Origin of the sequence: Cellulomonas persica (genome assembly GCF_007989825.1) — a bacterium.
In the GTDB taxonomy this organism is placed as follows: domain Bacteria; phylum Actinomycetota; class Actinomycetes; order Actinomycetales; family Cellulomonadaceae; genus Cellulomonas; species Cellulomonas persica.
Map to the genome: position 1 here is coordinate 1 of NZ_BJUA01000001.1, position 115343 is coordinate 115343.

The following is a 115343-nucleotide window of genomic DNA, read 5'->3' on the forward strand; positions in this document are numbered from 1 at the left end:
GGGCGGCCGCCCCTGCCGGGGCGGCCGCCTGGTAGGCCGTGTGCGCACACCGCACCCGACCACACCGACGATCAGGAACGCGGCTTCTCGCGCATCTCGAACGTCTCGATGATGTCCTCGACCTGCAGGTCGTTGTACGACCCGAGACCGATACCGCACTCGTAGCCCTCGCGGACCTCGGTCGCGTCGTCCTTGAACCGCTTGAGCGACTCGATCGTGAGGTTGTCCGCCACGACCTTGCCACCGCGCAGCACGCGCGCCTTGGCGTTGCGTCGGATCTCGCCCGAGCGCACGAGCGAACCGGCGATGTTGCCGAACTTCGAGGAGCGGAAGATCTCGCGGACCTCGGCGGTGCCGAGCTGCGCCTCCTCGTACTCCGGCTTGAGCATGCCCTTGAGCGCGGCCTCGACGTCGTCGATCGCCTGGTAGATGACCGAGTAGAAGCGCACGTCGACGCCCTCACGGTCGGCCAGCTCCTCGACGCGCTCGGCGAACTTCACGTTGAAGCCGATGATGATCGCCGAGTCGACGGTCGCGAGGTTGACGTCGTTCTGCGTGATCGCACCGACACCGCGGTGGATGACGCGCAGGTCGACCTCGTCGCCCACGTCGATCTTGAGCAGCGCGTCCTCGAGGGCCTCGACGGCGCCCGAGACGTCACCCTTGATGACGAGGTTGAGCGTCTCGACCTTGCCCTGCGCGAGCGCCTGGGTGAAGTCCTCGAGGCTGATGCGCTTGCGGCGCTTGGCCAGGAGGGCGGCGCGCTCGGCGGCCTCACGCTTCTCGGCGATCTGGCGGGCCGTGCGCTCCTCGGGAGCCACGATCAGCGTGTCACCGGCCGACGGGACGGACGCGAGACCGAGCACCTGGACCGGACGGGACGGGCCCGCCTCGGCGACGGGTGCACCGTGCTCGTCGAACATCGCACGCACGCGGCCGTAGGCCGTGCCCGCGACGATCGCGTCACCGACGTGCAGCGTGCCGGACTGGACCAGCACGGTCGCGACCGCACCGCGGCCCTTGTCGAGGTTCGCCTCGATCGCGACGCCACGCGCGTCCTTGTCGGGGTTGGCCCGCAGGTCGAGCGCTGCGTCCGCGGTGAGGAGGACCGCCTCGAGGAGCTGGTCGATGCCCATCCCCTGCTTGGCGGAGACGTCGACGAACATCGTGTCGCCGCCGTACTCCTCGGCCACCAGGTTGTACTCGGTGAGCTGCTGGCGGATCTTGGCGGGGTTGGCCCCCTCCTTGTCCACCTTGTTGACCGCGACCACGATCGGCACGTTGGCCGCCTGGGCGTGGTTGAGCGCCTCGATCGTCTGGGGCATCACGCCGTCGTCCGCCGCGACCACGAGGATCGCGATGTCCGTGACCTGCGCACCGCGGGCACGCATGGCGGTGAACGCCTCGTGACCGGGGGTGTCGATGAACGTGATGGGACGGTCGACGCCCTCGTGCTGCTTGACGACCTGGTAGGCACCGATGTGCTGGGTGATGCCGCCGGCCTCGCCCGCGACGACGTCGGTGGAACGGATGGCGTCGAGGAGCTTGGTCTTTCCGTGGTCGACGTGACCCATGACGGTGACGACCGGCGGACGCGGGGCGAGGTCCTCGTCGGACTCGCCCGCCTCCTCGGCCTCGAGGTCGATGTCGAAGGACCCGAGCAGCTCGCGGTCCTCCTCCTCGGCCGAGACCATCTCGATGACGTAGCCGAGCTCGGCCGCGAGGGCGCCGAACGTGTCCTCGTCGAGCGACTGCGTCGCGGTGGCCATCTCACCGAGGTGGAACAGCACCGTGACGAGCGAGGCCGGGTTGGCGTCGATCTTGTCGGCGAAGTCGTTCAGCGACGAGCCGTGGCGCAGACGCACGACGGTGGTGCCGTTGCCGCGAGGGACCTGCACACCGCCGAGCGACGGGGCCTGCATCGCCTCGAACTCCTGGCGCTTGGCCCGCTTCGACTTCCGTCCGCGGACGGGGCGACCACCGGCGCGGCCGAAGGCACCCTGCGTCGAGCCGCGACCGGCACCGCCGGGACGACCGCCGCCACCGGGACGACCGGCGAAGCCGCCGCCACCACCGGGCGCGGCGCCCCCGCCACCGGGACGACCGCCGAAGCCACCACGGCCACCGCCGCCGCCACCACCGGTGCGCGCGGGACGCTCACCGGGACGACCGACGCCGCTCGAGGTGCGACCCGGCATCATGCCCGGGTTCGGGCGGGGGCCGCCGGGACGCGGCGCGGGACGGGGACCACCGGGACGGTCGCCGGCACCCGCGGCCGGGGCCGCCTCGGTACGACGCTCGCCCGGGCGGGGCATGCCCTGCGACGAGGCGAACGGGTTGTTGCCCGGACGGGGACCGCCGGGACGCGGGCCGCCCGAGCGCTCGCCGCCGCCACCGGCGCGCGGCATGCCCTGCGACGGGGCGAACGGGTTGTTGCCGGGACGTGCGGCCGGGCGCGGCGCGCCAGGGCGTGCGCCACCGGCCGGTGCACCGCCGCGTGCGGGTGCGCCGGGACGCGGGGCCGACGAGCCGGGAGCCGGCGCCTTCGCCGCGGGTGCGGCGGGCGCGGGGGCCGGTCGGGCCGGAGCCGGGGCGGGGGCCGCGGGCTGCGCCGGGGCCGTGGCCGCGGGCGCGGTCTGGGCGGGCGCCGGGGCCGGTGCTGCCGCGGCGGGGGCCGGGGCGGGCGCCGGGCGCGCAGGCGCGGGGCGTGCGGCGGGCTGCGGCGCTGCTGCGCCACCACCCGCGGCGGGGTACTCGTCGCGCAGCTTGCGCACGACGGGCGGCTCGATCGTCGAGGACGCCGAGCGGACGAACTCACCCATGGCGGTGAGCTTCGTCATGATGGTCTTGCTGTCGACCCCGAGCTCCTTGGCGAGCTCGTAGACGCGAAGCTTGGCCACTTCTCTCCCTGTCTCGGCCCGCCCGGACAGGGTCGGACCGTCGTTAGTTCTTGGTGCTCATCGCTGTGCTCATCGCTGGGCACTCATCGGAGCGTGCTCATCGGGTCGCCATCGGCTTCCAACCCGCTTCCTTCATCGACGGTCGACATCGGGGGTCCCGGTGTCGTGACATGGTGCTCGAGGTGGTCGTGCACCGCGGAGACGTCCGGCGGGACCTGCAGTCGCAGGGCCCGGCCGAACGCGCGTCGGCGCGTCGCGAGCTCGAGGCATCCAGGATCGGGGTGCAGCCAGGCACCCCGGCCCGGCATCGCGCGGTCCACGTCCACGACGAGCACGGGAGCTCCCGTGCCGCCGTCGGCGGCGACCACCCTCAGCAGGGCAGACCTCAGACCGGTGGCTCGGCACCCCACGCACGTGCGGACCGGCGCACCCGCCGACCGCCTCGTGAGGCGCTCAGGGACGTCCGGGAGCCGCTTGTCAGCATGCGGGGACTGCCGGGCATCCGGCCCAGCCGCGGTCAGTCTACCCCTGCGGCTCACCCGGCGTCGTCCGCCGAGGCGCCCGAGCCGGACGCAGGACCGCCGTCGGCGGCGCTCGCACCGCCCTCGGCGACGTCGGCGTCGGACCGGATGTCGATGCGCCAGCCGGTCAGCTTCGCGGCCAGACGCGCGTTCTGGCCCTCCTTGCCGATCGCGAGCGAGAGCTGGTAGTCGGGCACGACGACGCGCGCGGCACGGGCCGCCTCGTCGACGACCGTGACCGAGATCACCCGTGCCGGCGACAACGCGTGGGCCACCATCTCCGCCGGGTCGTCGGAGTGGTCGACGATGTCGATCTTCTCGCCCCGCAGCTCGGCCATGACGGCACGCACGCGGCCACCCATGGGCCCGATGCACGCACCCTTGGCGTTCACGCCGGGCACTGTCGCCCGCACGGCCATCTTCGAGCGGTGGCCCGCCTCGCGCGCGAGCGCGGTGATCTCGACCGTGCCGTCGGCGACCTCGGGGACCTCGAGCTCGAACAGCTTGCGCACCAGGCCGGGGTGCGTGCGCGAGAGCGTCACCTGCGGACCGCGCGCTCCGCGCGCGACCTCGAGCACGTAGCCGCGGATCCGCTCGCCGTGGACGTACGTCTCGGACGGCACCTGCTCGTGCGGCGGCAGCACGGCCTCGGTGCCGCCGACGTCGACGAGCACGACGCGGGGGTCGGAGCCCTGCTGGATCACGCCGCCGAGGACCTCACCCTCCTTGCCGCGGAACGTGCCGAGCACCTGGTCGTCCTCGGCGTCACGCAGCCGCTGGACGATCACCTGACGCGCGGTCGCCGTCGCGATCCGGCCGAAGCCGGCGGGCGTGTCGTCGAACTCGGGCGCGGGCGACAGCTCGTGGCCGTCCTCGTCGACGGGCGTCGCCTCGCGTGCCCACACCGTGACGTGACCGGTGCGCCGGTCCACCTCGACGCGTGCACGCTGGTGCGCGCCGGGCGTGCGGTGGTAGGCGGACAGCAGCGCCTGCTCGATCGCGGAGACCAGAACGTCGAGGCTGATCTCGCGCTCGCGCTCGAGCAGCCGCAGCGCCTGCATGTCGATGTCCATCAGCTCTCCTGTCCGGCGTCGTCGCCGCCGTCGTCGTCGGGACCCAGCCCCGACATGTCCACCTCGACGCGCGCGTCCGCGACCTCGTCGAGCACGATCGTGACCGGGGTACCGACGCGCGGCGGCCGCCCCTTGACCCCCGGGGTGACCGGTACGACGACGATCGCGTCGTCCTCGACGCCCGTCAGCCGACCCGCCAGGACCGTCCCGTCGGTGCGACGCACGCGCACGGCACGCCCGACGGCGCGCACGAAGTGCCGGCGCTCGACGAGAGGGCTGTCGGCGCCGCGCGTCCCGACCTCGAGCGTGTACTCCCCCGCGACCGGGTCGGACGCGTCGAGGGCGTCGGACACGGCGCGGGTCACGTCGGCGATGCGGTCGAGGTCGAGCTCGCGTTCGTCGTCCTCGGTCTGCCCCACGAGGACCTCGACGAGCACGCGTCCGCCGGACCGGCGCACGCGCACCTCCTCGAGCACGAGACCCTCGGCGCTGACGACCGGGGTGAGCACGTCGTTGACCCGCTGCGCGGATGCGGCTGCTGCGACCATGACCGCCTCCTTCGTGTGCGGGGCCGGACGTGCGACCCACTGGTTGTCGCACCAGGGTAACGACTCCGACGGCCCGTGCCGGGCGGTGCCGGGCCGACGCGCCCTCGCGTGGGAGGATCGCCCGCGATGAGCACCACGATCTGCGCTGCCCCCACCCCCTCGCGCGTGGCGAGGATCACGCGACCGCGCCGCACGGTCCTGGCCGCCGCGCTCGCCGCGGCGGCGCTCGCGCTGTCGGGCTGCGGGCTGCGCCTCGAGACGCCGCCGCCCGTCGAGCCCTCCCCCGACGCGCTCGAGCAGGTGCGGGCCCGCACGGTCGGCGACGCGCTAGCGCTGCAGGCCGCAGCGCAGGACGCGCTCGCGACCACGACGGACGAGGTGGCCGAGCCGCTGCTGAACGACGTCGTGACGTTCTCGGCGCAGCACGTCGCGGCGCTCGGCGGCCGGTACGACTCCGGCATCGAGCCGGGCACCGACGCCGAGCCCGGTCCCGACGGCGAGCCCACGGCCACGCCGAGCGTCGCGCCCACGGCGGCGGCCGTCACCGCGCAGGACGTCCTCGCGCTGCTCGGGGACACCACGACGACCGCAGGCACCGACGCCGACAGCACGGCCGACGGCCCGCTCGCGCGGCTCGTCGGAGCGATCGCGGTCTCGCGCGCCGACCTCACCGACCGGCTCGCGGCCGCGCTCGGCGAGGACTCGTCCGGCCCAGCGCTCCCGGAGGCGGTCGTCGTGCCGCCCGAGGTGGACGTGGCGGTCGCGGGGCCGCTCGCGCTCGCGCACGACGAGGCGGGTTACGCGCTCGAGGTCGTCGCGGCGCGGGGCCCGGCCGAGACGCGCAAGGCGACCCTCGCCGCGGCGCGCACGCACCGCGCCGCGGGCGAGTCGTGGGCGAGCGCCGCGGGCGTCGCCGGCACCGAGCAGGACCCACGGCTGGCCCAGTACGGACTGCCCACCGACCTCGACCAGGACGGCGCGCTGAACCGGCTCGCCGTCGCCGTGCAGGACGGCATCGCCCGGGCGAGCACCGCCGCGCTCGCCGCCGTCCCCGCGGGTGCGCGTGACACCTACCTCGACGGCCTGCGGCTCGCGGTGCACGAGGCGCGCACGCTCGGCGCCCCGCCCGCGGCGTTCCCCGGTCTGCCCGAGCAGACCGAGCCCGCACAGCCGCAGGGCTGAGGCGCTCGCCGCAGCCGAGCCGCTCGCTCCCGCCGACGAGGCGCCGACAGGACGGCGAAGGGCTGACCGGGCCGGCGCTCGGCCGGACCCCGGTCAGCCCTTCGACACGGTCCGTGCGGGCGTCAGCCCTCCAGCAGCGCGGTCACCTGAGCGGCGACGAAGTCGACCGCATCGGAGACCGGCACCTGCGTGCTCTCGCCACCGGCGCGGGGCCGTACCTCGACCACACCGTCCGCCAGGCCACGGCCGACGACCACCACGAGCGGGACGCCGAACAGCTCGGCGTCGGCGAACTTCACGCCGGGCGAGACCTTCGGACGGTCGTCGTACAGCACCTCGACGCCGCGCGCCGACAGACCCTGCGCGAGCGCCTCGGCCGCGTCGAAGACCGCCTGGTCCTTGCCCGTGGCGACCACGTGCACGTGCGCCGGGGCGACGTGCGCGGGCCACGCCAGGCCACGCTCGTCGTGGTGGGCCTCCGCGAGCGCGGCGAGCACTCGGGTCACGCCGATGCCGTACGAGCCCATCGTGACGACCTGCGCCTTGCCGTTCTGGTCGAGCACCGTCAGGCCGAGCGCGCTCGCGTACTTGCGTCCGAGCGCGAAGATGTGGCCGATCTCGATGCCGCGCGCGAGCTCGAGCGGACCCGAGCCGTCGGGGGCGGGGTCGCCCGCGCGGACCTCGGCGGCCTCGACGGTGCCGTCGGCCGTGAAGTCGCGCCCCGCGACGAGGTCGAACACGTGCTTGCCCTGCGCGTTCGCGCCCGTGATCCAGCGCGTGCCGGGCACGACGCGCGGGTCCAGCAGGTAGCGCACGGCCGTACGCTCCTCGCCGTCGGCGACGGGCACGTTCGGGCCGAGCACCTGCGGGCCGATGTAGCCGCGCACGAGCTCGGGGTGCGCCGCGAAGTCCGCGTCGCCCGCGGCCTCGACCTCGGCGGGCGTCACCGACGCCTCGAGCCGCTTGAGGTCGACCTCGCGGTCGCCCGGCAGGCCCACGACGACGAGCTCACGCTCACCCGAGGGGTGCACGAGGGCGAGCACGACGTTCTTGAGCGTGTCGGCGGCGGTCCACGTACGGTCGGGGCGCGCGAACCGCTCGTTCGCGAGCGCGACGAGCGAGTCGATCGTCGGCGTGTCCGGCGTGTCCTCGACGTGCGCGGCGGGGGCGTCGTCGTACCCGATCGCCTCGGGGACCACCGTGGTGACGGCCTCGACGTTGGCCGCGTAGCCGCCGGGCGAGCGCACGAACGTGTCCTCGCCGATCGCGGTGGGCGTGAGGAACTCCTCGGAGCGCGAACCGCCCATCGCACCGGACGTCGCCGCGACGATCACGTACTCGAGCCCGAGCCGGTCGAAGATCCGCTGGTACGCCGTGCGCTGCACCTCGTACGAGGCGTCGAGGCCGGCGTCGTCGACGTCGAACGAGTACGCGTCCTTCATGACGAACTCGCGGCCGCGGATCAGGCCGGCGCGCGGACGCGCCTCGTCGCGGTACTTGGTCTGGATCTGGAACAGGGTCAGGGGCAGGTCCTTGTACGACGAGTACAGGTCCTTGACCAGGAGCGTGAACATCTCCTCGTGCGTGGGCGCGAGGAGGTAGTCGTTGCTCTTGCGGTCCTTGAGCCGGAAGATGTTCGGCCCGTACTCGGTCCAGCGACCCGTCGCCTCGTACGGCTCACGCGGCAGCAGGGCCGGGAAGTGCACCTCCTGCGCACCGGCTGCGGCCATCTCCTCACGCACCACGGCCTCGACCTTCGCCAGGACGCGCAGGCCGAGCGGGAGCCAGGTGTAGATGCCGGGAGCGGCGCGGCGGATGTACCCCGCGCGCACGAGGAGGCGGTGGCTCGCGACCTCGGCGTCGGCGGGGTCCTCACGCAGGGTGCGGACGAACAGCGTGGACAGACGCAGGAGCATGGTCGAAGCCTAGTTGTCCGACGAGGGTGCGGCGGACGGCTTGCTCGCGCCCGACGCGCCGTCGACGCCCCCCGGATCCGCGGCCGACCGGGCCGACCCCGGGACGCGGGCGCCCCGTGTGCGCCACGATGGTGGCGTGCCCGAGCTTCCCGAGGTCGAGGCGCTCGCCGCGTTCCTGCGCGAGCGCGCGGTCGGCCGTACCGTCGCCGCGGTCGGGGTGGGCGACATCGCCGCGCTCAAGACGTTCCGGCCCGCGCCCGACGCCCTCGTCGGCGGGGTGGTCGCGGACGCGACCCGCCACGGCAAGTGGCTCGACCTCATGGTCGCCACCACCACCGGCGAGCCCGTGCACCTCGTGTGGCACCTCTCGCGCGCCGGCTGGGTGCGCTGGTCCGACCGGCTCGCCACGACGCCCGTGCGGCCGGGCCGCTCGCCGCTCGCGCTGCGTGTGCGGCTCGACGACGGCTCGGGGTTCGACCTCACCGAGCAGGGCACCCGCAAGCGGCTCGCCGTGCACGTCGTGACCGACCCGCTCGACGTGCCCCAGATCGCTTCCCTGGGCGTCGAGCCGTTGTCCCCGGCGTTCACGCGCGACCGGTTCGCCGAGCTCGTGCGCTCGCGCAACCAGCAGATCAAGGGCCTGCTGCGCGGTCAGGACACGATCGCGGGGATCGGCAACGCGTACTCCGACGAGATCCTGCACGCCGCGCGCACGTCGCCGTTCGCGCTCACCGGCAAGCTGACCGACGAGCAGGTCGACGTGATCTACGAGGCGATCCGCGACGTGCTCGCGCAGGCCGTCGCCGAGGCGTCGGGCAAGCCGGCCGCCGAGCTCAAGGACGCCAAGCGCCGCGGCATGCGCGTGCACGGACGCACCGGGCAGCCGTGCCCGGGCTGGGACGGCACGCCGTGCGGCGACACCGTGCACGAGGTGTCGTTCGCGGACTCGTCGTTGCAGTACTGCCCGACGTGCCAGACGGGCGGCAAGCCGCTCGCCGACCGGCGCCTGTCCAAGCTCCTGCGCTAGACCCGCCAGGACGCTAGAACAGCACTGTCGCGTACGAGCCGACCTGCCGGAAGCCGACCGCGCGGTATGCCGCGATGGCGCGCGCGTTGTAGTCGTTCACGTACAGCGACACCACGGGCGCGACCTGCGTGCGCGCGAGGTCGACGACCGCGGCCATGCCGTGCTCGGACAGGCGCAGACCACGACGGTGCGGCGCGACCCACACGCCCTGGACCTGCGCGACTCCCCCGGCCACCGCACCGAGCTCGGCCTTGAACGTCACACGCGGGACGCCGTGCTCGTCGGGGTCCATGCGCACGAACGAGCGCCCCTGCTCGATGAGCGAGCGCACCCGCGTCTCGTACGGGCCGCGCGGACCGCTGGCCGGCGAGTAGCCGACCTCCTCGGTGAACATCGCGATGCACGCGGGCAGGACGGCGTCGAACTCCTCGACGCGCGACCGGCGCACCGCGGGGTCGGCCACACGTGCGGGTGCGTGGTCGATGACCATCGACGGCTGGTCGTGCCGCACCTCGCGCACGCCCGGCCAGACCGCGCGCAGGCGGTCCCACAGGCCGAGCACGGCCGGGGCGGGCCCGACGATCGACGAGCACCGGCGCCCCTGGCGCGCCGCGGTGGTCGCGAACGCGTCGAGCGCCGCGCTCACGACCGCGGGGTCGTGCACCGGCACGACGGGGACCATGTTCGCCCCGGCCCAGCACACCGCGACGAGCGCGCCCCCGTGCTGGAAGCCCCACAGGGCGCCGCCCGTCGCGCTCAGGCGCGTCGCGCGGGCGTGCTCGATCCGCGCGGTCGCGAGGACCGACCCGACCGGGTCGAGCGCGCACACTTCGAGCGCGGCCCCGAGGTCGACGTCGTCGAGGACGCGCGCCCCGGGTTGCCGGTCGAGCACCGTTGCGCGCCGCGGACCCATGGGGGGATTGTGCCCCACGGACCTGGGCGACGCGTCCCGGACTCGCGTCCGATTTCGGGTGCGGGCCGGGTCAGCCGACCGTGACGACCGGGCTGGTCTGGCCGTCCGGGGCGGGCTCCATCGTCTCGGCGATGCGCATCGCCTCCTCGATCAGCGTCTCGACGATCAGCGCCTCGGGAACGGTCTTGACGACCTCACCCTTGACGAAGATCTGCCCCTTGCCGTTGCCCGACGCGACGCCGAGGTCCGCCTCGCGCGCCTCACCGGGGCCGTTGACGACGCAGCCCATGACCGCGACCCGCAGCGGCACCTCGAGCCCCTCGAGCCCGGCGGTGACGCGCTCGGCGAGCGTGTAGACGTCGACCTGGGCGCGTCCGCACGACGGGCACGAGACGATCTCGAGCTTGCGCGGCCGCAGGTTGAGCGACTGCAGGATCTGGATGCCGACCTTGACCTCCTCGACGGGCGGCGCGGACAGCGAGACCCGGATCGTGTCGCCGATCCCCTGGCTCAGCAGCGCACCGAACGCGGTCGCGGACTTGATCGTGCCCTGGAACGCCGGGCCGGCCTCGGTGACCCCGAGGTGCAGCGGCCAGTCGCCGCGCTGCGACAGCAACTCGTAGGCCCGCACCATGACGACGGGGTCGTTGTGCTTGACCGAGATCTTGAAGTCGTGGAAGTCGTGCTCCTCGAACAGCGACGCCTCCCACACGGCCGACTCGACGAGCGCCTCGGGCGTCGCCTTGCCGTACTTCGCGAGCAGGCGCGGGTCGAGCGAGCCCGCGTTGACGCCGATGCGCAGGCTCACGCCGGCATCCGCCGCGGCGCGTGCGATCGCGCCGACCTGGTCGTCGAACTTGCGGATGTTGCCCGGGTTGACGCGGACGGCGGCGCACCCCGCGTCGATCGCCGCGAACACGTACTTGGGCTGGAAGTGGATGTCGGCGATCACCGGGATCTGCGACTTGCGGGCGATCGCCGGCAGCGCGTCGGCGTCGTCCTGGCTGGGCACCGCGACCCGCACGATGTCGCAGCCCGCGGCCGTCAGCTCGGCGATCTGCTGCAGCGTCGCGTTCACGTCGGTCGTCGGCGTCGTCGTCATCGACTGCACGCTCACCGGCGCGTCGCCGCCGACGTCCACCTTCCCGACGCGGATCTTGCGGGTGGGACGACGCGGCGCCAGCACGGGCGCGGGCGCCTCGGGCATGCCCAGGGAGATCGGTACGCTCACCCGGCCATCATCCCACCTGTGCGGCCACGTACCCGCGCAGCGAGCCGCGTCGGGCGCGGATCCGCACGCGATCCCCACACGTCGGAGCACGCGAGGCGGCGGCGTACGTGCCCCGCCGAGCCCGCCGCAGGTATCAGCGACCCTCGATCTCGTCCCGGCGCGCGAGCACCAGCCGGTCCAGCACGTCGTCGGGGACCGGGTGGTCCGACGAGAAGCGCAGCGTGCCCTTCGACAGCGAGAAGTCCGCGAGCTCGTCACGCACCGTGTCGAGGGCGGCCGGGCTGAACGGGTACAGGCCGATGTGCGTCTTGGCGACCATCACCGACAGGAGCGGCTTGCCGCCCAGCACGAGCGCGGGCATGCCGTAGCCGACCCCGTCGCTCGCGTCCGGCACGAGCGCGCGGGCACGCGCGTAGACACGCTCGACGCTCGCGCGGTACGGCTCGGGAAGTGACTCGAGGTACTCCGACAGCTCCGACACGTGCCCCACGCTAGCGGCCTCGTCGTGCCCGGTCCCGCCGCCAACGGGGTCAGGTGATCGTCACCGGGTTGACGATGTCGGCGTAGATGAGCAGCAGCCCCATGGCCCCGAGCACGACGAACACGCTGTACGCGAGCGGGACGAGCTTGGCCGAGTCGAACGGGCCGGGCCGGGGCAGGTTGCGCACGCGCGCCACCTGACGCCGCGCGCCCTCCCACAGGGCCGCGGCCACGTGCCCGCCGTCGAGCGGCGGCAGCGGGATGAGGTTGAACACGAACAGCGCGATGTTCAGGCTCGCGAGCATCTCGAGCAGGCCCGCGAGCCGGATGCCCCAGTCGATCCCCGTGCCCTCGACCGAGGCGATCTCCCCCGCGAACCGCCCTACGCCGACGATGCCGATGATGGAGTCCGTCCCGCGCTCCTCGTCACCGAACGTGGTCTGCACCAGGTCGACGATGCGCGCGGGTAGCGTCGCGACGACCGACACCGTCTGCCAGGTCCGCTCGGCGAGCGCCTGCGGCACCTCGGCGACGCTCGTCGCCTCGCGCACCGTCGTCGGCGTCACGCCCAGGAAGCCGACCGGGACGGTCACCAGCTCGCCGTCCGCGCCGTAGCGGGGGTTGCCGTCGTCGTCGTACGCGGGACGCTGCGCGACGACCGGGGTCACCGTCAGCGTCACGTCCGCACCGTCGCGCTCGACGACGACGGGCGTCGCCTCGCCGCCCGACGCGCGGATGAGCGCGGTCAGCTCGTCCCAGGTGTCCACCGGCGTGCCGTCCCAGCTCACGACCGTGTCGCCCGGACGCAGGCCGGCAGCCGCACCCGGTGCGGGCTCGTCGGCCTCCGTGCAGGCGCGGTCCGTCGACTCGCCTGCCGGGATCACGCACTGCGAGACGGTGTCGAGCGTCGTCGTCGACGCGGGGACGCCGAACCCGAGCAGCACGATCGCCAGCAGGACGAACGCGATGAGCAGGTTCATCACCGGCCCGCCGAGCATCACGACGAGCTTCTTGGGCGTCGACAACCGGTAGAACGCGCGATGGTCCTCACCCGGGTGGATCTCCGCCGCGCTCGCGTCCCGCGCGTCCTGCGCGAGACGCCCCGCCCACGTCCGCGCCACCGGGTGCCCGACGGCCTCCGCCGGCGCGTACATGCCGACGAGCCGCACGAACCCACCGAGCGGGATCGCCTTGATGCCGTACTCGGTCTCCCCCCGCGTGCGCGACCAGAGCGTGGGGCCGAACCCGACGAAGTAGTGGCTCACGCGGACGCCGAACCGCTTGGCGGGCACCATGTGCCCGACCTCGTGCAACGCGATCGACCCGAGCAGCACGACCACGGCGATCAGCACGCCGACCAGGTACGCCACGCCATCCTCCTTCGACGCGCACCGGACCGGGGCGCGGGAGGACCATCTTGCCCCGAGAACCTGAGGTTCCGCTGTGACCCGGTGTCGCTGCGTGGCGAGTTGTCGGCGCACGTCGCGGCGGGGAGCATCGGCGGTGTGAGCCCACTGCCCCGCCGGCGTTCGATCGACGCCCCCGACGACCCCGCGCCGTGGGCCGACGAGGACGCCACCCCGCTCGCGCCCCTCGACGGCGACACCACCGCGGACGTCGCGGTCGTCGGCGCCGGCCTGACCGGGCTGTGGACGGCGTACTACCTGCTCGAGGCCGACCCCGCGCTCGACGTCGTGCTCGTCGAGCGGGGCCGGACCGGTCAGGACGAGCGTGGTCTCGGTGCGTGCTCGGCACGGCTCGGGCTCGGTGGCGACGCGCTCGCCGCCCGGTGGGGTGCCGCCGCGGCACGCGAGGCGCGCTCGGTCCTGCGCGACGCGGTCGTCGAGGTCGGCGGCGTCGCGGCGGTCGAGCAGGTGGACTGCGGGTTCGCCTTCGGGGGCGAGGTGCTCGTGGCCGCCGACGCCGACGCGCTCGTCCGGCTCGAGCAGCAGGCCGTCGCGGCCGAGCGCTGGGGCGACGAGACGCACGTCCTGGACCGGTCGGGGCTGCGCGCGCACGTCCTGGTCGACGACGCCCTCGGCGGCACCTGGTCGCCCGAGGCGGCGCGGCTCGACCCGGGCCGCCTCGCGCGGGGGCTGCTCGACGTCGTCGTGTCGCGCGGTGCGCGCGCGTTCGACAGCACGCCCGTCGCGCGCGTGAGCGCCGCCGCGGCCGTCACCACGCACGGCACCGTCCGGGCCACGACCGTGGTCGACACGCGGCCGACGACCGGCCCGCGACCCACCGCCGCGACGCTCGCGACACCTCCCCTGCCCACCCAGGTCTGGGCGACCATCGGCCTGCCGCGCGGCGAGCTGCTGGGCCACAGCGACGGCCTGCGCGTCGTGCGCACCGCGGACGACCGCCTCGTCGCCGGCCGTGCCCCCGCCAGCGGCGCACGCGCAGCGCGCACGCTCGGCTCGCTGCTCACGCCCGTGCGATCGTCCCGCGCGCTGCACGAGGCGCTCGTCGACCTGCTGCCCGTCCTGGCCGACGTGCCGGTCACGCACGCCTGGCAGCGTCCGCTCGCCGCCCCCGGCGCGCTGCCGTCGGTCGGGGTGGGCGCCGACCACGCCTGGGCCCGCGGCGGCGGAACCGGCCCGGCCGCGGCCAACGTCGCGGGACGGACCGCCGCGGAGCTCGTCACCGGGACCCAGTCGCCCCTGACCTCCGCGCCCTGGGTGCAGCGCGTCTGACGCCCGTGTGCGACGGGCGTCTGACGACGCCCGTCCGACGGGCACCGTCCGACGGGCGTCGTCAGGCGCGGGCGAGCAGCTCGTCCGCGCGGGCGCGGGCCCAGCGCTCGGCGGCCAGGACACCGTCGAGCGTGAGCGAGCCCGCGGGCGTGCCCTCGTGCTCGTCGACGACCCGCTCGACGGTCGTCACGATGTCGAGGAACGAGATGCGCTCGGCGAGGAACGCCGCGACGCACTGCTCGTTCGCGGCGTTGTAGACCGCGGGGTGCGTCGCCGACGCCGCGACCGCGTGGCGCGCGAGGCGCACCGCACCGAACAGCTCCTCGTCGAGGGGTTCGAACGTCCAGGCCGTCGCCGCGCTCCAGTCGCACGGCGAGGCGACGTCCTCGAGCCGGTCGGGCCACGACAGGCCCAGCGCGATCGGCAGGCGCATGTCCGGTGGCGACGCCTGCGCGATGGTCGAGCCGTCGACGAACTGCACCATCGAGTGGACGACCGACTGCGGGTGCACGACCACGTCGATCCGGTCGGCGGGCACCCCGAACAGCAGGTGCGCCTCGATGAGCTCGAGGCCCTTGTTCATCAGCGTCGCGGAGTTGACCGTCACGACCGGCCCCATGGCCCACGTCGGGTGCGCAAGCGCCTGGCTCGGCGTCACCGTCTTCACGTCGTCGGCCGACCAGCCGCGGAACGGGCCGCCGGACGCCGTCAGGACGAGCCGCGCGACCTCGCGCGGCGCGCCCGAGCGCAGCGCCTGCGCGATCGCCGAGTGCTCCGAGTCGACCGGCACGATCTGGTCCGGGCGGACGGCGGCGTCGTGCACGAGCGCACCGCCGACGACCAGCGACTCCTTGTTCGCGAGCGCGAGCGTGCTGCCCGCGTGCAACGCGGCGAGCGTCGGCCGCAGCCCGACCGAGCCCGTGATGCCGTTGAGCACGACGTCGGCGCCCGCCCCCGCGAGGTCGGTGGCCGCGTCCGGTCCGGCGAGCACCTCGACGTCGCCCGCGCCGGCCGCATGCAGCGCCTCGCGCACGGCGGGCACCGCGCCCTCGTCGGCCACCGCGACCGTCGCGACGCCGAACGTCGCCGCCTGACGCGCCAGCAGCGCGGGGTCGCCCCCGCCCGCGGCGAGCCCGACGACCTCGAACGCGTCGCGGTGCCGAGCGAGCACGTCGAGCGCCTGCGTCCCGATCGACCCCGTGGACCCGAGCAGGGTCACGCGGCGGGCGGGGCCCTGCGTCGTCGTCATCTCGTCGTCACTCGACGCCGAGCAGCACCTCGACGGCGCGCGCCATGAACGCGTCCACCGCCGGCTCGCCGTACGCGTTGCGGCCCTTGCGGCGCCGGAACGTCGCCGAGCGCACCTCACCCGAGGTCAGCGGCGCACCCTTGTCGAAGTACGCGATGAGCCGGTGGCACAGCGCGTCGACGTCGGCGGGCTCGTAGCCCTGCTCGCGGCCCTCCGGCGGCGCGAAGCGGTCCCCGTCGGGACGGCCCAGGCGGCCGTACAGCGTGCGCGCCTGCTCGCCGAGCTGCGCCATCCACGCCTGCTGCCCGTGCTGGGCGACGTACTCGGCGCGCGCCCGGGCCACGAAGGCGGACTCGAGGCGGTCGAGCGCCGCGTCGACCGCAGCAGTCGCGTACCCGCCGCGCACGACCTCGAACCCGACCCGCCGCACGTCCTTGGCGGACAGCGCGGCTGCGGGGCCCTTCTCGTACAGCGAGCGCGCGTGCTCGAAGAACTCGTCGACCTCGTCCGGGTCGTACCCGGACCGCAGACCCGAGACCGTCCGGAACATCCCGTCGCTCACTCGTCCTCCTCCGCGGCGAGCTGGCCGCACGCACCGTCGATGTCGCTGCCACGCGTGTCCCGGATGGTCGTCGGGATCCCGTGCGCACGCAAGCGTGCCACGAACTCCTGCTCGACCCGGGGATCGCTCGCCGTCCAGCGGGAGTTCGGCACCGGGTTCAGCGGGATCGGGTTGCAGTGCACCCAGCCCCTGCCGCGCGCGTTGAGCTTCTCGCCCAGCAGGTCGGCGCGCCACGCGTGGTCGTTCACGTCCCTGATCAGGGCGTACTCGATCGACACGCGCCGCCCGGTGACCTCGAAGTAGTGGTACGCGGCGTCGAGCGCCTCGTCCACGTCCCAGCGCGTGTTCACGGGCACCAGCTCGCTGCGCAGCTCGTCGTCCGGGGCGTGCAGCGACAGCGCGAGCGTCACCGGGATGCCCTCGTCGGCGAGCTTGCGCATCGCCGGCACCATGCCGACCGTCGAGACCGTGACGTTGCGCGCGGACATCCCCAGGCCGTCGGGTGCGGGCGCGACGAGCGTGCGCACCGTGGCCATGATCGCCTTGTAGTTCGCGAGCGGCTCACCCATGCCCATGAACACGACGTTCGACAGGCGCGTCGGCCCGCCGGGCACCTCACCCGCCTGCAGCGAGCGCGCCGCCTCACGCACCTGCTCCACGATCTCCGCCGTGGACAGGTTGCGCGTCAGGCCCATCTGGCCGGTCGCGCAGAACGCGCACGCGAGGCCGCACCCCGCCTGGCTCGAGATGCACAGGGTCGTGCGGTTGGCGTACCGCATGAGCACCGACTCGACCTTCGCGTGGTCGAACAGGTGCCACAGCGTCTTGACCGTCGTGCCGCCGTCCGCGGTCTGCGTGCGCACGTTCGTCAGCAGGCGCGGGAACAGGTCCTCGACGAGCTTGTCGCGGCTCGCCGCGGGCAGGTCCGTCATCGCCGCGGGGTCGGACGTGAGGTGCGTGAAGTAGTGCGTCGCGAGCTGCTTGGCCCGGAAGGGCTTCTCCCCCAGCGCCGTCACCGCCGCGATGCGCTCGTCGGGCGTGAGGTCGACGAAGTGGCGCGGCGGCTTGCCGCGCGGACCGCGCACGGGTGAGGACAGATCCAGACGGACGGGTGTGGCAGGCACGAGAGCTCCGAAGCCTTGGGGGCGGGCTCAGAACGCGAGAGGCGCGGGCTGAAGCATCGCGAGGATGAGGTAGACGGCAGGTGCCGTGAGCAGCAGCGAGTCGAGCCGGTCGAGGACACCGCCGTGGCCCGGCACGAGCCGGCCCATGTCCTTGAGCTCGAGGTCACGCTTGAGCATGGACTCCGCGAGGTCGCCCAGCGTGGCGCTGACGACGGTCGCCAGCCCGAGGAACACCCCGACGAGCGGCTTGCCGTCGAACGCGACCTGGATGCTCACGACGCCGACGACGCACGCGAGCACGACCGAGCCGGCCAGGCCCTCCCACGACTTCTTGGGGCTGACCGACGGGGCGAGCGGGTGCCGCCCGAGCAGCACGCCGACCGCGAACCCGCCCGTGTCGCTCGCGACGACGAGCAGGACGAACACCAGGACGCGCCGGGGGCCGTCGGGCTCGGCGAGCATGAGCATGACGAAGCCCGCGAGGAACGGCAGGTAGGCGGCCGCGAAGGCGCCGCCGACGATGTCACGCAGGGCGCGTGCGCCGCTGCCGTCGAGCACGCGCCAGACCATGACGCCGCCGACGGTCAGCATGAACGAGACGAACAGCGCCTCGGCGCCCGCGGTGAACGCCGAGACCAGGATGCCGACCGCGCCGACGAGCAGCGGCAGCAGCGGGAGGTGGATCGAGCGCCGCGTGAACGCCTGCGCGAGCTCCCACAGGCCAGCGCACACGGCGAGCACCGCGAGAACGACGAAGGCCTCCTTGCGGATGAACAGCGCCGCGACGACGGCCGCGAGCAGGCCGAGGCCGACCGTGATCGCGACCGGCAGGTCGCGGCCCGGTCGCGTCTTGCTGGGAGCGGCGAGCTGCGTCATCAGACCTCGAGGAGCTCGGCTTCCTTGGCCACGAGGAGGTGGTCGATCAGGTCGACGTGCTTCTTCGTGAGGGCCTCGAGCTCCTTCTCCGCGCGCGTCACCTCGTCCTCGCCGGCCTCACCGTCCTTGACGATGCGGTCCAGCTCCTCCTTGGCACGCCGGCGGATCGAGCGCACCGCGATGCGGGCGTCCTCCGCCTTGTGCTTGGCGAGCTTGACGAAGTCGCGGCGGCGCTCCTCGGTGAGGGCGGGCAGCACGACGCGGATGACGTTGCCGTCGTTCGTCGGGTTCACGCCGAGGTCGGAGTCGCGCAGCGCCTTCTCGATCGCCGTGGTCGACGACTTGTCGAACGGCGAGACCAGGATCGTGCGCGCCTCGGTCACGTTGAACGACGCGAGCTGCTGCAGCGGCGTCGGGGCGCCGTAGTAGTCGACGAAGATCTTGGAGAACATCGCGGCGTTGGCGCGGCCGGTACGGATCGTGCCGAAGTCGTCCTTGGCGACCTCGACCGCCTTGTCCATCTTCTCCTCGGCCTCGAAGAGCGTCTCGTCGATCACCGGTGCTCCTTGCTCTGCGTGTGATGGCTCTGCGTGTGGTGGCTCTGCGTGTCGTGATGACGGCCCGTCGGGCAGCCGGTCGTGCGTGGTCAGGCGCGTCGCTCGTCGTGCGGTTGCGCGCGCCGGGCGCTCGCGCCCGTCCGGCTCAGCTCGCGGTGACGATCGTGCCGATCTTCTCACCCTGCAGGACGCGCGTGACGTTGCCCGCGCCCTCGAGCCCGAAGACCTGCATCGGCACGTCGTTGTCGCGCGCGAGCGACAGGGCCGTCTGGTCCATGACCCCGAGGTCGCCGACGATCGCGTCGGTGTACGTGAGCCGGTCGAGCCGACGCGCGTCGGGGTCCCGGCGCGGATCCGCGGTGTACACGCCGTCCACGCCGTTCTTGCCCATGAGCACCTCCTGGCAGTGCGTCTCCAGGGCGCGCTGCACGCAGACGGTGTCGGTCGAGAAGTAGGGCATCCCGGCGCCCGCGCCGAAGATCACGACGCGACCCTTCTCCAGGTGCCGGATCGCCCGCAGCGGGATGTACGGCTCGGCGACCTGACCCATCGTGATGGCGGTCTGCACGCGCGTGCTCACCCCGGCCTGCTCGAGCAGGTCCTGCAGCGCCAGGCAGTTCATCACCGTGCCGAGCATGCCCATGTAGTCGGCGCGGGCACGGTCCATGCCGCTGTCCGCGAGCTCGGCGCCGCGGAAGAAGTTGCCACCGCCGACGACGATCGCGACCTCGACGCCGCTGCGCACCGCGACCGCGATCTCGGCGGCGACCCGACGGATCACATCGACCGCGAGCCCGACGGCACCGCCGCCGAACGCCTCACCGGAGAGCTTGAGCAGCACCCGCCGGGCGGGCACCACGCGGGTCGGGTCGGTCGTCGGGTCCGGGCTCACTGCGCCTCCTGGGCGGTCGGCAACGTCGTGCTACGCCGGTGGCCCCGGCCTGCGGGCCGGGGCCACCGTGCGGGTGGTGGGATCAGGCTCCCACGCGGAAGCGGACGAACGCCGACAGCGAGCCGCCGACCTCCGCGAGCACCTGACCGACCGACTTCTTCGGGTCCTTGGCGAACGGCTGGTCGAGCAGCACGGCCTCCTTGAAGAACCCGTTGAGGCGGCCCTCGACGATCTTCGCGAGCGCGCCCTCGGGCTTGCCCTCGTTGCGGGCCGTCTCCTCGGCGATCTTGCGCTCGTTCTCGACGGTCTCCGCGGGGACCTCGTCGCGCGTGACGTACTGCGGCGAGTACGCCGCGATGTGCGTCGCGATGTCGCGCGCCACCGCAGCGCCCGCGGCGTCGGTCGCCACGAGGACGCCGACCTGCGGGGGCAGGTCCTTGTTGACCTTGTGCAGGTAGACCTCGACGTGCTCGCCGGCCACGCGGGCCACGCGGCGCACGACGATGCGCTCGCCGAGCGTCGCGGCCGTCTCGTCGACGAAGCCCTGCACGGTCGTGCCCTCGTACTCGGCCGACGTCAGCGCGTCGGCGTCACGGGCGCCCGTGGCCACGGCAGCGGCCAGCACGCGCTCGGCGAGCGAGATGAACGACTGGTTCTTCGCCACGAAGTCGGTCTCGGAGTTGACCTCGACCAGCACGCCGGTCTGGCCCTCGCCGTCGGCCGTGGGGCCGACGTGGGCGGCCACGAGGCCGTCCGAGGCCGAGCGACCCTCACGCTTGCCGACGCCCTTGAGGCCCTTGACGCGGATGATCTCGAGCGCCTTGTCGGCGTCGCCCTCCGCCTCCTCGAGCGCCTTCTTGACGTCGAGCATGCCGGCGCCGGTCTTCTCGCGCAGGTCCTTGATGTCCTGGAGCGAGTAGTTCGCCATCAGTGGTGTCCGTTCTTGTCGATGGAGCGGTCTGCGGACGTGCGGTGGGCTCAGGCCTCGTCGGCCGGCGCGTCGGCCGCGGGGGCCGGCGCAGCCTCGGCTGCGGGGGCCTCAGCGGCCTCCGCAGCAGGCGCCTCGGCGGCGGGCGCGGCCTCGGCCAGACCGGCCTCGGCACCGGCCAGGAGCTCGCGCTCCCACTCGGCCAGCGGCTCGGCCTCGGCGTCGGCGCCGCCCTCGGCGGACGTCTTGCCCGAGTGGCGCTTGAGCGTGCCGTCGGCGACCGCGTCCGCGATCACGCGGGTCAGCAGCTGCACGGCGCGGATCGCGTCGTCGTTGCCCGGGATCGGGTAGTCCACGACGTCGGGGTCGCAGTTGGTGTCGAGGATCGCGACGACCGGGATGCCCAGCTTGCGCGCCTCGTCGACAGCGAGGTGCTCCTTGTTCGTGTCGACGATCCACACGGCCGAGGGGACCTTGGCCATGTCACGGATGCCACCGAGCGTCTTCGCGAGCTTGTCCTTCTCGCGGCGCAGGACGAGCAGCTCCTTCTTCGTCAGGCCCGAGGCCGCGACGTCGTCGAAGTCGATCTGCTCGAGCTCCTTGAGGCGCTGCAGACGCTTGTGGATGGTCGAGAAGTTGGTGAGCATGCCACCGAGCCAACGCTGGTTGACGTACGGCATGCCGACGCGCGCGGCCTGCTCGGCGACGGGCTCCTGCGCCTGCTTCTTGGTACCGACGAACAGGATCGTCCCGCCGTGCGCGACCGTCTGGGAGACGAAGTCGTAGGCGCGGTCGATGTAGGTCAGCGACTGCTGCAGGTCGACGATGTAGATGCCGTTGCGCTCGGTGAAGATGAAGCGCTTCATCTTGGGGTTCCAGCGGCGCGTCTGGTGCCCGAAGTGGACACCGCTCTCGAGCAGCTGGCGCATGGTCACGACGGCCATGGCACTTCCTTCCGTGGCGCTCCGCAGCGGGCGGCGCGCACGTCGAGCGGGAGCGGCACGAGGTGCGCTCCCGCGATGCGGTTGTCGGCTCCGGCGGGTGCCGGTGCCCCTGGCGCCACGACGGCCCGCGCCGCGAGGCCGGTCACCCGGCGCTCACGGACCTGTACGGGCACGCCCCCCGAGGTTCGACGATGGTCAGACCGGGGTCTGGCACCGGGCCGGATCTCAGGGAAGATGGCGCGCGAAGTCGACCGGCTCTCACCGGTCGCGCGAGAAGTCTAGCCCACGCCCGAGGTGGCGGCGGACGAGCCCCGCTCGACCCGACCCCAGCCCTCGTCGTGCGCACCCCGATCCACAGCACCGCAGGGGTGCTGCCCTCCGCCGGGCAGGAGCGAGCAGGCTCACCGCGTGACGTCCGCACCCGCCCCCTCGGCACCCGCTCGACGTACGCCGGCCGTCCGCGCAGCGAGCGGACGTCGGCTGCTGCTCGCGCTGCTGCTCGTCGCAGCGCCCGCGTGCGCGCCGGCCGTCGCCCAGCCGGACGCCCCGACGACCGCCCGCCCGTCCGCCGTCCGCGCCGGGGACGCGCCGGCAGGTGCAGACCCGGCAGGTGCCGACACCGTCGGTGCTGCCGCCGGGTACGCGCTGCCGGCGGACCCGACGCACGTGCTGCGTGCGTTCGAGCCACCACCGCAGCCGTGGGCAGCCGGGCACCGCGGGGTCGACCTCGCGGTGGTCCCCGGGCAGCAGGTCGCCGCCCCGCAGTCAGGCGTCGTGGCGTTCGCGGGGGCGGTCGCCGGACGGGGTGTCGTCACGCTCCGGCACGACGACGGCCTGACGTCGAGCCTCGAGCCGGTCGCGGCCTCGGTCGCTGTCGGCACACCGGTCGGGCGCGGCGCACCCGTCGGCGTGGTGGACGGCGACGGCCACTGCGGGGGGCCGACCTGCCTGCACTGGGGCGTGCGCACGGCACCCGACCGGTACGTCGACCCGCTCGGACTCGTGAGGGGCACCGGGCCCGTCGTGCTGCTGCCCGGCTGAGCACGACGCTCTGCGCCGACGCCGACGTCAGCCGGGACGTGCCAGCGCCCGCCGCCCGAGCGGACCGCCCCGCCGGCGACGTCTCCTGCGCACGGATCGGCGGGGGCGAGCCTGCGCTCTCAGCAGCGCTCGGCCTCCAGGAGGCGGGTGCGCAGGCGTGTCATCGCCGCCGTGTGCATCTGCGAGATGCGCGACTCGGTGACGCCGAGCACGCGGCCGATCTCCGCGAGGGTCATGCCCTCGTAGTAGTAGAGGACCACGACGATGCGCTCACGCTCGCCGAGCTGCTCGATCGCGCGCGACAGCAGGTGCGCCGTCTCCGCGTCCGCGAGCGTGCCGGCGGGGTCGAGGATCCGGTCGTCGCACAGCGTGTCGCCGAGCGAGACGCCACCGGCCCGGTCCTCGCCACCCAGCAGCTCGTCGAGCGCGGCGAGGTTCGAGGTCGACAGCTGCGAGCACACGGCACGCAGCTCCGTCACCGGCACGCCGAGGCGCGCGGCCAGCTCGGCCTCGGTCGGCGCGCGGTGCAGCGTCGCCTCGAGCTCGGCGTAGGCGCGGTCGAGCGAGCGCGCCTTGGTGCGCACCGAGCGCGGGACCCAGTCCATCGCGCGCAGCTCGTCGATGATCGCTCCGCGGATGCGCGAGGACGCGTAGGACTCGAACTTGACCGAACGGTCGAGCTGGTACTTCTCGATCGCGTCGATGAGACCGAACATCCCGTACGACACGAGGTCCGCCTGCTCGACGGTCGCGGGCAGGCGCATCCCGACGCGACCGGCCACGGCCGTCACGAGGGACGCGTAGTGCAGGATCAGCGCGTCGCGGTGCCGGCGCTCGCCGGTCGCCTTGTAGGCGGTCCAGAGCTCGGCCACGTCGGGTGACTGCGCACCGCGCTGGCTCGGGACCTCGGGCAGGACGACGACGTCGGCGAGCTCGACCTCCTCGTCGTCGAGGACGGCGTCGAGCGGCGACGAGGCGACGGCGTCGTCCACCTCGGCGACGAGCAGACCACGCTGCTGCGGGATCGTGCCGGCCGGGGCCGCACCCGCGCGGTCGACCGCACGCAGCGCCGGCGTGGTGTCCAGGTGGAGGGTCATCATCGTCCGTCCTCAGGCCCTCGGGTGAGCCTGCGCGTAGGCCGAGCGCAGGCGCTCGGCGGATACGTGGGTGTAGCGCTGGGTGGTCGTGAGGCTGGCGTGGCCGAGGATCTCCTGCACGCTGCGCAGGTCCGATCCGCCTTCCAGCAGGTGGGTCGCAGCCGAGTGGCGCATCCCGTGGGGCGCGAGGTCGACCCCGGCGGCCGCGGTCGCGCGGTGCACGACGGTGCGCACCTGACGCTGGTCGATGCGTCCGCCGCGAGCTCCGACGAACAGCGCCCCGCCGTCGGCGGCGACCGCGGGCCGCACGCGCAGCCACGCCTCCAGCGCGCGCGCCGCGGGAACGCCGAACGGGACGACGCGCTGCTTGTCGCCCTTGCCCGTGACGCGCAGGGTGCGCTGGGCCAGGTCGACGTCGGCGACGTCGGCGCCGCACAGCTCACCGACGCGCACGCCCGTGCCGTACAGGACCTCGAGCATCGCCCAGTCGCGCACCGTCAGGGGCGACTGCGCGTCCGCACGGTCCGCGAGCTCGTCGAGCGCGCGGCGGGCGACGTCCTGGGACAGGACGGCGGGCAGCGTGGCACCGGTGCGCGCGGTGGCGAGGCGCAGCGACGGGTCCACGGGGACGAGCCCGGTGCGGGACGCCCAGGAGAAGAACGCGCGGGCGCTGGCACCGCGCCGCGCGAGCGTCGCGCGGCTGCTGTGGTGGGCCGCCATGGCCGCGAGCCACGACCGCAGCATCGCCAGGTCGACGTCGGCGAGGTCCACGGCACCGTGCCGCGCGGCGTGGCGCAGCAGCGCGTCGATGTCACCGAGGTAGGCACGCACGGTGTGCGGGGACAGCCCGCGCACGTGCGTCAGGTGGGCCGAGTAGTCCGCGAGCAGGCGCGCGCGACCCGGCGCCTGTGCGGTGATCTCGGCCACGTCCATGCGGATACCGTGACGGTTTTCGACGCGCCGAACAAGCCCGTGATTCACCTGTCCGGCCTAATCGCGGGCGTTTACGGGGTTATTGTCCAAATTGATTCGGACAATCGGCGCACATCGTCGCGCTTTTCACCCGCACGAGTTGCTCACGTCACATCCGCAGCGCGCCATCCGGATCCGTCATGTCGTGCGAGTCCGACAAGCTCCAGCGTCCCGAGCGCCTCGAGCGCCTCCCCCGAGGTCACTCCGGCCGCACGGGCAACCATCGCAACAGATCGCGCCGCGCGCATCCCGAGCGCGTCGTGGACGCGGCGAGCGAGCTCGTCGATGCCGTCGTGCACGCCGGCCGTCGCGGTGGGCTCGGGCGCCAGGTCCGCACCGAGGTCTCCAGCGAGCTCCACGACCTCCGCGGCTTCCGTGACGCACGTCGCGGTGCCGTCGCGCAGCAGCCGGTGGCAGCCAGTCGACGCCATCGACGTGACCGGCCCGGGCACGGCGCCGACCGGCCGGCCGAGCCGCGCGGCGTGGTTCGCCGTGCTGAGCGCACCCGAGCGCCAGGCGGCCTCGACGACGACGGTGGCCGCCCCGAGCGCCGCGATCAGCCGGTTGCGCTGCAGGAAGCGGCTGCGCGTGGGCAGGCTGCCCGGCGGCACCTCGCCGATCACCGCTCCCCCGCTCGCGACGGCCTCCTCGACGAGGCGGGCGTTGCCCGCGGGGTACGCACGGTCCACGCCGCCCGCCACGACGACGAGCGTCCGACCGCCGCCGGCGAGCGCGCCTCGGTGCGCCGCCGCGTCGATGCCGTACGCCCCGCCCGAGACGACGACGAAACCGGCGTCGACGAGACCCGCCGCGAGGTCGATCGCGACACGCTCGCCGTAGGCGGTCGCGGCGCGCGCCCCCACGAGTGCGACCGTCCGCGCGCGGGCGCCGACGACCGCGCCTCGTGCCGCTGCCGCGTCGCCGCGCACCCACAGGCACGGCGGCGCCGCGGCCCCGAGGTCGTCGAGCCCCGCGGGCCAGTCGTCGTCGCCCGGGACGAGGACCCGGCTCCGGGCCGCGGCTCCGGGCGGGGGCGCGTCGACCGACCAGCCCTCGACCGTCAGTCGTTCGAGACGCGGACGCCACCGCTCGACGGCCCGCGCGAGCCGAGCCGCGGCGCCGCGCCGCACACCGGCCGGCACGGCCTCCTGCGCCACGGCCTCCTGCACCACGGCCCGCCCACCCAGCGCCACCGATCCTCCCTGCTGCTCCAGCAGCCACTGCCACGCGTCGGCCGCGCCCAGCTGCCCGACGAGCGCACCCGCCACGACGTCGCCGGGCTCGGCGAGCGCGCTCCACGCGGCGCGCGCCCAGCGCTCGCGCTCGTCGACCGTGCGACGCGCGCCCGTGCTCGGCGCGGTCATGCTCCGCGCCCCCTGGTCCGCAGCGCGAGCGCTCGGCCGACCTGCGCGCGGCCCGGTGCCGCCCGCCCCTCCAGGTCGGCCAGCGTCCATGCGACGCGCAGCACCCGGTCCGCGCCACGGCGGCTCAGCGTCCCGCGGTCCACCGCCCGGTCGAGGTCGGCGACCAGCACCCGGTCGGGTCCGAGCCGCTCGCGCAGCCACGCGCCGGGCGCCTGGGCACACGTACGCCACGGGAGCCCGGCGAACCGCTCTGCCTGCGCGGCACGCGCCACCGCGACCCGGTGCGCGACGTCGGCGGTCGCCTCGCCCACCTCGTCGGTCGCGCGCGACGGCTGGAGCTCGACCTGCAGGTCCACGCGGTCGAGCAACGGGCCCGAGAGCTTGCCGAGGTAGCGCCGACGCTGCTCGGGGCGGCACGTGCAGTCCAGACCCTTGCCGACCGCCATCCCGCACGGGCACGGGTTGGCCGCGAGCACGAGCTGGAACTGCGCCGGGTACCGCGCGGCCCCCGCGGCCCGGTGCAGCACGAGCTCGCCGTGCTCGAGCGGCTGGCGCAGCGTCTGCAGCACCGCGGTCGTGAACTCGGGAGCCTCGTCGAGGAACAGGACCCCGCGGTGCGCACGCGAGGCCGCGCCCGGTCGCGGCACGCCCGAGCCGCCACCGATCACGCTCGCGGGCGTGGCCGTGTGGTGCGGGTCCTCGTACGGCGGGCGTCGCAGCAGCCCGCCGCCGGGGTCGAACGTGCCCGCGATCGAGTGGATCGCCGTCACCTCGACCGCCTCGTCCTCGGTGAGGTCCGGCAGGATCCCGGGCAGCCGCGACGCCAGCATCGTCTTGCCCGTGCCGGGCGGCCCGACCATGAGCAGGTGGTGCCCGCCCGCTGCGGCCACCTCGAGGCACAGGCGCGCCTCGTCCTGCCCGACGACGTCCCTGAGGTCCGGGGCGAAGGCCACGGCTCGGGGTGCGGCGACCTCGGCGGGCGCGGCGGGCACGTCGGGCACCTCGACGTCGGCCCCGTGCGCAGCCAGGACGGCCGCGAGCGTGCCCGCGCCGCGCACGTCCGCGCCGGGGACGAGGCTCGCCTCGGGCACGCACGCCTCGGGCACGACGACCCGCGGCCGTCCGGCGGCGACCGCGGCGGCCACGGCCGGCAGGATCCCCCGCACCGGCCGCAGGCGGCCGTCGAGCCCGAGCTCGCCGAGGTGCACGACCCCGCGCACGCGTGCGAGGTCGACGACCCCCGCACCGGCGAGCGCCGCCACGGCGATCGCGAGGTCGAACCCGGAGCCGGACTTCGGCAGCGTGGCGGGTGAGAGGTTGACCGTCACGCGACGGTTAGGCCACGCGAGCCCGCACGAGGAGACCGCGGCGCGCACGCGGTCGCGCGACTCGGCGAGCGCGGCGTCGGGCAGGCCGACCAGCGTGAACGCCGGCAGCGCCGCGGCGAGGTGCGCCTCGACTTCGACGAGGTGACCGACCATCCCGACCAGGCCGACGGACAAGGTCGCTCCGAGCGCCACGTCAGCACACCCCCTGCAGATGCTCGACCTGCGCGGCGCCCGCGCGCGGCAGCAGGATCGCGATGACGTCCACCCGGACCGACGCCGCGCGCACGTCGTGCTCCGCGAGCCACTGCGCGGCGAGCCGGCGGATCCGGGCGAGCTTGCGCCAGGTCACCGCCTCGGCGGGCGTCCCGTACGCGGTCGACCGCCGCGTCTTGACCTCGACGACGACGAGCACGTCGCCGTCCATCCCGACGAGGTCGAGCTCGCCGTACCGGCACCGCCAGTTGCGGTCCAGCACCCGCCACCCGCGGGCCTCGACGTGGGCAGCCGCCACGTCCTCCCCGTACCGCCCGACGGCGTCCTTCGCCCGCACCCGCACCACCTCCGCGCACAGCGTGGCGGTGACGACGGGTGGGGCGGAGGCGGCCCGTCGGTTCTGTGGACGTACCCGCCCGTCCCCAGGGCTGGGGTCGGGTCGCCGTCGCGCACGACGAGCGACGCGACGCCCGCGTCCGCGGTCCGGGCGCGGCAGCGGCGGTGCCGGTGGGCGGGCCGAGCGGTCACACGGGCGGTCGCGCCCTGTCCGCGGAGCCGCGAGAAGCGTCTCCGCACCGCTCGGCTCTCCGCATCGCTCGGCCGGACGGTTGCGCACCGGGGCCGAGCGGGCACGGCCCGCGGGGGGTCAGCGCGGGAACCCGGCCCCGCCGCCGAGGTCGAGCTCGGGCTTGGCGAGCTCCTCGACGTTGACGTCCTTGAACGTCACGACGCGCACCGACTTCACGAAGCGCGCGGAGCGGTACACGTCCCACACCCACGCGTCGGCGAGGGTCAGCTCGAAGTAGACCTCACCCGCCGCGGACCGTACCTGCAGGTCCACGTGGTTCGCCAGGTAGAAGCGGCGCTCGGTCTCGACGACGTACGAGAACAGGTTCACGACGTCCCGGTACTCGCGGTAGAGCGCGAGCTCCATGTCGGTCTCGTAGTTCTCCAGGTCCTCGGCACTCACGCGTCCATCATCCCCCACGCCCGAGGTGAACCGGTCACGAGCCGCGCCGAGCCGTCGTCGAGCAGCGCAGGTGCAGGGTCGCCGTCGAGCAGCGCAGCTGCGGGGTCGCCGTCGAGCAGCCCCGTGGCGCCGTCGCCGTGGAGCACGCCGGCGCTCGCGTCGGTCGTCGCGCCCGTGAGCGGGTCCGTGCCGGGCAGGCGCCACGAGCGCCGGTGCAGCACGCACGGGCCGATCTCGCGCAGCGCGGCGATGTGCTCCGGGCTCGAGTACCCCTTGTTCTCGTCCCAGCGGTAGTGCGGGTGGTCCGCGGCGAGCTCGACCATGAGGGCGTCGCGCTCGCACTTGGCGAGCACGCTCGCGGCGGCGACGCTCGCGCAGGACCGGTCGGCCTTGACCTTGAGCAGCACGCGCGGGGAGGTGGCCCCGGGCAGGAGGTCGGCGGCGGCCTCGTCGGCGAAGAGCTCGCCCTGCGCGGGCGGCGTCAGCCAGTCGTGCGAGCCGTCGAGCACGACCGCGTCGACCGCGCCGACCCCGTCGCACGCCGCGGCGAGCGCGCGCATCCCGGCGCGCCGCAGCGCGGCGATGATGCCGATCTCGTCGATCTCCGCCGCGCTCGCGTGGCCCACCGCGCGCGCCACCCCCCACCGGCGCAGCCGCGGCAGGAGCGCGACGCGGGCCGCGGGCGTCAGGAGCTTGGAGTCGGCGACACCCTGCGGGGCGGAGCGGGTCTGCAGGTCGACGACGACGACTCCGACGGACACCGGCCCGGCCAGCGAGCCGCGCCCGACCTCGTCCATGCCGGCGACGAGACGCGCGCCGTCGCGCAGCAGCCCGCGCTCGATGCGCAGGTGCGGCCCGGGGCGCGCGGCCCGACGTGCGGCAGGCGGCACGCGCCCCGACGCGGCAGCGTCGGTGACGGTGGGTTCGTCGACGAGCGTCATGACGGGTCGGGGACGTCCTTGAACGTGTCGCCCGGGTTGTGCAGGACGGTGGCCCGGTCGATCGGCCAGACGAGCACGAACGCCTTGCCGACGACGTTGTCCATCGGGATCGCGCCACCGCCGGGGTCGCCCTGGTGCAGCCGCGAGTCGGAGGACCGCTGCCGGTTGTCCCCCATGACCCACAGGCTGTCGGGCGGCACGGTCACGTCGAACGCCATCTGGCTGGGGATCGCACCGGCGGCCAGGTACGGCTCGTCGAGCTCGACGCCGTTGACGGTCACCGGCTCGCCGGGGCCTGCGCACGCGACGCGGTCGCCCGGGAGCCCGATCACGCGCTTGACGAGGTGCTCGCCGGCGTCCTGCGGGTACAGCCCGACGAACGTGAACAGGTCGTTCATCGCGCCGCGCCACCCGGTGGCCTCGACGGGCTTCTGGCCCTCGAGCCAGCCGCCCGGGTCCTTGAAGACGATGATGTCGCCGCGCTCGAGGTCGAACGGGCCCGGCGTCAGCTTGCTCACCATGATCCGGTCGTCCTCGACCAGCGTGTCGTGCATCGACGAGCTGGGGATGAAGAACGCCTGCACCAGCAGCGTCTTGATGAGCCACGAGAGCACGAGCGCGCTCACGAGGATGATCGCGGTCTCGCGCAGGATCGACCCGCCGGCGCTGCGTCGGCGGCGACGTCCGCCGCGCTCCGCGTCGCGTCGCTGCGAGCGGGTCGCCGGGGCCTCGGGCGTGGCTGGCTCGGCCTCGCCCGCCGGGTCGGGCGTGAGCGTCGGCTCCGCCGGCCAGGTGCCCGCGCTGGTCTCGTGCATGCTGTCCCGCTCCGTCTCGCTGTACGGGGCTGCTCCCCCGACCTCGGCGCGCCCCTGCTCGCCGGTGCTCCCGCTGGGCGGTCCCCCCTGCGTGCGCGCAGGGTCGTCGTCGGCTCGCGAGGTCACCGGGTAACTCTCGCACGCCAGGCTGTGCACGTGGCGCACCCAACCGCACCCTGGGCACCCGGGTCGGCGTTCGCCGGGAACGCCGCAGGGCGGCCACCCGGAGGTGACCGCCCTGCGGTCGAGGACGAGGAGGCTCAGCCCTGAGCGACCGTGCGCTCGCGCTTCTCCTTGATCTTGGCCTTCTTGCCCCGCAGGCCGCGCAGGTAGTACAGCTTCGCGCGACGGACGTCACCACGGGTGACGACCTCGACCGACTCCAGCGACGGGGCGTGCACGGGGAACGTGCGCTCGACGCCGACCTGGAAGCTGATCTTGCGGACCGTGAAGGTCTCACGCACGCCGGCGCCCTGGCGGGCGATCACGACGCCCTGGAACGCCTGGACGCGCGAGCGGTTGCCCTCGACGACCTTGACGTTGACCTTGACGGTGTCGCCGGGACGGAACTCGGGGATGTCGGTCCGCAGCGAGGCGGCGTCGACCTGGTCCAGCGTCTGCATGATGTTCTCCTCGGCCTGCCGACGGGTCAGGCACGCGGTTCGAGGACGGCACGACGTACGAGCGCGTCCTGGTGGTCTGGTTCGTCGGTGCGTCCGGTCGGCGCCCGGTGGGCCCGGCCGGTGGTCGTCGAGGTCTCCCCCGTGGCAGAGACGTGACGTGCGCGCACCAGCGGACAAGTCTGCCACAGCGCGGACCCCGGCTGGTAATCGCGAGTGCGCTCACCCACGTCACGCGCGCCCCGCCCGTCCGGGCGTCGGGCGCTCAGCCGGCCGCGCCGTCCGGCAGCACGTCAGGCTGCACGTCAGGTCGTTCGGCGAGGACCTCGCGGTCGCGCGCGTCGAGCGCAGCCGGGTCGAGCGCCTCGAGCATGTCCGGGCGGCGCGCCGCGGTGCGCCGCAGCGCCTCGTCGCGCCGCCACCGCGCGATGCGCGCGTGGTGACCCGAGAGCAGCACGTCCGGCACGTCGAGCCCGCGCCATGTCGGCGGTTTGGTGAACACGGGGTACTCGAGCAGCCCCGCCTCGCCGTGCGACTCCTCGACGAGCGACTCGGGGTTGCCCACGACACCGGGCAGCAGGCGCGCGACCGCCTCGACGACGACGAGCGCGGCGACCTCGCCGCCGTTGAGCACGTAGTCGCCGAGCGACAGCTCGCTGACGCGCACGCCCGCGGCCCGGTAGTGCTCGGCGACGCGCGCGTCGATCCCCTCGTAGCGGCCGCACGCGACCACCAGGTGGGTCTCCGCGGCGAGCGCGTGCGCGGTCGGCTGGGCGAACACCTGGCCGGACGGCGTCGGCAGCAGCAGGTGCGCGTCGGGCGTGAGGATCTCGTCGAGCGCGGTCCCCCACACGTCGGCACGCATGACCATGCCCGCGCCGCCGCCGAACGGCGTGTCGTCGACCGTGCGGTGCCGGTCGGTCGTCCAGTTGCGCAGGTCGTGCACGTGCAGGTCCAGGATCCCGGCCTCGCGCGCCTTGCCGACGAGCGAGAGCCCGAGCGGCGCGAGGTAGTCCGGGAAGATCGTCAGGACGTCGATGCGCACGCTCACTCGCCTCGCTCGTCGGACGGTCCGGACGTCTCGTCGGCCGGGCTCGACGTCTCGTCGGACACGACGAGGTTCGCGGCATCCGACGCGAGGAGCCCACCCGGCGGGTCGAGCACGACGCGGCCACCCGCCACGTCGACGACCGGCACGATCGCACGCACGAACGGGACGAGCGTGCGCGCACCGTCGCCCTCGCGCAGGACGAGCACGTCGTGCGCCGGCAGGTGCTCGAGCCCGACGATCTCCCCGAGGACCCGGCCGTCGACGTGCTCGGCGCGCAGCCCCGCGAGCTCGTGCGGGTACCAGGCGTCCTCCTCGTCGGACGCGTCCTCCTCCGCGAGCAGCGCGACGCCGCGCAGCGCCTCGGCCGCGGTGCGGTCGCGCACCTCGGCGAACGTGACGTACCAGCGACCCTGCTGCACGCGCGTCGAGCGGACGGTCAGCGAGCCGACGTCCGCACGGTCGGTCGCCAGCACCGCACCATCGGCGAGTCGCTCGTCGGGCACGTCGGTGCGCAGGTCCAGCGCGACCTCACCGCGCAGGCCGTGCGCGCGTCCGACGCGCGCCACCGTCAGCAGCATGGGGATTCTCCTCGAGATGGTCTTCGCGTAAGGGAGTCGCTCGTGCGAGGTCCGGTCGGGTGCCCTCCAGCACGACGAAGGCCCGGCCCCAGGGTAGGGGCCGGGCCTCACGCATCGCGGCTCATGGCCACGACGTGCTGTCTCGCGCCGGACCTCAGCGCCGGTCGACGTCGACCACGTCGACGCGCACGGGGCCTTCGGTCGACAGCGCGCCGACGACGGTCCGCAGCGCCTTGGCGGTGCGACCGCTGCGGCCGATGACGCGCCCGAGGTCGTCCGGGTGCACCCGGACCTCGAGCAGCTCGCCGCGACGCAGCGCGACCGCGCTCACCCGCACGTCGTCCGGGTGGTCGACGATGCCGCGCACCAGGTGCTCGAGCGCGTCGGCGAGCATCAGGCCTGCTCGTCCTCGGCGGGAGCCGCGTCCTCGGCCGGGGCCTCGGCGGGCTCGGCAGCCTTCTTCTCGGCGGCCTTGGCCTTGACCTTCTCGGCGTCCGCGGCGGCGGCCTCGACGGCGGCCTTCGGGTCGGCCTTGCCGGCCTTGACCTTCAGGGTGCCCTCGGCGCCCGGCAGGCCCTTGAACTTCTGCCAGTCGCCGGTGACCTTGAGGAGGGCGAGGACCTGCTCGGTCGGCTGCGCGCCGACGCCGAGCCAGTACTGCGCGCGCTCGGAGGAGATCTCGATGAGCGAGGGCTCCTCGGTCGGGTGGTACTTGCCGATCTCCTCGATGACGCGACCGTCACGCTTGGTGCGCGAGTCCGCGACGACGACACGGTAGTACGGCGCCCGGATCTTGCCGAGACGCTTCAGACGGATCTTGGTGGCCACGTTGTGGTCTTCTCCTGGGATTCAGCCGGGTGCCCCGCCAGCCTGCCCGTGGGGTTGGGCGGCCGGAGGCGGCGAAGGACGCGACGAGGGCAGGTAGAGGGGCTGCACCCGACGTGTACAGCCGACCATCATGCCAGACGTTCGGCGGCCTTCCCAAGCCGCACGCGGTCGACCACGTACCAGCCGATCGCGACGGCCGACGCGGCCAGCGCTGCCAGCAGGAGCCACGGCGCGGCGTCGCCGAGTCGGGCCACCACCCACGAGTCGCCGAGAAGGATCGACAGCGTCGAGCGGGGCGCGCCCACGTCGCCCCCGTCGTACATCGCGGCGTAGCCGACGAGCACGCCGAGGCCGATCCCCCACGCGAAACTGCGGTACCGCCGCGGCGCGCGACCGGCCCGCTTGCGCACGGCGCCGAGACCGACCAGCGGCAGCGTCACGATCCACGCGGCCGCGACGGGCAGCGCGATCGTCACGGGCGCCAGGGCGAGCACGACGAGCACGAACCAGCCGGCCGCGTAGAGCTTGGCGGCCACCCCGAGCACGACCCCGAGCCAGACGACCGCTGCGGCCACGACGTCGGCGACCGTCGGGCGGTGGCGCTCCGGGGCTGTCACGACGGCCGGGGCGGCTGGCAGCGTGCCGCCCACGGCACCGACGGTCGGCGCGGTGGAGGCAGGGTCCGCCCCGTCCGGCGCGGCACTGCTCGGCGTGGCGCTGCTCACGGAGACGCTCCTGTCGACGCGCGACCGCACGGTGCGGTCGCGGGCAGCGAACCAGACGGAGTCCGGAAGATGCCAGTTCGACCTGCACGTTCACCCGTCTGGGCTCGACGCCTTCCCCCGTGCGGGTTCGACCGAGGACTCGACGCCGGTCACGTCCGTCAGACGTGTCGCGTGCCGCGCAGGACGACCGCGGCGGGCTCGTGCAGCGCGGTCACGTCCGTGCGCGGGTCGCGGTCGTAGACGACGACGTCGGCGCTCGCGCCCTCCGCGATCGACTCGACGCCGAGCCACGCGCGGGTCCGCCAGCTCGCGGCCGCGACGACGTCGCGCGCCGGGATGCCGGCCGCGACCATCTCGGCGGCCTCGTCGGCGATCCGACCGTGCCCGATCGTCCCGCCCGCGTCCGTGCCGACGAGCACGGGCACACCCGCGTCGTGCAGGTCACGCACGTGCTCGTACCGGCGCTCGCCCATCGCGCGCATGCGCTGCGCGAAGCGGGGGTAGCGCGGCGCGCCCTGGTCCGCGATCGCGCCGAACTGCGCGATCTGCAGGAGCGTCGCGGTGACCGGGATCCCGCGCTCGGCGATCCGCGCGATCTGCGCGTGCGTGGCGCCGGTGGCGTGCTCGAGGCAGTCGACCCCGGCGTCCAGGAGCGGGTCGACCGACTCGGTCGCGAACGTGTGCGCGGTGACGCGCGCGCCGGCGTCGTGCGCGGCGGCCACCGCGGCGTCGAGCACGTCGTCGGGCCACAGCGGCGTCAGGTCCCCCGCGGGGCCGAGGTCGCGGTCGATCCAGTCGGCGACGAGCTTGACCCACCCGTCGGCGCGCACCGCCTCGTGGTGCACGACGCCGGGCAGGTCGTGCACGTCGGCGAGCTCGAGCCCGTAGTTCCTCAGGTACCGCTTGGGCCGCGCGAGGTGGTGCCCGGCCCGGATCAGGCGCGGGAGGTCCGCACGCCCGTGCACCCAGGAGGTGTCCGCGGGCGAGCCCGCGTCGCGCACGAGGAGCACTCCCGCGTCGCGGTCGGCCAGGGCCTGCCGCTCGGCCGTCGCGTGGTCGACCGGACCGTCAGCCGCAAGCCCGATGTGGCAGTGCACGTCGACGAGCCCGGGCAGCACCCAGCCACGGATCGTCGTCGCCGGCCCTGCGGGGCGGGTGAACGTCAGACGCCCGCCGACGACCCACGCCTCGCCGACCTCGCGCTCGTCGTCGAGCACGACGGTCCCGGCCAGGTGCAGGACGTCGCTCACGGGTTCAGCGCCCGAGGAACTTCTCGAGCCCGGCGGGCAGCTCGATCGACGCGGGGTCCGGCTGGTGCGCCGGGGTCCCCAGGCCGAACGCCGACCCGCTCGGCGCGGCGGCGGGCTTGCCCTCGAGCGCGGCGCGCTCCTGCGCCGCGCGCTTGGCCGGGTTGCCCGACTTGCCGCGCACCTTGCGCTGCGGCGCGGCCTTGCCGCGCGCCTTCTTGCCCATCCCGGGCAGGTTGCCCATGCCCGGCATCGCGCCCGGCATGCCACCCGACTTGGCCATCTGCCGCATCATCTTCTGCGCGCCGTCGAACCGCTCGAGGAGCTGGTTGACGTCGGTCGGCGTGGTGCCCGACCCCTTCGCGATGCGCGCGCGCCGCGAGCCGTTGATGATCTTCGGGTTGTCGCGCTCGGCGGGCGTCATCGACTGGATGATCGCCTCGATGCGGTCGACCTCGCGCTCGTCGAAGTTGTCCAGCGCCTCACGCATCTGCGCCATGCCGGGCAGCATGCCGAACATCTTCTTGAGCGAGCCCATCTTGCGCAGCTGCTGCATCTGCTGCAGGAAGTCCGCGAGCGTGAACGACTCCCCGCTCGCGAGCTTGCCCGCCATCTCCTGCGCCTGGTCGGCGTCGAACGCGCGCTCGGCCTGCTCGATGAGCGTCAGGACGTCACCCATGTCGAGGATGCGCGACGCCATGCGGTCGGGGTGGAACACCTCGAAGTCGGTGAGCTTCTCGCCGGTGCTCGCGTACAGGATCGGGCGGCCCGTCACGGACGCGACCGACAGCGCGGCACCACCGCGCGCGTCGCCGTCGAGCTTGGACAGCACGACGCCCGTGAAACCGACGCCGTCCGCGAACGCCTGCGCGGTGGTCACGGCGTCCTGACCGATCATCGCGTCGATGACGAACAGGATCTCGTCGGGCTGCACGGCGTCGCGGATGTCCGCGGCCTGGCGCATGAGCTCGGCGTCGACACCGAGGCGACCGGCGGTGTCGACGATCAGCACGTCGTGCTGGCGCGACCGCGCGGTCTCGAGGCCCGCGCGCGCGACGGCGACCGGGTCCGCGCCGGCCGGGAGCACGTCGTCGGCGCCCTGGTTGCCGGGGTGGGGCGCGAACACCGGGACACCGGCCCGCTCCCCCACGACCTGGAGCTGCGTCACCGCGTTCGGGCGCTGCAGGTCGGCCGCGACGAGCAGCGGCGTGTGGCCCTCGCCCTTGAGCTGGAGCGCGAGCTTGCCCGCGAGCGTCGTCTTGCCCGCACCCTGCAGACCCGCGAGCAGGATGACCGTCGGCGGGTTCTTCGCGTAGCGCAGCGTGCGGGTCTCGCCGCCGAGGATCGCGACGAGCTCCTCGTTGACGATCTTGACGACCTGCTGCGCCGGGTTGAGCGCCTGCGAGACCTCGGCGGACAGCGCGCGCTCGCGCACCGCGCCGGTGAACTGCCGGACCACGGGCACGGCGACGTCCGCGTCGAGCAGCGCCCGGCGGATCTCGCGCACGGTCGCGTCGACGTCCGCCTCGGACAGGCGGCCCTTGGTGCGCAGGTTCTTGAACGTCGACGTCAGGCGGTCGGACAGGGTGGCGAACACGTAGGGCGTCCTCGCGGGAAGGGGTCAGGGACGTCCCAGGGTACCTGGGCGATCCGCCGCGCGACCGCCGCCGAGGCGCCTGCGCGCTCGCGCGACGAGGTCGTCGACGAGCGTGCCGCGCCACTGGCTCCACGCGGCCGGGCCTGCGGCCACCGCGTCGGCCTCCGTGAGGACGCGCAGCGCCTGCAGCAGGTCGTCGCGGTGGTCGACGGCCTCCAGCAGCCGGTCGGTCGTCGCGGGGTCGTCGGGGTCGGCGCTCGTCGCGAGCTCCGCGAGCAGCAGGTGCTCCCGCACGAGCCGCGTGACGTCGGCCGCGACGTCGTCGCCGAAGCCCATGCGCTCGACGATCGGACCCGCCAGGCGCGCGCCCTCGACCGAGTGGTCGCCCGCGCCGGCGCGCTTGCCGATGTCGTGCAGGAGGGCCGCGACGAGCAGCGTCTCGCTCGGGGTCCCGGGCACGAGCGCGGCCACGTTCGCGGCGGTCTCCACGAGGTGGCGGTCCACGGTGTGCCGGTGCACGGGTGAGCGCTGCGGGCGGTTGCGCACGCCCGCCCACTCCGGCATCCACGTGGTGACGACGCCGGCGAGGTCGAGCGCCTCCCAGATCGGCACCTGCGCGTGCCCGGCGGCGAGGAGCTGCAGCAGGTACTGGCGTGCCTGGCGCGGCCAGGGCGTCGGGAGCGCGGGGGTCACCGTGAGGTGCTGCACCGAGACGGGCGAGAGCTGCAGGCCCGTGCGCGCCGCGGTCGCCGCCGCGCGCAACGCGAGCAGCGGGTCGTGCTCGGGGCTCGCGTCGACCGCGAGCACGATCTCGTCGCCGTGCTGCACGAGCCCCTCGGCGATCGGGCGCAGCCGCGGGGGCATGCGGCGTCCCCGGACGAGCCGCGGGCCGCGGGCCGGGCGCTCGAGCGCCTGACGCGCGTTGCGCGCCGTCGTGTCGAGCGCGTACGAGATGATGCGCGCCGCCTCCGCGATGCTCGCGAGCAGGTCGTCGCGGTCGTCGAAGCCGACGAGCTCGGCGACCTCGTCCTGGTCGGCGAGCAGCAGGCGGTTCGTGTGGCGGCGCGTGGCGACCTGCACCGCGTCGCGCACGTCGAGCAGGTGCGTGTACGCGTGGTCGACCGCACCGTGCGGACGGTCGGTGAGCCACGTGGCCGCGAGCGCGGACAGCACCACGGCGTCGCGGATGCCGCCGCGCGCCTCCTTGAGCTCGGGCTCGATGAGGTAGGCGAGCTCGCCGTGGCGCTCTGCCCGCTGCCGCGTGGAGGCGAGCAGCTCGGGCAGACGCCGCCGAGCGGCCGCGCGCCAGTCCTCGAGCAGGGCCGAGGTGGCGCGCGCGATCACCACGGGGTCCCCCGCGACGTGCTGCAGGTCCAGCAGGCCCACCGCGGCCGGCAGGTCCTTCGACGCCACCTGACGGCACTGCGCGAGCGAGCGGACCGAGTGGTCCAGGTCGAGGCCCGCGTCCCAGATCGGGTACCAGAGGCGCTGCGCGAGCGCCGAGAGGTCCTCGACGGAGCGTCCCCGGCCCTCGTGGACGAGGAGCAGGTCGAGGTCGGAGACGGGGCTCGCGTCGCCGCGGCCCACCGACCCGACCGCACCCAGCGCGACCCCGGCCATGTCCTGGCCGGCGGTCGCCTCGTGCCACAGCTCGACGAGCCGCCGGCGTACCAGGGCGGAGATCTGCTGGCGGCGCAGGACCCCGTCGTGCGTCGTGCCGGTCAGGGACGTGGCGAGGTCGAGCCGTTCGACGCGCAGGTCCCGCACCCCAGGGGCGGGGTGCGGGACCTGCGTGTCGTCGTCGTCCCCGGCCGCGCCCCCCACGGGCGGCCGTTCGTCGGACATGGTTCCTACAGCGCGTCGTCGCCGTGCTCACCGGTGCGGACGCGAGCCACGTCCTCCACCGGCACGACCCAGACCTTGCCGTCACCGATCTTGCCGGTCTGCGAGGCGCGGATCACGACCTCGACGATCCCGGCCACGTCCTCGTCGGCGACCAGGACGTCGATCCGCACCTTCGGGACCAGGTCCACGGTGTACTCGGCGCCGCGGTAGACCTCGGTGTGGCCGCGCTGGCGGCCGTAGCCGCTCGCCTCGCTCACGGTCAGGCCACGGACACCCGCTGCCTCGAGGGCCGACTTCACGTCGTCGAGCCGATGCGGCTGGATGACCGCCGTCACGAGCTTCGTCATCACTTCACCTCCGTCACGACGCGGGCCCCGCCCAGCGTCTCGTATGCGGTCTCACCGTGCACGGCGAGGTCGATACCACCGACCTCGACCTCCTCGCTGACCCGCCACCCCATCGTCGCCTTGATGGCGAACGCGATGATCGCGGTGATGACGCCGGAGAAGACGACCGCGTACAGGGCCGCGATGACCTGCGTCCCGAGCTGCTCGAAGCCGCCGCCGTGGAACAGGCCGACGCCGTCCTTCGCGAGGAAGCCGATCGACACCGTACCGATGAGGCCACCGACGAGGTGGACGCCCACGACGTCGAGCGAGTCGTCGTAGCCGAGCTTGTACTTCAGGCCGACGGCCAGGGCGCAGACCGCACCGGCGACCAGGCCGAGGATGATCGAGTTCAGCGGGTCGAGCGCGGCCGCGGCGGGCGTGATCGCGACGAGACCGGCGACGATGCCCGAGGCGGCACCGAGCGACGTGGCGTGGCCGTCACGGATCTTCTCGGTGACGATCCAGCCGACGAGCGCCGCACCGGCGGCGACCGTGGTGTTGATCCAGGCGAGCGCCGCGACGTCGGTCGCACCGAACGCCGAGCCGGCGTTGAAGCCGAACCAGCCGAACCACAGGAGCGCGGCACCGAGCATCACGAACGGCAGGTTGTGCGGACGCATCGGCTCCTTGCCGAAGCCCTTGCGCTTGCCGATGACGAGCGCGAGCACCAGACCGGCGACACCGGCGTTGATGTGGACGACCGTGCCACCGGCGAAGTCGATCGGCGCGGGCAGCGAACCGCCGAGGAACCACTCGTCACCGAACAGGTAGCCGCCGAACCAGACCTGGTGAGCGAGCGGGAAGTACACGAGCGTGACCCACACGACCACGAAGAGCACCCAGGCGCCGAACTTGACGCGGTCGGCGATCGAACCGCTGATGAGCGCGACCGTGATGATCGCGAAGGTCACCTGGAAGCCGACCGTGATGAGGTCGGTCAGCGGGTCCTCACCGTTCAGGATGCCGCTGAGCCCGAAGTAGTCCGAGCTCCATCCGAACAGCCCCGCCTTGTCGTCCCCGGCCACCATCGCGTAGCCCCACAGCACCCAGATGATCGCGACGACGCCCATGGCGGCGAAGCTCATCATCATCATGTTGAGGACGGACTTACCGCGGACCATGCCCCCGTAGAAGAACGCCAGTCCAGGCGTCATGAGCAGCACCAAGGATGCTGACGTCAGCATCCACGCGGCGTTTCCTGCATCCATACCCATTCGCTCCCCTCGCCGGCCGGGCGGCCGATCGCGGACAACGTTCGAGCAGCGGGATTTCGCCGAGCGGCTGCACGCGTTACCGGCAGGTGACAAGGCGCACGTGCGTGTAAACGTTGGGTTTCGAGGTGGGCGTTCGTCCGACTCGCCCCCCGGACGACGAGCGGGCGGCCACCGTCGGGGCTCGTCGCCCGCCGCTCCCCCGGGTCTACTGCAGCAGGCCGTCGACGAACGCCTCGGGGTCGAACGGCGCGAGGTCGTCGGGTCCCTCGCCGAGCCCGACGAGCTTGACCGGCACGCCGAGCTCGCGCTGCACCGCGACGACGATGCCGCCCTTGGCGGTGCCGTCGAGCTTGGTCAGCACGATGCCCGTGACCCCCGCGACCTCGCCGAAGACGCGCGCCTGGTTGAGCCCGTTCTGGCCCGTCGTCGCGTCGAGCACGAGCAGGACCTCGGACAGCGGAGCCTCCTTGCCGATGACGCGCGTGATCTTGCCGAGCTCGTCCATGAGGCCCGCCTTGTTCTGCAGCCGACCGGCGGTGTCGACGACGACGACGTCGACGTCGGCCTGCTTGCCGGTCCGCACGGCCTCGAACGCGACCGACGCCGGGTCGGCGCCCTCGCGCTCCGAGCGCACGGTCGGCACGCCCACGCGCGAGCCCCACGTCTCGAGCTGGTCGGCGGCCGCCGCGCGGAACGTGTCCGCCGCGCCGAGCACGACCGACCGCCCTTCGGCGACGAGCAGCCGCGTGAGCTTGCCGATCGTCGTCGTCTTGCCCGTGCCGTTCACGCCGACGACGAGCAGGACCGCGGGCGTGCGCGTGCCGTCGGCGGCGACGGTCGGCGCGACGTGCAGCGAGCGGTCGAGCGTCGGGTCGACGAGCTCGAGGAGCTGGGCGCGCAGCAGCGTCTTGACCTGCGCGGGGTCCTTGAGGCCCTCGACGCGCACGCGCGTGCGCAGCGCGTCGATGAGCTCGCCGCTGGGTCCGGCGCCGACGTCGGCGAGCAGGAGCGTCTCCTCGAGCTCGTCCCAGTCGTCCTCCGCGAGGTGGTCGCGGGACAGCACCGCGAGCAGCCGCGTGCCGAGCGGCGAGCCGGAGCGCGCGAGGCGGTCACGCAGCCGCGCGAGGCGTCCGGCGGCGGGCGTCGGCACCTCGATCGACGGCAGGACGTCGAGCTCGGGAGTGCCGAGGCCGCTCTCGGCGGGCGGTGCCTCGGCCTGCTCCGGCAACGTGTCGAGCGTGCCCACGCCCGCGGTGGGCGGGACGTCCACGCCGCGCGGCGACTCGTCGTCGTCGGGCGCCGCGGCCGGGGTGGGGACGCGCTCGATCGTCGGCGCGGGCGCCGAGGTCGAGGTGTCGTCGCCCGAGCGGCGGCGCGAGACGAACAGCGTGACGACGGCCGCGACGAGCGCGATCGGCACACCGGCGGCCAGGAGCGTGGTCAGGGCATCGGAGTTCACACGCACAGTCTGGCCGCGTGCGGGGTGAGGACGCGAACCCGGTCGGCTCTCCGGACCCGCGCGACCCTGCGCGGCGCGCGCGGGCCGGTGGCACCGGGCCCGGCCGACGTGATTCGTTTCGGCCGTGTCGGCCGGTGCGGGCGCGTGCGTACGGTCACGTCGCGACGGCCCCGGTCTCGCCGGGGACAGCGCTGTCCACGAGGCTGTCCAGGAGGTCAGCATGACCAGCACGCACCGCGCCACCCACCTGGCCCTCCGGCACAGGGGCGATCAGCAGGCCCACCATCGACGCAGCACGGCAGGACGCGTGCGCCTGACCGTCGCCGCGCTCGTCGTCGTGGTCCTCGCCGGCACGCTCGGTCTGGCCACGGCCCTGGGCGCCACGGCCGCGACCGTGGACCCGAACGCCTGGTACGTGCTCGTCAGCCGCAAGAGCGACAAGGTCCTCGACGTGCCCGGGGCCACCGGCGACGGGTCGCCGCTCGTGCAGACGACGCGGACCGATGCGGCGAGCCAGCAGTTCCGGCTCGTCCCCGTCGGGGACGGCTGGTACGAGCTGCACCACCGCGCGTCGGGCAAGGTCGTCGACCTGTGGGAGTGGAGCACCGCCGAGGGCGCGTCGTTCCGCCTGTTCGCCGACCTCGACGGCGCCAACCAGCGGTTCCGCCTCGCCGACCAGTCCGGCTACGTCCGGCTGCTCAACCGGCACTCCGGCAAGGCGCTGCAGGTCGCGGGCGCCTCGACCGCGCAGGGCGCGGCGATCGTCCAGGGCACGGACACGAAGTCGTACCACCAGCAGTGGGCGCTGGCGAAGGTCGGCAGCGGCGGCAGCACGCCCACGCCGACGCCCAGCGCGTCCCCGTCGTCGCCCGGCACCGCCTCCTGGCCGAGCGCGACCGGACAGCAGCACGTCTCGTCGACCATCTCCGTGAGCGGCACGTTCGACGGCGGGCTCGTGCGGTACTACGGCATCTCGTCGAGCGGGCAGGACGAGTCGCAGCCGCCCATGTTCCGGCTCGCCGACGGCGCGGTCCTCACGAACGTCATCCTCGGGTCGGGCGCGGGTGACGGGGTGCACTGCGCCGGCACGTGCACACTGCAGAACGTCTGGTGGGAGGACGTCGAGGAGGACGCCGCGACGCTCAAGGGCAGCTCGCCGTCGCAGGTGATGACCGTCGACGGGGGCGGTGCGCGCCACGCGTCCGACAAGGTGTTCCAGCACAACGGCCCGGGCACGTTCGTCATCCGCAACTTCCAGGCGGCCGACATCGGCAAGCTCTACCGCTCGTGCGGGAACTGCTCGACGCAGTACGCGCGCACCGTGGTCGTGCAGGGCGTCACCGTGACCGCGCCGGCGACGACGCTCGTCGGCATCAACTCGAACCTCGGCGACCGGGCGACGCTGTCCGGCGTCACGATCGTGGACGACGCGTCACGCAAGGTCGTCATCTGCGAGGAGTACCGGGGCGTGACCTCGGGTGAGGCGACGAAGATCGGCGCGGGACCGAGCGCGGCGTGCGGGTACTCGCCCTCGGCGGTCGTCTACCGGTGACGGCGCCGGGCCGACGACGCCCGGGGTCAGCGGTAGACGTCAGCGGTAGACGTCAGCGGTAGACGTCAGCAGTCGACGTCAGCAGTGGACGTCAGCCGGGCACGTCAGCCGTGACGGCGCAGCGGGATGGCGCGGGCCGCCTTGTCGCGCGCACGCGCCAGGCCGGCCGAGAGGTCGTCGACGTGCAGGTAGCCCTCGCCCTGCTCGGCCGTGGCGCGCAGGAACTCGGCGAGGGACAGGTCGACGGGCTCGGCCTCGGCCGCCTCGGCGGCCGCGAGCTGGTCCGGCGCGGGGTGCCGACGCGCCCGCAGGCCCCGGCGGAACGCCTGCCACGGCGACTCGTCGTCGCGTCGCTCGTCCGCGTCCGACGTGCTCGCGACGAGCAGGACGACGGCCGCCACCGCGAGGGCGACGAGGATGGCGATCACGACGGGCAGCACGCGTCCAGTCTCGTCCGTACGCCGCGACGGCGCCGCCCCGGCGCCGGGTTCCCACCCACTCCCACACACGATCTTCACGCCCGGCGTCGGCGGGCGGCGAGGACGGTGCCCGGTCCGAGCGGCGACCGGTCGGCTCAGGCGGTCTCGCGCATGCGCTGGCTCACGACGGTGGTCACACCGTCACCCCGCATGGTCACGCCGTACAGCGCGTCGGCGATCTCCATCGTGCGCTTCTGGTGCGTCACGACGATGAGCTGGGAGTCCTCCTGCAGCTCGCGGAAGATCTCCAGGAGCCGTCCCAGGTTCGCGTCGTCGAGCGCCGCCTCGACCTCGTCCATGACGTAGAACGGGCTGGGCCGCGCCTTGAAGATCGCGACGAGCATCGCGACCGCCGTCAGCGAGCGCTCACCGCCGGACAGCAGCGACAGCCGCTTGACCTTCTTGCCCGCCGGGCGTGCCTCGACGTCGATGCCGGTCGTCAGCATGTCGTCGGGGTCGGTCAGCACGAGCCGGCCCTCCCCGCCCGGGAACAGCCGCGGGAAGACGCTGTCGAACGCCGCCGCGGTGTCGCGGTACGCGTCGGCGAACACCTGCTCGACGCGCTCGTCGATCTCCTTGACGATCTCGAGCAGGTCCGTCCGGGACTTCTTGAGGTCCGCGAGCTGGTCGACGAGGAACTTGTGCCGCTCCTCGAGCGCGGCGAACTCCTCGAGCGCGAGCGGGTTCACGCGCCCGAGCAGCGACAGCGCGCGCTCGGCGGCTCGCAGGCGCTTCTCCTGCTGCTCGCGCACGTACGGCACGTGCGTCGGCGCGTCGGGGTCGGGCTCGGTCCCGGGCGGCACGACGACGGGCACGTCCTGGTGCGGCCCGAACTCCTCGAGCAGCACGGCCGGGTCGAGCCCGAGCTCCTCGACCGAGCGCGCCTCGAGCTGCTCGATGCGCAGCCGCTGCTGCGTGCGCGCGACCTCGTCGCGGTGCGCGACGTCCGTCAGGCGCGCGAGCTCGGCCGCCTGCTGCTCGGCCTGCACACGCAGCCCCGTGATGGCCTCGTCGCGCGCCGCACGCGCGGCCTCGGCGTGCTCGCGCTCGTCGGAGGCGCGGCGCAGCGAGCCGTCGAGCAGCGCGAGCGCGTGCGTCGCGCCGTCCTGCACCGCGCGTGCGACCGCGGCCTGCCGCGCGCGGGCCCGTTCGCGCTCGGCGGCACGCTCGCGCGCGGCCCGCTCGGAGGCCGCGGCGCGCTCGAGCGACTCCGCTCGCCCCGACAGCGCCCGGGCGCGCTCCTCGACCGTGCGCAGCGTCAGGCGCGCCTCGGTCTCGCGCTGGCGTGCGCTCGTCGCGGACTCGAGCAGCGTGTCGCGGCGCTGGGTGCCCTCGGCGATCTGCGCCTCGCTCTCGACGGGCTCGACCTCGGCGGCCGCGAGCCGCTCGGTGAGCTCGGCGAGCTGAGCCGTGTCGTCCTCGAGCTGGCGCGACGCCGCGTCGAGCGAGGCCTGCACACGCTCGGCCTCGGCCCGCGCCGCGCGAGCGGTCGAGCCGAGGTTCCCGAGCTGCTCGGCGACGGCCGCGAGCTGCGCGTCGGACTCGTTGAGCCGCTCGAGCGTGGCCTCGTAGGCCGCACGCGCCCCGTCCTTCTCCTGGGTCGCTCGCGCCACCTCGAACCGCAGCCGCTCGGCCTCGGCGGTCGCCTCCTGCGCGCCCTGGCGCGCCTGGTCGAGCGCGGCCTGCAGGTGCAGCGCGCTCGGTGCGGCGGCCGAGCCGCCCGAGGCGTGCGTGCGGGACAGCACGTCACCTGTGCGCGTCGCGACGACGAGGTCCGGGGCCTGGGCGAGCACCGCGCGGGCCGCCGCGAGATCGTCGACGACGACCACGTCGGCCAGCAGCGCGGCCACGGTCGCGCGCACGTTCTCGGGGGCCTCGACGAGGTCGGTCGCCAGGTCGGCGCCCGCAGGCACCTCGGGTCGCGCGTCGGTCCGCGGCGCCGGCCCACCGACCACGAGGCTGGCGCGGCCTGCGTCCTCGGTCCGCAGCCAGCGGATCGCGTCGACGGCCGCGTCGACCGACTCCACCGCGACCGCGTCCGCGCTCGCCCCGAGTGCCGCGACGATCGCGTCCTCGTCGCGCGGGTCGACCGCCAGGAGGGCGGCGACCGAGCCGATCGTGCCCGACAGGCCGTCCGCAGCGAGCAGCGCGCCCGCACCGTCCTTGCGCGTCAGGCTCAGCTCGAGCGTCTCGGCACGCGACGTGAGCGAGGACTTCTCGCGCTCGGCGGCGGCGAGCGCGTCCGTCAGCTCGACGAGCCGGGCGGTGACGGCCTCGAGCGCCTCGACGGCCGACTCGTGCGCGGCGTCGAGCCCTTCCTCGCCCTCCTCCGCACCGGCGACCTGCGACTCGAGCGCCGCGAACTGCGCGGTCGCCTCGGCGCCGCGGCGCTCGGCGGCCACGAGCGACTCGCGCAGTCGTCCGATCTCGGCCTGCGTCGCCTCGACGCGGCTGCGGCGCGCCGCCACCTGTCCGGCGAGGCGGGCGACGCCCTCGCGCCGGTCGGCCGCACCGCGCAGCGCGGTCGCGAGCTCCTTCTCGGCGGCGGATGCCGCCTGCTCGACCTCCTGGCGCGCAGCGACCGCGGCCTCGAGCGCCGCGCGGGCGAGGTCGACCTCGGAGGCGAGCTCGGCCTCGGCCTGACGCACGCGCTCGGCCTGCGCGGCGAGGTCGTCCGGGTCGCGCCCGTCGCCGCGGTCGGGCGTCGACGTCCCCAGCAGCCGCACGCGGTCGGCGGCGAGCGACGCGGTCCCTCGCAGCCGCTCACGCAGCGAGGACAGCCGGTACCAGACCTCGCTGATCTCGCTGAGCGCGGGAGCCGCCTCGGCAGCCTCGCGCTCGAGCGTCGCGAGCCGTGCGCGGGTCGCGCCGAGCGTCGCCTCCACCTGCGCGCGCTGGTCGTTGAGCGCGGTCTCGTCGGCGACCTCCTGCTCGAGCTGTGAGCGCAGCTGCGCGAGGTCGTCGGCCAGCAGCCGGGCACGCGCGTCGCGCAGGTCGGACTGCACGACCGCGGCCTTGCGCGCGACCTCCGCCTGGCGACCGAGCGGCCCGAGCTGGCGGCGGATCTCCGCGGTCAGGTCGTTCAGGCGCGTGAGGTTGGCCTGCATCGCGTCGAGCTTGCGCAGCGCCTTGTCCTTGCGCTTGCGGTGCTTGAGGACGCCCGCGGCCTCCTCGATGAAGCCGCGGCGCTCCTCGGGCGTGGCCCGTAGCACGGCGTCGAGCTGACCCTGGCCGACGATCACGTGCATCTCGCGGCCCAGGCCGGAGTCCGACAGCAGGTCCTGGATGTCGAGCAGCCTGCAGCCCTGCCCGTTGATCGCGTACTCCGAGCCGCCGTTGCGGAACAGGGTCCGCGAGATCGTGACCTCGGTGTACTCGATCGGCAGCGCGCCGTCGGTGTTGTCGATCGTCAGCGACACCTCGGCGCGGCCGAGCGGCGGACGCCCCGCGGTGCCCGCGAAGATGACGTCCTCCATCTTGCCGCCGCGCAGCGACTTGGCGCCCTGCTCCCCCATGACCCACGCGAGCGCGTCGACCACGTTCGACTTGCCGGAGCCGTTCGGCCCGACGACGCACGTGACGCCCGGCTCGAAGCTCAACGTCGTCGCCGAGGCGAACGACTTGAACCCGCGCAGGGTCAGCGTCTTGAGGTGCACGGTCGCGAGTGTAGGTCGACCAGGGCCTCGACCCGGGGACGTGCCCGAAGCGTCGGGTTCAGACGGCGTCCCCGGCGTGCCCGGCAGGAGGCGTGCCGCGGAGCGTCCCGCGGGCCGCGGCGCGAGGCGTCAGAGCGCCGGGAACCACAGCGCGATCTCGCGCGCGGCGGACTGCGGGGAGTCCGAGCCGTGCACGACGTTCTCGATGACCTGGGCGCCCCAGTCACGCGCCAGGTCGCCGCGGATCGTGCCCGGCGCGGCGGTCGTCGGGTCGGTCGCACCCGCGAGCGAGCGGAAGCCCTCGACGACGCGCTGGCCCTCGACCACGGCCGCGACCAGCGGGCCGGAGCTCATGAACTCGATCAGCGGCCGCACGAACGGCTTGCCCGCGTGCTCCGCGTAGTGCTCGGCGAGGAGCGCCTCGTCGGCCTGGCGCAGCTCGAGCGCGACGAGCGTGTAGCCCTTGGCCTCGATGCGGCGCAGGACCTCCCCGACGTTGCCGCGGGCAACGCCGTCGGGCTTGACGAGGACGAGGGTGCGCTGGACGTCAGACATGGCGCCCACCCTAGTGTCGCGGCACGGGCCGTCGTGCCGGTTGCGCACGATCCGGCCGGGTGTGACCCGACCGGATCACGCCACCTGGCGTGACGGGTCCCGCGGCCCGGGACGTGCCTGCCGTCGGTCGTGTCAGACGCCGGCCGGGTGCGCCGCGTCGTACTCGGCACGCTCCCGGTCGATGCGTCCGCCGATGCGCAGCGCGGCGACCCACAGGCTGACGAACACGACCGCGACCAGCACCGCGATGTCCCGCGCGACCGCGGGCAGCACGAGCGCGGCGGCCACGAGCCAGCCCTGCAGCACCCACCCCACGGCGTAGCCGCCGCGTCGGCCGACGAGCCCCGCCGCGACGACGAGCAGGAGCGCGAGCCCCCCGCCGACGGCCCACACGGCGCCCGTCGAGGCGACGCGCAGGCCGTACGCCACGAGCGTCGCGAACAGCACGCAGAACGCCTCCAGCACGAGGATCGTCTGGGTGAACTGCGGCTTCGCGGGGCGCTTGCGGCGTACGGCCGGCGCGGAGGACGTCACCGTTCCAGGCTACCTGCGGCCGGGGAGTCGTCCGCCCGCCCGCCGACGCCCGCCGGGACGGACCCGGTGAGCTCGTCGACGACCAGCGGCGAGGCGTCCTCGACCCCGGACCCGTCGGCGGCCACGGCCTCACCGCGCGCCACCATGCCGGCGACGTCGGAGAGCTTGACCTCCTTGAGGAACAGCGCGAGCACGAGGCCGATGAGCACGAGCGGCACGAAGTACCAGAACGACGGCGCCAGCGTGCTCGCGAACGCGTCGATCACACCGGACTTGTAGGGCTCCGGGAGGCCCTGGACGACCTCGGGCGTGATGCTCTCGGCGCCGCCGCCGGGACCCTGCGGGGCGTCCGCGAAGACCTCGGTGAGCTTGGTGAACAGCGCGGTGGTGAAGATCGTCGAGAAGATCGCCGTGCCGACCGCCGCACCGATCTCCCGGAAGAAGTTGTTGGCGCTCGTCGCCGTGCCGAGCTCGTGCGGGTCGACCGCGTTCTGCACCGCCAGCACGATCGTCTGCATCACCAGGCCCATGCCCGCACCGAGCACGAAGATCATCGCGCCGAACAGGACGAGCGACATGTCCCCCGTGATGCGCGTGAGCCAGGCCAGGCCGAGCGCGGTGATGATCAGGCCCGCGACGGGGTAGATCTTGTAGCGCCCGGTCTTGGTGATGGCGACACCCGAGCCGATCGCGGTCAGCATGACGCCGACCATCATCGGCAGCATGAGGAAGCCGGACTGGGTCACGCCGACCCCGGTCGACATCTGCAGGAACGTCGGCAGGAACGCGAGCGCGGCGAACATGCCCGCGCCGAGGATGAACCCGATGAGCGTCGCGATCGTGAACGTCGGGTTCCGGAACAGCCGCAGCGGCAGGATCGGGTCCTGCACGACGCGCTCGACCGCGATGAACGCGGCGATCGCGGCGACGGTGACGAGCACGAGGGCGATCAGCCACGGGTCGGACCACTCGTAGCCGCTGTTGCCCGAGAACGACGTCCACGTGCTCGCGAGCACGAGACCCGACGTCGCGACGACCATGAAGACGATGCCCCACACGTCGATCGGCTTCTCGGAGCGGTGGGACGGGAGCTTGAGCGTGACCCACGCGGTGACGAACGCCGCGACGCCGATCGGGATGTTGATCCAGAAGCACCAGCGCCAGTCGGCGTGCTGCGTGAACAGGCCGCCGAGCAGCGGGCCGATCACCGCGGCGATGCCGAACAGCGCACCCATCGGACCCATGTACTTGCCGCGGTCCCGTGCGGGGACGATGTCGGCGATGATCGCCTGCGACAGGATCATGAGCCCGCCGCCGCCGAGGCCCTGCACGCCGCGCCACGCGACGAGCTCGCCGAACGACTGCGCGAAGCCCGCACCCGCCGACGCGACCGTGAACAGGCCGATCGCGACGAGGAACGGCCAGCGCCGGCCCCAGACGTCGCCGAACTTGCCGTACAGGGGCATGACGATCGCGATCGCCAGGATGTAGGCGGTCACGACCCACCCCTGGTGCGCGACGCCGTCGAGCTCGCCGACGATCGTCGGCATCGCGGTCCCGACGATCGACTGGTCGAGCGAGGACAGGAACATGCTCGCCATCAGGGCACCGAAGATCAGCCAGACGGTGCGGGGTGTGAGCACGACGAGCGGCTTGTCGCTCGCCTGCTCGGCGGTGGGGGCCAGGGCCATGGGTACCTCGTTCGATCGTGCGGCCCGGACCGCGCGGCGGCCCGGGAGCTTCGGGGTGGTGCGAGACGTCAGGGGTGGTGCTGGGGTGGTGCGGGTGCGTGCGGCGCTCAGCGCAGGTCGCCGGCGAACAGCGCGCGCACCTCGGCGACGACCGCGGCCAGGTGAGCGCGCGGGTCGGAGTCCGCCCCGGTGCTCTCCCAGCGCTGCGCGGTGGCGTGTACGAGGAGCATCGCGATCGAGGCGACCGTCTCGGGGTCGACCGACGGCGCGGGACCGAGCCGTTGCTCGACGAGCTGGTGGATCTCGCTGCGGTGCGACTCGAACCAGGCCATGTGGCGTGCGAGCAGCCGCGGTTCGTGCGCGACGAGCGCGATGGCCCGGCGGAACCGCTCGTGGCCCGCCGGCTGCTGCTCGATGACCGTGGCGAGCAGCTCCTCGAGGTCGACGAGCAGGTCGCCGCTCGGTCCGCCCTCGACGAACCGCGCCGCCGCGACGGGCGAGACCGGCCAGGGGACGTGCCCGAGCAGCGCGTCGTCCTTCGACTCGAAGTAGTTGAAGAACGTGCGCGTCGAGACGCCCGCGGCCTCGCAGATCGCCTCGACGGTCACGGAGTCGATGCCGTCGCGCTCGACCAGCCGCTGCGTCGCGTCGATGAGCGACTCGCGTCGCGCGCGCTTCTTGCGCTCGCGCAGCCCGACGTCGCCGCTCGTCTCGAGCGCGAGCGCGAGGGCCTCGAGGGACGACGAGGTCGTCGCGTCGGGGCGTCCGGGAGCGATCACGTGAGAACGTTACATCGAGTGCAACTTTGCATTCGACGCAATATCGGCGACGTGCGTCACACCGTCACGCGGCTCGGCGCGCGCCGAGCCACGGCGCCATCGCGCCGTTCTCAGCCCTGCCCGCCCTAGATCTCGCCGAACCCCGCGTCGATCGCGTCGGTGAGCGCGGCGACGGCCTCGCGCGCCTGCGTGCCGCTCGCCTCGATCTGCAGCTGGGCGCCCTGCGTCGCGCCGAGCTTCATGAGCTCGAGCACGCTCGCGGCGTTGACGCCGTTGACCGCCACGGTCGCGTCGTAGCCCGCGAGCATGCGCGCGACGACGGCCGCGGGCCGCGCGTGCAGCCCCAGCGGGTTGAGCAGCGTGCGCGAGGCGCGCACGACCCCGTCGTCGGTCGCCTCACCCGGTGCGACCTCCGGTGCGCCGACGGCGGCGGAGGCACCCGGGCCGAACGACGCCGCCGCGTGCTCCGCGGACGCGGCCACCTCGTCGAGACCCGCTCCCCCGTGCGCGGTGACGGCCGCGGCCACGCCACCCTCGACGAACGGCGCGTCCGCGAGACGCACGCGCTGCGCGAGCTCGGGCGCCACGGCCTCGAGCACGGCCTCGGTCGTGAGCACCGCCGAGCCGAGGTCGGTGAGCACGACGACCGAGCGACCGTCCGATGCCGCGCGCTCGATCGCCTGCTCGATGTGCTCGTAGTCCGTGCCGAGCCCGCCGTCGGCCATGCCGCCCGCGGCGACGATCAGCACGCCCGGCGCCATCTGGCCCGCGAGCTCGGCCGCGCCCGCGGCCAGCTCGCGCGAGTGCGAGACCAGGACCAGGGCGACGGCGGCCGGCTCGCGCACGTCGTCCACGGTGCCGGTCATGCCGCGCGGTCCGCGGCGGCGACCGCGGCCTCGAGGATGAGCTGCGACGAGCGCGCCCCGGGGTCGAGATGCCCGGCCGACCGCTCGCCGAGGTAGCTCGCACGTCCCTTGGTCGCCACGAGCGGCACGGTCGCCTCCGCGCCCGCGGCCGCGGCCACCGCGGCTGCCTCGAGCACCTGCGCCGGCTGCGCGCCGTCGGCGGACGCCTTCGCCGCGGCCTCGGCCGCCGGTGACCACGCGTCGACCATGGTCTTCTCCCCCGTGGTCGCCTTGCCGCGCGCGACGATCCCCTCGAGGCCCGCCTCGAGCAGTGCGACGACACCCGCGGAGTCGACGGAGCTGCTGCCGCACGCCTTCGCGGCCCGCAGGTAGGCCGTGCCGTAGAGCGGGCCGGCAGCGCCGCCGACCGTCGACATGAGCGTGGTCGCGACGAGCTTGAGCACGTCGCCGATCGTGGCGGGCGGTGCCTCGAGGGCGTCGAGCTTGGCCAGCACCGCCGTGAACCCCCGCTTGAGGTTCTCGCCGTGGTCACCGTCACCGATCTGCCGGTCGAGCTCGACCAGCTCGTCACGGTGCTCGACCACCGTCGCGGCGCTCGCACGCACCCAGTCCACGGCCCACGCCACGTCCAGCGTCATGCCACCTCCCTCGTCATCCCCTGCTCGCGCCCATCCTCGCCCACGCCGCGGGCATCACCAGCGCAGGGCGGTGGTGTGGACCGGAGCGTCCCACAACGTGGTGAGCTCGTCGTCGAGCCGCAGCACCGTGACCGACGCCCCCTGCATCTCGAGCGACGTCACGTAGTTCCCGACGAGCGAGCGCGTCACGCGCACGCCCCGGGCCTCGAGCAGGGAGCGAGCCTGGCGGTAGACGATGTACAGCTCGGAGGCGGGCGTGCCGCCCATGCCGTTGACGAACAGCAGCACGTCCTCGCCGCTGCTCAGCCCCAGGTCGTCCGCGACCGGCGTCAGGAGGAGCTCGGTGATCTCGTCCGCGCCCGCGAGCGGGATGCGCCTGCGCCCGGGCTCGCCGTGGATGCCGATGCCGATCTCGATCTCGTCCTCGGGCAGGTCGAACGACGGCTTGCCCGCGTGCGGCACGGTGCACGCCGTGAGCGCGACACCCATCGACCGCACGTTCGCGACGACCTTCTTCGCGACCGCCTCGACGGCGTCCAGGTCGTCCCCGCGCTCGGCTGCGGCCCCCGCGATCTTCTCGACGGCGACCGTGCCCGCGACGCCGCGGCGCCCGGCCGTGTAGAGCGAGTCCTCGACCGCGACGTCGTCGTTCACGACGACCGTGCGCACCGTGAGGTCCTCGGCCTCGGCGAGCTCGCCCGCGGTCTCGAAGTTCAGCACGTCGCCGGTGTAGTTCTTGACGATCGCGAGCACGCCCGCGCCGCCGTCGGCGGCCTGGTACGCCGGGAAGATCTGGTCCGGCGTCGGGCTCGTGAACACCGCGCCCGGCACGGCCGCGTCCAGCATGCCGACGCCGACGAACCCGGCGTGCAGCGGCTCGTGCCCGCTCCCGCCGCCGCTGACGAGGCCGACCTTGCCGGTGGTCGCGCCACCCGCCCGGGTCACGTAGTCGGGGTCGTGGTGGACCGCCACGACGTCGGCGTGCGCTGCGCCGAACCCGTCGAGGGTCTCGGAGACCACGTCAGCCGGATCGTTGATGAGCTTCTTCACACCCGCCATCCCCTCTCCGGGCACCACGCCGGGCCCGGTGTCGCCACGCCCCCGCTGTCGTCCTCACCTTCGCGGTGCGGTCGCATCGCGGCAAGTGGCGGGCGTGCATGGGGAGTGCACGTTTGTGCACGACTCGTCGTGCACGCCCCGGTCCGCCCGGACGCACGACGACGACGGTCAGGGGCGCCCGAGCAGGACGCGCGCCTCCGCGACGAGCAGGATCGACCCCGTCACGAGCACTCCGGCCCCGCGCTCGACCTCCTGCTCCGCACGGTCGACCGCGAGCGTGAGCGCCTCGTCGAGACGTTCGACGACGTGCACACGGTCCTCGCCGAACACGTCGACCGCGATCTCGCCGAGCTCGTCGGCAGGCAGCGCGCGCGGCGTGCCGGACTGGGTGACGACGATCTCGTCGAGCACGGGCTCGAGCACCGACAGGATCCCCTCGGGGTCCTTGTCGGCCATGACGCCGACGACGCCCACGAGCCGCTGGAACCCGAACGCCTCGTCGAGCGAGGCCACGAGCGCGGTCGCGCCCGCCGGGTTGTGCGCCCCGTCGACCAGGACCGTCGGGCTCGAGCGCACGGGCTCGAGGCGCCCCGGCGAGCTCACGTCCGCGAACGCCGCGCCGACGACGTCGCCGTCGAGCGCTGCGCCCCCGGTCAGGAGCGCCTCGACCGCGACGAGCGCGAGCAGCGCGTTGTGCGCCTGGAAGGCCCCGTGCAACGGCAGGAAGATCTCGGCGTACACCCCGCCGAGCCCGCGCAGCGTGAGCACCTGCCCGCCGACCGCGACCTGGCGGTCCACCACCGAGATCTCGACGCCCTCGCGCACGACGCGCGCGCCCTGCTCCGCCGCGACCTGCAGGATCACCGACTCGACGTCCTCGGTCTGCTCCGCGAGCACGAGCGTCGCGCCCTGCTTCACGATGCCCGCCTTGACCGCCGCGATGTCGAGCACCGAGTCGCCGAGCCACTGCTGGTGGTCGGTGCCCACGGGCGTGATGACCGCGACGTCGCCATCCGCGACGTTCGTCGCGTCCCACGAGCCGCCCATGCCGACCTCGACGACCGCGACGTCGACCGGCGCGTCCGCGAACGCGGCGAACGCCATGACGACGAAGACCTCGAAGAACGAGAGCCGGGGCTCGCCCCGCTCGGCCGAGCGCGCGTCGACCATCTCGATGTACGGCAGCACGTCGCGGTACGTCGCGACGAACGTCTCGTCGTCGATCGGCTCGCCGTCGACCGCGATGCGCTCGTTGACGCGCGTCAGGTGCGGGCTCGTGAACCGGCCGGTGCGCAGGCCGTGCTCGCGCAGCAGGCGCTCGACCATGCGGCTCGTCGACGTCTTGCCGTTGGTGCCCGTCAGGTGCACGACACGGTAGGCGCGCTGCGGGTCGCCGAGCAGCTCGCAGACCTCCCGCACGCGCCGGTTCGACGGGTTGATCTCGTGCTCGGGCGTGCGCTGCAGGATCTCGCGGTAGACCTCGTCGGCCTCGGCGCGCGCGGCGGCCGCACGCTGCGCGGCACGCGCGTCGGCGGCGTGGCGGTCGCGGGGCGTCACAGGGCACCGTCCGGGAGAACGGCCTCGGCCGGGGCAGCCTCGACGACGGGAGCGGGGTTGGTCATGGGCGCCATTGTGCCGTGCCGCGCCGATCCGCCCGGTGTCGCGCTCACCCGCAGGCGCCTGACCTCGGTCGGTGTCGCCCGCATGCGACAGGCGGCTACCTTCTGCGCATGCCGACCCGTTCCACCACCCGGATCCGCGCGCGCCTCGCCGCCGTGGCCGCACTCGCCCTCGGGGTCACCGGCCTCGTCGTCGCGCCCGCCTCCGCCGCGCCCGTCGCCGTCCCCGCCGCCGCACCGGCCGCCGAGACGTCGGCCGGCTCGTCGACGACCTCGTCGCTCGTGACCGCCGCCGGCGGGCCCGTCACGGCCGCGACCGTGAAGTACGTCGGCAACGGCACCGCGAGGTCGTGCACGCCGACCGCGCTCGCGAAGGCCGTGCGCTCGGGCGGGACGATCAAGTTCCGCTGCGGGCCGAAGAAGGTCGCGATCTCGCTCGACCGCACGCTCTACACGTGCAACACCACGACGTGCCGCCACCCGTGGGAGGACCCGACGGCGCGCGTGGTCGCGGCGGTCGTCATCGACGGCGGCGGCAAGGTGATCCTGTCCGGCGCCGGCAAGCGCGGGATCTTCTACGCCAACACGTGCGAGAAGGCGCTCGGCTGGCTCGACGCGCACTGCAACACGCAGACCACGCCGCACGTGACGTTCCGGAACATCGTGCTGAAGAACGGCAACGCGACGAAGGGGCCGGTGCGGTTCGAGTCGGTCGGCGGCGGGGGTGGCGGCGGCGCGATCGCGATGCGCGGCGGTCGGCTCACCGTGCAGGACTCGCAGCTGCGCGACAACCGGTGCATGACGAAGCACTCCGACGCGGGCGGCGGCGCGATCCGCGTCACCGGCCAGGTCACGACGGCACGGATCGTGCGCACCACGTTCGAGCGCAACAGCTGCGCGAACGGCGGCGCGGTCTCGGCGCTGCACGCCTCGCTCCTGCTGCGCGACTCGACGCTCGTCGACAACACCGCCACCGGCTCCGGCGCGAACGCCGGGCAGGGCGGCAACGGTGGCGCGGTCTACTTCGACGGCACCCACCAGGACGTGACGGTCGAGCGCACGACGATCCAGCGCAACGTCGCCCCCGAGGGCGGTCCGGGCGTGTTCTACGTGAGCAACGACCGCACCGGGACGCTGACGATCACGAGCTCGACGATCACGAAGAACACGGGCGCGAGCTTCTGGACCGGGTCGACGCGCAGCCTGTTCTTCCTCGGCAAGAAGCTCGTGCGTTCGGGCTCGACGATCACCTGACCCACGACCCTGACACACGGGCGTCGACGCACGGCCTCACCGCACAGGCCGTGACGCACAGGCCGTGACGCACGGGCCGTGACGAGAAGGCGCCGACGCGACCGCGCGCGGCCCCGACCATGAGGTCAGGTCCGCCCGCGGTCCGCGTCCGGCGTCGGTCGGCTCGCCGCCGACCGGGCTGTGCTCGTCGTCGCCCGTCGCCGCTCGTCGTCCTGTCAGGCCCCGGCCTTGCGGACCGAGGCGTCGAGCGTCTGTCCCGCGACGACCGTGAGCTCGACCGCGAGCGTCTCGTCGGCGACGAACGCGCGGTGCTTCTCGACGTCCGCGACGTGCTCGGCCGGGGCCGTGACCTGCAGCACGATCCGGTCGCTGACGTGCAGGCCCGCGGCCTTGCGCGCGTCCTGCACGACCCGGACGACGTCCCGCGCGTAGCCCTCGGCGCGCAGCTCGTCGTCGAGACCGATGTCGAGCACGACGAAGCCGCGCTCGGGCAGGACCGCCGCGGCGACCTCGTCACCCGCCTCGTCCCGGACCGCCGCCACGAGCGTGAACTCGTCGCCCGTGAGCTCGACGTCGCCGTCCGCGGTGCGCACCAGCACGCCGTCGGCGGTCTGCTCCCACTCGCCGGCCTTGGCCGCACGGATGACGCCCTGCACGGCCCGCCCGAGCCGCGGACCCGCGGCGCGCGCGTTGACGTCGAGGCGCGTCCAGACGCCGAACTCGGACGCGGCTGCGTCGTCGACCGACGTGATGACGACGTGCTTGACGTTGACCTCGGACGCGATCAGCTCGGCGAACGGCGTCGCGAGCTGCGGGAACGGGATCGCGACACGCAGCTCGCGCAGCGGCTGACGCACGCGCAGGCCGTTGGCCTTGCGCAGGCCCAGGCTCGCCGACACGATCTCGCGCACGCGGTCGATGGCCGCGACGAGCTCGGCGTCGGTGAACTCCGCCCCGGTGACCTCGGCCCCCGGCTCGAGCGTGCCCGCCCCGAGGCCGGGCACGGTCACGAGCTCGGCGGGCGTGGGCCAGTCGGTCAGGTGCACGCTGCGCCCGCCCGTCAGGCCACGCCAGATCTCCTCGGTGACGAGCGGCGCGAGCGGCGCCATGAGACGCGTGAGCGTCTCGAGCGCGGTGAACAGCGTGTCGAACGCCGACTGGTCCTCGTCCCAGAACCGCTGACGCTGCGTGCGCACGTACCAGTTGGTGACCACGTCGAGGTGCTGGCGCACGGACTCGCACGCCCCCGGCACGTCGTACGCGTCGAGCTGGTCGGTCAGGCGCACGACGAGCTCGCGCGTGCGCGCCAGCAGGTCGCGGTCGGCCGTGGTCAACGCGGCCGCGGTGGTCTCGTCGACGCGCGTCGCCGTCAGACCCTCCCCACCCTTGGCCGCACCCGCGTAGAGCGTGAAGAAGTAGTACGTGCTCCACAGCGGCAGCAGCACCTGGCGCACGCCGTCGCGGATGCCCTCCTCGACGACGATGAGGTTCCCGCCGCGCAGGATCGTGCTCGACATGAGCGACCACCGCACCGCGTCGGAGCCGTACACGTCCCACATCTCGACGGGGTCCGGGAAGTTGCGCAGCGACTTCGACGCCTTGCGGCCGTCGTCGCCCAGCACGATGCCGTGGCACATGACGTTGCGGAACGACGGGCGGTCGAAGATCGCCGTGGCCAGCACGTGCAGCGTGTAGAACCACCCGCGCGTCTGCCCGATGTACTCGACGATGAAGTCGCCCGGGTAGTGGTGCTCGAACCAGTCCGCGTTCTCGAACGGGTAGTGCACCTGCGCGAACGGCATCGAGCCCGAGTCGAACCACACGTCGAGCACGTCGGGGATGCGACGCATCGTCGACCGGCCCGTCGGGTCGTCCGGGTTCGGGCGCGTCAGCTCGTCGATGAACGGGCGGTGCAGGTCGGGCTCGCCCGCCTCGTTCGTCGGGACGCGCCCGAAGTCACGCTCGAGCTCGGCGAGCGAGCCGTACGCGTCGACGCGCGGGTAGGTCGGGTCGTCCGACACCCACACCGGGATGGGCGTGCCCCAGTAGCGGTTGCGGCTGATGGACCAGTCGCGCGCACCGGCGAGCCACTTGCCGAACTGGCCGTCCTTGATGTGCTCGGGGATCCAGGTGATCTCCTGGTTGAGCTCGACCATGCGGTCGCGGAAGTCCGTCACGCGCACGAACCACGAGGACACGGCCTTGTAGATCAGCGGGTTCCGGCAGCGCCAGCAGTGCGGGTAGGAGTGCTCGTACGTCTCGTGCCGCACGACGACGCTGCGCCGCTGCTCGTCGACGCGCGCGAGCGGGCCCGTGCCCGCCTTGAGATCCGCGATGATCGGCTTGTTGCCGTCGAACACCTGCAGACCGGCGTAGTCGCTCACGACCGGCGTGAAGCGGCCCTTCTCGTCGACCGGCACGACCGCGCCGATGCCCGCGGCGTCGCACGCCGCCATGTCGTCCTCACCGAACGCGGGCGCGAGGTGCACGATGCCCGAGCCGTCGTCGGTCGTGACGAAGTCCGCCACCAGCACCTGGTGCGCGTTCTCGTGGCCGACGAAGTAGTCGAAGGGCGGCGTGTAGCGCCGGCCCGCGAGCTCCGCGCCGCGCACGGTCGCCACGACCGTCGCCTCGCCGAGCTCACGCGCGTAGGCGCCCAGGCGCGGCGCCGCGAGCAGCACGCGCTCGCCCGGGTGCGCCTGCGCGAACGGCGAGTCCGGCGCGGGCTCGACCGTGACGTACTCGATGTCCGGGCCGACCGCGACCGCGAGGTTGGACGGCAGGGTCCACGGCGTCGTCGTCCAGATGAGCGCGAGCTCACCCGTCTCGAGCCGCAGACCGACCGTCAGCGCGGGGTCCTGGCGGCTCGCGTAGACGTCGTCGTCCATGCGCAGCTCGTGGTTCGACAGCGGGGTCTCGTCGACCCAGCAGTAGGGCAGCACGCGGTAGCCCTCGTACGCCAAGCCCTTGTCGTAGAGCTGCTTGAAGCCCCAGATCACGGACTCCATGAACGAGACGTCGAGCGTCTTGTAGTCGTTCTCGAAGTCCACCCAGCGGGCCTGGCGCGTCACGTAGTCGCGCCACTCGCGGGTGTACTTGAGCACCGAGTCACGGCACGCCGCGTTGAACGCCGCGATGCCCATCTCCTCGATCTGCGCCTTGTCCGTGATGCCCAGCAGGCGCTGCGCCTCGAGCTCGGCGGGCAGCCCGTGCGTGTCCCACCCGAACCGGCGCTCGACGCGGTGACCCTTCATGGTCTGGTAGCGCGGCACGACGTCCTTGGCGTAGCCGGTCAGCAGGTGGCCGTAGTGCGGCAGGCCGTTCGCGAACGGCGGACCGTCGTAGAAGACGAACTCGTTGCTGCCGTGCTCGCCCGCCTCGCGCTGGTCGATCGACGCCTGGAACGTGCGGTCGGCCTCCCAGTGGGCCAGGACCTGCGCCTCGAGCGCGGGCAGGTCCGGCGACGGAGGCACGGGCGTGCCGGGACGGTGCAGCGGGTAGTGACGATCGGTCACCGGGTGTCTCCTGTGGTCGGCACGTGCTGTGGGTGCAGGTGCGTGCGTCGCGTCGGCTGCGAGGACGATCGCCCGGACCGGCCGGACCACCGCGGTACCACCTCGCTTGCCGACTCGTCGTCCTCGCCGGTGACCCGGCGGCGACGGCGCGTCGACCACTCGTGACGGCTGTGACGGGCCTACCCGTCCGGTTCTACTGAGGCCGCGCTGCTGACGCCTTCCGACGCCCGTGCGACCGGTTCTTCCGGAGGCTCCCCGGTGATGGCCGGATCGATGCCTGTGCGACCCAGGGTAGCCCAGGGCCCGGCGGGCACGTACGGCATAGTCCTGCGCGTGACGACCGAGTCCTCGCCCTCCCTGACGCACCCCACCCCGGCCGAGCCCGTGCAGCCCGAGCCCGTGCGCCCCGGCCTCGCACGTCCCGTCGTGCTGCTCGACCTCGACGGCACGCTCAGCGAGTCCGCGCCCGGCATCACCGCGAGCGTCGCGGCGGCCTACCGCACGCTCGGCCTGCCTGTGCCGACGCCGGCCGAGCTGCTCTCGTTCGTCGGCCCGCCGCTGCAGGACAGCCTGCGCGCGCACGGCGTGCCCGAGGACCTCGTCGGCGCCGCGATCACCGCGTACCGCGCGCACTACGACGCGGGCGCCCTCCGCGAGACACGGGCCTACCCCGGCGTGCTGGACGCGCTGCGAACGCTGCGCGCCGCGGGCTGCGCGCTGCTCGTCGCCACGTCCAAGCCGCAGGTGCGCGCCGACCCCGTGTGCGCGTACCTCGGGATCGACGCGCTGGTCGACGGGGTGTTCGGCGCACCGCCCGACGACGTGCCGAGCAGCAAGGCGCTCGTGATCGCGTCCGCGCTCGCGAGCGTGCCCGGCCACGGACCCGCGGTCATGGTCGGCGACCGCATGCACGACGTCGTCGGCGCGCACGCCCACGCTCTGCCGTGCCTCGGCGTGACGTGGGGCTACGCCGAGCCGGGCGAGCTCGCGGACGCCGACGCGCTCGTCGACGACCCCGCGGACCTGGCCCGCGCCGTGCTCGACCTGCTCGCCGCCACCCGCCGCTGATCCCGGCGTCGTGGCGGGCGGGCCGGCCCGGGCACGGCGGTGCGGCGCGCGTCACTCGAGCGCGGCCGCCACCACCCCGCCCGGACCCAGGTGCGCCGTGAGGTCGCCGAGAGCTTCGGCACGCACCGCGACCGGCGCGTCCGGGTCGAGCCCGCCGCCGGCGGCGACGGTGAGGTCGTGCAGCGCGCGGACGCACCGCGCGTAGGCGAGCCGGTCGTCGTCGATGTCGACACGCCCGTACCCCGTGAAGAACGCCGCGGACTGCTCGACGGTGACCGGCGCGTGCGGCAGGACGCCGCCGAGGACGAACAGCAGGTCACTCTCGGGCGGCGCGACGCACGCGTGTCCCCAGTCCAGCAGCGCGACGTCACGCGGTCCGGTCGCGATCACGTGGCCCACGTGCGCGTCCGCGTGCGTCACGACGAGCGGGACGTCGCGCCCCTGCTCGCGCAGGCGGTGCCCCACCCGCACCGCGCGCGCCCGCACCGCCGCCACGCGCGGCCGGGCCGCGACCCATGCGGCGGCGGTGGCCTCCCCGACCTCGTCGGTCGTGCCGTGGAGCGCACGCGTCACCGCGAGGTCGACGTCGAGCGCGCGTCCCACGGCGGCCGTCGGGTCGAAGGACTCGCGGGCCAGCCCCGGCACGCTCGCCGGGTCGAGCGCGTGCAGGCGCGCGACGAGCCGTCCGAACGCGGTCCACTGCGGCGGCGTGAGCGCGACGTCGCGTCCGGTGGGCCCGTCGAGCCACGGCGCGACCGAGAGCCGACCGCCGTCGTGGTCCGCCTCGGCCGCTCCCGCGCGCGTCAGCAACGGCGGTGCGAGCGCGGCCGGCGCGGGCAGCACGTCCTGCGGACGCTGCGGGATCGTGCGCGCGAGCGCGAGCGCGACCTGCGCCGCGGGCGTCGTCGCCGACGTCCAGCGCACCGCGTAGCGGCACGCGCCCGCCGTGGCTCGCCACAGGCGGGCCGTGGCGTGCGCGGTCACGGGCTCGAGGGTCTCGACGTCGAGGCCGAAGTCGTCGCGCACGCGGTCGCGGACGGCGGTGGTCGTCACGTGACGCACGCTAGGCAGCGGGTGTTGCGTCGAGGTTGCCGCCGCGTGCCCATCACGACACGACGACCTCACGGCCGTCCCCGTCCGCGCGGCGTCCACGCGACCCCGCCGGATGCGGCTCAGGCGGATGGCAGGATCGTGGGGTGACTGCCGTGGTGCTGCTGGATCTCGACGGGACGCTCATCGACTCCGGGGAGGGCGTCGTGGCGTCCCTGCGCGAGGGCTTCGTGGGCGCGGGCCTGCGGGCCCCGGACGACGACGTGCTCCGGTCGTTCATCGGTCCCCCGATCCACGACTCCGCGCGGCGCGTCGGCGTCCCACCCGAGCTGCACGACGCAGTCGTCGCCGGCTACCAACGCGCCTTCGCCGAGCGCGGCAACCTCCTCGCGCGCGTGTTCGACGGTGTCCCGCAGGCGCTGGCTGCCCTCCGGGACGCGGGTGCGCGCCTCGTCGTCGCGACCGCCAAGCCGCACACGTTCGCGGTCCCCGTGCTCGAGCACCTGGGGCTCGCGCCCCTGCTCGACGGCGTGTTCGGCGCACCTGACGACGAGAGCGACACGAAGGGCCAGATCATCGCGCGGGCCCTGGCGTCGGTCGGTCCCGACGTGCAGGCCGTGATGGTGGGCGACCGCGAGCACGACGTCGAGGGCGCGCGCGGGAACGGGCTCGCGTGCGTCGGCGTGCTGTGGGGCTTCGGCGACCGCGCCGAGCTCGAGGCCGCAGGTGCACGTGCCGTCGTCGCAGCGCCCGAGGAGCTCGTCGCCGCCGTGCTGCGGCTCGTCGGGCTCGACCCCCTCGACGGGACGGTCGAGCTCGCCGGCTGAACCCTCGGCCTGCGCCGACGGGCCGCGGCTCAGCGGCTCGGCGTGACCGGGTCGAGCGCCGACCAGGGGAACGTGATCCAGCGGTCGGTGCGCCGCCACACGTAGTCCGGGTCGATCACCGAGTGCGGCTTGGCGTACAGCACCGCCGTGCGGGCCTCGTCGCAGTGCTCCGCGATCAGCCGCTGGACGAGTGCGAGCGTCTCCCCCGTGTCCGCGACGTCGTCGACGACGAGGGCACGGGTGCCGCTCAGCGCGGACGTGTCGAGCAGCGGCGGCAGCACCGCGGGCTCGGGCAGGCGCGAGTCGATGCCCGTGTAGAACTCGACGTTGAGGGTCCCGACCGCCTTGGTGCCGAGCGCGTAGGCGATCGCACCGCCCGGCGGCAGCCCGCCGCGCGCGACGGCCACCACGACGTCGGGAGTGAAGCCCGAGTCGACGACCGCCTGCGCGATCTCGCGCGACGCGCGTCCGAAGGTCTCCCAGTCCAGCACCTCGCGGTCGCTCGGGAGCTGCTGCCCCTCGCCCGCCTCCGTCGTCGCCATGTGCGCATCATCTCCCGGCCCGTCCGCACGCCGGCACCGGCCCTGCGCAAGCCGGACGAACGGGACTTGCGGTTGACGCGACGTCAACTTCTACCGTGGACCAGGACCGCACGTCCGCGAAGGAGGAGTGATGGAGGCGTCCATCCAGGAGGTCGCCCGGCTGACGGGCACGACGAGCCGCACCCTGCGTCACTACGACGCCGTCGGGCTGCTGCCGCCGAGCCGCGTCACCGCGAGCGGCCAGCGCTGGTACGACGACGAAGCGCTCGTCCGGCTGCAGCGCATCCTGCTGCTGCGCGACCTCGGGCTCGGGCTGACGGAGATCGGCCGGGTGCTGGACCGCGAGCAGGACGAGAGCGCGGCCCTGCGCCGCCACCTCGCGTGGCTGCGCGACGAGCAGCAGCGGCTGGCGCGCCTCGTCGCGTCGGTCGAGCGGACGATCACCGCACGAGAAGGAGGGGGGCCGCTCATGGCCACCGAGATGTTCGACGGGTTCGACCACACGCAGTACCGGGACGAGGTGGAGCAGCGCTGGGGCGCGGACGCCTACGCGCGCTCCGACACCTGGTGGCGCAGCATGTCCTCCGACGAGAGGTCGCAGTGGCAGGCACGCTCCGCCCGGCTCGGCACCGACTGGGCGGCCGCCGCGGCCGCGGGCGTCGACCCGGCCTCCGACGAGGCGCAGGCGCTCGCCGTGCGGCACGTCGCGTGGCTGAGCTCGATCCCGGGCACGCCGGGGCACCCGGACGGCGCACCGGTCGAGTACGTGCTGGGCCTGGCGGACCTGTACGTGTCCGACGAGCGGTTCGCCGCGGCCTACGGGGGAACGGACGGCGCGCGCTTCGTACAGGCGACGCTCCGGGCGTGGTCCGCCACGCGCTGACCCCGCCCCGCTCCCCGGGATCCGACACCGCCCGGCCGACCCAGCGCCTGCTCCGGTCTCGCTGCTCCAGAGCCGCAGCGAGCGCTGGGCCGGCGGGCACGGGGGCCGTGCACGTCGGGTCAGGTGCGCAGGGTGGACTGCCAGTCGTCGTACAGCTCGCCGAACCGGCCACCCGCGGTCGCCAGGTCCTGCGGCGCGCCGTCCTCGACGATCCGCCCACCGTCGACGACGAGCACGCGGTCCGAGCTCATCACCGTCGACAGCCGGTGGGCGATCACCACAGCCGTGCGCCCCGCGAGCAGCGTCCGCAGCCCGCGCTGCACGAGCGCCTCCCCGGGGACGTCGAGCGAGCTCGTCGCCTCGTCGAGGATGAGGACCGCCGGGTCGGCGAGGAACGCGCGCGCGAACGAGACGAGCTGACGCTGACCGGCCGACAGCCGCCCGCCGCGCTTGTCGACCTCGGTGTCGTAGCCGTCGGGCATCGCTGCGACGAGCTCGTGCACCCCCACGGCGCGTGCCGCGGCCTCGATCTCGGCGCGCGTCGCCGACGGCCGGCCCAGGGCGATGTTCGCCGCGATCGACCCGGAGAACAGGTACGACTCCTGCGTCACCATGACGACCGCGCGGCGCAGGTCGGCGGGCACCACGTCGCGTACGTCCACGCCGTCGAGCAGCACCGCGCCCGCGCGCACGTCGTAGAACCGCGCGAGCAGCTTGGCGATCGTGGACTTGCCGGCACCGGTCTCGCCGACGAGCGCGAGCGCCTGACCCGCCGGGATGTGCAGGTCCATCGCGGGCAGGACGGTCGGCCCGTCGCCGTACCCGAACTCGACACGCTCGAACCGCACGTCGCCGCGCACGTCCCGCAGCGCCACGGGCGACTGCGGGTCCGGGACCGTGGGCTCCTCGGCGAGCAGACCGGACAGCTTCTCGAGCGCGGCCGTCGCGGACTGGAACGAGTTGTAGAACATGCCGATCTGAGCGAGCGGCTGGAAGAACCGTCGCGCGTAGAGCACCGCGGCGACCAGCACGCCGACGTCCAGCCCGCCGTCGAGCACGCGCAGGCCGCCCGCGAGGAGCACGCCGCAGACCGTCACGTTGCCGATGAGCGTGAGCCCGGTGTCGAAGACGCCGTTGACGCGGATCGCCTCCGCGGTGGTGCGCCGGTACGTCTCCGCCTCCTCGCCGTACACGGCGTCGGCGTGCGGCTCGCGGCGGAACGCCTGCACCGCGCGGATGCCCGTCATGGTCTCGACGAAGCGCACGATGACGCGCGCCGCCGCGGTCCGGTTGAGCCGGTACTGGCGTTGCGAGCGCAGCTGGAACCAGCGCGTCAGCACGAGCCCGGGCACGACCGCGACGAGCAGGACGAGCCCGCTGCGCCAGTCCAGGAGTGCGAGCGACACCGCGGTGAACACCATCGCGAGGCCGCTCGACGCGAGCGTCGTGACCCCGCCGTCGAGCAGCTCGCGCAGCGCGTCGGTGTCCGACGTCTGCCGCGAGATGATCCGACCCGACGTGTAACGCTCGTGGAACTCCAGGCTCAGGCGCTGCGTGTGCCGGAACAGGCGCCCGCGCAGGTCGAGCAGCACCGCCTGGCTCACGCGTGCCGACGCGCGCACGACGGCCGCGGACAGCAGGCCGCCGCCGATCGCGAGCACCAGGTACGTCCCTGCCGCGAGCACGAGCGGGCGCGCGTCGCCGTCGTCCGCGAGCGCCGGCAGGGCCGTGTCGATGCCGAACGCGACGAGCGCGGGACCCGCGACCACCGCGAGCTGCGCGAGCACGACGATCGCGACGGTCCACCACGCGGGCCGGGCGACCGGGCGCAGCAGCGAGCCGAGCAGCCGCAGCGAGCGGCGGCGCACGGTCCGCGGGTCCTCCAGCAGGTCGTCGCCCGCGCCGTCCGCCGGAGCGTTGCTCGTCGGGCCGTTGCTCATCGGGCCGTTGCTCGTCGGGCCGTTGCTCGTCGGGCCGTTGCTCATCGGGCTCATCGCACGGCCTCGATGCTCTCGTCCGCGACCTCGTCGACCTCGCGCTCCTCCTCCTGGCGACCGGCGGCCGCCTGCTCGCGCCGCTCGGCGTCGACCGCGGCGAGCTCCTCGTCCTGCGACTCCAGGGCGGTCAGCACGTAGCGGTAGTGCGCGTTCGACGCGAGCAGCTCGCTGTGCGTGCCGACCGCGGTGATCCGCCCGTCCTCGAGCACGGCGACACGGTCGGCGAGCGCGACGGTCGAGGGACGGTGCGCGACGACGAGCGTCGTGGTGCCCGCGAGGACCTCGCGCAGCCGCGCGGTCACGTCGGCCTCGGTCGTGACGTCGAGCGCCGAGAGCGGGTCGTCGAGCAGGAGGACGCGGGGCCGCACCGCGATCGCGCGCGCGAGCGCGACGCGTTGACGTTGCCCGCCGGACAGGCTCAGGCCCTCCTCACCGATCACCGTGTCGAGCCCGTGCGGCAGGTCGCGCGCGAAGCCCGCGCGCGCCACGTCGAGCGAGCGGTCCAGCAGGTCCTGCGTCTCGTCGGCCGGCAGGTCGTCCGGGACGCCCATGAGGACGTTCTCGCGCACGGACGCGGAGAACAGGATCGGTTCCTCGAACGCGACCGCCACCGCCGCGCGCAGCTCGTCGCGCGTCAGGTCACGCACGTCGACGCCGTCGAGGCGCACCTCGCCCCCGGTCACGTCGTACAGGCGCGGGACGAGCTGCAGCACGGTCGTCTTGCCGCTGCCCGTGAGCCCCACGAGCGCCGTCGTCGTCCCGGGCTCGAGCACGAGGTCGACGCCCGCGAGGATCGGCGGGGCCTGGGCGTCCCGCCCTCGCGCCCGGTGCGCGAACCGCACGTCGCGCAGCTCGACGCGCGAGCCCTCCCGCGGCCGGGCCGGCAGGTGGCGCGGCCGCTCGGGGTCGCGCACGGTCGGGACGGTGTCGATCACCTGCACGAACCGCTCGGTCGCTGCGCGCGCGTCGAGCGTCATCGCGAGCAGCTGCCCGAGCCGCTCGACGGGCGCGTTGACGATCGCCGCGGTCGCGAAGAACGCGACGAGCGCCCCGACGGACAGCCGGTCCGCGGCCGCCAGCGGCACCCCGACCGCGAGCGACACGGCGAGCACAGCCTCGGGGATCGCACCGAGCGCGAACGTCACGCGGGACTGCGTGCGTGCCTTGGCGACCTCGGTCGCACGCAGCTCGTCGGCCTGCCGCACGAAGTCGTCGAGCGCGTCCTGCCCGCGGCCGAACGCCTTGAGCACGCGGATGCCGTGCACCGACTCCTCGACCGCGGTGGCCAGGTCGCCCGCCTGGTCGCGGGCACGGCGGGCGACGACCTTGTAGTCCTGCCGGAACCGGAACCCGAGCCACACGACGGGCACCGCCCCGGCCAGGTAGACCACGCCCAGCACGGGCGCGGTCGCGATCATGAGGCCCACGCCGACCACGACGGTCGTGGCGCTCACGCACAGCATCACGACCCCGAACACCATCCAGCGCCGGATGACCGACAGGTCGCCCATCGACCGCGAGAGCAGCTGCCCGCCCGACCAGCGGTCGTGGAACTCGACCGGCAGGTCGAGCAGCCGCCGGAACAGGTCGCGCCGCATGGCGAGCTCGACTCCCGTGCCCGGTGTGAGGATCAGCGCGCGCCGGCACCAGACCAGGAACGCCTCGAGCACGCCGAGCAGCAGCACGAGCCCGGCCGCCTCGACCACCGCGACGCGCGACCCGCTCGTGAGCAGCGGACCGTTGACGACCGCGCGCAGCACCTGCGGGACCGCGAGCGCGAGCAGGCTCGCGCCGAGCGCGGTGAGGCCGCCGAGCACGATGCGCGGCACGGCGGGCCGCCCCCAGTGCAGCAGCCGGAGCAGCACGCTCGTCGTGGACGGCGCGTGCCCGGGCGCACGGGAGGCGTCGGCGCCGGCGGCAGCGGGGGTGGTGGAGGCGGTGGCGGTGGTGTGGTCGACCGGGGGCGTCATGCGTGGATCTGACGGCACCGAGTCACCCTACGACCGGCCCCGGACACGCGCCGCCGCGACCGCCCCCGTCTCAGGACCGGTCACCGCGCCCACGGCCGCGAGGTCGGCCGGGCGCCGGACCGAGTGGGTGGGCTTGCGCTCGCTGAGCGAGCGCTTCTCCACCCGATCCGCGCTCGCCGGTCGTCAGACCCCGGTGCGGGCGATCGTCGTGTTGTTCGCCTGCGCGCGCGGCCGCACGACCACCAGGTCGACGTTGACGTGCGCCGGACGGCTCAGCGTCCACGCGATCGTCTCCGCGACGTCGTCGGCCTGCAGCGGCTGGTAGCCCTCGTACACCTTCGCGGCGCGCTCGGCGTCGCCCGCGAACCGCACGAGCGAGAACTCCTCGGTCGCGACCGCACCGGGCGCGACCTCGATCACGCGGATCGGCTCGCCGACGAGCTCCCAGCGCAGGGTCGTCGAGAGCATGCGCTCGGCGTGCTTCGCGGCCGTGTAGCCCGCGCCGCCGGGGTAGGCGCCGTGCGCGGCGGTCGACGTCACGACGAGCACGTCGCCCGCGCCGCGCTCGCGCAGCAGCGGCAGCACGCCCTGCGTGACGCGTAGCGTGCCGAGCACGTTGAGCTCGTACATCGTCCGCCACTGCTCGAGGTCGCCCTCCTCGACGGTGTCCTGACCCAGCGCCCCGCCCGCGTTGTTGACGACCGCGTCGAGCCCGCCCGTGGCCCGCACGTGCGCGACGAGGGCGTCGACGTCGGCGTCCGACGTGATGTCGGCCGGGAACACGTCCGCACCGGTCTCGGCGGCGAGCGCCTCGAGGCGGTCGGCGCGCCGCGCGGTGGCGACGACCTGCCAGCCGTCGGCGCGCAGGCGGCGGACCGTGGCCGCGCCGATCCCGGACGACGCACCGGTGACGAGGGCGCGGCGGGGTGTGGTGGTCATGGGCATCTCCTCGGGCGATACGGCAACGGGCAGGACGGGCAACGGGCAGGACGGCAACGGGCAGGGCCGGCGACGAGCAGGGTGGCGACGAGCAGGCTGGGACGCGCGGGAGCGGGACCAGCTCGGCTCGCACGAGCAGGATGGACGTGCCGACAGCAGGCACGGTACGACCTCCCGGCGCGAGCGCGCCGTCGCGCACGGCGGCGTCTCGGAGAACGGCAGGACACCAGCACGCGGGTGCGAGCAATCCCACCGGCGAGCGCGCCCGCGCGAGGCGACGACCCAGCGTCCACTGCGGGGGGGCCGCGCGGATGGCCGGAGCGACCGCCTGGTGGCGTGAGGGGTTTGCGCAGGGTGGGCGCGCGTCCTTAGGGTGACCGGCGGAACCGGGCCGGACGTTCGACCAGGTCGCACCGCCCTCGACTGGGACGGTCCTCCACGGCGCGACGTGCGTCGACACCCTGACCCTTGTCCGCGCCCGACGGCGTGCGCGGTGCGTCGACCACCCGGAGAACCGATGCCCACGCCTGCCCTGCCGGACCCGTCAGCCGCCACCACGCCCGCGTCGCGCCGGTCCCGCGCGCTGCGCGTCGCGCTCCCGCTCGTCGTCACGCCCCTGCTCGCGCTCGCGGGGTGCGCCGACGAGGGGACGCCCTCGGCCGCGCCGACGACGAGCGCACCCGGCGCGGCGAGCACCACCGCACCGGCGTCGACGTTCCCGGTCACGGTCGACAACTGCGGCACCGAGGTCACGTTCGACGCGCCGCCCGAGCGGATCGTGACGATCAAGTCCTCGACCGCCGAGCTCGTCGCCGCGCTCGGCGCCGCCGACCGGCTCGTCGGGACCGCGTTCAGCGACGGCCCGCCGCCCGCCGACCTGGCGCCGGCGCTGGCCGACGTGCCCGTCATCTCCGAGAAGGTCCCCGGCCAGGAGGCGCTGCTCGCGCTCGAGCCCGACCTCGTCTACGGGGGCTGGGAGTCGAACTTCTCGGCGGACGGCGTCGGTGAGCGCGACGTGCTCGCGGGGTACGACATCGCGACGTACGTCTCGCCCTCGGCGTGCAAGGAGCCCGGGTACCAGCCCGACCCGCTCACGTTCGACGACGTGTTCGACGAGGTCCGGGAGGCGGGCGCCGTGCTCGGGGAGCCGGCCGCGGCCGAGGAGGTCGTCGCCGCGCAGCAGGCCACGCTCGACGCCGTCGAGCCGCTCGCCGGCCAGAGCGTCGTGTGGTGGTCGTCGGGTACGGACACGCCGTTCGTCGGCGCGGGCATCGGCGCACCGCAGATGATGCTCGAGGCCGCCGGCCTGACGAACGTGTTCGCCGGCGTGCACGACACGTGGGCCTCGGTCGGCTGGGAGGAGGTCGTGGCGGCCGATCCGGACGTGCTCGTCCTGGTCGACTCGGTGTGGAACACCGCCGAGAACAAGAAGGCGGCGCTCGCGGCCAACCCGGCGACGGCCGCGCTCGACGCGGTGCGCGAGGAGCGTTACGTCGTCGTCCCGTTCGCGGCGTCCGAGGCGGGTGTGCGCAACGCGGACACCGTCGCGGACCTCGTCGCCCAGGTCACGGCGCTGGGAGGCTGACCCGCCCGGTGCCGACCCCGCCCCCCGACCGCCCCGAGGACCGACCGGTCGACCCGTCCGCCGACCCTGCCGTCGCGCGCGCGGGCGAGCGTGCGACGGACCAGGCGACGCACCCGTTCACACCGCGGCGCGCCGTCGCCACCGTGCGACGCGCCGACCCCGCGGGGGGCGACGCCGCACGGCCGACCCGGACCGTGCAGCCGGGTCCCGTGCGCAGGCCAGCGCTCGCGGTGCTGCTCGGTGTCGGGGGCGCGGCGCTCGTCGTGAGCCTGCTCGTCGCGGTGACGATCGGACCCGCCGACCTGGGAGTCGGCGAGGTCGCGCGCGTCGTCGGTCACCACCTCGGGCTCGTCGACGGCGTCCCGCGCCTGCACGACGCGATCGTGTGGGACCTGCGGCTGCCGCGCGTGCTCACCGCCGCCGCGGTCGGCGCGGGGCTCGCCGCCGCGGGCGCGGTCATGCAGTCGCTGACACGCAACCCCCTCGCCGACCCGTACCTGCTGGGTCTGTCGTCGGGAGCGTCGCTCGGTGCCGTCGCGGTGCTCGTCCTGGGTGTCGCGGTGCTGCTGCCCGCGGCCGCGTTCGTCGGGGCGATCGCGGCGCTCGTCGCGACCCTCGCGCTCGCCCGCACCGGCGGCACGGTGACACCCACGCGCGCGGTGCTCGCGGGCCTCGCGGTGTCGCAGCTCGCGGCCGCCGCGACGTCGTTCGTCATCTTCTGGACCGCGACCGGCGACTCCTACCGCGAGATCCTGTCGTGGCTCATGGGCTCGCTCGCAGGCACCACGTGGACGTCGGTCGCGATCGCGGGCGGTGCGCTGCTCGTCGTCGGGAGCGTGCTCGTGGCGACCGCGTCGCGGCTCGACGCGTTCACGTTCGGCGACACGGCGGCGGCGGCGCTCGGCATCGACGTGGACCGCACGCGGTGGACGCTCATGACGCTCGTCGCGCTGCTGACCGGGGCGCTCGTCGCCGTGAGCGGCGCGATCGGGTTCGTCGGCCTCGTGCTGCCGCACGCCGTCTCGGTGCTGACCGGACCCGCGCACCGGCGGCTCCTGCCGGTGGCGGCGGTGACCGGCGCGGTGTTCCTCGTGTGGGCCGACACGCTCGCGCGCACGGTGTTCGCGCCCCGGGAGATCCCCGTCGGCATCGTCACCGCGCTCGTCGGCGTCCCGGTGTTCGCGCTGATCCTGCGTCGCGGGCGGGGTGCGGCATGGAGCTGACGATCGCGGGTGTCGGCGCGCGGCTCGGCGGGCGCTGGGTGGTCGACGGCGTCGATGCGACCCCGCCCGACGGTGCGCTGACCGGGCTGCTCGGGCCCAACGGCGCGGGCAAGACCACGCTGCTGCGGCTCGTCGCCGGCATCCTGCCGCCCGACGCGGGCGCGGTGCTCGTGCCGGGCGACGAGGCTGCGACCGCCAGACCCCAGGCCGCGGGTTCCCCGGCCACGCCCGAGCACGTCCCCGTGCACATGCTCGACCGGCGTCGCCGGGCGCGCCGCGTGGCCCTGCTCGAGCAGGAGTCGAGCGCGACCGTGCCGCTGACCGTGCGCGAGGTCGTCGCCCTCGGCCGCATCCCGTTCCGCACGCTGTGGGGCTCGGACCCCGACGACGCCGCGGTCGACCGCGCCCTGGCCGCCGCGACCGCCGAGCACCTGGCCGACCGCGCGTGGTCGACGCTCTCGGGCGGCGAGCGCCAGCGTGTGCACATCGCGCGCGCCCTCGCGCAGCAGCCCGAGCTCCTGCTGCTCGACGAGCCGACGAACCACCTCGACGTGTCCGCGCAGCTCTCGCTGCTCGCGTTCGTCCGCGACCTGGGCGTCACGACGGTCGCGGCGCTGCACGACCTCAACCTCGCGGCCGCGTTCTGCGCGCACGTGCTCGTGCTCAACCACGGCCGGCTCGTGGCCGCCGGTCCCCCGGCCGAGGTCCTGACCCCCGAGCTCCTGCGCGAGGTCTACGACGTCGACGCGGCCGTCCTCACGCACCCCGTCACGGGCCGCCCGGTGATCGCCCTGTCCGACACCGGCCCCGACCGGTCGCGCTGACCCGTCGCCGTGCCCGACCTCGGGATGCCGGGACACGGCGGGCGCGCTCGCGCGAGGATGGGCGCATGACGCTCTGGATGACCGGTGACGCGGCCGCGGACCGGCTGCTCGACTACGACCCGTTCGCGCTCCTGATCGGGATGCTGCTGGACCAGCAGTACCCGATGGAGGCGGCGTTCGCGGGGCCGGCCAAGATCCTCGACCGGCTCGGGACGCTGTCGCCCGAGACGATCGCGCACGCCGACCCGGACGAGTTCTCGACGTTGTGCGCGACGCCCCCGGCCGTGCACCGCTACCCCGGCTCGATGGCGGGGCGCATCCAGGCGGTCGCCCGCGCGGTCGTCGACGAGTACGACGGCGACGTCACGCGGATCTGGACGCAGGACGACCCTGACGGCGCCACGGTGCTCAAGCGGCTCAAGGCGCTGCCGGGATTCGGCGAGCAGAAGGCCAGGATCTTCCTCGCCCTGCTCGGCAAGCAGCGCGGCGTGCAGCCGGCCGGGTGGCGCGAGGCCGCAGGTGCGTACGGCGAGGACGGCTCGCGGCGCTCGATCGCCGACGTCACGGACGCCACCTCGCTCCAGCAGGTCCGGGAGACGAAGAAGGCGGCCAAGGCCGCCGCGAAGGCCACGAAGGCGGGCTGAGATGACCTCACGACGTGTGACGCTCGCGCTCGTCGGCATGCTCGGGCTGGTCGGCACGACGGGCCTGCTGGGGGCGTGCGGCGACGACGAGGATGACACCGCCGGGTACGGGCACGTCGAGGTCAGCGACCTGCCCGAGGGCGACACGGTGCACTTCACCGCGGCGCCGCAGGAGGTCACCGCCGAGCTCGTGCTCCACGAGAACGGGTGCGTCAACGTGCTGGTCGACGGTGTCGAACGGCACCCGCTGTGGCCGGACGGCACGAGCGTGGCGGACCAGGGCGACGGGCGGTACCGCGTGACGCTCCCGTCGGGCACGACGCTCGAGGCCGACGAGGCCCGCGGCGACCGGTTCACCGCGCAGGGCGTGATCGACGACGCCAACATCCCGCTCGTCGAGTCCGACGCGCAGGGCAAGGTCGGTTCGCTCCTGGCGTTCTGCGAGGCCCCGGGTGACCCGGTGGCGTTCGCCGACGCCGGCACGATCGCACCCGTCGCGGGCTGACCGCACCGGCCCGGAACGCCGGCGCACCGGGCACAGCGGCGTCGGGCTCAGTCGAGGAGCGTGGCCTTCGCGGCGACGACGCGCTGCCACGCCGTCTCGACCTTGGCGCGGAACCCGTCGTCGACGCGCGCCAGGTGGACGACCGCCTGCACCATCTCGGGCGCGACGTCCGGCACCTTCGAGACGAGCACGAGGTCGACGCCCGCGTCGATCGCCGAGATCGCGCGGTCGGCCGGTGACCAGGCGTGCACCTGCTCGGCGCCGGACAGGTCGTCGGTGATGACCAGCCCGTCGAAGCCCAGGTCGCCGCGCAGCAGGTCGGTGACCACGGCGGGCGAGAACGCCGCCGGCTGGTCGGGGTCGATCCGGGAGTACACCGCGGTCGAGACCATGACGAGCTCGGCGCCCGCGTCGATGCCCGAGCTGAACACGTCGATCTGCTCGTCGTCGGTCGTGGTCACGTCGTCGACGACGTCCGCCGTGCTGTCCGTGTCCGCGGTGACCCGGCCCAGGCCCGGGAAGTGCTTGATCGCGACCGCGACCCCCGCGTCCCGTAGTCCCGCGGAGAACGCGTTCGCGTGCGTCGTCACCGACTCGGGGGTCGTGCCGTAGTTGCGCTGCAGCGCACCCACGGGCGGGTTGTCGGCCTGCGTCCCGTCCGGGACGAGGTCCATCACGGGCGCCAGGTCCAGGTTCACGCCGGCCGCGGCGAGCTGCGCTCCCCAGCCCGCGGCGCGCTCGCGCAGCTCGGCGACGTCCCACGTCGCCTGCTCGGTCGCCGCGGGGACGTCGTCGAACCCGGCACCGCGCAGCACCTGCACCGTGCCGCCCTCCTGGTCCGTCGAGACCAGCATGGGCGTGCCGTTCGTCGTCTGCGGTCCGACGAGGTCGGTGTACCGCTCGACGAGCGCCCGCACGTCGTCGACGCCCGCGCTGCTGCGGCCGTGCAGGAACAGGTTGCCGACGTGGTCCTGCACGATCGCCTCGCGGCTGACGTCCGCCGGGTCCGTCACGTCCACGCCGACGACGAACAGCTGGCCGACCTTCTGCTCGAGCGTCCACCCGTCGTCGGTGGGTGCGGGGCTCGGCGTGGGTGCGCTCGGGCGCGCGGTCGGCGTGAGGGTGGACCGGCTCGTGGGCGCGCCGGGGGGCGACGGCGACGCCGAGCGGTCGTGGCCGAGCACCACGGCGGCCACGGTGACCGCGCCCGCCACCAGGACCACCGCGACGAGCAGCGCGACCTTCTCGGCGCGTCTCACGGGCTGCCGGGCGTCGAGGGGTCGTCGCCCGGCGCGCGCCCGTCGAGCGCGTCCTTCCAGCCCTGCGCGTACGCCTCGGCGCTGCCCTGCCGGAACATGTCCTGCTCACCGACGCGCACGAGCACGCGTGCCCCGGGGCCGTCGTCGTCCGTCACGTGCTGCGCGAGCCCGCGCACCACGGCCAGCGGCCGACCGCCGGCCTTGCCCTTGACGAGCTCGGCGGCCGCGGCGACCTCGTCGGCCACGGCCGTCACCGTCATGGTGAGCGGCCGGCCGAACGTGTCGGTCGCACCCCTCAGGTCGTCGAGCACGCGCACGCCCGCGGCGCCGATCGCGATGTCCGTCACGCCGTCCCGCCAGGGCCGCCCAGCGGTGTCCGTGACGAGCACGCCGACCCGCACGCCGAACGCCTCGGCGATCCCGGCGCGCAGCGCCCGCGCGCTCGCGTCCGGGTCGACCGGCAGCAGGAGCACCGTGCCCTCGGGCGTGTTGCTCGCGTCGACGCCGGCCGCCGCCATGACCAGGCCGAGCCGGTTCTCGACGATGCGCGTGACGCCCGTGGCGTGCTCGCGCGTCGCGACGACGCGCACGGTCTCGGCGGTGATCGCCTGCTCGCGGTCGTCGGCCGCGACCACGCGGCCCTCGGCCTTGGAGACGACCTTCGAGGTCAGGACGAGCACGTCGCCGTCCGCGAGCGCGCGGTCCGGCCGGGCACGCGCGTCGTCCGCGAGCAGCGCGACGAGCAGGCCGACGAGGTCGTCGCCGGGTGCGATCTCCGGCAGCCCGTCGGGCGCCCACACCCGCAGCTCGTCGGCGCTCACAGCACCACCCTGGTCAGCCCGTCCTCGCTCACCGGACGAGCTTCGGCAGCACCTGCTCGCCGAACGTCTCGATCCACTCGCGCTGGTTGCGCCCGACGTTGTGCAGGTAGATCCGGTCGAAGCCCAGGTCGACGTACTTCTGGATCGCAGCGCGGTGCACGTCCGGGTCGGACGAGATGACCATGCGGCCCTCGAAGTCCTCGGGGCGCACGAGGCGCGCCATCTGCTCGAGCTCGAACGGCGAGCGGATGTCGGCCTTCGGGAACTTCATGCCGCCGTTGGGCCACTCGTGCATCGCGTTCGCGAGCGCCTCCTCGTCGGTCGGCGCCCACGACAGGTGCACCTGCAGGACCTTCGGCAGGTCCTCCGGGTTGCGGCCGGACTCCTTGACTCCCTCGTGGAACCGGGAGAACAGGCCCTCGATCTTCTCGAGCGGCGCGCCGACGGTGATGAGGCCGTCCGCGTGCCGACCTGCGCGCTTGGCGGTGATCGGACCGGCTGTCGCGACGAGGATCGGCGGGGCGACCTCCGGCATGGTCCACAGGCGCGTGGACTCCATCTTGTAGAACTCGCCGGAGTGCTTGACGTCCTTGCCCGCGAGCGAGGCGTGGAAGAGCTTCTTGATGATGTCGATGGCCTCGAACATCCGGTTGATCCGCTCGGGCGCCTCGGGCCAGTACTGCGCGGTGATGTGCTCGTTGAGCGCCTCGCCCGAGCCGAGCCCGAGCCAGTGCCGTCCGGGGTACATCGCGGCGAGCGTCGCGCTCGCCTGCGCGACCATCGCGGGGTGCCAGCGGAACGTCGGCGCGGTCACGCCGGGTCCCATGTCGCCGTTCGTGCGCTCGCCGATCGCGGTGAGCACGTTCCACACGAACGCGGCCTGCCCCTGCGCGGGAACCCAGGGCTGGAAGTGGTCCGCCGCCATGACACCCGAGAAGCCGTGCTCCTCGGCGTACGCCGACAGCGCGACCGCCTCGGTCGGGTGGAACTGCTCGAGCATCGCCGCGTACCCGACCGTCAGGCCGGATGCCGTCACACCAGTCACGTCGTCCTCGTTCTCGTCTCGCGGGTGGTCCGCAGCAGGTGCGTCCGTCCGCGCTCGACCCTAGTCCGCCGGTGTGACGATCGTGCGACGGGGGTCGCCGGCGACGCCCGTCGCGAGCCTCTACCGCGGCCCGGCCAGCGCACCCACCGGGACGTCCTGCGTCGACTCGGCGGCGTCGGCCGGCGCACCGCGGGTCGCCTCGTCCGACATCGGCGCCGGCGAGCCGGCGCGCAGCTCGCCGTCCGCCGCGGCGCCCGACCGCACGAGCGCGACCCCGCCGACGACGAGCACCGCGCCGACCAGCTGGATCACGAGCGGTGCCTCGTCGAGCAGCAGCCACGCGAGCAGGACGGCGAACAGCACCTCCATGAGCGCGAGGAACGACGCGAGCCGCTCGCCGAGCAGCCGCACGGACACCGCGCTCACGCCGTACGCGAAGGCGGTGGGCACGGCGCCGACGACCAGCAGCGGCACGAACCACTCGACGTGCGCGCCGAGCACGTCGACCTGCACGCGCGGCGCCTCGACCGGCAGGATCCCGACGAGCGCTACCACGCTGACGGTGAGCGCGCCGACGAGCATCGCGGAGCCGGCCAGGCTCACGGGCGGCAGCGCGATGGGCCGGGCGGTCAGCGCGAAGTACGCGGCGTTGCCGATCGCCGCGGCGAACGCGAACACCAGGCCGAGCGCATCGAGCTCGAGCGAGCCGGTCACGTCCAGCACGAGCACGAGCCCGGCCATCGCGAGCGCCGCGCCGGCCAGCGTCGCGCGTGACGGCATGCGCCGCGTGCGGGACCACGACCAGCCCAGCAGGAGCAGCGGTCCCGTGTACTCGACGAGCAGCGCGACGGCGACGGGTAGCCGGTCCACCGCGAGGAAGTAGAACGTCGACGCCCCGGCCACGCCCAGCAGGCCGAGCGCGACGACCGTGCGCCACTCACGGCGCAACGCCGTGCGACGCCCGCGCAGCGCCCACGCGGCGGGTCCCGCCAGGAGCACCGTCCCGAGCCACAGACGCACCAGGATCGCCGCGCCGGGCGTCCACCCCGCGGCGAGCAAGGGCTTGACGACGGGACCGCTGGTGGCGAACGCGAGAGCGGCGACGAGGCCCGCGACGATCCCGGCGCTGCGCGCGCGTGTGCCCTGCATGACGTGCTCCTCGCGGTGAACTGTGGGCTGCGCCCTGCGCGTTGCCCGACGCGCGCGGCCCCCCGCATGCTCGGGTGCCCACGCACGCGACATGTCAGGGGTCACAGGCTTCTATGCTCGTGACAGTAGGACCCGCGACCGTCAGGAGTCAATGTGGTTTTCGCTCGTGACACCGAGGCCAACCTCCAGGCCGCGGTCGAGCTGGTCAACAGCGCACGGCGCCGCGACGGCCAAGACGCCCTCGCGAGCATCGACGACCTCGACGCGTTCTACCGCCGCTGGGCCTACTCGGTCCGCCACGACGGCGACGACGCCGAGCTCGCACAGGTGCACGACGCGCGTGCCGTCCTGGGCAGGCTCTGGGACGTCGACCGCGACGAGGCCGCCGCGCTGGTCAACACGATCCTGCGCGATGCGTCCGCAGTGCCGTTCCTGACCCGGCACGACGGCATGGACTGGCACCTGCACGCGACCGTCCCGGACGCGCCGCTCGCGACCGTCATGCTCGTCGAGACCGCGATGGGCGTCGCCGACGTCATCCGGTCCGACGAGTACGACCGCCTGCGGCGGTGTGCGGGTGAGGACTGCACCGCGGTGCTCGTCGACCTGTCACGCAACCGCTCGCGCCGGTTCTGCGACGTCAACAACTGCGGCAACCGCGCGCACGTGGCCGCCTACCGCGCGCGGCAGAGCACCGACTGAGCCGGCGTTCAGTCGGGCAACGGGCCTCCGAGCGACGGCAGCGCGGCGGGGGTCCCGACCCACCGCAGCCCGGCACCCGGTGCGGGCTCGCCCAGGCACGTCGCGAGATCGACCGCGACCTGCGGGGCGCCGTCACGCACCGCGGCAGGCAGCAGGGCGGGGTCGTGCACGTCCTGCGGCGCGGCCGCGACGACCGCGACCCCCACGACCGTGGTGCCGCGCGCCGCGGGCAGGCCGAGCTCGTCGACGACCTCGCCGGTCACGGTCGCAGTGGCGGGCACGCCGTCGAGGACCTCGCGCACGAGGTCGACGCGCACCGAGTCCCGCGGGCCCGCGCACTGCGCGTAGACCGGCCTCCACCCGGCGGCGACGGCCGCGTCGACCTCGGCACCGACCGCGCGCCACGGCACGTCGTCGGACTCGACGCGCCCCGACGCCCGCGGTCGCTCGTACCGGCCGCCGCCGGGGTCCTTGCCGACCTCGACCTGCGCGCCGGCGGGCCACGGCTGGGCGCGCAGCGCGTCCAGCACGTCCCCCCGGCTCAGGTCGCGCGCGCAGGCACCCAGCCCGACGACGACGAGCGCGACACCCGCGAGCGCACCCACGACGAGCACGACCCCGCTGCGCGCACCCGTCCCCGCACGGACGCCGAGGGCGCCCGAGCCGCGACGACCCGTCACCGGTCGCCCCCGTGGCCGCCCTGCACGGCCGCGAGCAGGTCGTCGGGACCCACGCCCGCTCCCCCGGACCCGCCGAGGCAGCTCAGGGACTCGTACGCGACCGGCTCGGGGGGCACGTCGATCGTCAGGTCGTTCGTGTGATGCGGCGCGAACGCGGCCACGAGCACGCGGCGCGGCACCTCGCGCGCCGCGCGGTCGACCGCTGACCCGTCTGCTGACCCCTCTGCGGGCCCGTCTGCGGGACCTGCGGCGGACTGGTCCTGCTCGAGGCGCAGCTCACCCACCGCCACGGACCCGTCGGACAGCTCGCGCACGAGCTCGACGGTCACGGCGTCGGCCGCGGCGTCGTCGCACCGCGCCGCCGCGACGACCCAGCCCTCGTCGGCCGCCGCGGCGGTCTCACCCGCGAGCACGTGCGCCGCGGTGCCTGTCGTCGTGCGTGCGCTGCGTCCCGAGCCCGCCTCGAACTGCCGGTTCGTGCCGAACGCGTACCGCCCGACCGTCAGCGAGGTCGCCGCGAGCCACGGGTCGGCGGCCAGGTCCTGGTAGCGCGCAACGTCGACGCTCGTCGTCTGGTCGTCCGGGACGTCCGGCGTGCACGCGGCGAGCACGACGAGCGCCGCACAGCCCGCCGCGGCACGCGGCAGGGCGCGGTGCCATGCAGCGGGGGCGAGCGCGGCTCGCGGGACGGGACGCGTCACGGCGTGACGACGGCCCACGGCTTGGCCCACCCGCCCACGGAGAACTCACCGTTCACGAACTGCTCCTGCGTCACGACCACGCGCTCGCCGTGCCCGGGCTCGTAGATCTCGATCGTCCCGTCGCCGTGCGCGTAGACCAGCACGACGTGCCGGGGCGAGGTCTCGTCGCCCACGTACAGCACCGCGGGGTTGCCCTGGTCGGTGGCCTCGACGAGCTGCTGGTACGCGTCCTGCTTGTCGTCCGGCGAGGCCGGGTCGACCATGTCGACCTGGTAGCGCACGCCCTCGGGCGCCATCGCGTCGAGCTCCTCGGCGGCGGCCCACGGCGACGTGCCGAGCGCCGGGATCCACGGCATCGAGACGTTGCCGGGCCGCCAGCCGCGGTCCGGGTCGATGCGCGGGTCGTCGGTGCGGCGCTTCATCTCCGTCTCGAGCTCGGTGAACCGGTCCGCGGGCGTGCGCTGGGGGTCGTCGGACTGTCCTGTCGTCGCGTCGTAGCCGGTCAGGACGCGCAGCGCGAGGACCGGGTCGCGCAGCATGCTCGCGTAGACCAGGGACGACGAGCCGCACGTCGTCCCGGTGGTCTGCGTGAACGGCCCGTCGCGCCGCAGCGCGGACTCGGGGTCGAGCAGCGCGTCGGGGTCGGGCGCGCGGTTGATCCGCTCCGCGAACCGGCGCAGCGTCGAGATCGAGCTCCCGGCCGCGAGCGCGGCGAGCAGCCACGCCCGGTGCCGCTGCGAGGCGGCGCCGTCCATGAGCGTGTCGAACGCGGCCCGGTCCTGCGGCGACAGCGCGTCGTACGCGGCTCGGGCGCGTTCGAGCACACCGTCGACGAGCGGCGGTCGGCCCGAGCCGGGCGCGTGCTGCCCGAGCGTGTCGAGCGCGCGCATGCCTGGCGCCGCGCCGTCGGGGAACGGCATCGCGGCCTCGACCGCGGCGAGCTCGTTCGCGCACGCCTTCGCGGCGGCAGCCGCGTCGCGCCAGGACTCGAGCGCCGCGGTCACGGCGTCGCGCAGGTGACGCACCACGTCGTCGAGCTGGTCGAGCTCGCCGGGGTGCCGCGGGATGTCGTCGCGCGCACGGCGCAGCGACGCGCCGACGTCCGCGTGCCGACGCTGCGCGCGGGCGAGCGCCTCCGCATGGTCCTCGAGCGCGACGACCGCGCGGCGGGCCCCGGCTGCGGCATCCGTGAGACGCGAGTCGAGCTCGCGCGCGGTCGCGTCGAACGCCAGCGCGGCTGTGCCCGTCCAGACCGTGCGCCGGTGCACGCGGTCGGCGTCCACCTTGTCGGTCGTCACGGTCAGGGCGCGCGCGAGCGTCGACCAGGCCTGCGCGGCGCGCGCGCTCGCCGCCGGGTCGCCCGGTGGCGGATCGGTCGCGATCGCGACGATCCGCTCGATGAGCCGGCGCGCCGCCGCCACGTTCTGCACGATGTCGAGCGGGTTGAGCGAGAACCCCGCCTCGTCGAGCGCGTCCATCGCGCGCCACAAGGACTGGATGACCTTGTCGAAGTCGACGTCCACGACGCCGCGCCCGGTCACGGCCGGATCCCGCGGAACGTGGCGGCTGTCTGCTCGTCGCCGTCGGTCGTCGCGCGCACGCACGCGTCCAGCTCGGTGCCCACCTCGACCAGCGCGGCCGCCGCGACCCGCAGCCCCTCGGTCCACCGGTGCACCGCGCGCGCGTGCGCGCTCGCGACCGGGACCACGGCCTCGTCGGCCGCTGCTGCGTGCGCGTCGCGCGCGCGCCCCAGCTCCATGCCGGAAGCCCGGAACCGCACGGCCATGGCGCTCACCGCCGCGGGCTGCAGCTCGACGTCGCTCACGCGTCCCCCCACCTCGTCGTCCTGTGCGCCTCGCCGCGCACCGGCCCGGGTCATCGTGGCAGACGACGGCCGACCGCGGCACTCGGACGACCGTGCGTCGAGCCGCCCACGGGCTGCGCTCGGACGTGCCACGATCAGCGCGCCAACCCTCGCGCAGAAGGAGCGTCGTGGACACCCTCGGATACCAGGCACTCGTCCAGCAGCGGCTCGTCGCAGCGGGCTACACGTTGCGGATGACACCGCCGGCGGGCCTCGTCGGCCACCGCCGGGACTTCCGGCTGCGCTGGATGGCGACGGCCGTGCACACGGTCGTCCACGTGACCACGACGCCCCACGTCACCGCGGACGGGCTCGCCGGCTTCACCCGGTCCGCGCTGAGCCACTCCGAGGTCGCGCACGGGCAGATGCGCGGGCTGCAGTCGGGCGTCGCGGTCGTCGCCGCCGTCATCGCGGAGTCGGCGGACGACGAGGCGCACGCCTACGCGATGCGCACGATCCCGAAGGACTTCGCCGCGTTCGCCTGGCCGGTCGTCGTCGACCTCGGCGCCGAGCTGCGGTCGAGCCACGCGGGCAGCCCGCTGGTCGGGGCGGTGTACTCGTCCTGGATGCGCCAGCAGATCGAGGCGCTCCTGCCACAGCCCGACGCGGTCGCGGCGACCGCCCGCGACTGAGCCGTCCGGCGCGCGAAAGCGGTGCAGGAACACCCTCGGAGTCTGGGAAGATGGGCGGTCATGAGCGACCTGACCTCCCGTACCGACGTCCCGACGACCTCCACCGGCCGCCGTGTACCGGACAAGGTCGGCCTCGAGGGGCTCGAGGAGTCCTGGTCGCAGCGCTGGGCCGAGCTCGGGACGTACACGTTCGACCGGACGAGGTCGCGCGAGGAGATCTACTCGATCGACACCCCGCCGCCCACGGTCTCGGGCTCGCTGCACGTCGGGCACGTCTTCTCGTACACGCACACCGACGTCGTCGCGCGCTACCGCCGCATGCGCGGTGCCGAGGTGTTCTACCCCATGGGCTGGGACGACAACGGCCTGCCGACCGAGCGCCGCGTGCAGAACTACTACGGCGTGCGTTGCGACCCGTCGCTGCCGTACGACCCGGACTTCACGCCGCCGCACGAGGGCACGGACGGCAAGACGATCAAGGCGTCCGACCAGGTGCCGATCAGCCGCCGCAACTTCGTCGAGCTGTGCGAGCGCCTGACGGTCGAGGACGAGCGCCAGTTCGAGGCGCTGTGGCGCCGGCTGGGTCTGTCGGTCGACTGGTCGATGACCTACCAGACGATCTCCGCCGAGGCGCGCGCGGTCGCGCAGCAGGCGTTCCTGCGCAACCTCGAGCGCGGCGAGGCGTACCAGGCCGAGGCCCCGGGCCTGTGGGACGTGACGTTCCAGACCGCGGTCGCGCAGGCCGAGCTCGAGGCGCGCGACTACCCGGGCGCGTTCCACCGGGTCGCGTTCCACGGCGCCGACGGCCCGGTCCACATCGAGACGACGCGCCCCGAGCTGCTGCCGGCGTGCGTCGCGCTCATCGCGCACCCGGACGACGAGCGCTACCAGCACCTGTTCGGCACCACGGTGACGACGCCGCTGTTCGGCGTCGAGGTCCCCGTGCTCGCGCACCCGGCGGCCGAGCCGGACAAGGGCGCGGGCATCGCGATGTGCTGCACGTTCGGTGACCTCACCGACGTCCAGTGGTGGCGCGAGCTGCAGCTCCCGACGCGCTCGGTGGTCCAGCGCGACGGCCGGCTGCTGCGCGAGACGCCCGAGTGGATCACCTCGCCCGAGGGTCGCGAGCGCTTCGCCGCGCTCGCCGGCAAGACGACCTTCTCGGCGCGCGAGGCGGTCGTCGCAGGCCTGCGCGAGACGGGCGACCTGGACGGCGAGCCCACGCCCACGCAGCGTAAGGCGAACTTCTACGAGAAGGGCGACAAGCCGCTCGAGATCGTCACGAGCCGGCAGTGGTACATCCGCAACGGCGGGCGCGACGAGGAGCTGCGCACGGCGCTGCTCGAGCGTGGCACCGAGCTCGGCTTCCACCCCGAGTTCATGCGGGTCCGGTACGCGAACTGGGTCGGCGGCCTGAACGGCGACTGGCTCATCAGCCGCCAGCGCTTCTTCGGTGTGCCGTTCCCGGTCTGGTACGCGCTCGACGCCGACGGCGAGCCCAACTACGACGAGCCGCTGCGGCCCACCGAGGACCAGCTCCCGGTCGACCCGTCGTCGGACGTCCCCGCCGGCTACACGGCCGACCAGCGCGGCGTCCCGGGCGGCTTCATCGGCGACCCCGACATCATGGACACGTGGGCGACGTCGTCGCTCACGCCGCAGATCGCTGGCGGCTGGCGGTCCGACCCGGACCTGTTCGCGCGCGTGTTCCCCATGGACCTGCGCCCGCAGGGCCAGGACATCATCCGCACGTGGCTGTTCTCGACGGTCGTGCGCGCGCACCTCGAGCACGGGTCGCTGCCGTGGTCCGACGCGGCGATCAGCGGCTGGATCCTCGACCCCGACCGCAAGAAGATGTCGAAGTCGAAGGGCAACGTCGTCACGCCCATGGGCCTGCTCGAGGAGCACGGCTCCGACGCGGTGCGCTACTGGGCCGCCTCGGCGCGCCTCGGCACGGACGCGGCGTTCGAGATCGGCCAGATGAAGATCGGCCGGCGCCTGGCGATCAAGGTCCTCAACGCCTCGAAGTTCGTGCTCTCGTTCGGCTCGGCCGACGAGGAGCCGTCGCTCGACCCCGCGCTGGTCACCGTGCCGCTCGACCAGGCGATGCTCGCGGGCCTCGCGGAGGTCGTCGAGCAGGCGACCGCCGCCCTGGAGTCGTACGACCACACGCGCGCGCTCGAGCTGACCGAGACGTTCTTCTGGACGTTCTGCGACGACTACGTCGAGCTGGTCAAGGACCGCGCGTACGGCGAGGGCGCGGGTGCCGCCAGCGCCCGCGCGGCGCTGTCGCTCGCGCTCGACGTCCTGCTGCGCCTCCTGGCGCCGGTCCTGCCGTTCGCGACCGAGGAGGTCTGGTCGTGGTGGCGCGAGGGCTCGGTGCACCGCGCGCCGTGGCCGACCTCGGAGCCGCTGCGGGCCGCGGCCGGTGACGCGTCGTTCGCGACCGTGACCGCCGCCGGTGCCGCGCTCGCCGCGCTGCGCAAGGTGAAGTCGGAGGCCAAGGTGACGATGCGCACCGAGATCCTCGCCGCGCGCCTCGAGGTCCCGGCCGCGCAGCTCGCGTCGGTCGAGGCGACGGTCGACGACGTCCGGGCCGCCGGCCGGGCGGTCGGCACGCTCGAGGTCGTCGCGGCCGACGTCGAGCAGGCGGTCGCGGTCGACGTCGAGCTCGGCGAGTCGGTCAAGCGCGGCGCCTGACCGACGCGCTCCCGGTCGGTTACCGAGCGGTAAGGTCGTGGGCGTGCCGAACGGTGAGACCCCCATGCCCGCGCGCCCCCGCTCCTCGTCGTCGGCGGGTGTCTCCCCCGACGACGTCGCCCAGGTGCCCGCGGACGCGCCGCGCTCCATCCCGGGACTCCTCGCCCGCCGGCTCGAGCGCGACGCGGACGGCACGCTCATCGAACGCTCCGCCGGCCCCGGCCAGCCCTGGACGCCCGTGACGGTGCGCGAGTTCGCGGCCCAGGTCACCGCACTCGCGCAGGGCCTGGTGGCCCGCGGCATCAACCCCGGGGACCGCGTCGGCATCATGTCGCGCACGCGCTACGAGTGGACGCTGCTGGACTTCGCGATCTGGGCCGCGGGCGCGGTCGGGGTCCCCGTGTACGAGACGTCGTCGGCGGAGCAGGTGCGGTGGATCTGCGCCGACGCGGGCACGCGCCTGGTCGTCGTCGAGACCGAGGCGCACGCCGCGGTCGTCGCCCAGGTCCGCGACGACCTGCCCGGCCTGACCGGCGTCCTCGTCATCGACTCGGGAGGCCTCGACGACCTCGTCGCCGAGGGACGCGACGTGCCCGCCGACGAGATCGCGCGGCGCAGCGCGATCGCGGGGCACGACGACCTCGCGACGATCATCTACACGTCGGGGACGACGGGCCGGCCCAAGGGCGTCGAGCTCACGCACGGCAACTTCGTCTCGCTCACGCTGCTGGGCATCGAGGGGCTCACCGACGTGTGCGCGCGTCCGCACTCACGCACGCTGCTGTTCATGCCGCTCGCGCACGTGTTCGCGCGGTTCATCCAGGTGCTGTGCGTGCCGTCGGGCGCGGTGCTCGGCCACACGCCGGACACCCGCAACCTGCTGCCCGACCTCGCCGCGTTCCAGCCGACGTTCGTCCTCGCGGTCCCGCGCGTGTTCGAGAAGGTCTACAACTCCGCCGAGCAGAAGGCGGGCGGCGGTGTCTCGCTGCGCGTGTTCCGCTGGGCTGCGAAGGTCGCGATCGCGTACTCGCGCGCACTGGACACCCCGCAGGGCCCGAGCGCCGCGCTGCGCAGCCAGCACCGCGTCGCAGGCCGCCTCGTCCACGCCAAGCTCCGGGCCGCGCTCGGCGGCCGCGCCGAGTACGCGATCTCCGGTGGCGCGCCGCTCGGCGAGCGCCTCGGGCACTTCTACCGCGGCATCGGCGTGCGCATCCTCGAGGGCTACGGGCTCACCGAGACGACCGCGCCGACCGCGGTCAACCAGCCCGGTCTGGTCAAGATCGGGACGGTCGGCCCGGCGTTCCACGGCACGCGCCTGCGCGTCGACGACACCGGCGAGATCTGGGTCTCGGGCCCGCACGTCTTCCGCGGCTACCGGCACGACGAGGAGGCGACCAAGGCCGCGCTCGTCGACGGGTGGTTCCGCACGGGTGACCTCGGGACGCTCGACGAGGACGGCTACCTGCGCATCACAGGCCGCTCGAAGGAGATCATCGTCACCGCGGGTGGCAAGAACGTCGCACCCGCCGTGCTCGAGGACCGCCTGCGGGGGCACCCACTGGTCAGCCAGGTCGTCGTCGTCGGCGACCAGCGCCCGTTCATCGGCGCGCTCGTCACGCTCGACCCGGAGATGCTGCCGGGCTGGCTCGCGAACCACGGCCTGCCGGCCATGGACGTCGAGACGGCGAGCCGGCACGAGGCCGTGCTCGAGGCGCTCGACCGCGCGGTCGCCCGCGCGAACGAGGCGGTCTCGCGCGCCGAGTCGATCCGCAAGATCACCGTGCTGCCGGGCGACCTGACCGAGGCGAACGGCTACCTGACCCCGTCGCTGAAGGTCAAGCGCGCCCTCGTGCTCAAGGACTTCGCGGACGCCATCGACCAGCTCTACGTGGACACCCGCGCGGCTGACAGCCGACCGGCGGACACCCGTCCGGAGTAGCCGCGACGACCCGGTCGGGGCGTGTCTCCTGGTCGCGGGCGTCGCGCGCGACGCCCCCGGATCCATGGTGTAGAAACATGGACACCTGACCAGGTGTCAGGAAAGGGCGACGACGATCTGAGGTGAGCACGGTGCACGAGCTGGCGGTCTGTCACGTCGGGGCGAAGCACGGCTCGGCGGTCGGGTTCGTGGAGAGCTACGACGCGGGCGTCCTCGTGGCGCGCGTGCACTCCCCGCTGACCGACCAGCACATCGGTGACGCCGTCCAGACGATCGTGCTCGACCCCGTGCGCGGCGAGTGCCGTTACACCGGCCTCATCGGCGGGATCACCGACGAGCAGGTGACCATCGTCGTCCAGGAGCTCGTCGAGCAGAACCAGCGCCGGTCCGCGGCTCGCGCCGAGTACCAGGCGGCGTGCATCGCGGTCCGCGACCGCGACGAGGACGGCGGGGCGATCCGCCTGTCCGTCGTGGACGTCAGCGCCTCGGGGATCCGGTTCGCGAGCCCCGCCGTCCTGGACGTGGGCGACACGGTGCGGTTCTCGCTGCCCGTCGACGCCGGCGCGGTCGACCTGCGCGCGCGGGTCCTGCGCATCGAGGACGCGCCCTGGGGCTGGCGCTACGGCTGCGAGCTGCTCGGGCTGGACAACCGCACGCGCGAGGCGCTGTTCCGGCTCGTCCTCCGGCTGCAGCGTGAGCAGGCGCGGGCGCGCGCCGACCGCCGGGCCCTGGCCGTCTGAGCGGCCGAGGGTCCGCGGCGCCGACCGCGCGCGCCTAGACGATCGTCCGCACGCGCTTCGCGTCGGCCGACTGGGTGAGCAGCTGCTCGCTCGGCGTCGAGTCGTCGGACCAGCGCAGCAGCGCGCCCACGCCGTCGACGAGCTCCGGGGTGGCCTCCGCCGTGAACGTCACGCCGGCGTCCTGCCCCAGCGCCGCACGCGCGAGCGCGACGACCGCCGGGAAGCGTCGAGCCTCCGAGACGCCCAGCGTCTCCAGGTCGGCGTGGCTGGTCGCGAGCTCGAGCGGCTGGAGCCCGACCAGCACCTCGCGCTCCTGCAGGGTCGTGAGCGCGTCGTCGGCCAGCACCAGCTCGGCGACCTGACCGCGGCGCAGCACCTCGACCACGTCGTCGAGCGAGGTCACGGCGCCCGCGCCGCGCCCGAGCGCCTGCCCGAACCGGTCGAGCACCCGCTGACGTCGCCGCTCGCGGCACGCGTCCACCTCGGCCCGCACGCGCGTCGCGAACGCCTCGGGCTTGGCACCCTCGCCACGGGCCCCTCCGGGCACCTCGACGACGAGCTCACGCACCTGCCGGCCGACGTTCTCGCACACCAGCGCGACCGCCCGCACGTCGCCCGTGAGCACGATCAGCTCGGGGCACCGCTCGGCGACGCGCTTGTCGAGGAACGCGGCGACCGCCTCGGCGTTGCGCTCCCACGAGTCCTCGGCGCGCGTCTGGCTGCGACGCGACAGCCCGCCCTCGCGCGTCTTGTGCACGTCGTCGTGCCCGCCCTCGACGCTCTCGCGGACGATGTCGTCCGCCGGCGCGGAGGCCGCGCGAGCCCCGCCCGCCGACTTCCACGTGAGGTCGGCGCCCGTGCGGTCGACCGCGACGACCAGCAGGTCGACGGCCTGGTCGGCAGCGCGGACCGCGGCGACGAGGTCCGGCACGGGCCCGTGCGTCGCCACCGTCTGCGCGGGCGGCTCGGCCACGACCCGGTCCACCACGACACCGTCGGCGTCCGCGATGACGACGCGGCCGTGCGGACCCCGCACCCCGGTCGGCACGGTGACCAGGTCGGCGATCTCGTCGAGCACGCGCGCGGGCGCTCCGTCACGCTCGAGCGTGCGCCTCGCTGCTCGCCACCGGTCCGCCGCCTCCGACTCCCCCGCCGACTCGGCTCTCGTCGCGTCGAGGAAGACGGTGGTGAACGGCGACGTGCGGCCGAGCAGCGGCTTGAGCCAGTGCAGATCCATGCGGCAACCTCCAGCGGTCCAGCGGTGTGGACCTCACGGCGGGCGTGCCCGGGCGGCTGCGACGCGTCGTCGTGCCCGAGCCCTTGAGCACTCCTAACCAACCGCAGGATCGCGCGCGACGCCACCCCAGTCGAGGACGGGCGCGTGCCGGCGCCGGGAGGTGCGCCAGGAGGCGGCTCAGGCCTCGCCGGTGTGGTCCTGCGCGAGCGCCTCGTGGTGCCGGATGACCTCGGCGACGATGAACTCGAGGAACTTCTCGGCGAACACCGGGTCGAGATCTGCCTCGTGCGCGAGCGCCCGCAGACGCGTCACCTGACGCTCCTCGCGGCCGGGGTCCGACGGCGGCAGACCGCGCTGCGCCTTGAGGACGCCCACCTGCTTGGTCGCCTTGAACCGCTCGGCGAGCAGGTACACGAGCGCAGCGTCGATGTTGTCGATGCTGTGCCGCAGGCGTGCGAGCTCGGGCGGGATGCCCGCAGGCTCCTGCGTCGCGGGCACGGGCGGGTGGGGCACGTCCTGGTCGGTCACGGACGCGATCCTAGGTCGCCTGCGGACGCCTCAGGCGCTCTTCTCGCGCGGCGGACGCTTCTCGCGCGGCACGAGGGTCGGGTTGACGTTCTCGAGGACCACCTCGCGCGTGATGAGCACGCGCGCCACGTCGTCGCGGCTGGGCACCTCGAACATGACCTGCTGGAGGACCTCCTCCATGATCGCGCGCAGACCGCGCGCGCCCGTGCCGCGCAGCAGGGCCTGGTCGGCGATCGCGGCCACGGCGTCATCGTCGAACTCGAGCTCGACGCCGTCGATCTCGAACATCCGCTGGTACTGCTTCACCAGGGCGTTGCGCGGCTCGGTGAGGATGCGCACGAGCGCGTCCTGGTCGAGACGGCCCACCGCGGCGACGACCGGCAGACGGCCGATGAACTCGGGGATGAGCCCGTACTTCTGCAGGTCCTCGGGGCGCACCTCGGAGAAGAGGTCGCCCTCCTCGTGGTTGTCGACCAGCGGCGCGCCGAACCCGACGACACGCTTGCGCGCGCGAGCCGCGATGATGTCGTCGAGGCCCGCGAACGCGCCGGCGACGATGAACAGCACGTTGCCCGTGTCGATCTGGATGAACTCCTGGTGCGGGTGCTTGCGGCCGCCCTGCGGCGGGACCGAGGCCGTGGTGCCCTCGATGATCTTCAGCAGCGCCTGCTGCACGCCCTCGCCCGAGACGTCCCGCGTGATCGACGGGTTCTCGCTCTTGCGCGCGATCTTGTCGATCTCGTCGATGTAGATGATCCCCTGCTCGGCCTTCTTGACGTCGTAGTCAGCGGCCTGGATGAGCTTGAGGAGGATGTTCTCGACGTCCTCGCCGACGTAGCCGGCCTCCGTCAGCGCGGTGGCGTCGGCGATCGCGAACGGCACGTTGAGCATGCGCGCGAGCGTCTGGGCGAGGTACGTCTTGCCGGTGCCGGTGGGCCCGACGAGCAGGATGTTCGACTTGGCGATCTCGACCTGGTCGTCGGCGTTGCGCACGCCCTCGCCGGCCTGGATGCGCTTGTAGTGGTTGTAGACCGCGACGGACAGCGCGCGCTTGGCGGACTCCTGCCCGACGATGTACTGCTCGAGGAAGTCGAAGATCTCGCGAGGCTTGGGCAGTTCCACCAGGCCGGTCTCGTTGGCCTCGGCGAGCTCCTCCTCGATGATCTCGTTGCACAGCTCGATGCACTCGTCGCAGATGTAGACGCCAGGCCCGGCGATGAGCTTCTTGACCTGCTTCTGGGACTTGCCGCAGAAGGAGCACTTGAGCAGGTCGGCGCCGTCTCCGATCCGAGCCACGTCTCGTCCCTTCCTCGCGCTCCGCCGCCGTCAGCGACCTGCGTCCTTGCCTACTACGTGCCTGTCGAGCTACGTACCCGTCGAGCCTGTCTGGAACTTCGAGCCGGTTGCGGCGGGCCGGTGACCCGCCTGCCGCAACGTCGGTCTCCCATTGGACACTACGCCGCGCCCGGTGTCAGTCGTACCCGACCACGTGTCGCGGCGTGTCCGTGCCTCGTCCGGGGCATTTCCCGTGTCCGAAACGTTTGGGTCGCCCCGGCCTGGGCTAACGGTCCCGTTCGGGCGGTTCGTCACGGTCGCCCGGCGGTGTCCTGAACGCCGACGGGCGCACGGGGCCGTAGCCCTCGTGCGCCCGTCGGCAGCCGGTCAGGCGCTGGGCTCGACCACGGTGGGTCGCACACCCTTGCGGCTCGCGAGCACCTGGTCGACGAGCCCGTACTCGAGCGCCTGCTGGGCCGTCAGGATCTTGTCGCGCTCGATGTCCTGGCGGACCTGGTCGAGATCGCGGCCCGTGTGGTGCGCGATCGTCTCCTCGAGCCACTCACGCATGCGGATCAGCTCGTTCGCGTGGATCTCGATGTCGGACGCCTGCGCGTAGCCGCCACCCTCCATCGCGGGCTGGTGGATCAGCACGCGCGCGTTCGGCAGCGCGAGGCGCTTGCCGGGCGTGCCCGCAGCGAGCAGCACGGCCGCGGCGGACGCGGCCTGCCCGAGGCACACCGTCGCGATCTGCGGCTTGATGTACTGCATCGTGTCGTAGATCGCGGTGAGCGCCGTGAACGAGCCACCGGGCGAGTTGATGTAGAGCGTGATGTCACGGTCCGGGTCGGTGCTCTCGAGCACCAGGAGCTGGGCCATGACGTCGTCGGCCGAGGCGTCGTCCACCTGCACGCCGAGGAAGATGATGCGGTCCTCGAACAGCTTGGTGTACGGGTCCTGCCGCTTGAAGCCGTAGGCCGTGCGCTCCTCGAACTGCGGCAGCACGTAGCGGGCGGAGGGCGCGGTGGCAGCCGGGCGACCGAAGCCGCCCGCGAGCGCGCCCGCGCGGGCGATGAACTGGGACTCGGTGCTCACTGGTTCTCCTCGAGGTCTCAAAGGTCGACGCGCCACGGCGCAGGTCAGCAGCTCAGGCGGTGCCGCCGCGGCCCGTCACCGAGCTCGCGGCCTCGACGACGTGGTCGATGAAGCCGTACTCGAGCGCCTCGGGGGCGGTGAACCAGCGGTCACGGTCCGCGTCGGAGTTGATCTGCTCGACGGTCTTGCCCGTCTGCGCGGCCGTCAGCTCGGCGAGCACGGTCTTCATGTGCAGGATGAGCTGGGCGTTGATGCGCACGTCGGTGGCGGTGCCGCCGATGCCGCCCGAGGGCTGGTGCATCATCACGCGGGCGTGCGGGGTCGCGTAACGCTTGCCCTTGGCGCCCGACGAGAGCAGGAACTGGCCCATCGAGGCCGCCATGCCCATCGCGATCGTCGCGACGTCCGGCTTGATGTACTGCATGGTGTCGTAGATCGCCATGCCCGCGGTGATCGAGCCACCGGGCGAGTTGATGTACAGCCAGATGTCCTTGTCCGGGTCCTCCGCGGCGAGCAGCATCATCTGCGCGCAGATCGCGTTCGCGTTCTCGTCGCGCACCTCGGAGCCGAGCCAGATGATCCGCTCACGCAGCAGCCGGTTGTAGATGTGGTCGTTCAGGCCGAGTCCGGGAGAGTCGGCCCGGGCGATGGCCGGGTAGTCGTTCACGAAGGCTCCTTGATCTGAGCGGGGTCCTTGCGTCGCAGTGACACTAACGCCCGCGCCGCACTCATCCGGCCCGCGCGGGGCCCGTTTTCGCTGACGGCGCAGCACGAGCCGGTCGGGTCACGCTGCGCTCGCACGACGAGGGCCCCGCCACCGGTGGACGGTGTCGGGGCCCTGCGACGTGCACGGTGGCGTGAGCGCTGGGCGTCACGCCGTGCGGCGGGTCAGGCCGTGGCGTCGACCGCCGCGTCGGCGACGGCGGCCGCAGCAGCCGCGTCGTCCTGCGAGGCGGCCGCGTCGTCCTCGTCGGAGCCGATGAAGTCCGACAGGTCGACGGCCGCACCCGACGGGTCGGTGACCGTGACCTGACGCAGCGCGACGGCGATCGACTTCGAGCGCGCGACCTCGGCGACCATCGCCGGGATCTGGCCACCCTCGTCGAGCGTCTTGATGAACGTGTTCGGGTCCATCCCGTACTGGCGCGAGGCCTGCACGAGGTACTCGACGAGCTCCTGCTGCGAGACCTTGACCTCGAGCTGCTCGGCGAGCGTGTCGAGCAGGATCTGGTTGCGCAGCGCGGTCTGCGCCTGCTCGGTCACCTCGGCGCGGTGCTCGTCGTCCTCGAGACGGCCCTCGGACTCGAGGTGACGGTGCACCTCGGCCTCGACGACGCCCGACGGCACGGGGATCTCGGTGGCCGTGACGAGCTTCTCGACGAGCAGGTCACGCGCCTGCACCGCCTGGTTGGAGACCTTGGTGCGGGCGGCCTGCTCGCGCAGGTCCTCCTTGAGCTCGTCCAGCGTGTCGAACTCCGAGGCGAGCTGCGCGAAGTCGTCGTCCGCGTCCGGCAGCTGGCGCTCCTTGACCGTCGTCGCCGTGACCGTCACGAGGGCCTTCTCGCCCGCGTGCTCGCCACCGGCCAGCTCGGTCTCGAACGTCGTGGTCTCGCCGGCCGACAGGCCCGTCAGCGCCTCGTCAAGGCCCTCGAGCATGTTGCCCGAGCCGATCTGGTAGCTCACGCCGGAGACCGAGTCGACCTCCTCGTCGCCGATCTTGGCGACCAGGTCGACGACGACGAAGTTGCCGACCGCGGCGGGCGCGTCGATGCCGACCAGCGTGCCGAAGCGCTCACGCAGCGCGTCCAGGCGGGCCTCGAGGTCCTCGTCGGTGACCTCGACGCCGTCGACCTCGATCGCGATCTCGGACAGCGCGGGGACGGTGATCTCGGGACGCACCTCGACCTCGGCGGAGAAGTGCAGCTCGCCCTCCTCGTCACCGGGCACCAGGCCGGGGACCTTGGTGACCTCGACCTCGGGCTGACCCAGCGGGCGCAGGTTGTTCTCGCGGATCGCCTCGGCGTAGAACCCGCCCAGACCCTCGTTCACGGCGTGCTCGATCACCGCGGGACGTCCGACGCGCTGGTCGATGATGCGCGGCGGCACCTTGCCCTTGCGGAAGCCGGGGACGGTGACCTGCTCCGCGATGTGCTCGTACGCGTGCGCGATGCTCGGCCGGAGCTCGTCGTACGTCACCTCGACGGTCAGCTTGACCTTCGTCGGCTCCAGGGTCTCGACGGCGCTCTTCACTTCGATGCTCTCCAACTGATCGGAATGGTTCGCCGTTCCCGGCGGCTGCGAGGGCGCTGCGCGGCGTCGGGCTCTAGGAGGCTCTCGGCGCGCACGGGCGACCCTCGATGGTACGTCACGGGCAGGAGCGGGCACGAATCTCCGGCAGGCCGCACGGCACCGCCGCACTGCACCGCGGGGCTCAGGCCCGGATTCGGGACACCGCATCGGAGCCGGTACCCTGACGTCGCCGGCCGCGCCTTCGCGGCCTGTGCGGACGTAGCTCAATGGTAGAGCCCCAGTCTTCCAAACTGGCTACGCGGGTTCGATTCCCGTCGTCCGCTCCGAGCGTCTCCGCGGGTCAGATGCCGTCTCGGGCCGAAAGTGCGGCCCTGCAGGAATGCCCCAACAGCTCAGACGCCTCCTGGCGGAGCTCGCGAAGTCCGACGGTCGCGGTCATGCCCGAGGGCTACGGCGCCGGTTGCACAAGTGCTACTCGCCGATCCGATGCCGGTCTCGGGTGAGAACCTGCCGTCGTCATCGCTCGTCCGGCGGACGCGCAGCGAGGCCGTCCAGGTCGCCTGCGGGCGGTCCGCGAGCTCGAAGGTCCTGTGGCATTCCACCCCTGCCCGCACGACGAGGCCCGGGGGCCCTCCTGGGTTCCGAGGGCGTCTCGTCGACCGTTCGAGCGAGGCGCCGCGTGACCCGGGTCACACCGCGTGTCGACGGCTGCGTCGCCGATGCCGCACGCGGCGGTCCGCTGCGGTGCTCTACTCGTCTCGTCGCTGCGCGAGGCGCGCCGCGGCGGACAGGGGGGAAGCACATGTCGTCCTTGGTCGAGCGCCCGTCGGGCGTGCTGCTGACGTGCGGTGCGGCACTGGCCGCGGCCGCCCTGATCGGCGCGTGCGCGACCGCCGACGCGGGCGGTCGCGCGACCACTGCCGAGCAGCTCGAGACGCTCGCAGGGTTGGTGGACGTGACGCCGTCGCCCGAGCTGCACGGCCCCGTGCTGACTGCCGGCACGGTGGTCGGCGCGGGCGCGGGGGTCCCCGTGGTCGCGATGGCGTGGCCTGACGACGCCACGCTCGGCGAGATGCAGATCGGGGACGACGTCAAGCTGATCCCGATCGCCGCGACCTTGACAGGGTCCGAAGGCCGGTTCGAGCTCGTCGCCGACCCTGTTGCGGTCGCGGCGCTGACCGGCGGGAGCGAGGTGACCGTCAACTTCGACGTGCAGGTCATCGGCGCCGACCCGCTGGCCCAGTGGTCCACCTCGGCCGTGCTGTCGCCTCAGATCGCCGCCGACGACTCGCTCGAGCACCCGCTGGCGGACGACATCACGATCGAGGCGGATGCACCGCAGACCGTGGACGAGCTCACCGCCGGTCGGTGACGCGCAGGCCGTCTCAGGCCGCTGCCCGGCGGATGAGTGCCGCGATCGTCTCCTCGACCTCGTCGGTCAGCTCCGTCACTGCGTAGGCGGTCGGCCACATGGGGCCGTCGTCGAGCGCGGCGGGCTCCTCGAAGCCGAGGATCGCGTAGCGGGTCTTGAACTTGGCGGCCGCCTTGAAGAAGCACAGGACCTTGCCGTCCTTGGCGTACGCGGGCATGCCGTACCAGGTGCGCGGGGTCAGGTGGGGCGCCTCGGCGCGCACGATCGCGTGGATGCGCTCGGCCAGGACGCGGTCGGCGTCGGGCATCTCGGCGATCTTCGCGAGCACGTCGGACTCGAGATCGGCGGCCTTCGCGGCCTTGCCGCCGCGGGCGGACTGGGCGCGCAGCTCGGCCGCGCGCTCCTTCATGGCGGCGCGCTCGTCGTCGGTGAACGTGTCGGTCTTCGTCGTGCTCATGGTCGTCTCCTGGTACCTCGTCGGGATGGCGTTGCCACCACGCTAGAGACCGCGTCGACGTCCGCGCTTCTCGGATCCTGACCGATGTGCGTCAGCGGCTCGTGGCACGCTGAACGCGCTGGTCGGGGCGACGGTGGGGAGCGCACGTGATCGAGACCATGGCGGTCGAGGGCTACCGCTCGCTGCGTGAGCTCGTGCTGCCGCTGGGACGGCTGACGGTGGTCACGGGCGCGAACGGCACCGGCAAGTCGGGCGTGTACCGCGCGCTGCGGCTGCTCGCCGAGTGCGCGCTCGGCGGGGCGGTCGGGGCGGTGGCCCGGGAGGGCGGGTTGCGGTCGACGCTGTGGGCAGGGCCGGAGCACGGCACACGCCGGCGGGACGGGGCGGCGCAGGGCACGGTCCGCACGCGTCCCGTGGCGCTGCGGCTGGGGTTCGCGAGCCCCGACGACCTCGGCTACGCGGTCGACCTGGGGCTGCCCAAGGACGGCGGCTCGGCGTTCCTGCTCGACCCCGAGATCAAGGTCGAGACGATCTGGTCGGGCCCGATGCTGCGTCCCGCGACGACGCTCGCCGAACGCCGGGGTCCGGCCGTGCGGGTCCGCGACGACGAGGGCGACTGGCAGGCCGTGGGCGGACGGCTGCGGCCGTACGACTCGATGCTCTCGGAGGTTGTCGACCCGACGGGCGCGCCGGAGATCGTCGCGGTGCGCGAGCGGCTGCGGGGCTGGCGGTTCTACGACCACCTGCGCACCGACGCCGACGCGCCCGCGCGCCAGGTGCGCGTCGGGACGCGCACGACCGCGCTGGCCCACGACGGCGGCGACCTCGCGGCGGCCCTGGAGACCGCGCGTGACGCGGGCCGGGGCGACGAGATCGACGAGTACGTCGACCGCGCGTTCCCGGGTGCGCGCGCAGTGGTCCGGGCGCACGACGGCCGGTTCGCGCTCGAGCTGCACCGCGCGTCGCTCCTGCGGCCCCTGGACGCCGCCGAGCTGTCCGACGGCACGCTGCGCTACCTGCTGTGGGTGGCCGCGCTGCTGACGCCACGCCCGCCCGAGCTGCTCGTGCTCAACGAGCCGGAGACGAGCCTGCACCCCGACGTGCTCGCCGCTCTGGCGCAGCTCGTGCGCCGCGCGAGCCGGGACTCGCAGGTGGTCGTCGTGACGCACTCCGACGAGCTCGCGTCCGCCCTACGCGCGGACGCGCGCGACGGGCTGGGCCGCGACGACGTGCACGACGTCGAGCTGCGGCTCGAGAACGGCGAGACGGTCGTCGCCGGCCGTGAGGGGCCGCTCGACCAGCCCGCGTGGCACTGGCCGTCGCGGTGACGGCCACCGGCCGCCCGCACCGCCTCCGGTCTGCGACGACGCCCGTCTGAGGTACCTCAGACGTCTCGGCGCGACGTCCGTGAGGCAGGACTGGTCGATCGCCCGATCCCCCGCACGTCACCTCAGCACCAGAGTCGAGACCGAGGGTGCGGCACAGGCGGCACCCGCGGGGAGGGAGTCGACATGAGCGAGCTGTGGGACATCGAGGCGGAGCTGGCCTACCGGCAGGAGCAGGCGGCGGCGGACCTGCGCACGGCGCGGGCCCGCACGCGAGCCGCGGCACGTGCCACGCCGGTGCGGCGTGGTCGCACGCCGGGCGCCGCCGGCACGAGGGGCGCGGCCCACCGTTCGAGCGGCACTGCCGCGCGTGGGTGGTCGCTGCGAGGATCGGGGGCATGGTCCGCGGCCCGATGAGCACCCCCTTCGTCGCCCGCTCGGAGCAGGTCCAGTCCCTGCGGGACGCCCTGCACCTGGCGGGCTCGGGCGTGCCCGGCGCCGTGCTGCTCGCGGGTGATGCGGGTGTCGGCAAGTCGGCCCTCCTGCGGCACCTCGCGAGCACGACGAGCGACGCGACGGTCGTCGTGACGCACTGCGTCGAGCTCGGCGAGATCGGCCTGCCGTACCTGCCGTTCGCCGAGGCGGTCTCGCGGCTGCGCGAGGTCGACCCCGAGGCGGTCGCCGCGACGCTCGAGGCGCGGCCCGCGCTCGGTCGCCTCGTGCGCGGTGCCGCGGGGCAGGGCGCCGACGACGGCGACCAGCTCCAGCTGTTCGAAGGCCTCGCCGAGCTGTTCGCGGCGGTCGGTCGACCGGGGCGGCCGCTGCTGGTCGCCGTCGAGGACGCGCACTGGGCGGACGCGTCCAGCCGCGACGTGCTGCGCTTCCTGGTCACGCGGCTGACCAGCGAGAACGTGCTGCTGGTGATCTCCTACCGCACGGATGACCTGCACCGCCGCCACCCGTGGCGTCCGGTGGCCGCCGAGCTCGCGCGGCACCCGCGCGTGACGCGCGTCGAGCTGCCGCCGTTCACGGCCGACGAGGTCGCGCAGTTCGCCACCGCGCTCACGGGCCACGCGGTCGCCGAGCAGACGGTCCGCAGCGTCACCGAGCGGTCGGGCGGCAACGCCTACTTCGCGCAGGAGCTGCTCGAGTCCGCCGGCAGCGACGAGCTGCCCGGCTCGCTCGCGGACGTGCTGCGCGCGCGCATCGAGCAGGTCGACCCGCAGGTCCAGCAGCTCGCCCGCGTGGCGGCGGTCGCGGGGCGGCGCGTCGCCGAGCCGCTGCTGCGCGCCGCCGCGCACGTCGCCGCCCCCGGTCTCGACGTCGACACGGCGCTGCGCGAGGCGGTCAGCAGCCACGTGCTGGGCGTCGAGGACGGCCATCTCGCGTTCCGGCACGCGCTGCTCGCCGAGGCGATCGCGGCCGACCTGCTGCCCGGCGAGCGTTCGTCGCTGCACCGTGCGTACGTGCGTGTCCTGCGCGACGACCCCGCGCTCGGCGGACCCGCCGAGCTCGCGACGCACGCGCTCGCGGCACCGGACCTGCCGACCGCGCTCGAGGCGTCGCTCGCCGCCGCCGCGCAGGCCCGTGAGCTGCTCGCACCGCAGGAGGAGCTGCGGCACCTCGAGGTCGCGCTGCGGCTGTGGGACGCCGTGCCCGACGCCGGGTCGCGCGTCGCGACCCTGTCCGCCGCGGCGAACGCGGCCGCGAACGCCGCGCGGCGCGACCGCGCGATCCAGCTCGCCCGCTCCGCGGTCGAGATCGCGGACGACGACGAGCGACCCCGCCTGCGCACGCGCCTCGCACGGCACCTGCAGGCCATGGAACGCACGAAGCAGGCGCTCCAGGAGACGGCCCTCGCGCTCGAGGAGCTCGGCCCCGCGCCCTGCCCCGACCGCGCCTGGGCGCTCGCGACCCACGCGCGCTCGCTCGTCTGGCTGGACCGCGACGTCGAGGCGTTCGACGTGGTCCAGGAGGCGCTCAACGTCGCCCGCAACGTGGGTGCGCTCGACGCCGAGTCGGACGCGCTGACGTCGCTCGCGCTGCTGGTCGCGTCCGACGACGCCGACCGCGCCGACGAGATCCTCGCCCAGGCCCTCACGGCCGCGCGCGAGGTGGGTGACACGACCACCGAGCTGCGGATCCTGCAGAACATGGCCTCGAGCCGGTACGACGTGGGCGACCTCGACGCCGCCGCGGAGCTGGCCGCCACGGGCGTCGAACGCGCACGGCGCACCGGGCTGACGAACACGATGCACGGGCTGGACCTGAGCGGGTACGCCGCGCTGGTCGCCTACGTGCGCGGCGACCTGTCCCCCGTCGAGGTCCCGGAGCGGGCCGACGACGACGGCGGCTTCCTCGACCTCGTCGTGCTGTACGCCGCGACGGCGCGCGGGGACTCCGACGTCGTCGAGCGGTGCCTGCGGCTCGAGCCGTTCTGGTCACGCGACACGGCGATCGCGCACGTCGCGGGCGGCTGCGGCGCGGACGCGCTCGCGTGGGCGGGCCGGTACGACGAGTCCGTGGCGCTCGTCGACCGCGTGATCGCGCACCTCGAGAAGGCGTGGCTCCCGCTGTTCTTCGCCGGGATCTGGCTGTCGTCGATCGCGCTGGCGGCACTCGCCGACGCCGCGCAGGACGACCGCGTGCGCGGCCGGGACGCGAGCGCCCGCGTCGCGGACGGCGAGCGGTTCGCCGCGCGCATCGAGCAGACCGCGCAGCGGCCGCTCCCGCCGGGGCGCCAGGTCGGCCCCGAGGGCCTGGCCTGGATCGCGCGCGGGCGCGCCGAGCACGCGCGGCTGCTCGGCTCCCCGCCGGGGACGGTCGAGCTGTGGCGCGCTGCCGTCGAGGCCTTCGGGTACGGCTACCGCTACGAGGTGGCCCGCTCCCGCTGGCGGCTCGCGGAGGCGCTGCTGCTGGCCGGTGACCGCGACGAGGCCGCGGCAGAGGCGGCACTCGCCCTCGCCGAGGCCGAGGACATGGGGGCCGCCCCGCTGGCCACCGCGATCCGGGAGCTCGCGCGGCGCGGTCGGCTCGCGCTCCCGGGTGAGCGCGCGGGCGGCACCGACGTGCTGACGTCCCGCGAGGCCGAGGTGCTCGAGCTCGTCGCACAGGGACTGTCGAACAACCAGATCGGGCGGCGGCTGTTCATCTCCGGCAAGACCGTCTCGGTGCACGTCTCGAACGTGCTCGCCAAGCTCGAGGTCTCGGGCCGCGCCGAGGCGGTGGACGTCGCGCACCGACGCGGGCTGATCGGCGCCGGCTGACACCCACGCCCTCCGACGGACGCACCGCACGGGGCGTCACGCGGATCGCGGCACAGCGGCGGCATCACGCAGATCGCCCCACGACGATCACCCCCTGACGATCGCCCCCTGACAGGGTGTGCCCGTCCTGGGTGCTTCGACGGTCGGGGTGGTCGGATTCGAACCGGCGACCTTCCGCTCCCAAAGCGGACGCGCTACCAACCTGCGCCACACCCCGTCACGCGGGCGGCCCGCGCGGCACCCAGCCTAGGGGACGCGCCGGGCGCGTCCCGACGCCTGCCCTGTGGTGGGATGTCGCCCGTGACGACGTTCCTCACCCGCGGCGACCGCGTCCTGTTCCAGGGCGACTCCCTGACGGACTGGGGTCGCGACCGCTCGGACCCGTCGAGCCTCGGGCACGGCTGGGCCGGGATCGCGGCGGCCCTCGCCGGGGCGCGCCGACCCGAGCTGGGTCTGACGTTCCACAACCGCGGGGTCGGCGGCGACACCGCCGCGCTGGTGCGGGACCGCTGGGAGGCCGATGCGCTCGCGCTCGAGCCGACGGTGATATCGCTGCTCGTCGGCGTCAACGACACCTGGCGCCGGTACGCCCAGGGCCAGGTCACCAGCGTCGAGGCGTACGAGGAGCACTACCGCGCGCTGCTCGACTCGGCCCGCGAGCGCCTGGACGCCCGCTTCGTGCTCGTCGAGCCGTTCCTGCTGCCCCGGACGGCGCAGCAGGCGGCCTGGCGCGAGGACCTGGATCCGCGCATCGCGGTCGTGCGGCGGCTCGCCGACGAGTACGGCGCGGTGCTCCTCGCCGCGGACACGCTGTTCGCGGAGGCGACGATCGTCGCGGGAGCCGCGCACTGGACCACCGACGGCGTGCACCTGACGCCGGCGGGCAACGGCCTGCTCGCCGAGGCATGGCTCGACACCCTCGGCATCAACGGCTGAGCGGTGGCCCCCGGCCCTCCCGAGCGCCTGTCGGCGAGGACCCGCCGTGAGCGCGTCCTTCGTGCGCCGCTGTCGGTGGCGTGCGGCAGGCTCGTGACGTGATCGTCGTCGTGGCGCGCCCCGGGGCGCAGGCGCCCGACCGGCGGGCCGTGGCCGCGGTCGTGGCGCCCGACGCGCCCGGCGGGGACGCGGTGCTCGGCACCGAGCGCGCGGTGCGATGGGCGTGGGCGGACACGAACGCGTGGTACCCGCGGCTGCTCGCGGACGGCGTGCGCGTCGAGCGCTGCCTCGACCTGCGCCTCACGCACCGCCTGCTGCGCTCGTCGGCCACGACGTCGTCGTCACTGCTCGCGACCGCGGCCTCGGGCCCGTTCGACGAACCTGCGGCCGCACCGGACGAGGCGACGACCCACGCGCCCACGACCCTGTTCGACGCCGTGGACGACGTCGCGGACGACGCGGCCGCGACGCCCGGCAGCCCCGCACCCATCGGGGCGTCGGGCCTGGCCGGCACCCCCGACCTCGACGCGTGCCTGGCCGAGCTCGACGCGCAGGACGGCGCGGTGCGGGGCAGCACCGCACCCGGGCGGCTGCGCCTCCTTGTCGCGGGCGAGTCCGCGGGCGCTCTGGCCGCGGCGGAGATGCGGCACGCCGGCCTGCCGTGGGACGCCCACGTGCACGACGAGGTCCTGCGGGCCCACCTCGGCGCGCGGCCTGCCCGCGGGACGCGGCCGCCCGAGATGGAACGGCTCGCGGCACGCATCCGCGCCGAGCTCGACGCCCCGAGCCTCAACCCCGACTCGCTGCCCGACGTGCTGCGCGCACTGCGCCGCGTCGGCCTGCCCGTGAGCTCGACGCGCAAGTGGGAGCTCGCGAACCTGGACCACCCCGCGATCGCTCCGCTCCTGGAGTACAAGACGCTGTCGCGCCTGCACAGCGCGAACGGGTGGGCGTGGCTCGACGAGTGGGTACGGGACGGGCGGTTCCGGCCCGAGTACGTGGTCGGCGGTGTCGTGACCGGGCGCTGGGGCTCGTCGGGCGGCGGTGCGCTGCAGATCCCCCGCCTGCTGCGCACCGCGGTCCGTGCGGACCCCGGGTGGCGGCTCGTCGTCGCGGACGCCGCCCAGCTCGAGCCGCGTGTCCTGGCCGGCATGGCGCACGACGAGCGCATGGCCGCGGCGGGAGCCGGGCGGGACCTGTACGCGGGCATCGTCGAGGCGGGCGTCGTGCCGGAGCGCGCGCTCGCCAAGGTCGGGATGCTCGGCGCGCTGTACGGCGGGACCACGGGGGCGAGCGCGAGCGTCCTGCCGCGGCTGCTGCAGGCGTTCCCGCGAGCGACCGGGCTCGTCGAGGAGGCGGCGCGCGCGGGTGAGCGCGGCGAGGTCGTCACGACGCTGCTGGGCCGCAGCTCACCGCCTCCCGACGCGAGCTGGCTCCAGGCGCAGGCAGCCGCGCTCGATCCCGACGCGACCGACGGCGCGCAGTCGCAGGCACGCGCCCGGACCCGCGCGTGGGGACGGTTCACGCGCAACTTCGTCGTGCAGGGCACGGCCGCCGAGTGGGCGCTGTGCTGGATCGCCGAGCTGCGCCGCCGACTGTGGGCCATGGGTGCCGAGCAGGACGCACCGGGCGCGGTGCGGGCGCCGTTCGTCGGGCGGCCGCACCTCGTGTACTTCCTGCACGACGAGCTCGTCGTGCACTGTCCCGCAGGTCTCGCCGACGACGTCGCGGACGCGGTCGTGGACGCCGCGGCATCCGCGGGCCGTCTGCTGTTCGGAGGCTTCCCGGTCGAGTTCCCGCTGTCGGTGGGCGTCGCGCAGGCGTACGACCAGGCGAAGGACGCCGCGGCGCTGCGTCGCGACCCGCGCCGCTGACGCTTGCTGCGACGTGCGCGGACGGACGAAAGGCCTGGTTGGCGCGCACCCGGCCGAAATGTGACGAGGGAGACGGTCGCGATCGTCCGCCATCGCCCGATATCTCGGCGACAGGTGTCAGTGGCCGTGTCTAGGGTCGAGGTGAACCGGGCCGTCGAGCCCGCATCGCGGCGCCGCACTGCTCGAGCGGCCGGACTGCTCGAGCGGCCGGCTGTTCGAACGGCCGGCTGTTCGAACGGCTGGCTGTTCGAGCGGCTGGCGCCGCCCCACCACACGCACCACCCAAGGGGATCATTCCGTATGAAGTCGTTCGCCGTCCGTTCCGTCGTCGTCCTCGCCGCTGCAGGCTCGCTCCTGCTCGCCGGCTGCTCGTCCGACGACGCGACCACCGACACCACTGGGACCGCCGAGGCCACCGCGACCGCGGAGGCCACCCCCGAGCAGACCGAGGCGCCCACCGAGGCCGAGGTGCTCGACGTCACCCACATCCAGCTGCAGACGGCGATCGACACGCTCGGCCTTCGCGGGCTCGAGTCCAAGGCGGTCGACGTCGACGGCAACGAGCTCGTGCCGGACGCCGAGGCCGTGTACCTCGTCGTCGACCAGGACCCGATCGAGGGCGTCGTCCCCGTCGGCACGGTCATCACGCTGACGGTCGAGAAGAAGGCCTGACGCGGCAGCTGCCTGCGAACCCGCCACGTCCGGCGGAACCCACGCCCGTCCCGGGACCTCCCGGGGCGGGCGTCGTGCGTCCCGGGCCGAGTCAGGCGGGACGCCCGCCCGTCGACCCGCGTCCGAGGTGCGGGAACCTTTGCGCACGGCACGGCGTTGGCGCTAGCGTCACCCACGACTGCGGCCCCCGTGCCGCCCCCAGGAGGAGAGCATGAGCGAGCGGACGTCCGCCCCCGCCTCCTTCTCGCGCGCCTTCGTGGCGCCCTGTTGTCGCTGTCGGTAGAGCGCTGGCTCCTGCGCGCGACGACACCCTCCCTGGCGGGAGTGTCCGGTGCGCCAGCGCTCGCCCCGGCGGCTCGTCCGCACCCGGCGTCCTCGCCGGCGCAGCCACCCCCTGAGAGCACCAGATCGGTGTCGGGACCCGGACCGGCGGGACCGCCGGACCTCGTCGCCACCGTCTCACCCGCTCGCAGCCCGTTCGTCAGGCAAGTCCCCCGCATCCGCCGTCGCACCCGCGGCGGCTCGACCGAAGAGGAACCATGGCACGCATCTACGACGACGCGACCGCGCTCATCGGCAACACCCCGCTGGTCCGCATCAACAAGATCACCGACGGCGCCCCCGCGACGGTCGTCGGCAAGCTCGAGTTCTACAACCCGGCCAACTCCGTCAAGGACCGCATCGGTGTCGCGATCATCGACGCGGCCGAGGCGTCGGGCGAGCTCAAGCCGGGCGGCACCATCGTCGAGGCGACGTCGGGCAACACGGGCATCGCGCTCGCGTTCGTCGGCGCGGCGCGCGGCTACGACGTCGTCCTGACCATGCCGGAGACGATGTCGAAGGAGCGCCGCGCGCTCCTTCGTGCGTTCGGCGCCGAGCTCATCCTCACGCCGGGCTCCGAGGGCATGAAGGGTGCGGTCAACCGTGCGAACGAGATCGTCGCCGAGCGTCCCGGTGCGGTCCTGGCCCGTCAGTTCGCGAACGAGGCCAACCCCGCGATCCACCGCAAGACCACGGCCGAGGAGATCTGGGCCGACACCGACGGCCAGATCGACATCCTGGTCGCCGGCATCGGCACGGGCGGCACCATCACGGGCGTCGGCCAGGTGCTCAAGGAGCGCAAGCCGGACGTCAAGATCGTCGCGGTCGAGCCGGCCGAGTCCCCGATCCTCAACGGCGGCCAGCCCGGCCCGCACAAGATCCAGGGCATCGGCGCGAACTTCGTGCCGGAGATCCTCGACACCTCGGTGTACGACGAGGTCATCGACATCGACGCCGACACGGCCGTCACGTACGCGCGCCGCGCCGCCGCCGAGGAGGGCCTGCTCGTCGGCATCTCGTCGGGCGCCGCGCTCGCGGCCGCCAAGCAGCTCGCGGAGCGTCCGGAGAACGCGGGCAAGCTGATCGTCGCGATCATCCCGTCGTTCGGCGAGCGCTACCTGTCGACGATCCTCTACGCCGACCTGCTCGACTGAGCGGCTGCCGCACCCCGGAGCGCCCGTGCGCCCGGGGTGCGGCGACCCCGTCTCACCACCCGCGTCCCCCGAGAGCCAGGTCCCATGCCGTCCCTGCAGCACTTCGTCGCCACGTTCCGCGAGGACCTCGAGGCTGCGCGTCGTCGCGACCCCGCAGCGCGCTCGTCGCTCGAGGTCGCGCTCGCCTACCCGGGCGTGCACGCGGTCTGGACGTACCGAGTGGCGCACGCGATGTGGCGCGACCCCTCGCTGCGCCTGCCCGCGCGCCTGCTCTCCCAGCTCGTGCGCGCGCTCACCGGCATCGAGATCCACCCGGGTGCGCGGCTCGGCCGGCGCCTGTTCATCGACCACGGCATGGGCGTGGTCATCGGCGAGACCGCCGAGGTCGGCGACGACGTCGTGCTGTTCCACGGCTCGACGCTCGGCGGCAAGTCGATGCGCAAGGGCAAGCGGCACCCCACGCTCGGCGACAACGTCGTGGTCGGCGCGGGCGCCAAGATCCTCGGCCCCGTGTGGATCGGCGACGACGTGCAGGTCGGCGCGAACGCGGTCGTCATCCACGACGTGCCCGCCGGGGCGATCGCCGTGGGTGTCCCCGCGCAGATCCGGCTGCGCCCGCTCGCGGCGCCGTTCGACGCCGAGATCGACGACCCGGCGATCTACATCTGACCTTCCCGGTCGCGCGCGGCGACCCCGGCGCCTGGCGCCACCGGCACGAGGCCCCGGCCCGGTCGCTACCCGCCCGACAGGGTGTCGCGCGGCGCGTCGTCGCCGACGACGATCCGGCCCCCGGCGATCACGGCGACCGGGCGCAGGTCCGGACCGGGCAGCCCGAGCGCACGGGGCACGAACGGCAGCGTCGGCAGCGCGGCGACGTCCTCGCGCGGCACCCACGCGGCATGGTCGGTCGAGCCGTCCAGCTCGGCACGCAGCGGGCCGTCCTCGACGACGAGCGGGTAGCACAGCCGCACGGAGTGCAGCAGGATCCCGCGATCACGGATGTCGATCACGTCCGACAGGATCGTGGGTGGTCCGACCACCCGGCCGACGAGGCCGGTCTCCTCGCGCACCTCCCGCACGACGGCCGCCTCGGGATGCTCGCCGTGGTCGACACCGCCACCGGGCAGCGACCACGTGCCGGGGATGTCGGACCGCGCACCCGCGCGCGCGAGCAGGACGCGGCCGTCGACCTCGACGACCCCGTACGCGGCGAGGCGGATGAGCCGCTGAGACGTCGTCACGCCCAGCGACACTACTCGGCCCGACCTGCTCCTTTGTTCTACTTGTTGGGTAACAACTAGTCTGTGGGCATGCTCTGGACCATCGACACGGCGAGCGACGAGCCGCTGTTCGCGCAGATCGCGGCGCGCGTGCGCGCCGCCGTGTCGGCGGGCGAGCTGCGCGAGGGCGACCGGCTCCCGCCCGCGCGCACGCTCGCGGACTCGCTCGACGTCAACGTGCACACCGTGCTGCACGCCTACCAGGACCTGCGCGACGAGGGCCTGGTCGACCTGCGTCGCGGCCGTGGCGCCGTGGTGCGCGCGCACCCCGAGTACGTCGCGCTCGCCGCTCCCCTGGCGGCGCTCGTCGACGCCGCACGACGGGCCGGCGTCTCGCCCGCGACCACGGCTTCCCTGCTCCACGCCGCCTTCGCCCAGCCGACCCCGGAGGACTGACCGCATGACCGCCCAGGGCACGACCGTCCGGACGCCCGTCCCGCACCGGCTCGCGACGACGCTGCTCGGCCTCGTCCTGCCGTTCGCGCTGATGACCGCCGGCGCGCTGATCGCCCTGTCGTGGCGCGACGAGCTCCCCGACCCGGTCGCGACCCACTGGGGCGCCGACGGTCCTGACGGCTTCTCGTCGTTCGCGGGAGCGCTCGCTCCCCTCCTGCTCGGTCTCGTGCTGTGCGTGGGGGCGTGGGCGCTGGGGTTCTGGGCCGGTCGCGACGGCGGGGCGCGCCGCATCGCCGTGGGGACCTCGGCGGGTCTCGGCACGCTGTTCGCGGTGCTCCTCGTCGGCACGCTCGCGGTCCAGCGCGGCCTGACCGACGCGGCCGACGCGCCCGGGGTCGGCGGCACGATCGTCGGCGCCCTCGTCGGAGCGCTGCTGGTCGGCATCGGCGTCGCGCTGATCGTCCCGCGGGACGCGCCGCAGCCGACGAGTGCGCGCGTCGACCCGCGGGCGCCACGGCTCCCCCTGTCCTCCACACAGCGCGCGGCCTGGAGCCGCACGGTCGCCTCGCCCGCCGCGGTCGTCGCGGCGGTGGTCGCCGTGACCGCGTCCGTGGTGCTCGCGGTCGTCGTCGGCGCGTGGTTCGCGCTCGTCGTCCCGGTCGCCCTGACCGCGCTGCTCGCCGTGACGCTCGTGTGGCGCGTGACGGTGGACGAGCGCGGCATCGAGGCGCGCTCGTTCGTCGGCTGGCCGTCCGTGCGCATCCCGCTCGACGAGGTCGAGGGCGCGTCGGTGGTGCACGTCCGCCCGTTGCCGGAGTTCGGCGGCTGGGGGTACCGCCTGGGCCGTGGCGGGCGCGCGGGCCTCGCGCTGCGCACCGGCGACGGCGTCGAGATCCGCCGCACCGGCGGGCGCGTCCTCGTCGTGACCGTCGACGACGCCGCGACCGCCGCCGCGCTGCTCAACACGCTCGCCGACCGGTCCCGCGCGTGACTACCGCCCGGTAACCTGACCGCTCCACCCTGACCGCAACCCGGGGGCTGCGGCACGACGACGACGTCACTGGAGGCCGGTATGCGACTGGGCTACTCGTTGGGGTACTGGTCCGCCGGCCCGCCGCCGGGCGCGCTGGAGACCGTGATCGCCGCCGAGCGGCTCGGCTTCGACTCCGTGTGGACGTCGGAGGCGTACGGCTCCGACGCGTTCACCCCGCTCGCCTGGTGGGGCTCGCGCACGGAGCGCGTGCGGCTGGGCACCGCGATCGCGCAGATCTCGGCCCGCACGCCGACGGCGACCGCGATGGCCGCCCTGACGCTCGACCACCTCAGCGGCGGCCGGTTCGTGCTCGGGCTCGGCGCGTCCGGGCCGCAGGTCGTCGAGGGCTGGTACGGCCAGCCGTACCCGCGCCCGCTGGCCCGCACACGCGAGTTCGTGGCGATCGTGCGCGAGGTCCTGGCCCGCGAGGCGCCCGTGACGTTCGACGGAGCGTTCTACCGGCTGCCGCTGCCCGCCGACGAGGGCGCGGGCCTGGGCAAGCCGCTGCGCTCGACCGTGCACCCGCTGCGCCGCGACCTGCCGGTCCACCTCGCCGCGGAAGGTCCCAAGAACGTCGCGCTGGCCGCCGAGATCGCCGACGGCTGGCTGCCGATGTTCTACTCGCCGCGCATGGACGCCGAGTACCGCGACCTGCTCGCGCAGGGGTTCGCCGCACGGTCCGACGACCGCGACCCCGCGCCGTTCGAGGTCGTGGCGCCCGTCCCCGTGGTCCTGGCCGACAGCGTCGAGGCCGCCGCCGAGCAGATCCGCCCGTTCATCGCGCTGTACGCGGGCGGCATGGGCGCCAAGGGCGCGAACTTCCACCGCAACGTGCTCGATCGGCTCGGCTACGGCGAGGTGTGCGACGAGATCCAGGCGCACTACCTCGCGGGCGACAAGGCGAGGGCCGCCGCGGCCGTGCCCGTCGAGCTGGTGCACGACGTCGCGCTCGTCGGCACGCCCGACGACGTGCGCGCTCAGCTGCCCGCGTGGCGCGCGACCGCGATCACGACCCTCGTCGTGCAGGGCGACCCGCGCACGCTACCGGCCGTCGCGGCGGTGCTCCAGGCCGACTGAGCCGGGCCCGGGCCCGACCTCGCGCGCGTCGGGCAGACTCGTCGCCGTGGACGACGCCTACCTCGAGGCCGTGCTCGACCTCGTCGCGACCATCCCGCCGGGACGGGCGATGACCTACGGCACCGTCGCGGAGGTGGTGGCCGAGCGGTTCGTCGCGGCGGGTGAGCCCGCGCGCGGTGGCCCGCGCCAGGTGGGTCACGTCATGGCACGCGCGGGCGGCGACGTGCCGTGGTGGCGGGTCGTCAACGCGTCGGGCGCGCCGCCGGCGCGTCACCTCCAGCGCGCGCTGGCCGAGCTGCGGGCCGAGGCGACGCCGCTGGTCGCGGACGGGACGCGCGTCGCGCTGCGCCGCGCGATCTGGTTCCCCGACGAGCCGGGATGATCCGGGCGGACGCGCGCGGCGGCTCGATAAGAGCGTGCCGCGCGGCAGTCGGGCAGGTGAGGATGGCGACATGACGCCTCTGCCTGACGGGTACCGCACCGTTGCCGTACCTCACGACCGCAAGAACGAGTTCCGGGCCGTCGACCACCTCGCGTTCGCGTACGAGCCCGACGAGAAGACGCTGGAGATGCTCCCCGAGCAGCTGGAGTGGGACCGCTGCGCGGGGGTCGAGCGCCCCGACGGCACGCTGGCCGCGGTGCACTCGTCGTACGACTTCGACCTGCCCGTCCCCGGCGGTGAGGTCGCGTGCTCCGGCCTGACCTGGGTGGGTGTGCGGCCCGACGAGCGTCGCCGCGGGCTGCTGACCGCGATGATCGACTTCCACTTCGCTCGCTCGCTCGAGCGCGGCGAGCCGGTCTCGGCGCTGTTCGCCGCGGAGATGGCGATCTACGGCCGGTTCGGCTACGGAGCCGCCGCGAACGACGTGCGCGTCAAGATCCCGCGTGGCTCGACGCTGCGCGACGTGCCGGGCAGCGACGCGCTGACGGTCCGCTTCGACACCGCCGACCCCGACAAGCACACCGACCTCGTGCACGCCGTGCACGTCACGGCGGGCGCCGGGCGGCCGGGCTGGGTCACGCGTGCGAGCGAGGCGTCGCGCCGCGCGCGCGTCGTCGACCCGCCCGCGTGGCGTGAGGGCGGCGAGCCGCTGCGCATCGCCACCGTGCACGACGAGGCCGGCGACCCGCGCGCGTACGCGCTGCTGCGCCGCAAGGAGACGTGGACCGACGCAGGTCCGCGCACGCCCGTGCAGGTGCGCGAGGCCGCCGCGACCGATCCTGCCGCGGCGCACCGCCTGTGGTCGTTCCTGCTCGACCTCGACCTCACGGCCGAGGTGTCCAGCGGCATGCTGCCCGCCGACGACCCTCTGCTCGGCCTGCTGCTCGACGTGCGCGGGGCCGTGCCGCGGATCGCGGACAACATCTGGGTCCGCCTGCTCGACCTCCCGACCGCGCTCGCCGCCCGCCGGTACAGCGCCCCGCTCGACGTCGTGCTCGAGGTCACCGACACCCGCCTGCCGGCCAACGCCGGCCGGTGGCGCCTGGAGACGGGTGAGGCGGGCGCCGACGGCTACCCGGTGCAGGTGACGACGACCGACGACGAGCCCGACCTGCGCCTGGACGTGCGCGAGCTCGGCGCGGCGTACCTCGGCGGCCGCTCGCTCGCCGCGCTCGCGCGCGCCGGCCTGGTCACCGAGGTCACGCCCGGCACGCTGCTGCCCACGGCCAGCGCCTTCGGCTGGCCGATCGCACCGGTCTGCAGCTGGGTGTTCTGAGTCCGGTCCTCAGCAGCGGGGCCGTCCCCGGCGTCAGCGCGCCTCGTACTCCGCGAGGAGGTCGATGCGACGCTGGTGCCGGGGGTCGCCGCTGAACGGCTCGGCGAGGAACGCGTCGACGAGCTCGAGCGCCTCGTCGACCGAGTGCTGACGCGCGCCGATCGCGATGACGTTCGCGTCGTTGTGCTGCCGGGCGAGCGTCGCGGTCGCGGTGTTCCACGCGAGGGCGGCGCGCACGCCGACGACCTTGTTGGCGGCGATCTGCTCGCCGTTGCCGGAACCGCCGAGCACGATGCCGAGCGAGCCGGGCTCCGCGACGACGGCCTCGCCCGCCTCGAAGCAGAACGGCGGGTAGTCGTCCTGCGCGTCGTACTCGTGCGCCCCGTGGTCCACGACGTCGTGCCCTGCGGCCTGCAGGTGCTCGACGAGCGCGACCTTGAGCTCGTAACCGGCGTGATCGGAACCGATGTGGATACGCATGGCTTCATCCTGCCGCACCTGCGCGGATGCACCTGCCGTCGTCCGTAGGCTGGGGCCATGACGCGTAGTGGCCTCGACCTGACCGAGCTCGACCCGGACGTCCGTCCGCAGGACGACCTGTACCGGCACGTGAACGGGCGCTGGGCCGCCCGGCACGTCATCCCCGCGGACCGCGCGATGGACGGCACGTTCCGCACGCTCCACGACGCCGCCGAGGCGCAGGTCCGCGACATCATCGCCGACCTCGGCGCGCAGGCGGCCGACGAGCCGGCCGGCAGCGTCGGCGCCAAGATCGGCGCGGTCTACGCGAGCTTCATGGACACCGACGCGATCGAGGCCGCGGGCACCGAGCCGCTGCGCGCCGACCTCGCGCTGGTCGAGGGCGCCACGACCCAGGCCGAGCTCACGGGCGTGCTGGGTGCGCTGCAGCGCACCGGCGCGGGCGGCGCGGTGGGCATGTGGGTCGACAACGACGCCGACGACCCGGAGCGCTACGTCGTCTACCTGCACCAGGGCGGCCTGGGCCTGCCCGACGAGGCCTACTACCGCGACGAGCAGTACGCCGCGGTGCTCGCGGCGTACGCGCCGCACGTCGCGCGCATGCTGCTGCTCGGCGGCGTCGCCTCCGACCAGCAGGACGCCGACGAGCTCGCCGCGCGCGTCGTCGGCCTCGAGACGCGGCTCGCCGCGCACCACTGGGACGTCGTCAAGGACCGCGACGCGGACCTCACGTACAACCCCATGACGCTCGCGGAGCTCACGACGAGCGCGCCGGGCTTCGACTGGTCGGCGTGGGCGATGGCGCTCGGTGCGCCGCAGGGTGCGCTCGAGCAGCTCGTCGTGCGCGAGCCGGGCTTCGCCCAGGGCTTCGCGCAGCTGTGGACCGAGGCCTCGCTCGAGGACTGGAAGGCCTGGCTCGCGTACCACGTGATCACCGACCGCGCGCCGTACCTGACGCAGGAGGTCGTCGAGGCGAACTTCGACTTCTACGGCCGCACGCTCACGGGCGCGCAGGAGCTGCGTGACCGCTGGAAGCGCGGCGTCTCGCTCGTGCAGGGCGTGCTCGGCGAGGCCGTCGGCGAGGTCTACGTCGCGCGGCACTTCCCGCCGTCGCACAAGGAGCGCATGGACGAGCTCGTCGCGCACCTGGTCGAGGCGTACCGCGAGTCGATCTCCGCGCTCGACTGGATGGGGCCCGAGACGCGTGCCAAGGCGCTGGCCAAGCTGGACGCGTTCACCCCGAAGATCGGCTACCCCGTGCGCTGGCGCGACTACTCCGCGCTGCAGGTCGAGGCGGGCGACCTCGTCGGGAACGTGCGCCGCGCGAACGCGTTCGAGCTCGACCGCGAGCTCGGGAAGATCGGCAAGCCGATCGACCGCGACGAGTGGTTCATGACGCCGCAGACGGTCAACGCGTACTACAACCCCGGCATGAACGAGATCGTCTTCCCCGCGGCGATCCTGCAGCCACCGTTCTTCGACGCCGAGGCCGACGACGCCGTCAACTTCGGCGCGATCGGCGCCGTGATCGGGCACGAGATCGGGCACGGGTTCGACGACCAGGGCAGCAAGTACGACGGCACGGGCCGGCTCGAGGACTGGTGGACCGCCGAGGACCGCGCGGAGTTCGAGCGCCGCACGAGCGCGCTCATCGCGCAGTACGACGCGTACTCCCCCGCGCAGCTCGACGGCTCGCACCACGTCAACGGCGCTCTGACGATCGGCGAGAACATCGGCGACCTCGGCGGGCTGTCGATCGCGCTCAAGGCCTACCGGATCGCGCTCGGCCGTCCGCTGGACGAGGCACCGGTCATCGACGGTCTGACCGGGGTGCAGCGCTTCTTCCTCGGCTGGGCGCAGGCGTGGCGCACCAAGGGCCGCGACGAGGAGGTCGTCCGCCGCCTCGCGACCGACCCGCACGCGCCGGACGAGTTCCGCTGCAACGGCGTGGTGCGCAACGTCGACGAGTTCTACGCCGCGTTCGGCGTCGAGCCGGGCGACGCGCTGTACCTCGCGCCGCAGGAGCGCGTGCGCATCTGGTGACGGACTGCCGCGGCGGGAGCAACCCTCGTCAGGGCAGCTCCTGCCAGGCGGCGCGCGCGAGGGTGAACCCCACGCCCTCGTCGTCGGTGCACGTCACACCGTTCGTCGCGCTCGAGCACGTGTAGGGACCCGAGGTCACCGTCGAGCCGTACTCGAGCACCGGTACGTCGTCACCCGCGACCGCGGGGGCCGGACCGTTGACGCAGTCGAACGCGAACCCGTCGCCGTTGAGCAGCAGCACGTGGCCGGTGTCCCCGTCGCACCCGGGGACGACCGGCGGCGGGTAGGCGATGTTCGCGATCGTGCACGTCACGCCGCTGGGCGCGACCGAGCACGCGATGTTCCCGCTCGGCAGCCGGAAGCTCACGGGTTGCGACGAGCTCGCCGTCGGCCCCTGCACCTGGACCGTGGGTGACGGCGTCGGGCCGGCCTCACCCGGCGAGCCGCCACCCGAGACGAGCCGGACGACGAGGAGCACGAGCAGCACCGTCACGAGGACGGCATCGACGGCCATCCACGTCCGGACCGTCCGCTGCGTCGCCATCGCTCGTCGCCTCCCGTGGTGTGAGCCCGCGTCCGGAGCGCTCCTCCGGGGCGGTCGCGCCCCGCGCCCGCGGGCCGTGCCGGGACAGCATCACACCACCGGACCGCCACGTGCCAGTCGCCCTGGTCGGGACGCGTGCAGCGCCCCGACCAGGGCGTGGGTCACAGGATCGGGCCGGACGTGCGCGTGCGCTTGAGCTCGTAGAAGCCCGGCACACGCGTCATGAGGACGAGGCCGTCGAACAGGTCGAGCGCAGCCTGGCCGGTCGGGGCGGGCGTGACGACAGGCCCGAAGTACCCGACGCCGTCGATCGCGACGACGGGCGTGCCGACCTCGTCGCCGACGAGCGCGATCGCCTCGCCGTGCGACGCACGCAGCAGGTCGTCGACCTCGTCGGTGCCTGCGACATCCGCGAGCTCGGCGGGCAGGCCCACCTCGGCGAGCGACTCGGCGATGATCGCGGCCGTGTCCTTGCGGCCACCGGGGTGGCGGCGCGTGCCCATCGCGTCGTACAGCGGCTTGACCACCTGGTCGCCGTGGTCGCGCGCAGCGGCGACGATCACGCGGACCGGACCCCACGAGTCGTCCATCAGGGCGCGGTAGCTCGCCGG

106 protein-coding genes and 2 tRNA genes (1 of these 108 running past the window's edge) are annotated in these 115343 nt (G+C 74.1%); 35 read left to right on the forward strand and 73 right to left on the reverse strand.

The genetic code is table 11. The features are described from left to right. Positions 1-71: 71 nt before the first annotated feature. The 4 genes from infB to rimP all read right to left on the reverse strand — a co-directional run bounded on the left by infB (position 72) and on the right by rimP (position 5042). Positions 72-2900, reverse strand: a complete 2829-nt coding sequence (gene infB, locus CPE01_RS00005; RefSeq protein WP_146804590.1) for a translation initiation factor IF-2 — start codon at positions 2898-2900, stop codon at positions 72-74. Between the two features lie 83 nt (positions 2901-2983). Next, positions 2984-3439: a YlxR family protein gene (locus tag CPE01_RS00010; RefSeq protein WP_146804592.1), complete on the reverse strand. Its 456-nt coding sequence runs from the start codon at positions 3437-3439 to the stop codon at positions 2984-2986. Further along, positions 3436-4494: a transcription termination factor NusA gene (gene nusA, locus CPE01_RS00015; protein WP_146804594.1), complete on the reverse strand. Its 1059-nt coding sequence runs from the start codon at positions 4492-4494 to the stop codon at positions 3436-3438. The genes CPE01_RS00010 and nusA overlap by 4 nt, the downstream gene beginning before the upstream one ends. After that, positions 4494-5042 carry a ribosome maturation factor RimP gene (gene rimP, locus CPE01_RS00020; RefSeq protein WP_146804596.1) on the reverse strand — a complete coding sequence of 183 codons (549 nt, stop codon included), beginning with the start codon at positions 5040-5042 and terminating at the stop codon, positions 4494-4496. Before rimP ends, nusA begins: the two co-directional genes overlap by 1 nt. 126 nt (positions 5043-5168) lie before the next feature. Between rimP and CPE01_RS00025 the strand changes: the two genes are divergently transcribed. Beyond that, positions 5169-6224 carry a DUF4439 domain-containing protein gene (locus tag CPE01_RS00025; protein WP_146804598.1) on the forward strand — a complete coding sequence of 352 codons (1056 nt, stop codon included), beginning with the start codon at positions 5169-5171 and terminating at the stop codon, positions 6222-6224. Positions 6225-6346: 122 nt separating this feature from the next. Here the strand turns inward: CPE01_RS00025 and CPE01_RS00030 are convergent, their stop codons facing one another. Continuing rightward, the gene (locus CPE01_RS00030; RefSeq protein WP_146804600.1) at positions 6347-8140 is read right to left on the reverse strand and encodes a proline--tRNA ligase; all 1794 of its coding nucleotides are present in this window, start codon (positions 8138-8140) and stop codon (positions 6347-6349) included. A gap of 136 nt (positions 8141-8276) precedes the next feature. Between CPE01_RS00030 and CPE01_RS00035 the strand changes: the two genes are divergently transcribed. After that, positions 8277-9167 (forward strand): Fpg/Nei family DNA glycosylase, encoded by an 891-nt coding sequence (locus CPE01_RS00035; protein WP_146804602.1) that lies wholly within the window; start codon positions 8277-8279, stop codon positions 9165-9167. A 13-nt stretch (positions 9168-9180) separates the two neighbouring features. Here CPE01_RS00035 and CPE01_RS00040 read toward each other — a convergent pair whose 3' ends face one another. From CPE01_RS00040 to CPE01_RS00055, 4 genes are all read right to left on the reverse strand, one after another. Beyond that, entirely contained in the window at positions 9181-10080 is a 900-nt protein-coding gene (locus tag CPE01_RS00040; RefSeq protein WP_146804604.1) for a GNAT family N-acetyltransferase, read from the reverse strand. A 70-nt stretch (positions 10081-10150) separates the two neighbouring features. Continuing rightward, positions 10151-11287 carry a flavodoxin-dependent (E)-4-hydroxy-3-methylbut-2-enyl-diphosphate synthase gene (gene ispG / locus CPE01_RS00045; protein ID WP_186811358.1) on the reverse strand — a complete coding sequence of 379 codons (1137 nt, stop codon included), beginning with the start codon at positions 11285-11287 and terminating at the stop codon, positions 10151-10153. Between the two features lie 157 nt (positions 11288-11444). After that, entirely contained in the window at positions 11445-11792 is a 348-nt protein-coding gene (locus CPE01_RS00050; protein WP_146804607.1) for an iron chaperone, read from the reverse strand. Positions 11793-11841: 49 nt separating this feature from the next. After that, positions 11842-13161, reverse strand: coding sequence for a M50 family metallopeptidase (locus CPE01_RS00055; RefSeq protein WP_146804609.1), 1320 nt, complete (start codon positions 13159-13161; stop codon positions 11842-11844). 135 nt (positions 13162-13296) lie between these two features. Here CPE01_RS00055 and CPE01_RS00060 point away from each other — a divergent pair, with 135 nt between their 5' ends. Further along, positions 13297-14487 (forward strand): NAD(P)/FAD-dependent oxidoreductase, encoded by a 1191-nt coding sequence (locus tag CPE01_RS00060; protein ID WP_186811342.1) that lies wholly within the window; start codon positions 13297-13299, stop codon positions 14485-14487. Positions 14488-14548: 61 nt separating this feature from the next. Here the strand turns inward: CPE01_RS00060 and dxr are convergent, their stop codons facing one another. The 8 genes from dxr to rpsB all read right to left on the reverse strand — a co-directional run bounded on the left by dxr (position 14549) and on the right by rpsB (position 21619). Then, complete coding sequence (gene dxr / locus CPE01_RS00065) at positions 14549-15736, reverse strand: 1-deoxy-D-xylulose-5-phosphate reductoisomerase (RefSeq protein ID WP_146804613.1); 1188 nt, start codon at positions 15734-15736, stop codon at positions 14549-14551. Positions 15737-15743: 7 nt separating this feature from the next. Beyond that, complete coding sequence (locus tag CPE01_RS00070; protein ID WP_146804615.1) at positions 15744-16298, reverse strand: DivIVA domain-containing protein; 555 nt, start codon at positions 16296-16298, stop codon at positions 15744-15746. Next, positions 16295-17422 carry a dual-specificity RNA methyltransferase RlmN gene (rlmN, locus tag CPE01_RS00075; RefSeq protein ID WP_146804616.1) on the reverse strand — a complete coding sequence of 376 codons (1128 nt, stop codon included), beginning with the start codon at positions 17420-17422 and terminating at the stop codon, positions 16295-16297. The genes CPE01_RS00070 and rlmN overlap by 4 nt, the downstream gene beginning before the upstream one ends. A 27-nt stretch (positions 17423-17449) precedes the next feature. Beyond that, complete coding sequence (locus CPE01_RS00080) at positions 17450-18298, reverse strand: phosphatidate cytidylyltransferase (protein ID WP_146804617.1); 849 nt, start codon at positions 18296-18298, stop codon at positions 17450-17452. Beyond that, positions 18298-18855, reverse strand: coding sequence for a ribosome recycling factor (gene frr, locus CPE01_RS00085; protein WP_146804618.1), 558 nt, complete (start codon positions 18853-18855; stop codon positions 18298-18300). Before frr ends, CPE01_RS00080 begins: the two co-directional genes overlap by 1 nt. Positions 18856-19000: 145 nt before the next feature. Beyond that, positions 19001-19747 carry a UMP kinase gene (gene pyrH / locus CPE01_RS00090; RefSeq protein ID WP_146804619.1) on the reverse strand — a complete coding sequence of 249 codons (747 nt, stop codon included), beginning with the start codon at positions 19745-19747 and terminating at the stop codon, positions 19001-19003. Positions 19748-19829: 82 nt separating this feature from the next. Further along, complete coding sequence (gene tsf / locus CPE01_RS00095) at positions 19830-20675, reverse strand: translation elongation factor Ts (RefSeq protein WP_146804620.1); 846 nt, start codon at positions 20673-20675, stop codon at positions 19830-19832. A gap of 50 nt (positions 20676-20725) precedes the next feature. Beyond that, positions 20726-21619 (reverse strand): 30S ribosomal protein S2, encoded by an 894-nt coding sequence (gene rpsB / locus CPE01_RS00100; RefSeq protein WP_146804621.1) that lies wholly within the window; start codon positions 21617-21619, stop codon positions 20726-20728. A 408-nt stretch (positions 21620-22027) separates the two neighbouring features. Between rpsB and CPE01_RS00105 the strand changes: the two genes are divergently transcribed. Continuing rightward, a complete protein-coding gene (locus CPE01_RS00105; RefSeq protein ID WP_246783632.1) occupies positions 22028-22660 on the forward strand; it encodes a murein hydrolase activator EnvC family protein in 633 nt (210 codons plus the stop codon). A gap of 119 nt (positions 22661-22779) precedes the next feature. On the opposite strand, the gene CPE01_RS00110 is transcribed toward CPE01_RS00105, so the two are convergent. The 20 genes from CPE01_RS00110 to ftsY all read right to left on the reverse strand — a co-directional run bounded on the left by CPE01_RS00110 (position 22780) and on the right by ftsY (position 41913). Next, positions 22780-23760, reverse strand: coding sequence for a FliA/WhiG family RNA polymerase sigma factor (locus CPE01_RS00110; RefSeq protein WP_246783633.1), 981 nt, complete (start codon positions 23758-23760; stop codon positions 22780-22782). A gap of 9 nt (positions 23761-23769) precedes the next feature. Further along, the gene (locus tag CPE01_RS00115; RefSeq protein ID WP_146804622.1) at positions 23770-24690 is read right to left on the reverse strand and encodes a tyrosine recombinase XerC; all 921 of its coding nucleotides are present in this window, start codon (positions 24688-24690) and stop codon (positions 23770-23772) included. 143 nt (positions 24691-24833) lie between these two features. After that, the gene (gene dprA / locus CPE01_RS00120) at positions 24834-26093 is read right to left on the reverse strand and encodes a DNA-processing protein DprA (protein WP_146804623.1); all 1260 of its coding nucleotides are present in this window, start codon (positions 26091-26093) and stop codon (positions 24834-24836) included. Further along, positions 26090-27613, reverse strand: a complete 1524-nt coding sequence (locus tag CPE01_RS00125; RefSeq protein WP_146804624.1) for a YifB family Mg chelatase-like AAA ATPase — start codon at positions 27611-27613, stop codon at positions 26090-26092. Before CPE01_RS00125 ends, dprA begins: the two co-directional genes overlap by 4 nt. A gap of 1 nt (position 27614) precedes the next feature. Next, positions 27615-27971: a YraN family protein gene (locus tag CPE01_RS00130; RefSeq protein ID WP_146804625.1), complete on the reverse strand. Its 357-nt coding sequence runs from the start codon at positions 27969-27971 to the stop codon at positions 27615-27617. A 309-nt stretch (positions 27972-28280) separates the two neighbouring features. Further along, positions 28281-28604: a DUF2469 domain-containing protein gene (locus tag CPE01_RS00135; RefSeq protein WP_146804626.1), complete on the reverse strand. Its 324-nt coding sequence runs from the start codon at positions 28602-28604 to the stop codon at positions 28281-28283. After that, a complete protein-coding gene (gene rnhB, locus CPE01_RS00140) occupies positions 28601-29545 on the reverse strand; it encodes a ribonuclease HII (protein WP_246783634.1) in 945 nt (314 codons plus the stop codon). The genes CPE01_RS00135 and rnhB overlap by 4 nt, the downstream gene beginning before the upstream one ends. Continuing rightward, positions 29542-30486 (reverse strand): signal peptidase I, encoded by a 945-nt coding sequence (gene lepB, locus CPE01_RS00145; RefSeq protein WP_246783635.1) that lies wholly within the window; start codon positions 30484-30486, stop codon positions 29542-29544. Before lepB ends, rnhB begins: the two co-directional genes overlap by 4 nt. Before the next feature lie 134 nt (positions 30487-30620). After that, the gene (gene rplS, locus CPE01_RS00150) at positions 30621-30983 is read right to left on the reverse strand and encodes a 50S ribosomal protein L19 (protein ID WP_146804627.1); all 363 of its coding nucleotides are present in this window, start codon (positions 30981-30983) and stop codon (positions 30621-30623) included. Positions 30984-31245: 262 nt separating this feature from the next. Then, positions 31246-32025, reverse strand: a complete 780-nt coding sequence (trmD, locus tag CPE01_RS00155) for a tRNA (guanosine(37)-N1)-methyltransferase TrmD (protein ID WP_146804628.1) — start codon at positions 32023-32025, stop codon at positions 31246-31248. Positions 32026-32027: 2 nt separating this feature from the next. Beyond that, a complete protein-coding gene (gene rimM / locus CPE01_RS00160; protein WP_146804629.1) occupies positions 32028-32609 on the reverse strand; it encodes a ribosome maturation factor RimM in 582 nt (193 codons plus the stop codon). 154 nt (positions 32610-32763) lie between these two features. Next, positions 32764-33003 (reverse strand): RNA-binding protein, encoded by a 240-nt coding sequence (locus CPE01_RS00165; protein ID WP_094179729.1) that lies wholly within the window; start codon positions 33001-33003, stop codon positions 32764-32766. After that, positions 33003-33437 (reverse strand): 30S ribosomal protein S16, encoded by a 435-nt coding sequence (rpsP, locus tag CPE01_RS00170; protein ID WP_146804630.1) that lies wholly within the window; start codon positions 33435-33437, stop codon positions 33003-33005. Before rpsP ends, CPE01_RS00165 begins: the two co-directional genes overlap by 1 nt. 128 nt (positions 33438-33565) lie before the next feature. Then, positions 33566-34162 carry a hypothetical protein gene (locus CPE01_RS00175; RefSeq protein WP_146804631.1) on the reverse strand — a complete coding sequence of 199 codons (597 nt, stop codon included), beginning with the start codon at positions 34160-34162 and terminating at the stop codon, positions 33566-33568. Positions 34163-34320: 158 nt separating this feature from the next. Beyond that, on the reverse strand, positions 34321-35412 hold the full coding sequence (locus tag CPE01_RS00180; protein ID WP_146804632.1) for an amidohydrolase family protein: 1092 nt from the start codon (positions 35410-35412) through the stop codon (positions 34321-34323). Positions 35413-35416: 4 nt separating this feature from the next. Then, positions 35417-37006, reverse strand: a complete 1590-nt coding sequence (gene ffh / locus CPE01_RS00185) for a signal recognition particle protein (protein WP_146804633.1) — start codon at positions 37004-37006, stop codon at positions 35417-35419. Between the two features lie 24 nt (positions 37007-37030). After that, on the reverse strand, positions 37031-38851 hold the full coding sequence (locus tag CPE01_RS00190) for a [protein-PII] uridylyltransferase family protein (protein WP_146804634.1): 1821 nt from the start codon (positions 38849-38851) through the stop codon (positions 37031-37033). Positions 38852-38856: 5 nt separating this feature from the next. Beyond that, positions 38857-39198, reverse strand: coding sequence for a P-II family nitrogen regulator (locus tag CPE01_RS00195; protein WP_048341281.1), 342 nt, complete (start codon positions 39196-39198; stop codon positions 38857-38859). Then, the gene (locus tag CPE01_RS00200; RefSeq protein WP_146804635.1) at positions 39198-40454 is read right to left on the reverse strand and encodes an ammonium transporter; all 1257 of its coding nucleotides are present in this window, start codon (positions 40452-40454) and stop codon (positions 39198-39200) included. Before CPE01_RS00200 ends, CPE01_RS00195 begins: the two co-directional genes overlap by 1 nt. A gap of 205 nt (positions 40455-40659) precedes the next feature. Next, positions 40660-41913, reverse strand: a complete 1254-nt coding sequence (ftsY, locus tag CPE01_RS00205; protein ID WP_146804636.1) for a signal recognition particle-docking protein FtsY — start codon at positions 41911-41913, stop codon at positions 40660-40662. A gap of 220 nt (positions 41914-42133) precedes the next feature. Here ftsY and CPE01_RS00210 point away from each other — a divergent pair, with 220 nt between their 5' ends. Then, complete coding sequence (locus CPE01_RS00210; protein WP_146804637.1) at positions 42134-43465, forward strand: pectate lyase; 1332 nt, start codon at positions 42134-42136, stop codon at positions 43463-43465. 104 nt (positions 43466-43569) lie between these two features. On the opposite strand, the gene CPE01_RS00215 is transcribed toward CPE01_RS00210, so the two are convergent. The 10 genes from CPE01_RS00215 to CPE01_RS00260 all read right to left on the reverse strand — a co-directional run bounded on the left by CPE01_RS00215 (position 43570) and on the right by CPE01_RS00260 (position 55279). After that, the gene (locus CPE01_RS00215; RefSeq protein WP_246783636.1) at positions 43570-43905 is read right to left on the reverse strand and encodes a hypothetical protein; all 336 of its coding nucleotides are present in this window, start codon (positions 43903-43905) and stop codon (positions 43570-43572) included. Positions 43906-44039: 134 nt separating this feature from the next. Further along, entirely contained in the window at positions 44040-47600 is a 3561-nt protein-coding gene (gene smc / locus CPE01_RS00220) for a chromosome segregation protein SMC (RefSeq protein WP_146804638.1), read from the reverse strand. A 129-nt stretch (positions 47601-47729) separates the two neighbouring features. Beyond that, positions 47730-48155 carry a nucleoside-diphosphate kinase gene (gene ndk / locus CPE01_RS00225; RefSeq protein ID WP_146804639.1) on the reverse strand — a complete coding sequence of 142 codons (426 nt, stop codon included), beginning with the start codon at positions 48153-48155 and terminating at the stop codon, positions 47730-47732. Between the two features lie 132 nt (positions 48156-48287). Next, complete coding sequence (locus CPE01_RS00230) at positions 48288-48689, reverse strand: DUF4233 domain-containing protein (protein ID WP_146804640.1); 402 nt, start codon at positions 48687-48689, stop codon at positions 48288-48290. After that, on the reverse strand, positions 48686-50380 hold the full coding sequence (locus tag CPE01_RS00235; RefSeq protein WP_146804641.1) for an MDR family MFS transporter: 1695 nt from the start codon (positions 50378-50380) through the stop codon (positions 48686-48688). Before CPE01_RS00235 ends, CPE01_RS00230 begins: the two co-directional genes overlap by 4 nt. Positions 50381-50487: 107 nt before the next feature. Beyond that, positions 50488-51159 (reverse strand): TetR/AcrR family transcriptional regulator, encoded by a 672-nt coding sequence (locus tag CPE01_RS00240; RefSeq protein ID WP_146804642.1) that lies wholly within the window; start codon positions 51157-51159, stop codon positions 50488-50490. A 125-nt stretch (positions 51160-51284) separates the two neighbouring features. Next, positions 51285-52025: a dihydroxyacetone kinase phosphoryl donor subunit DhaM gene (dhaM, locus tag CPE01_RS00245; protein ID WP_146804643.1), complete on the reverse strand. Its 741-nt coding sequence runs from the start codon at positions 52023-52025 to the stop codon at positions 51285-51287. Continuing rightward, entirely contained in the window at positions 52022-52663 is a 642-nt protein-coding gene (gene dhaL, locus CPE01_RS00250; protein ID WP_146804644.1) for a dihydroxyacetone kinase subunit DhaL, read from the reverse strand. Before dhaL ends, dhaM begins: the two co-directional genes overlap by 4 nt. 54 nt (positions 52664-52717) lie before the next feature. Next, the gene (dhaK, locus tag CPE01_RS00255; protein ID WP_146804917.1) at positions 52718-53713 is read right to left on the reverse strand and encodes a dihydroxyacetone kinase subunit DhaK; all 996 of its coding nucleotides are present in this window, start codon (positions 53711-53713) and stop codon (positions 52718-52720) included. Between the two features lie 177 nt (positions 53714-53890). After that, positions 53891-55279: a bifunctional folylpolyglutamate synthase/dihydrofolate synthase gene (locus CPE01_RS00260; protein WP_146804645.1), complete on the reverse strand. Its 1389-nt coding sequence runs from the start codon at positions 55277-55279 to the stop codon at positions 53891-53893. 173 nt (positions 55280-55452) lie between these two features. On the opposite strand from CPE01_RS00260, the gene CPE01_RS00265 reads away from it, so the two are divergent. After that, complete coding sequence (locus CPE01_RS00265; RefSeq protein ID WP_146804646.1) at positions 55453-56595, forward strand: right-handed parallel beta-helix repeat-containing protein; 1143 nt, start codon at positions 55453-55455, stop codon at positions 56593-56595. A 215-nt stretch (positions 56596-56810) separates the two neighbouring features. Here the strand turns inward: CPE01_RS00265 and ileS are convergent, their stop codons facing one another. Beyond that, a complete protein-coding gene (ileS, locus tag CPE01_RS00270; RefSeq protein ID WP_146804647.1) occupies positions 56811-60110 on the reverse strand; it encodes an isoleucine--tRNA ligase in 3300 nt (1099 codons plus the stop codon). Positions 60111-60443: 333 nt separating this feature from the next. On the opposite strand from ileS, the gene CPE01_RS00275 reads away from it, so the two are divergent. Beyond that, positions 60444-61178 (forward strand): HAD hydrolase-like protein, encoded by a 735-nt coding sequence (locus CPE01_RS00275; RefSeq protein WP_307723660.1) that lies wholly within the window; start codon positions 60444-60446, stop codon positions 61176-61178. 51 nt (positions 61179-61229) lie between these two features. On the opposite strand, the gene CPE01_RS00280 is transcribed toward CPE01_RS00275, so the two are convergent. Beyond that, entirely contained in the window at positions 61230-62231 is a 1002-nt protein-coding gene (locus tag CPE01_RS00280; RefSeq protein WP_186811343.1) for a phosphotransferase, read from the reverse strand. Positions 62232-62374: 143 nt separating this feature from the next. On the opposite strand from CPE01_RS00280, the gene CPE01_RS00285 reads away from it, so the two are divergent. Then, a complete protein-coding gene (locus CPE01_RS00285; RefSeq protein ID WP_146804650.1) occupies positions 62375-63055 on the forward strand; it encodes an HAD hydrolase-like protein in 681 nt (226 codons plus the stop codon). A gap of 29 nt (positions 63056-63084) precedes the next feature. On the opposite strand, the gene CPE01_RS00290 is transcribed toward CPE01_RS00285, so the two are convergent. Further along, the gene (locus CPE01_RS00290; RefSeq protein ID WP_146804651.1) at positions 63085-63597 is read right to left on the reverse strand and encodes a phosphoribosyltransferase; all 513 of its coding nucleotides are present in this window, start codon (positions 63595-63597) and stop codon (positions 63085-63087) included. Positions 63598-63727: 130 nt separating this feature from the next. Between CPE01_RS00290 and CPE01_RS00295 the strand changes: the two genes are divergently transcribed. Then, complete coding sequence (locus CPE01_RS00295) at positions 63728-64480, forward strand: MerR family transcriptional regulator (protein WP_146804652.1); 753 nt, start codon at positions 63728-63730, stop codon at positions 64478-64480. Between the two features lie 119 nt (positions 64481-64599). Here the strand turns inward: CPE01_RS00295 and CPE01_RS00300 are convergent, their stop codons facing one another. The 3 genes from CPE01_RS00300 to CPE01_RS00310 form a co-directional block, all read right to left on the reverse strand. Next, complete coding sequence (locus CPE01_RS00300; RefSeq protein ID WP_146804918.1) at positions 64600-66420, reverse strand: ABC transporter ATP-binding protein; 1821 nt, start codon at positions 66418-66420, stop codon at positions 64600-64602. Between the two features lie 50 nt (positions 66421-66470). Continuing rightward, positions 66471-68447: an ABC transporter ATP-binding protein gene (locus CPE01_RS00305; RefSeq protein ID WP_146804653.1), complete on the reverse strand. Its 1977-nt coding sequence runs from the start codon at positions 68445-68447 to the stop codon at positions 66471-66473. 183 nt (positions 68448-68630) lie between these two features. Further along, complete coding sequence (locus CPE01_RS00310) at positions 68631-69392, reverse strand: SDR family oxidoreductase (protein ID WP_371861958.1); 762 nt, start codon at positions 69390-69392, stop codon at positions 68631-68633. A gap of 511 nt (positions 69393-69903) precedes the next feature. Between CPE01_RS00310 and CPE01_RS00315 the strand changes: the two genes are divergently transcribed. The 5 genes from CPE01_RS00315 to CPE01_RS00335 all read left to right on the forward strand — a co-directional run bounded on the left by CPE01_RS00315 (position 69904) and on the right by CPE01_RS00335 (position 74167). Then, on the forward strand, positions 69904-70971 hold the full coding sequence (locus tag CPE01_RS00315; protein WP_146804655.1) for a putative F420-0 ABC transporter substrate-binding protein: 1068 nt from the start codon (positions 69904-69906) through the stop codon (positions 70969-70971). Positions 70972-71165: 194 nt separating this feature from the next. After that, entirely contained in the window at positions 71166-72194 is a 1029-nt protein-coding gene (locus CPE01_RS00320) for a putative F420-0 ABC transporter permease subunit (protein WP_186811359.1), read from the forward strand. Continuing rightward, entirely contained in the window at positions 72185-73018 is an 834-nt protein-coding gene (locus CPE01_RS00325; RefSeq protein WP_146804656.1) for a putative F420-0 ABC transporter ATP-binding protein, read from the forward strand. Before CPE01_RS00320 ends, CPE01_RS00325 begins: the two co-directional genes overlap by 10 nt. Before the next feature lie 65 nt (positions 73019-73083). Next, on the forward strand, positions 73084-73662 hold the full coding sequence (locus CPE01_RS00330; protein WP_146804657.1) for an HhH-GPD-type base excision DNA repair protein: 579 nt from the start codon (positions 73084-73086) through the stop codon (positions 73660-73662). A gap of 1 nt (position 73663) precedes the next feature. Next, positions 73664-74167: a hypothetical protein gene (locus CPE01_RS00335; RefSeq protein ID WP_146804658.1), complete on the forward strand. Its 504-nt coding sequence runs from the start codon at positions 73664-73666 to the stop codon at positions 74165-74167. Between the two features lie 47 nt (positions 74168-74214). Here CPE01_RS00335 and CPE01_RS00340 read toward each other — a convergent pair whose 3' ends face one another. The 4 genes from CPE01_RS00340 to CPE01_RS00355 all read right to left on the reverse strand — a co-directional run bounded on the left by CPE01_RS00340 (position 74215) and on the right by CPE01_RS00355 (position 78441). After that, the gene (locus CPE01_RS00340; RefSeq protein WP_146804659.1) at positions 74215-75426 is read right to left on the reverse strand and encodes a glycoside hydrolase family 3 N-terminal domain-containing protein; all 1212 of its coding nucleotides are present in this window, start codon (positions 75424-75426) and stop codon (positions 74215-74217) included. Beyond that, a complete protein-coding gene (locus tag CPE01_RS00345; protein ID WP_146804660.1) occupies positions 75423-76247 on the reverse strand; it encodes a coenzyme F420-0:L-glutamate ligase in 825 nt (274 codons plus the stop codon). The genes CPE01_RS00340 and CPE01_RS00345 overlap by 4 nt, the downstream gene beginning before the upstream one ends. 28 nt (positions 76248-76275) lie before the next feature. Next, on the reverse strand, positions 76276-77292 hold the full coding sequence (locus CPE01_RS00350) for a TIGR03557 family F420-dependent LLM class oxidoreductase (protein ID WP_281285082.1): 1017 nt from the start codon (positions 77290-77292) through the stop codon (positions 76276-76278). A gap of 120 nt (positions 77293-77412) precedes the next feature. Continuing rightward, positions 77413-78441, reverse strand: coding sequence for an EamA family transporter (locus CPE01_RS00355; RefSeq protein ID WP_146804661.1), 1029 nt, complete (start codon positions 78439-78441; stop codon positions 77413-77415). Positions 78442-78594: 153 nt separating this feature from the next. Here CPE01_RS00355 and CPE01_RS00360 point away from each other — a divergent pair, with 153 nt between their 5' ends. Then, positions 78595-79143: a CGNR zinc finger domain-containing protein gene (locus CPE01_RS00360; protein ID WP_146804662.1), complete on the forward strand. Its 549-nt coding sequence runs from the start codon at positions 78595-78597 to the stop codon at positions 79141-79143. Between the two features lie 8 nt (positions 79144-79151). Here the strand turns inward: CPE01_RS00360 and CPE01_RS00365 are convergent, their stop codons facing one another. The 4 genes from CPE01_RS00365 to CPE01_RS00380 are packed head-to-tail and all read right to left on the reverse strand — an operon-like array spanning position 79152 to position 82349. After that, positions 79152-79823, reverse strand: a complete 672-nt coding sequence (locus CPE01_RS00365) for a hypothetical protein (protein ID WP_146804663.1) — start codon at positions 79821-79823, stop codon at positions 79152-79154. Continuing rightward, the gene (locus tag CPE01_RS00370) at positions 79820-80524 is read right to left on the reverse strand and encodes a hypothetical protein (protein WP_146804664.1); all 705 of its coding nucleotides are present in this window, start codon (positions 80522-80524) and stop codon (positions 79820-79822) included. The genes CPE01_RS00365 and CPE01_RS00370 overlap by 4 nt, the downstream gene beginning before the upstream one ends. Then, on the reverse strand, positions 80521-82065 hold the full coding sequence (locus CPE01_RS00375; protein ID WP_146804665.1) for a hypothetical protein: 1545 nt from the start codon (positions 82063-82065) through the stop codon (positions 80521-80523). Before CPE01_RS00375 ends, CPE01_RS00370 begins: the two co-directional genes overlap by 4 nt. Continuing rightward, positions 82062-82349, reverse strand: coding sequence for a hypothetical protein (locus CPE01_RS00380; RefSeq protein WP_146804666.1), 288 nt, complete (start codon positions 82347-82349; stop codon positions 82062-82064). The genes CPE01_RS00375 and CPE01_RS00380 overlap by 4 nt, the downstream gene beginning before the upstream one ends. 167 nt (positions 82350-82516) lie before the next feature. Here CPE01_RS00380 and CPE01_RS00385 point away from each other — a divergent pair, with 167 nt between their 5' ends. The 4 genes from CPE01_RS00385 (at position 82517) to CPE01_RS00400 (ending at position 88399) form a co-directional block, all read left to right on the forward strand. Then, the gene (locus CPE01_RS00385) at positions 82517-83020 is read left to right on the forward strand and encodes a hypothetical protein (protein ID WP_146804667.1); all 504 of its coding nucleotides are present in this window, start codon (positions 82517-82519) and stop codon (positions 83018-83020) included. Between the two features lie 60 nt (positions 83021-83080). Continuing rightward, positions 83081-85720: a valine--tRNA ligase gene (valS, locus tag CPE01_RS00390; RefSeq protein WP_146804668.1), complete on the forward strand. Its 2640-nt coding sequence runs from the start codon at positions 83081-83083 to the stop codon at positions 85718-85720. Positions 85721-85784: 64 nt separating this feature from the next. Next, positions 85785-87659 (forward strand): AMP-dependent synthetase/ligase, encoded by a 1875-nt coding sequence (locus CPE01_RS00395; RefSeq protein ID WP_146804669.1) that lies wholly within the window; start codon positions 85785-85787, stop codon positions 87657-87659. A gap of 122 nt (positions 87660-87781) precedes the next feature. Then, positions 87782-88399 (forward strand): PilZ domain-containing protein, encoded by a 618-nt coding sequence (locus CPE01_RS00400; RefSeq protein ID WP_146804670.1) that lies wholly within the window; start codon positions 87782-87784, stop codon positions 88397-88399. 34 nt (positions 88400-88433) lie between these two features. Here CPE01_RS00400 and CPE01_RS00405 read toward each other — a convergent pair whose 3' ends face one another. The 6 genes from CPE01_RS00405 to tig form a co-directional block, all read right to left on the reverse strand. Beyond that, a complete protein-coding gene (locus tag CPE01_RS00405) occupies positions 88434-89636 on the reverse strand; it encodes a baeRF2 domain-containing protein (RefSeq protein WP_146804671.1) in 1203 nt (400 codons plus the stop codon). Positions 89637-89813: 177 nt separating this feature from the next. Continuing rightward, on the reverse strand, positions 89814-90164 hold the full coding sequence (locus CPE01_RS00410; protein WP_246783637.1) for a chorismate mutase: 351 nt from the start codon (positions 90162-90164) through the stop codon (positions 89814-89816). Between the two features lie 30 nt (positions 90165-90194). Continuing rightward, entirely contained in the window at positions 90195-91460 is a 1266-nt protein-coding gene (gene clpX, locus CPE01_RS00415; protein ID WP_146804672.1) for an ATP-dependent Clp protease ATP-binding subunit ClpX, read from the reverse strand. A gap of 366 nt (positions 91461-91826) precedes the next feature. After that, positions 91827-92534: an ATP-dependent Clp protease proteolytic subunit gene (locus tag CPE01_RS00420; protein ID WP_146804673.1), complete on the reverse strand. Its 708-nt coding sequence runs from the start codon at positions 92532-92534 to the stop codon at positions 91827-91829. A 52-nt stretch (positions 92535-92586) separates the two neighbouring features. Continuing rightward, positions 92587-93201, reverse strand: a complete 615-nt coding sequence (locus CPE01_RS00425; RefSeq protein ID WP_146804674.1) for an ATP-dependent Clp protease proteolytic subunit — start codon at positions 93199-93201, stop codon at positions 92587-92589. A gap of 221 nt (positions 93202-93422) precedes the next feature. Further along, positions 93423-94784 (reverse strand): trigger factor, encoded by a 1362-nt coding sequence (gene tig, locus CPE01_RS00430; protein ID WP_146804675.1) that lies wholly within the window; start codon positions 94782-94784, stop codon positions 93423-93425. 252 nt (positions 94785-95036) lie between these two features. Between tig and CPE01_RS00435 the strand changes: the two genes are divergently transcribed. Both CPE01_RS00435 and CPE01_RS00440 read left to right on the forward strand, forming a co-directional pair. Beyond that, positions 95037-95107, forward strand: a tRNA-Gly gene (locus tag CPE01_RS00435). A gap of 479 nt (positions 95108-95586) precedes the next feature. Further along, entirely contained in the window at positions 95587-96156 is a 570-nt protein-coding gene (locus CPE01_RS00440) for a hypothetical protein (RefSeq protein WP_146804676.1), read from the forward strand. Positions 96157-96169: 13 nt separating this feature from the next. Here the strand turns inward: CPE01_RS00440 and CPE01_RS00445 are convergent, their stop codons facing one another. Further along, positions 96170-96613, reverse strand: a complete 444-nt coding sequence (locus CPE01_RS00445; protein WP_146804677.1) for an iron chaperone — start codon at positions 96611-96613, stop codon at positions 96170-96172. A 146-nt stretch (positions 96614-96759) separates the two neighbouring features. Here CPE01_RS00445 and CPE01_RS00450 point away from each other — a divergent pair, with 146 nt between their 5' ends. The 3 genes from CPE01_RS00450 (at position 96760) to CPE01_RS16870 (ending at position 101204) form a co-directional block, all read left to right on the forward strand. Continuing rightward, the gene (locus tag CPE01_RS00450) at positions 96760-97941 is read left to right on the forward strand and encodes an AAA family ATPase (RefSeq protein WP_146804678.1); all 1182 of its coding nucleotides are present in this window, start codon (positions 96760-96762) and stop codon (positions 97939-97941) included. 183 nt (positions 97942-98124) lie between these two features. Beyond that, positions 98125-98355, forward strand: a complete 231-nt coding sequence (locus CPE01_RS00455) for a hypothetical protein (RefSeq protein WP_146804679.1) — start codon at positions 98125-98127, stop codon at positions 98353-98355. Next, a complete protein-coding gene (locus tag CPE01_RS16870) occupies positions 98352-101204 on the forward strand; it encodes a helix-turn-helix transcriptional regulator (RefSeq protein WP_146804680.1) in 2853 nt (950 codons plus the stop codon). The genes CPE01_RS00455 and CPE01_RS16870 overlap by 4 nt, the downstream gene beginning before the upstream one ends. 143 nt (positions 101205-101347) lie before the next feature. Here the strand turns inward: CPE01_RS16870 and CPE01_RS00465 are convergent. Continuing rightward, a tRNA-Pro gene (locus tag CPE01_RS00465) sits at positions 101348-101421 on the reverse strand. A gap of 74 nt (positions 101422-101495) precedes the next feature. Here CPE01_RS00465 and CPE01_RS00470 point away from each other — a divergent pair. From CPE01_RS00470 to epsC, 5 genes are all read left to right on the forward strand, one after another. Next, entirely contained in the window at positions 101496-102140 is a 645-nt protein-coding gene (locus CPE01_RS00470) for an SGNH/GDSL hydrolase family protein (protein ID WP_146804681.1), read from the forward strand. A 98-nt stretch (positions 102141-102238) separates the two neighbouring features. Beyond that, positions 102239-104014: a bifunctional 3'-5' exonuclease/DNA polymerase gene (locus CPE01_RS00475; RefSeq protein ID WP_281285083.1), complete on the forward strand. Its 1776-nt coding sequence runs from the start codon at positions 102239-102241 to the stop codon at positions 104012-104014. A 300-nt stretch (positions 104015-104314) separates the two neighbouring features. Next, positions 104315-104686 carry a hypothetical protein gene (locus CPE01_RS00480; RefSeq protein WP_146804683.1) on the forward strand — a complete coding sequence of 124 codons (372 nt, stop codon included), beginning with the start codon at positions 104315-104317 and terminating at the stop codon, positions 104684-104686. A 539-nt stretch (positions 104687-105225) separates the two neighbouring features. After that, the gene (cysK, locus tag CPE01_RS00485) at positions 105226-106161 is read left to right on the forward strand and encodes a cysteine synthase A (RefSeq protein ID WP_146804684.1); all 936 of its coding nucleotides are present in this window, start codon (positions 105226-105228) and stop codon (positions 106159-106161) included. 84 nt (positions 106162-106245) lie between these two features. Further along, on the forward strand, positions 106246-106830 hold the full coding sequence (gene epsC / locus CPE01_RS00490; protein ID WP_146804685.1) for a serine O-acetyltransferase EpsC: 585 nt from the start codon (positions 106246-106248) through the stop codon (positions 106828-106830). Between the two features lie 65 nt (positions 106831-106895). Here epsC and CPE01_RS00495 read toward each other — a convergent pair whose 3' ends face one another. Next, positions 106896-107402: an NUDIX hydrolase gene (locus CPE01_RS00495; protein ID WP_186811344.1), complete on the reverse strand. Its 507-nt coding sequence runs from the start codon at positions 107400-107402 to the stop codon at positions 106896-106898. Between the two features lie 69 nt (positions 107403-107471). Here CPE01_RS00495 and CPE01_RS00500 point away from each other — a divergent pair, with 69 nt between their 5' ends. The 5 genes from CPE01_RS00500 (at position 107472) to CPE01_RS00520 (ending at position 111665) form a co-directional block, all read left to right on the forward strand. After that, complete coding sequence (locus CPE01_RS00500; protein WP_146804687.1) at positions 107472-107837, forward strand: GntR family transcriptional regulator; 366 nt, start codon at positions 107472-107474, stop codon at positions 107835-107837. A 4-nt stretch (positions 107838-107841) separates the two neighbouring features. Further along, positions 107842-108828, forward strand: coding sequence for a DUF1648 domain-containing protein (locus CPE01_RS00505; protein ID WP_146804688.1), 987 nt, complete (start codon positions 107842-107844; stop codon positions 108826-108828). Between the two features lie 81 nt (positions 108829-108909). Beyond that, positions 108910-109947, forward strand: a complete 1038-nt coding sequence (locus CPE01_RS00510; protein WP_146804689.1) for an LLM class F420-dependent oxidoreductase — start codon at positions 108910-108912, stop codon at positions 109945-109947. 46 nt (positions 109948-109993) lie between these two features. Continuing rightward, on the forward strand, positions 109994-110329 hold the full coding sequence (locus tag CPE01_RS00515) for an MGMT family protein (RefSeq protein WP_146804690.1): 336 nt from the start codon (positions 109994-109996) through the stop codon (positions 110327-110329). Between the two features lie 70 nt (positions 110330-110399). Next, on the forward strand, positions 110400-111665 hold the full coding sequence (locus CPE01_RS00520) for a GNAT family N-acetyltransferase (RefSeq protein WP_146804691.1): 1266 nt from the start codon (positions 110400-110402) through the stop codon (positions 111663-111665). Between the two features lie 33 nt (positions 111666-111698). On the opposite strand, the gene CPE01_RS00525 is transcribed toward CPE01_RS00520, so the two are convergent. Next, complete coding sequence (locus tag CPE01_RS00525; RefSeq protein ID WP_146804692.1) at positions 111699-112145, reverse strand: ribose-5-phosphate isomerase; 447 nt, start codon at positions 112143-112145, stop codon at positions 111699-111701. A 57-nt stretch (positions 112146-112202) separates the two neighbouring features. On the opposite strand from CPE01_RS00525, the gene CPE01_RS00530 reads away from it, so the two are divergent. Then, a complete protein-coding gene (locus tag CPE01_RS00530) occupies positions 112203-114188 on the forward strand; it encodes a M13 family metallopeptidase (protein WP_146804693.1) in 1986 nt (661 codons plus the stop codon). A 28-nt stretch (positions 114189-114216) separates the two neighbouring features. Here CPE01_RS00530 and CPE01_RS00535 read toward each other — a convergent pair whose 3' ends face one another. Both CPE01_RS00535 and CPE01_RS00540 read right to left on the reverse strand, forming a co-directional pair. Next, positions 114217-114702, reverse strand: a complete 486-nt coding sequence (locus tag CPE01_RS00535; protein ID WP_246783638.1) for a hypothetical protein — start codon at positions 114700-114702, stop codon at positions 114217-114219. 191 nt (positions 114703-114893) lie between these two features. After that, a protein-coding gene (locus CPE01_RS00540; protein WP_281285084.1) for a mycothiol-dependent nitroreductase Rv2466c family protein crosses the window boundary here: on the reverse strand, positions 114894-115343 show its 3' portion. The gene runs 156 nt beyond the window's last position; 450 of the gene's 606 nt are visible here — the last part of the coding sequence; its start codon lies off the right edge, out of view; the stop codon is at positions 114894-114896.

Coding starts and splice junctions, on each gene's coding strand:
- CPE01_RS00470 (WP_146804681.1), top strand. CDS start 101,496: ATGTCGCCCGTGACGACGTTCCTCACCCGCGGCGACCGCGTCCTGTTC.
- epsC (WP_146804685.1), top strand. CDS start 106,246: ATGCCGTCCCTGCAGCACTTCGTCGCCACGTTCCGCGAGGACCTCGAG.
- valS (WP_146804668.1), top strand. CDS start 83,081: ATGAGCGACCTGACCTCCCGTACCGACGTCCCGACGACCTCCACCGGC.
- CPE01_RS00535 (WP_246783638.1), bottom strand. CDS start 114,702: ATGGCCGTCGATGCCGTCCTCGTGACGGTGCTGCTCGTGCTCCTCGTC.
- CPE01_RS00200 (WP_146804635.1), bottom strand. CDS start 40,454: ATGGGTATGGATGCAGGAAACGCCGCGTGGATGCTGACGTCAGCATCC.
- CPE01_RS00525 (WP_146804692.1), bottom strand. CDS start 112,145: ATGCGTATCCACATCGGTTCCGATCACGCCGGTTACGAGCTCAAGGTC.
- CPE01_RS00315 (WP_146804655.1), top strand. CDS start 69,904: ATGCCCACGCCTGCCCTGCCGGACCCGTCAGCCGCCACCACGCCCGCG.
- CPE01_RS00440 (WP_146804676.1), top strand. CDS start 95,587: ATGTCGTCCTTGGTCGAGCGCCCGTCGGGCGTGCTGCTGACGTGCGGT.
- CPE01_RS00040 (WP_146804604.1), bottom strand. CDS start 10,080: ATGGGTCCGCGGCGCGCAACGGTGCTCGACCGGCAACCCGGGGCGCGC.
- tsf (WP_146804620.1), bottom strand. CDS start 20,675: ATGGCGAACTACTCGCTCCAGGACATCAAGGACCTGCGCGAGAAGACC.
- ispG (WP_186811358.1), bottom strand. CDS start 11,287: ATGCCCGAGGCGCCCGCGCCCGTGCTGGCGCCGCGTCGTCCCACCCGC.
- CPE01_RS00355 (WP_146804661.1), bottom strand. CDS start 78,441: ATGCAGGGCACACGCGCGCGCAGCGCCGGGATCGTCGCGGGCCTCGTC.
- rplS (WP_146804627.1), bottom strand. CDS start 30,983: ATGCAGACGCTGGACCAGGTCGACGCCGCCTCGCTGCGGACCGACATC.
- CPE01_RS00330 (WP_146804657.1), top strand. CDS start 73,084: ATGACGCTCTGGATGACCGGTGACGCGGCCGCGGACCGGCTGCTCGAC.
- CPE01_RS00335 (WP_146804658.1), top strand. CDS start 73,664: ATGACCTCACGACGTGTGACGCTCGCGCTCGTCGGCATGCTCGGGCTG.
- dprA (WP_146804623.1), bottom strand. CDS start 26,093: ATGACCGCGCCGAGCACGGGCGCGCGTCGCACGGTCGACGAGCGCGAG.
- rnhB (WP_246783634.1), bottom strand. CDS start 29,545: ATGACGCTCGTCGACGAACCCACCGTCACCGACGCTGCCGCGTCGGGG.
- CPE01_RS00325 (WP_146804656.1), top strand. CDS start 72,185: ATGGAGCTGACGATCGCGGGTGTCGGCGCGCGGCTCGGCGGGCGCTGG.
- CPE01_RS00210 (WP_146804637.1), top strand. CDS start 42,134: ATGACCAGCACGCACCGCGCCACCCACCTGGCCCTCCGGCACAGGGGC.
- CPE01_RS00500 (WP_146804687.1), top strand. CDS start 107,472: ATGCTCTGGACCATCGACACGGCGAGCGACGAGCCGCTGTTCGCGCAG.
- dhaL (WP_146804644.1), bottom strand. CDS start 52,663: ATGACGCTGGACGTGGCGTGGGCCGTGGACTGGGTGCGTGCGAGCGCC.
- CPE01_RS00030 (WP_146804600.1), bottom strand. CDS start 8,140: ATGCTCCTGCGTCTGTCCACGCTGTTCGTCCGCACCCTGCGTGAGGAC.
- CPE01_RS00530 (WP_146804693.1), top strand. CDS start 112,203: ATGACGCGTAGTGGCCTCGACCTGACCGAGCTCGACCCGGACGTCCGT.
- nusA (WP_146804594.1), bottom strand. CDS start 4,494: ATGGACATCGACATGCAGGCGCTGCGGCTGCTCGAGCGCGAGCGCGAG.
- CPE01_RS00405 (WP_146804671.1), bottom strand. CDS start 89,636: ATGGATCTGCACTGGCTCAAGCCGCTGCTCGGCCGCACGTCGCCGTTC.
- CPE01_RS00395 (WP_146804669.1), top strand. CDS start 85,785: ATGCCCGCGCGCCCCCGCTCCTCGTCGTCGGCGGGTGTCTCCCCCGAC.
- CPE01_RS00310 (WP_371861958.1), bottom strand. CDS start 69,392: ATGCCCATGACCACCACACCCCGCCGCGCCCTCGTCACCGGTGCGTCG.
- CPE01_RS00190 (WP_146804634.1), bottom strand. CDS start 38,851: ATGTCCGACGAACGGCCGCCCGTGGGGGGCGCGGCCGGGGACGACGAC.
- CPE01_RS00290 (WP_146804651.1), bottom strand. CDS start 63,597: ATGGCGACGACGGAGGCGGGCGAGGGGCAGCAGCTCCCGAGCGACCGC.
- CPE01_RS00300 (WP_146804918.1), bottom strand. CDS start 66,420: ATGAGCAACGGCCCGACGAGCAACGCTCCGGCGGACGGCGCGGGCGAC.
- CPE01_RS00480 (WP_146804683.1), top strand. CDS start 104,315: ATGAAGTCGTTCGCCGTCCGTTCCGTCGTCGTCCTCGCCGCTGCAGGC.
- CPE01_RS00165 (WP_094179729.1), bottom strand. CDS start 33,003: ATGCTCGCCGACGCGCTCGAGCACCTGGTGCGCGGCATCGTCGACCAC.
- CPE01_RS00295 (WP_146804652.1), top strand. CDS start 63,728: ATGGAGGCGTCCATCCAGGAGGTCGCCCGGCTGACGGGCACGACGAGC.
- CPE01_RS16870 (WP_146804680.1), top strand. CDS start 98,352: ATGAGCACCCCCTTCGTCGCCCGCTCGGAGCAGGTCCAGTCCCTGCGG.
- CPE01_RS00110 (WP_246783633.1), bottom strand. CDS start 23,760: ATGATGACCCTCCACCTGGACACCACGCCGGCGCTGCGTGCGGTCGAC.
- rpsB (WP_146804621.1), bottom strand. CDS start 21,619: ATGGCCGTCGTGACCATGCGCCAGCTGCTCGAGAGCGGTGTCCACTTC.
- CPE01_RS00195 (WP_048341281.1), bottom strand. CDS start 39,198: ATGACGAAGCTCGTGACGGCGGTCATCCAGCCGCATCGGCTCGACGAC.
- CPE01_RS00080 (WP_146804617.1), bottom strand. CDS start 18,298: ATGACGCAGCTCGCCGCTCCCAGCAAGACGCGACCGGGCCGCGACCTG.
- CPE01_RS00505 (WP_146804688.1), top strand. CDS start 107,842: ATGACCGCCCAGGGCACGACCGTCCGGACGCCCGTCCCGCACCGGCTC.
- ndk (WP_146804639.1), bottom strand. CDS start 48,155: ATGTCTGACGTCCAGCGCACCCTCGTCCTCGTCAAGCCCGACGGCGTT.
- CPE01_RS00520 (WP_146804691.1), top strand. CDS start 110,400: ATGACGCCTCTGCCTGACGGGTACCGCACCGTTGCCGTACCTCACGAC.
- rimM (WP_146804629.1), bottom strand. CDS start 32,609: ATGCTGCTGACGGTGGCGCGCGTCGGACGCGCGCACGGCCTGCGCGGT.
- dxr (WP_146804613.1), bottom strand. CDS start 15,736: ATGACGACGACGCAGGGCCCCGCCCGCCGCGTGACCCTGCTCGGGTCC.
- CPE01_RS00235 (WP_146804641.1), bottom strand. CDS start 50,380: ATGGCCCTGGCCCCCACCGCCGAGCAGGCGAGCGACAAGCCGCTCGTC.
- CPE01_RS00445 (WP_146804677.1), bottom strand. CDS start 96,613: ATGAGCACGACGAAGACCGACACGTTCACCGACGACGAGCGCGCCGCC.
- CPE01_RS00305 (WP_146804653.1), bottom strand. CDS start 68,447: ATGACGCCCCCGGTCGACCACACCACCGCCACCGCCTCCACCACCCCC.
- CPE01_RS00115 (WP_146804622.1), bottom strand. CDS start 24,690: ATGGACGTGGCCGAGATCACCGCACAGGCGCCGGGTCGCGCGCGCCTG.
- CPE01_RS00025 (WP_146804598.1), top strand. CDS start 5,169: ATGAGCACCACGATCTGCGCTGCCCCCACCCCCTCGCGCGTGGCGAGG.
- CPE01_RS00510 (WP_146804689.1), top strand. CDS start 108,910: ATGCGACTGGGCTACTCGTTGGGGTACTGGTCCGCCGGCCCGCCGCCG.
- dhaM (WP_146804643.1), bottom strand. CDS start 52,025: ATGACCGGCACCGTGGACGACGTGCGCGAGCCGGCCGCCGTCGCCCTG.
- CPE01_RS00265 (WP_146804646.1), top strand. CDS start 55,453: ATGCCGACCCGTTCCACCACCCGGATCCGCGCGCGCCTCGCCGCCGTG.
- rimP (WP_146804596.1), bottom strand. CDS start 5,042: ATGGTCGCAGCAGCCGCATCCGCGCAGCGGGTCAACGACGTGCTCACC.
- CPE01_RS00455 (WP_146804679.1), top strand. CDS start 98,125: ATGAGCGAGCTGTGGGACATCGAGGCGGAGCTGGCCTACCGGCAGGAG.
- cysK (WP_146804684.1), top strand. CDS start 105,226: ATGGCACGCATCTACGACGACGCGACCGCGCTCATCGGCAACACCCCG.